The sequence below is a fragment of the Anaeromyxobacter sp. Fw109-5 genome (assembly GCF_000017505.1).
Lineage (GTDB): Bacteria > Myxococcota > Myxococcia > Myxococcales > Anaeromyxobacteraceae > Anaeromyxobacter.
On sequence record NC_009675.1, the window covers coordinates 1913769 to 2026974 of the forward strand.

Sequence of the window (113206 nt, forward strand, 5' to 3'; positions counted from 1 at the left end):
ACGCGGCGCTGGGCGCGCGCGTCCCCTGGTACGCGCTCGTCACGATGGGCGCGGTGATGCTCTTCGGCGTCGCTTACATCTCGCGGATCCCCAGCCGGCCGCGGACCGACCTGCCCGGCGAGCGCGGCCTGCATGCGCCGCCCGACCGTGTGGCGGTCAGCGGGCGGGAGCAGGGGCAGGGGCAGGGCGCACCGGCGGAACCGGCGCCGGAGCGGGCGGGGCGCCCGCGATCTGCGTGAGCCCCCTCGCCGTCCCCTCCGGCTGGTCGGCGACGTCCGCCTCGAGCCGGAGCTCGGCGACGGCACCGCCGGCGACCGCGAGCTCGCCGCGGGCCACCAGGTCCGCGACCCGGAAGGCGAGCAGGCCGACGTCGGTCATCCGCCCGCCGCCTGCGTCGTGCACCACGCGGACCGAGATCGTGCGCTCGTCGTAAGCGTTGGCGGAGACGACGAGGCTCCCCTCGAGGAGCGCGTAGACGCCGCGGCGCGGCTCGCTCTGGTAGGCGCGGCCATCGGGGAGGGCGAGGGAGACCACGAGGTTGGGCTGGTTCTCCTGTGGGATGCGGCGCGCGAGGTCGAGCGCGACGCCGATCGGGGCGGGCGCGCTGCCCTGCGTGTACGAGGCGAGCCGCGCCACCGCGCGGTCGAGCCGGTGCGAGCGGCTGCCCACCCACGGCCAGCCGTCCGGCCGCGTCGGGCTCACGAGCACGGAGCGGAGCCGCACCGCGTAGGGGCGGACCTTCACGCGATCGAGCTCGGCGAGCGCGATCCCGCCGTCCACCTCGAGCCGCGCCGCCTCGGAGAACGCCCGCTCGGCGGCGGGGAAGTCCCGGCGGCGGAGCGCGTCGTCGCCCTGGGCGAGCAACGCGGCGCAGCGCGAGAGCGGCTGGGCGCGGCCGTTCGGGCGGAGCCGGAGCGCCGCGTCGTAGCTCGCCTTCGCGTCGGCGAACCGCCGCTGCGCGAGGTGCGCGTCCCCTTCTGCCACGTACCGCTCGGCCTCGGCGTCCTTCCAGCGCTCGTGCTCCGCGCGGACCGCCTCGAGCCGGGGGGACAGCGCCGCGTCGAGCCGCGCCGCACGGGCGAGGAGGTCGATCGCCTCCGGGAACTGTCGCGCCGCCCGGTGGCGCTCCGCCTCGTCGACCGCGCCGCGGACGACGCCGGGCTCCACGCGTCGGCCCTCGGCGGCGACGCCGGGATCGTCGGTGGCCGCGCGCGCGCCCTCCAGGAGCTGGAGCGCGGCGGCCCACTCGCGCCGGCCAGCCGACTCCTGAGCGCGCCGGAGGCGAAGGTGGCCGACCTCGCGGCCGGCCTCGCGGCGCAGCGTCGCGAGCTGGGCGCTGGTCGGGTCGAGCGCCAGCGCGTAGTCCGCCTCTCCGAAGGCGCACTCCCAGTCGCGCGCCGCGGTGCAGGCCTGCGCCCGCTTCGTCGCGTCGTCCAGCGCGGCGGCCTTCGCCTGGCGGTACTTCTCCTGCAGCTCCTTCTTGTCGGGGTCCTTCGCGACCGCCGCCGCGTACTCGCGCTCGGCGGTGCGCCAGTCGCCCAGCGCGGCGGCCCGGTCGCCCGACTTCTCGTGCGCGGCGCAGGCCAGGGCGAAGGCGAGGGCGAGGAGGAGGGGGAGCGGGCGGCGCGTCATGCGTTTCTCCGGGAGCGGGCGACCGGACGATCGGTCGGGCTCACGCTACGAAGAAGGCGTGTGGGTGAGCAAGCTCGCGACCGCCATCGGCGCCGCGTCCGGATATCGGGTACGCGCCGCGACCACCCTGCGCCGCCCGCCTCGCTCGGCGGCGCCTCACGCCCAGTCGCGCGGCGCGCGCAGCACCTCGACGAGCGCCTCCTCGCGGCTGCCCGGCTCCGGGGCGTGCCCGTACACCCATCGCACGCTCGGTGGCAGCGACATGAGGATCGACTCGGTCCGTCCGCCCGTCTCCAGCCCGAAGACGGTGCCGCGATCGAGGACCAGGTTGAACTCCACGTAGCGGCCGCGGCGGATCTCCTGCCAGCGCCGCTCCGCCTCGCCGTAGGGGAGGTCGCGGCGCCTCGCCACGATCGGCAGGTAGGCGCGCGCGAACGCGGCCGTCAGGTCCTTCGCGAACCCGAGCTCGCGCTCGAGCGGACGGCCGGTGTCCTCGAAGAAGATCCCGCCCACGCCGCGGTGCTCGCCGCGGTGGCGAAGGTGGAAGTAGGCGTCCGCCGCGCGCTTGTGGCGCGGATAGCTCCCGGGCTCGTGCCGCTCGCAGGTCTCGCGCAGCACGCGGTGGAAGTGGAGGCAGTCCTCCTCGAACAGGTAGTACGGGGTCAGGTCCGCGCCGCCGCCGAACCAGGCCGCGTCGCCGCGCCGGATCATCCGGACGTTCATGTGCGCGGTCGGCACCAGGGGGCTGCGCGGGTGGACGACGACGGAGATCCCCGTCGCCGCGAAGGTCACGCCCTCGCCCCCCACCTTGCGCGCGAAGTCGGGGGAGAGCGCGCCGTGCACGTCCGAGAAGCTGACGCCCGCCTTCTGGAGGACGGCTCCCTCCTGCAGCACGCGCGAGATGCCGCCCCCGCCGCCCGGCCGCTCCCACGCGTCCTCCCGGAAGCGCGCGGCGCCGTCGGCGCGCTCCAGCTCGGCGCAGAGCGCGTCCTGCGCGGCACGGGCGAACGCGACCATGTCGGCGTAGAGGCGATCGAGCGTCTCGGGCTGGGCGGGGGTGGGCACGGTGGACGAGATGCCGGCCGCGCGGCGCGGCTGCCACTTCCAGGCGGGGTCGGCGGGCGGCGTGCCCCGGCGCGAGCCCGTCCGCGGGGAGCGGGCAGCCCGGGGCGCGGGGGTTCCCTTGACGGGGCGAAGCGCGGGCTGTTACGACCCGCCGGCGCGCGGGCCGCCCGGTCGCGCGCCCCCGACCATGACCGTCCCGCACGAGACCGCCCGCAGGCGCACCTTCGCCATCATCTCCCACCCCGACGCGGGCAAGACGACGCTCACCGAGAAGCTCCTCCTCTACGGAGGGGTCATCCAGCTCGCGGGCGCCGTGAAGGCGAAGCGCGGCCGGGCCAACGCGGTGAGCGACTGGATGGAGATGGAGCGGGAGCGCGGCATCTCCATCACCACGAGCGTCCTGCAGTTCCCCTACCGCGGGATGCAGATGAACCTGCTCGACACGCCCGGCCACGCCGACTTCAGCGAGGACACCTACCGCACGCTCCACGCGGTGGACGGCGCGGTGATGCTCCTCGACTCGGCGAAGGGCGTCGAGGCGCAGACGCGCAAGCTCTTCCGCGTCTGCCGCCAGCGCGCCATCCCCATCTTCACCTTCGTGAACAAGATGGACCGGCCGGGCCGCGAGCCCTTCGAGCTCATCGGGGAGGTCGAGAGCGTGCTCGGCATCGGCGTCTACCCCATCACCTGGCCGGTGTTCCGGGGCGGGACCTTCGCCGGCGTGTACCACCGCCTGGCGCGGCGCGTGTACCTGTTCGAAGCGGCGCACTCGGGGTCGAGCTCCGGCGTCGGCGCGGAGCGGCCGCCGGTCGAGGTCACCGGCCTCGACGATCCGGCGGTCCGCGAGGCGCTCGACGAGGAGGGCTACGCGCGGCTGCGCGAGGACGCGGAGCTGCTCGAGGCCGCCGGCGACGACTTCGACCGGGAGCGCTTCGAGGCGGGAGAGCTCTCGCCCATGTTCTTCGGGAGCGCCGTCAACAACTTCGGCCTCGAGGCGTTCCTCGACACGTTCATCGAGCTCATGCCTCCGCCGCGCCCGCGCGCCTCGGATCAGGGGCCGGTGCCGCCGGCGCAGGACGAGTTCAGCGGGTTCGTCTTCAAGATCCAGGCGAACATGGACAAGGCGCACCGCGATCGCGTCGCGTTCGTGCGCATCTGCTCCGGCAGGCTCATCCGCGGGATGAAGGTGTTCAACGTCCGCTCGGGCAAGGAGGTCCGGCTCGCGACGCCGACGCAGTTCATGGCGCGCGACCGGACCATCGTGGAGGAATCCTATCCGGGCGACGTCGTGGGTATCCACGACACCGGCGCCCTCGAGATCGGCGACACGCTGACGGGCGGCTCGCGCTTCCTGTTCGAGGGCATCCCCAGCTTCGCCCCCGAGCACTTCCGCCGCCTCGGGCTGGTGGACCCGCTCCGCCGCAAGCAGTTCGCCCGCGGCATCGAGCAGCTCGCCCAGGAAGGTACCGTCCAGCTCTACCGCCCGCCGGCGGGCCGCGCCGGGGATCTCGTGCTCGGCGCGCTCGGGCAGCTCCAGTTCGAGGTGGTGAAGTACCGGCTCGAGGCGGAGTACGGCGTGGAGGTCCGGGTGGAGACGGTGCCCTACCAGCTCGCCCGCTGGGTCAGCCGCGCGGACGGGGAACCCCTCGAGGTCGAGGACTTCCCGTCCGGCGTCGAGGGGCTGCTGGTGCTCGACGTGCGCGACCGCCCCGTCGTGCTCTTCGACCGGGAGTGGGCGCTCCGCACGGCGGAGCGGTTCCACCCCGAGCTGAGCTTCGCGGAGACCGCGAGCGGCGTGGTCGTGCGGGCGGCCTGAGGCCGAAAAAGAGAGCCGCCCGCCCGTCTCCGGGCGAGCGGCTCTGTATTCCGCTCGTGGTGAGCCTGTCGAACCACGAGGCCGCTCGCGCTCCCGCGAGCGGGCCCCCGTGATTCACATGGAGCGTGCGTCCGCGCCGGCCACCGCCCTCGCCTGCGGCGGGAACATGGCGGGGGCCTCCTCGCGCTTCGCCTCGCGGCGGCCGATCCGGATGCGGACCTCCTTCTCCGGGATGCTCACCGAGATGCTCACGTAGCTGAACATGGCGAGCACCACCGCGACGAGGAGCAGGACCGCGGCCATGCCGTAGGCGCCCGCGTAGGAGCCGGTCTGGTCGGCGATCCGTCCGGCCAGCGTCGGCCCGAGCACGCCGCCGACGCCCCAGGCGGTGAAGAGGATGCCGTAGTTGAGGCCGAGGTTCTTGGTGCCCCAGTTGTCGGCCGCCGTCGCCGGGAAGAGCGAGAGGCAGGCGCCGTAGCTGAAGCCGACCACCGCCGAGCCGAGGATGAACGTGGCGATCGTCGAGAAGTTCGCGAAGAACATCATCGCCACCGCCTGCATGACGCAGACGAGCCCGATGGTCACCACGCGGCCGATGTAGTCCGAGATGATGCCGGCGATGATGCGCCCGCTCGCGTTGAACACGGCGAGCAGCGCGACGAACACGAAGCCGGCCTGGATGGAGTTCCCGGACTGGACCGCCACGATCTTCGCCATGTGGCCGATGATCATGAGGCCAGCGGTCGCGGCGCAGGCGTACTGGACGTAGAGCGACCAGAACGCCGGGGTGCGGATCATCTCCCGCCAGGTGCGGTCGGGGCCCACGCCCGCCTTGGCGGCGGCCTTCGCCGGGGAGAGGGGCGCGGCCGGGTTCGCGACGAGCTGGGCGCAGATCGTCGCGGTCACGAGGAACGCGACGCCGAGGATGCGGAACGCGCCGGAGACGCCGTAGGCGGCGATGAGGTTCTTGGAGAGCGGCGCGATGTAGACCGGCGCGATGCCGAACCCGCCGACCACGATCCCGGTGATGAGCCCCTTCTTCGCGGGCGGGAACCACTTCACCGCGGCCGGCGTCGTCGCGGAGTAGCCGAGGCCGAAGCCCGTGCCGCCCATGAGCCCGAAGCCGACCAGCGCCGGCCAGGTCTGCTCGGCGGTGGCGAAGCTCGCCACGACGAGGCCGAGCCCGGTGAGGACGGCGCCGGCGGAGGCGATGATGCGCGGGCCGAGCTTGTCCTGCAGCCTGCCGGCGGGGACCATCATCAGCGCGAAGCAGGCGATCGCGACCGTGTAGGGCAGCGTGGCGGCGGTCTTCGACCAGCCGTAGCCTCCGCGCTCCACGGTCTCGACGAGCTGCTTCGAGAAGACGCTCCAGGCGTAAAGGATGCCGAGGGCGAGGTTGAGGCCCGTTCCGGCGAGAACGACGATCCATCCGCGGCGTGACATTGGGGTCTCCTTCAGTCGTCGGCCCGAGCGACCGCGGGATCGCTGCTCTCCGCGCCGCAGGCGCGTGCAAAAGAACACGGCCCGTGCGCGCGTGTCACCTTGCGCGACGGGTTCATGTCGACCGGTGCGGTGCACCATATGCGCGCAGAGTGAGAGGCCGTGGACTGCGTGTGCGACACCATGGCGCGCTCGCGTCGGGCGAGGCGCCCTCGGCGCGCACCTCTTTCGCGGACCGCGCAATGCGCGCGCAATGGCTCCGTTCAGCGGCGCAGATCGTTCGAGGCGCGCGCAGAATCTTCTGGCGGCGCAGATCGTTCGCCGGGCGCCGCGCGACGGTCCGCCGCGGCTCGGTTGGAGCGCGCGACTCTGCGGCGCACCCCGTCGCGGGCGCTCAGCGGGCGGTCAGCGGAGCGCGTCCGCCCCCACGACGCGCCGCTCCGCCGCGGGATCGAGCGCGAGCCGCACGAGCGCGGCCGCGAGCTCCGCGGCGGTGATGGACCGCCAGCGCGCGGCGAGGCGGCGCGCGCCGAGCCGCGCCGCGATCCCGAGCACGGCGTCGGCCGCGACGGCGGCGGTGCGCTCGAGCGGCCGGCGCTCCTCGCGATCGGGCCCGGTGACGAAGGACGGCCGGGCGATGGTGTACGGGAGCCCGCTCCCGCTCAGCTCGCGCTCGAGCCGCGCGCGCGCCGCGAGGTAGGCGCTGGGCGTGCCCTCGCGGACTCCGGCGGCGGACAGGTACACGAAGCGTGGACGCCCGCCGCTCGTCAGCGCGGCGTCGAGCAGCAGGCGCGTGAGGCCGTGATCGACGGAGGCGTAGCTCTCGGAGCGTCCGCGGCGGGCGGCCTCGCGCCCGCGCCGGCGCGTCGTGCCGAGCAGCGCGAACACCATGGTCGGGCGCACGCGCGCGAGGGTGGTCGCCATCGCCGCCGCGTCCCACGGCGTCGCGTCCACCTGCGCGCCGAGCGCCCCGAAGCGCGCGCGCCACTCCTCGAGCCGCGGCGAGTCGGGCCGGACGTGCGCCACGGTCGCGATCCCCGCAGCGCGAAGCGCACGGACGACCTCACGGCCGGTGTAGCCGGTCGCGCCGGCGACGAAGGCGGTGTGCATGGCGGCGACCTCCGCGGTGTGGAGACGACATCATGCCTCCCCGCGGCGTGGGACGGCGCGGCCCGTGCGCGGTCACCCCGTTCGTGCCATCCTGGCAGCTCCCGCGCGCACGTCGCGCGGAGGAGGGAACATGATCGCGCTCTTCCTCGTCGCGCTCGTCGCCGCGGTCGCCGTCGCCTGGGTGGTGCTGCACAACGGCCTCGTCACGCGCCGTAACGGCTTCCGCAACGCGTTCGGCCAGATCGACGTCCAGCTCCAGCGCCGCTACGACCTCATCCCGAACCTCGTCGAGGCGACCCGCGCCTACCTCACGCACGAGCGGTCCACGCTCGAGGCGGTGATCGCGGCGCGCAACCAGGCGGCGGCCGCCGCGCGCGTGGCGGCCGCGCACCCGGGCGACGCAGCCTCCATGGAGCGGCTCGCGCAGGCGGAGGGCGTCCTCGCGGGCCCGCTGTCGCGCCTCCTCGCCGTGGCCGAGGCGTACCCGGACCTCAAGGCGAGCGACACCGTCGGGCGACTCGTCGAGGAGCTGACCTCGACGGAGAACCGCGTCGCGTTCGCGCGGCAGGCCTATAACGACGCGGTGATGAGCTACAACAACGCCCGCGAGACGTTCCCGGGCACGCTCGTGGCGGGCGGCTTCCCGGAGGCCCGCCCCCTCGAGATCGCCTCGCCGCAGGTTCGCGAGCCGGTGCGCATCGCCCTGTAGTGCGCTCCACCCTCGACTTCTTCGGCGCGCAGGCGGCCGCCAGGCGGCGGACCGCCCTCCTCGCCTTCCTGTTCGCCCTCGCCTGGCTCGGCACGATCGGCGTCGTGCACCTCCTCGTCTCGGGCGTCCTCGGGCTGCACCCCGAGCTCGCCCTCGGGGCGCTCGGTGACCAGCGCGCGCGCGACCTGCTCGGCGTCGCCGGGATCGTCTCGCTCGTCACGGCGGGCGGCGCCCTCGTCCACGGCGTCCGGCTCGCCGCCGGAGGCGGCGGGGCCGTCGCGGAGCTCCTGGGGGGGGTGCGGATCGCGCAGGGGACGGGCGACGCCGCGGAGCGCCAGCTCCTGAACGTGGTCGAGGAGATGGCGATCGCGGCGGGCGTGCCGGTGCCGGCCGTCTACGTGCTCCAGGGGGAGGGGGGCATCAACGCGTTCGCGGCCGGCTTCGCGCCCGACCGGGCGGTCATCGCCGTCACCCGCGGCGCGCTCGAGGCGCTCACGCGCGACGAGCTGCAGGGCGTGATCGCGCACGAGCTCTCACACGTCGTCAACCTCGACACGCGGCTGAACCTGCAGCTCATGGCGCTCGTCGGAGGCCTGTCCTCGCTCGCGCTCGTCGGCCGCTACGTCCTGCGGATGGGGCTCGGCGGCGAGGGGCGGCGGCGGAGGCCCGCGCTCGCCCCCGGCCTCCTCGGCGCCCTCGTGTGGGCGGCGGGCTCGGTGGGCGCCTTCTTCGGGCAGCTCATCCGGCTCGCCGTGTCGCGCACGCGCGAGCACCTCGCCGACGCCTCCGCGGTGCAGTTCACCCGCAACCCCGACGGCCTCGCCGGCGCGCTCGCCAAGATCGCGCGCGAGGGGTCCGCGCTGCACAGCCCGGCGGCGCCGGAGGCGGCGCACCTCTTCTTCGCCGACGGGCTCGGCTCACGGCTCCTCGCGACACACCCCCCCATCGAGGAGCGGATCCGGCGGATCGCGCCGCAGCTCGCGCCGCGGCTGCTCGGAGCGACGCGGACCCTCGCCGCGGCGGAGCGCGCGGGCGACGTCGCGCGGCTCGTCCCGGCGGTGGCCTCCGGCCGGACCGCCGACGTGGAGCGCGCCCGCCTGCTCCTCGCGACCCTCCCGGCGGCCGCGGTCACCGCGGCGCGGGCACCCCCGACCGTGCCCGCCCTCGCGCGCGCCCTCCTCGCCGATCGCGACGCGGCGGCGCGCGCGCTCCAGCTCTCCGCGATCGGCGACGGCGCGCTGCGGGCGGAGGTCGATCGGCTCGGCGGGCTGCTCGCCGGCGTGGATCGCGAGGGGCGCATGGCGCTCCTCGATCTCGCCGCGCCGGCGCTCGCGCTCCTCGGCCCCGAGGGCGGCTCGCGCCTCGTCGGCGACCTCCGGTCGCTCGCGGCCGCCGACGGGCGCACGACCGTGTTCGAGTGGGCGGTGGAGCGCATCGTCGCGCGGCGCGTGGCCGCCCGCGCGCCGCGACCCGGGGGCCGCGCGCGGCGCCTCGAGGACGTCGAGGTGGAGTGCCTGGAGCTGCTGTCGCTGCTCGCGTGGCTGGAGGCCCCCGACGCCGCGTCCGCCCAGGCGGCCCTCGACGCCGGCGTGGCCGCGCTGGGAGTCGGCGGCTCGTGGCGGGTCCTGCCGCGCGGCCGCGTGGGAGCGGCCAGGCTCGAGGCGGCGCTGGACGCGCTCGACGCGACGCCCCCCATCGTGAAGGCGCGGGTGCTCGCCGCGTGCGAGGCGTGCGCCGGAGCGGACGGGAGGGTGCTGCCGGCGGAGGCCGAGGTGCTCCGCGCGGTGGCGGCGTCACTCGGAGTGCCCGCGCCGCCGGTCGTCCGGGAGGACGAAGGTGGGCAGGGGAGGGCACCCGAGGAAACGCCGGCGACGGGCCGCTCGTCCCGAGCGTAGCGAACGGTCGAGGGTGACCCCCACCGCGACCGCGACCGCGACCGCGCCCTCGACCTCGACCTCGACCGCGACCTCGACCGCGACCTCGATCCCAGCCCCGACCTCCGACCCTCGACCCCTGACCCGGACCCCACCGCTCCGCTGGCGCCCCGCGCCCGCAGTGCCTACGGGTGATCGGTGAGCGCGATCGACCGGCTCCGCCGCGGCGGCATTCGAAGGTTGGGAACCCCCGCCTCGGGGTTCCGCTACGTGCGGGCGGACGGGCGAGCCGTCGGCGCGGCCGACCTCGCGCGGATCCGGGCGCTGCGCCTGCCTCCCGCGTGGAGGGACGTCCACGTGAGCCCCGCGGCCGGCGCGAAGCTTCAGGCGATCGGGCGCGACAAGGCGGGCCGCTGGCAGTACCGCTATCACCCGGAGTTCGTGCGGCGGCGGTCCGCGGCGAAGTACCGCCGGCTCGTGCGCTTCGCGGAGGCGCTGCCGCGGGTCCGCGCCCGCGTCGAGCGCGACTTCCGGCGGCGCGGGCTGGGCCGCGAGCGGGTGCTCGCGGGGATGACGCGGATCCTCGAGGCCACGGCGATGCGTCCGGGGAGCGAGGCGTACGCCCGCGAGAACGGCAGCTTCGGGCTCGCGACGGTGCGGCCCTCCCACGTGCGCGTCCGGGGAGGCCGCGTGGTGTTCGACTACCGCGGCAAGTCGGGCCAGCAGCACGTGCGCGAGGTCCGCGACCGCCGGATCGCGAGCCTCGTCCGCGCCCTCCTCGCCGTCCCGGGTCGAGACGTCTTCAAGTTCGTCGAGGCCGGGCAGGTGATCGACGTGCGGCGGCGCCACCTCAACGCGTACCTCCGGGAGGCGGCCGGCGCGCCGTTCACCGCCAAGGACTTCCGCACCTGGGCGGGGACGCTGCTCTGCGCGAGCGAGCTCGCCCTGCGCGAGCGCGAGCTCGTCCCCGGACGCACCAGCCGCAAGCGCATGGCGCAGGCGGCGGTGAAGGCCGTGGCCGAGCGGCTCGGGAACACGCCGGCCGTCGCCCGGGGCTCGTACATCTCACCGGCAGTGCTGGAGGCGTTCGCGCGCGGCCAGGTGGTGCGCTCGTGCCTCGAGCCCGGTGACGTCCTCGGGCTCGCGCGCGGCGGCGGGCTCCATCCGGCGGAGCGCGCCCTGACCCTGCTGCTGCGCGGCCTCGCGGCCGGCGCTGACCGGGCGCCGCGGAAGGGAGCGCGGGTCGCGGCCCGCCCCGAGGACGCCCGCCCCGCCGGCGCGGTCGGCAAGCCGGTGCGGCGGGCGGCGCGCCGCCCCGAGACCGCGTGAGCGCTCCCGGGTCACGGCGCCGCGCGGCGCGGCAGCACGTCCCGCAGCACGTCGTCGGCCCAGCGCAGCACCTCGACGGTGGTGTCCCAGCCGATGCAGGCGTCGGTGACGGAGCAGCCGTAGCGGAGCTGCGACCGGTCCGCCGGGATGGGCTGGCTCCCCGCCTCGAGGAAGCTCTCCAGCATGAGGCCCACCACCGAGCGGTTGCCCTCGCGGATCTGGTGGACCACGTCGCGCAGCACGAGCGGCTGCAGCTCCGGCTTCTTGCGCGAGTTCGCGTGCGAGCAGTCCACCACCACGTTCTTCGGGAGCTTCGCCTTCGCGAGCGCCTCCTCCGCGAGCGCGATGGACACCGTGTCGTAGTTGGGGCGCCCGCCGCCGCCGCGCAGGACGATGTGCCCGTAGCGGTTGCCGTTCGTGCGGACGATGGCGGAGCGGCCCTGGCCGTTGATGCCGAGGAAGGCGTGCGGGCTCCCGGCCGAGAGGATGCCGTTCACGGCGGCCTCGAGGTCGCCGTCCGTGCCGTTCTTGAAGCCCACCGGCGTGGAGAGGCCCGACGACATCTCGCGGTGCGTCTGCGACTCGGAGGTGCGCGCGCCGATGGCGGTCCAGGCGATGAGGTCGCCGTAGTACTGCGGCGCGATCGGGTCGAGGGCCTCGGTGGCCGCGGGGAGCCCGAGCTCGTTCACGTCGAGCAGGAAGCGGCGCGCGCGCTCCATGCCCTCGTCGATCCGGAAGGAGTCGTCCATGCGCGGGTCGTTGATGAACCCCTTCCACCCGATGGACGTGCGCGGCTTCTCGAAGTAGACGCGCATCACGACGTACAGCGTCCGCGAGACCTCGTCGGCGAGCACGCGCAGCCGGCGCGCGTAGTCCAGCCCGGCGGCCGGGTCATGGATCGAGCACGGCCCGACCACCACGAAGAGCCGCGGGTCTCGCCGGTCGAGGATCGCCTCGAGCGTGCGGCGCCCCTCGACGACGGTGCGGGCGGCGGGCTCGTCGAGCGGGACGCGCGCCTTCACCTCGTCGGGCGAGGGCATCACGTCCAGTGCCGCGACGTTCAGGTTCTCGGTCTGCTGCATGGGACGTCTCGCTCCTCGGCCTTGGAGAGTCGATCCGTACCGCATCCCGGACGGGAATGCATGGGAGGGAGCCGCTCCGCGCGGCGCCTGGCCTGGCTCGGCGCCGGCTCCGGCCTGATGAACAGACCGGCGCTTCCACGCGTCAGCACCCCCGAGTGCGATTTGATCCGGATCAGAACCGACGCTAACCTGACGCCGGGGCTCTCGAAGGCCTCCGCCCGGAAGGGTGCGCGTTCCCGCCAGTGAGGACTTTCTGAACCCTTCGATTTCACGCCAAGAAACGCCGGCCAGGCTCCGCGTCGGGCGGTTCATCCCGCTCGCCGGCCTCGTCGCGGTCGTCGCGCTCTCCGCCTGCCGGGGCGAGGAGATCGCCCACTACCGTGTCCCCAAGTCCTCGACGTCGGACGGCTCCGCCGCCCCGAGTCCGGGCTCGCCGGTGATGCCAGCGAGCGGGCAGGTGCCCGCACCGCCTCCGCCGGTGGAGGGGAGCAGGCTGGCCTGGACGCTCCCCCCGCGCTGGACGGAGTCCGCCGGCGGTGGCGGCATGCGCTACGCCACGCTCGTCGCCCCCGTCGCGGGGCGCCTCGACGTCTCGGTGACGGCGCTCCCCGGCGAGGCCGGCGGCGAGCTCGCCAACGTGAACCGCTGGCGCAACCAGATCGGGCTGCCGCCGCTGGACGCGGGGGCGCTCACCGCCGCGCGCGCGGCGGTGAAGACGAAGGCCGGGACCGTGTCGGTCTACGACTTCACGAGCGAGGGCGGGACGAAGAGCCGCGTGATCGCCGGCCTCACCGTGCTCGACGGCAACACCTGGTTCGTCAAGATGACGGGCGACGCCGGCGCGGTCGGCGTCGCCCGGAAGGACTTCCTCCGCATCGTGGAGAGCCTCCGCCGTGAAGCGAACGAATAACCCGGTGCTTCGCGCGGTCACGTCGCTGAAGCTCACCATCGCCTGCCTGGCGGCGCTCATGGTGCTCGTGCTCGCCTGCACCCTCGCGCAGGTGAAGCTCGGGACGTGGCCGGCGGTCGAGATCTACATGCGGCCGTGGTTCGTCTGGTGGGACGTGCCCCGGACCGGTTGGCGCGTCCCGGTCTTCCCCGGCGGCGCGCTGGTGGGCCTCGTCCTCATCGTGAACCTGCTCGCCGCCCAGCTCTCGCGCCTCGAGCTCTCCTGGAAGAAGGCGGGCCTGTGGATCTCCCACGCCGGCCTCGTGCTGCTCGTGGCGGGCGAGTTCGTGAGCGGCGCGATGCAGGTCGAGTCGCAGCTCGCCGTCGAGGAGGGGCAGACCGTCAACTACGTCGAGAGCCCGCGCGAGCTGGAGCTCGCCGTCATCGACGTGACCGATCGGGCGGTGGACGACGTCTACTCCGTCCCCGCCCGCCGCCTCGAGCGCGGTGGCGCGATCGCGATCCCCAACACGCCGCTGACGATCCAGGTGCGGCGCTGGTTCGCGAACTCGGAGCTCGCCCCCCGCGGCCCCGCCGACCCCGCGTCCCCGGTCACCGCCGGCTTCGGCACCGGCGTGACCGTCCGCGAGCGGCCTCCCGTCTCGCGCGACGACATGGTGAACCAGGCGGCCGCCTTCGTGGAGCCGGTGGCGGGCGGCCGGAGCTACGGCACCTGGCTCGTCGCGAACGGCCTCCGGGCGGTCCAGACGTTCGTCCACGAGGGGCGCACCTACCAGCTCCAGCTGCGCAGCCGCCGCGAGTACCTCCCGTTCGCGGTGACGCTGAAGGACTTCCGTCACGACGTCTATCCGGGCACGCAGATCCCCAAGAACTTCTCCTCGCTCGTCCACATCGCGAACCCCGCGCGCGGCGAGTCGCGCGACGTCCTCATCTACATGAACCAGCCGCTGCGCTACGAGGGGAAGGCCTTCTACCAGGCGAGCTTCGGAAAGGGCGACACGCTCTCGATCCTGCAGGTGGTCGAGAACCCGGGCTGGCTGCTGCCGTACGTGTCGTGCGTGCTCGTCGCCATCGGGCTCGTCGTCCACTTCGCCATCACCCTGCGCCGGTCGAGCAAGCGGCGCCAGGCGGCCCTGGAGGCCTAGCATGAAGCTCGAGCGCGCCGTCACCTGGTTCGCCGCCGCCCTCGCCCTCGCCGGCGCCGCGATGACCCTCCTCCCCGACGCGAAGCCGCGCGGCTTCGACGTGGAGGCCTTCGGCCACCTCCCCGTCCTCGAGGGCGGGCGCGTGAAGCCGATCGACTCCATCGCCCGCAACGCGCTGCTCATGATCCGGGGGAAGCAGACCGTCCCGTTCGAGGGGCGCAGCCTCGGCCCGGACGAGTGGCTGCTGGACGTGATGTTCCGCCCGGAGGTGGCCGACCAGCAGGAGGTCTTCGTCATCGACGACCCCGAGGTCCTGGGCCTCCTCGGCATCCAGCAGAGCAAGAACCGCTACTACGGCTTCGCGACGCTCGCCCCGCACATCGCGGAGATCCAGCGGCAGTACAACGCCGCGGAGGCCATCGAGCCGCAGCTCCGCAGCCGCTTCCAGTCGGCCGTCGTGAACCTCTTCGAGCGGATGTTCCTCTACCACCGGCTCAAGAACACCGTGCAGCTCGAGGGGACGCCGGGGCTGGCCGCGGAGATCGCCGCGCGCGGCGCCCCGGGAGCGGCGCAGCGGCAGCAGGCCCTGGCCCAGCTCGCCCACTTCCGCCCTCTGCTCCCGGCCACGGCCGGCGGCGACGACTGGCGCTCGGTGGGGGAGGCGCTGCCGGCGGCGAACGTGGAGCCCGGGCTCGAGCAGTGGGCGCGCCTCGGCGTCGCCTACCGGGCCCAGGACCCGGCGAGCTTCAACCGCTCCGTCCGCGATCTCGAGGCGACGGCCGCCCTCGGGCGGCCGGACGCGATCTCCCACGCGCGTCACGAGTGGCTCTTCAACGCGGCGCAGCCCTTCTACTCCGGCATGGTGATCTACGTGCTCGCGCTGCTGGCGGTGTTCGTGTCCTGGGCCTGGCGTCCCGTGCTCATGCAGCGGCTCGCCTTCGGGCTGCTCGTGGCCGGCGCGCTCGTGCACACGCTCGGCCTCGCGTCGCGCGTGATCCTGCAGGGCCGGCCCCCGGTCACGAACCTCTACTCGTCCGCGGTGTTCGTCGGCTGGGCCGCCGTGCTGCTCGGCGTCCTCCTCGAGCGCATGTACCGCCGCGGCTTCGCCACCGCCGTCGCGGCCGCCGCCGGCTTCGCGTCGCTCATCGTGGCGCACCACCTCTCCTCCGACGGCGACACGATGGAGATGATGCGCGCCGTGCTGGACTCGAACTTCTGGCTGGCCACGCACGTCATCACCATCACCATCGGTTACAGCGGGACGTTCCTCGCGGGCGCGATGGCGATCGCCTGGGTGATCCGACGGCACGTGGCGCGCCGCGAGGATCCGGCGGCGACCAAGGCCATCGGCGCGATGACCTACGGGGTCATCTGCTTCGCGCTCTTCTTCAGCTTCGTGGGGACGGTGCTCGGCGGCATCTGGGCCGATCAGTCGTGGGGCCGGTTCTGGGGCTGGGATCCGAAGGAGAACGGCGCGCTGCTCATCGTCCTGTGGAACGCCATCATCCTGCACGCCCGCTGGGCGGGCTACGCGCGCGAGCGCGGGATCATGACGATGGCGATCTTCGGCAACGTCATCACGAGCTTCTCGTGGTTCGGCGTGAACATGCTCGGCGTCGGGCTCCACTCGTACGGCTTCATGGACGAGGCGTTCTGGGCGCTCTCCGCGTTCGTCGGCTCTCAGCTCGTGTTCATGGCGTTCGCGCTGCTGCCGGCGCGCTTCTGGAGCGCGCGCCGCGCCGAGCGGCCCGCGCCGGCCTCCGGCACGAAGGGTGGGTCTGAGGGCGCGTCGCAGCCCGTCTAGCCGCGCCCTCGTGGGCGCACGCGGCGCCCTCCCCGGAGCGCCGCGTAGCGCCCGCTTCCGCGAGCCTCGCCCGCCGCCCGCCGCGTCGCGCCCTGGGCGTCCACACGCCGCGCTTCCCCCTCGCCGCGCGCGAGGCCGGTCCGCGGCCGCCCCTCGCCGCCTCCGCGGGTGGCTAGATTTCCTCTCGCAGCGAAGCCGACGGTGGGTTCGGCCGCGCGAACCGCGCGGCGGAGAGGGGGACACATGGGACGCTGGGGCGAGGAGCGGGGGAGCTGGGAGGGTGGTCGGGAGCACGAGGGCGAGCGCGGCTGGCGGGGCCGCGAGGATCGGGGCGGCTGGCGGGGCCGCGAGGATCGGGGCGGCTGGCGCAGCGAGGACAGCTGGCGCGGCGGCGGCTGGCGTGAGGGCGAGGGGCGCGAGGGCCGGGAGGCCAGCGAGGACTGGCGCCGAGGCGGCGAGGGCCGCTCCGAGGGGCTCGGCCGGGAGTTCGGCGGCCGCGCGGAGTGGGACCGGATGCGCGGGCGCGACACGCGCTGGGGCCAGGGCGGCGCGAGGTACGGCGCCGGCTCCGAGCACGCCGAGCGGGGATGGGAGGGCTCCGAGGGCGGCGGCTGGCGGCGCTCCACGCAGCACGAGATGTCGGGCGAGGATCGCGGCTCCTGGGGGCCGGGCGGCCGGTACGGCGAGCGGGAGGAGTACGGCGGCTTCATGGGCGGCATGGCGGGCCGGTACGGCGAGGGGGAGGGGCGCTGGGAGGCGCGCAGCGACTTCGGCCGGGGCGAGTACGGCCGCGGGGAGTACGGCCGCGGGGAGTACGGCGGAGAGTACGGGCGCGGCCGCGAGTATTACGGACGGAGCGACTGGGGCCGCGGCGGCGAGGAGCGCGGCCCGATGGAGCGCCTCGGCGAGCGCATGCGGGAAGGCTGGCGGAAGATGACCGGCCGCGGCCCGAAGGGCTACAAGCGCTCCGACGAGCGCATCCGCGAGGACGTCTCCGAGCGGATCGCGCGCAGCAACGTCGACGCGGACGAGGTCGAGGTGAAGGTCGAGCGCGCCGAGGTGACGCTCACCGGGTTCGTCGGGAGCCGCTGGGACAAGCGGATGCTCGAGGACATCGCGGAGGACGTGTTCGGGGTGGACGAGGTGCACAACCACCTGCGCCTGCGCCGCGAGACGGGCGCGCTGACGGGGCAGGGGACCGCGGAGACCACCGCGCAGACCGGCACGTCGGGTCAGACGATGTCCGGCCAGACCAAGACGCAGCAGACGGGCACGGTCCAGTCGGACCTCGGCGCGCGCGGCCGGCACTAGCGGGAGGGCGGGCCGTGGCGCGAGGCCCGAAGGGCTGGCGCCGCTCCGACGAGCGGATCCTCGACGAGCTGTGCGAGCGCATCGTCCGGAGCGGCGTCGACGCCTCGGACGTGGAGGTGGCGGTCGAGCGCGGCGTGCTGCGGCTCCGCGGGATCGTGCCGCACCCCGACGACCGCCGCCTCCTCGTCGAGCTCGCGAGCGCCGTGCTCGGCGTCGAGGAGATCGAGGACGAGGTGACGACGGCGCGGGACGCGGCCCTCGAGCCGGATCCGGAGACGGTGCACTGAAGGCGACTACGCCTCGCCGGCGTGAGCTGCACGTCGGGTGGAGGCGCCGGCGGCGGCTCGCGCGTCACGGCGAAGCCGTGACGCGCGGCTCCGGCTCGCTGGTTCGACGGGCTCACCGCGAGCGGCATCCCCGGATCCGCTCGCCCTGAGCCCGTCGAAGGGCGAGCGGGAACGCCTCGACCCGAGTGATCGCGGCCATCAGCGCAGCGGCAGCACGCTCGCGGCGCTCGAGCCGGCGACGACGCCGCTGCCGATGAACAGGTTCGACGACAGGTTCGAGCCGCCCACCTTGTTCACCGCCGTCAGCAGGAGGCCGTACCCGTACTGCGGCGCGGGCGTGGGGAAGCAGTCCGCCTTCGCGAGCGAGAAGGTCGGCGCGCGCCACGCGCCGTCGTCGAGAAACAGCCGGAGCACCGCCATCGGATCCGCCACGTCCGGCGCGTTGGTGCAGGTCGCCGCGGACGCGTCCACCGCGCCGCTCCGGGACGAGAGCTGCGTCACGGCGTAGAAGGCGACGCTGTCCCCTTCGCGGCGGAGGACGTACGGGCCGGGGATCTGGGCGTGCGCGACCGGAGGCTGGACGATCGGCAGCTCCGCGCCGTCGGCGTCCAGCAGCGTCGGCCTCGCCGGCGCGACGACCGTGCCCGAGTACGTCTCTCCGTCGTGGTCCACCCGGAACGTGTAGGCGGTGCCCGGCTCGTAGGTGAGATCGCCCGCCAGCGCGTACTGGCCTGCCACGCCGGGGACGGGTTCGAGGGTCGCGCTCCCGCCCGCCCACGTGAGCCTCACCGTCGCGCCGTCGAGCCCGGTCGTGCTCCAGGAGCCGGCGTCCACCGGGTTCGCCCCCCTCTCCATCTCCCCGAAGAACACCGTCGCGACGACCGCGCCGGAGAGCTCCACGCCCTGCGCCGGCTGGCTCACGCCCGGCGACTCGATGAGCACGCCCGCGAGGACGCGGTCGTTCTGGATGCGCTCGAGCCAGTCGCAGCCGGACAGGGCGATCAGGGCCGCGAGGAGGGCAGGGGAGGAGGCGAGGGATCGCATGGGCTCTTGCCTAGCGCGTTCCGCGGCAGGTCGCCAGCCCGTGCCGTCCCACACCTGCGCCACCGCCCGCACCCGACGCACCACCGACGGCGGGGCGGCGCGCCGCCCGCTCGCGAGCGTCACGCTGGCCGCGCCGCACCCCTCGTTCACGTTGCCGCGGAGTGAACCCGGTGCCCCGCGAACACGGGACACGACGCGCTCCGCGCCGCGCGTGAAGGCGCGCTGGCGCTTGATCCCCTACAGGGGCGCGAGCTAGCACTCCGCCCGCTGGCCGATCCCTCGTGAAGCGAGAGAGCGGTCGAGGGTTCGAATCCTCACAGGGAGAAACGACAATGAACGTGGTTCGCAAGCTCGCAGTCGTCGTCGCCGCCGCCGCGCTCCTCGCGCCCATCGGTCGCGCCGTCGCGCAGGACGCCGTGCCGCTTCCGCCGCCTCCTCAGGCCGCGCAGCCGATGGCGCAGCAGCCGATGGACCAGCAGCCGATGGCCCAGCAGTCGATCTCGGGCGCGAGCGACGCCGGCTGGAACACGCAGTACGGCATGCTCTTCAGCCTGCAGAACATCTTCACGCGCCAGAACATCCTCGAGGGCTACGGCGGCGGCGTCGGCCTCCAGTACAACCTCGGGCCGACGACGGCGCTCCGCTTCGCCCTCGACGCGTCGCGCACCTCGAACCCTGCCTTCGAGCGCGAGAGCAGCTACACGACGCCCACCGGCAGCTTCACGAGCAAGACGCTGCAGGTCCCGAACGGCCCGACCTCGACGCTCGACGTCGGCGTGAGCGGCTCGTACCTCGTCCGCCTGGGCACGTCCGCGCTGGCGCCGTACCTCGGCGGCGGGCTGTCCCTCGGCTACGCCACCTCGAACGTCGACTACGAGGACAACACCGTCCCGACGAGCCGTGAGGTGGTGGACGACGTGAACCGCACGTTCGACGTCGGCCTCCTCGGTCAGCTCGGCCTCGAGTGGCGCGTGCACCGCAGCCTCTCCCTGTTCGCGGAGTACGGCGCGGGCGTGACGGCGTTCAGCTACACCTCGAGCAGCTCTGACCACCGCGAGTACAACGGCGGCACGCTCGTGCAGTCGTCGAAGTCCGAGGGCACCCAGACGAAGCTCTTCAACTTCGACACCGGGCTCACGCAGGGCGGGGCGCTCGGCGTGGTCGCGTTCTTCTGACGGTCGTCCGAGTGACGTGGTCCGGGCCCCGGCGCCGCGAGGCGACCGGGGCCCTTCTTCTCGTTCGCTGTCGCGGCCGGTGGCCCCTTGCGGGGGTTTCCCTCGCCGAAGTTGTCCCCGCGCCCTCGGAGCGACAAGATGAAGATGGAATGTCGCACGCCACCGTTCGACGCCGCCGGCGGGATGGCCTCACCGAGGTCGTCCCGAACACCGTCTCCCTCACGCGCGGCGAGCGGTATCTCGTGAACTTCGGCGTGTTGTTCGCTGCGAAGGCCCTGTACCTGTCGACGCTCATCCCCGCCCAGGCGTTCGCGATCGTGCTCGGGTGCTGCATGGCCGCGGAGCTCGCGAGCGTGCTGCGCGAGGTGGGGGTGATGCAGCCACCGAAGGCGCCCGTGCACGTCCTCACGCGATGGAGGACGTCGGGGCCGGGCCGCATCGGCTGAGACCGACTGGTACCGCCGAGCGGGGCCGCCCGCGGCGCGCGGCGGCCCCGGCCCCGGACCCGCTCAGCCGCGCCGCGCGAACTCGGTCATGAAGTCGACGAGCGCGTCCACCCAGGCCGGCTCGACGGCGTTGTAGGTCGAGACCCGGATCCCGCCCACGGAGCGGTGGCCCTTCAGCCCGACCATCCCCTGCTTCTTCGCCTCCGAGACGAAGCGCTCCTCGTCCTTCTCCGTCGGGAGGCGGAACACCACGTTCATGACGGAGCGGCTCTCCTTCTCGACCGGGCACCGGTAGAAGCCGGCGTTCGCGTCGATGGCGCCGTAGAGCAGCCCCGCCTTGGTCCGGTTGCGGCCCTCGATCGAGGTCAGCCCGCCGAGCTCCTTCAACCACGCGAGCACGTTGCGGATCATGTAGATGCCGAACGTCGGCGGCGTGTTGTAGAGCGACTTGTTCTCGGCCGGTGTGCGGAGCTGGAAGATCTTCGGGATGTCCTTGCGGCCCCGCTCGACGAGCTCCTTCGAGACGATCACCACCACGACGCCCGACGGGCCGATGTTCTTCTGGGCGCCCGCGTAGGCGAGGCCGAAGCGGGAGACGTCGAACCTCCGCCAGAGGAAGTCGCTCGACATGTCGGCGACGAGCGGCGCGCCGCCCGCGCTCGGGAACGGGCGCGACGGCGAGACCTCGTACTGCACGCCGTGGATGGTCTCGTTCGAGGTCACGTGCAGGTAAGCGGCCGCGGGGTCGACCTTCACCTCGTCGGGCCCCGGCACGCGGACGTAGCTCTTGTCCTTCCCGTCGCCGGCGCCGGTCGAGGCGGCGACGCGCACCGCGCCGCCCAGCATGGCGGTCGCGACCTTCGCCTCGGCGAGCGCCTTCTCGCCCCAGGCGCCGTTCACGACGTAGTCCGCCGTCTGCCCCTTCTGCACGAGGTTCATCGGGATCTGCGCGAAGAGCTGCGAGGCCCCGCCCTGCACGAAGAGGATCTCGTGGGTCGCGGGCACCTCGAGCAGCTCGCGCAGCAGCGCGATCGCCTCGTCGTGCACCGCCTCGTACTCCTTGCCGCGGTGCGAGTGCTCCATCACCGACATGCCGCTGTTCGCGAAGTCGAGGAGCTCGTCCCGGGCGCGCTCCAGCGCTGGGAGCGGGAGGGCGGCGGGACCGGCGTTGAAGTTCATCTTTCGGCTCATGGGCTCCTCGCGGACCGGTGCGGTCGGTGATCGGGACCGGATTCTGCGCGAAATGGGCCGTCGCGGAAACTCCCGTCGCGAGCCTCCCGCGCGAGCGCGAGCGAGGCGGCGAGGGGTCTCGACGGGGGTGGCTTTCAGGCCTCCGAAGGAACGCCCCGGTTGGGGCCGGGTAGCCGCGCCTTCGCGTGCGCGGCGAGCGGGGCCTGGACCGCTCCTCGCCGCCTATCCCGGCTGCTCCGGCGCGTCCGCGGCCGCGCGTGCCTCGGCGGCACGCGCCACGCGGCGCCCCTGCTCGACGTCCACCCGCAGGAGCAGCGCCGCGCCCGCCACGAAGAAGCCGATGACCGACAGCACCGCCCCGCGGCTCGAGCCGGTGAGCGCGATGGCCGCGGCGAACACCGCCGGCCCGAAGATCCCGGCGAACTTCTCCGAGATGGCGAAGAAACCGAAGAACTCTCCCGAGAGGTGGCGCGGCACCATGCTCGCGAAGAGCGACCGCGAGAGGGCCTGCGTCCCGCCCTGCACGAGCCCCACGAGGATCGCGAGCGCGAAGAAGTGTGCCGCGGTGCGGGTGAAGTAGCCGAGCACGGCGATGCCCGTGTAGACGGCGAGGCCGACGAGGATGGCGCGCTTGGGGCCCAGGCGACCGGCCACGGCCGCGAAGAGGTAGGCGCACGGGACGCCGACGAGCTGCACGAGCAGGATCGCGCCGATGAGCGCGCCGCGCGGGAGACCGAGCTCGCTCCCGTAGATCGCGGCCATCCGGATGATGGTGCCGATCCCGTCGTTGTAGACGAGGAAGGCCGCGAGGAGCAGGGCGGCGTCGGGGTGGCGCCGCAGCTGGCGGAACGTCCGCGCGAGGCGCGCGCGCGTGCCCTCGCGCGTGCCCTCGCGCCCCGCGCCGGCAGGGGCGCGCACCGCGGGCTCGCGCACGCCGAGCAGGAGGGGGAGGGTGAAGGCGAGCCACCAGATCGCCACGGAGACGAACGCGAGCCGCGCCGGCAGCGTCCCTCCGCGCGGGAGCCCGAGCAGCTCGGGCCGGGCGATCCAGGCGAGCTGCGCCGCGAGGAGGAGGCCGCCGCCGAGATAGCCCGCGGCGTAGCCCGCGGAGGAGACGCGGTTCAGCTCGTCCTCGCGGGCGACGTGGGGGAGGAGCGCGTCGTAGAAGACGAGGCTCCCGTTCAGGCCGACGTTGAGGAGGACGAGGAGCGCCGTGGCGAGCACCCAGTCGCCCGGGCCGACGGCGGCGAGCGCCGCGGTGGCGGCCGCTCCGGCGAGCGCGAACGCCGCGAGCATGCGCTTCTTCACCGGCCGGACGTCGGCGAGCGTCCCGAGGACCGGCGCCAGCACCGCGACCACCGCGAGGCCGGCGGTGGTCGCGAGGGCGAAGCGCTGCGTCGCGACGGCGGGCGGCAGCTCCGCCCCGGCCACCCGCGCGAAGTAGATGGGCAGGATCGCCGTGAGGACGGAGGTGACCGCGGCCGAGTTCGCGACGTCGTAGAGGACCCACGCGCGGAGCTCGGGACGATCGAGGCCGAGCCGCTCGAGGAGCGTCCGGCGCGGGCGCGGTGGCCTGGACCCGCTCACCTCCGGGCCTGGACCTCGCGCTCGAGGGCCGCGATGTCCGCCTCGATGCGCGCGGCGTCGCGGCAGCCGCGCAGGTTCCCGGCGTCTTCCAGGAAGGACTCGAGGCGGTCCGAGAGCAGGAATGGCCGCTCCCCGCGTCCGACCGCGAGGCAGCTCTCCTCGAAGTGCGATCGCTCCAGCCCCTTCACGAACCGGCCGACGACGCCGCCGGACGGGCGCACCTCGTCGCCCCCTCGCGCGCGCTCGTCCGGTCCGTCGCCTGCGTCCGCCTCGCGCGCCCGGCCGCCCTCGCGCGCGGGGTCGCCGGTCCCGTAGTCCTCGTACAGGCGGTCGAGCGCGTCGCGCAGATCGCGGCGGCGATCCGCGAGCTTCTCCTCGGGCGTGCGGCACGCGAGCGCGAGGGAGACGGCGAGGAGGGCGAGGAAGAGACGGCGCATCGGTGGATTCCTCCGGGCGGGTCATCATGACACGTCCGGGCCGCCGCGCGTCCCGCGGGTCCATCAGGCAGGCGCGGCGGGGGTCAGGCCGGGCTCCTGCGGCGCGGCCGCGTGCACGCGGCGCGGCAGCTCCACGGTGAACGTGGCGCCCTCGCCGGGCGCGCTCTCCACCCGCACGGTCCCCCCGAGCGACTCCACGATCTCGCGCACGATCCAGAGGCCGAGGCCGAACCCGCCGTAGCTCCGCTTGGACACCGCGCGCTCGAAGCGCCCGAAGATGCGCGCCTGATCCTCGGGCGAGATCCCGATCCCGCGGTCCCGCACCGACGCGATCGCGCGCTCGCCGTGGCCCTCCACCCGCACCTCGACCGGCTGGTTCGGCCCGTACTTGATGGCGTTCGACACGAGGTTCGTGAGCACCTGGTCGAGCCGGAGCCGGTCCCACGACCCCGGCACCGGCTCGGGCGCGGAGAGCACGAGCTCGCACCCCGCGCGGCGCGCCTCGTCCTCGAACCGGCCGACGACGTCGCGGGCGAGCTCGGCGAGATCGAACGACTCGATCTCCAGCTCGAGCCGGCCGGCGGTGATCCGCGAGAGATCGAGCAGGCTCGCCACGAGGCGCGCGAGCCGGTCGACGTTGCGGCGGATGACCTCGGCCTTGCGCGCCACGTCCTCGACCCCGAGCCGCGTGGCCCGCGCGCGCAGGCTCTCCGACTGGAGCGCCAGCGAGGTGAGCGGGGTGCGCAGCTCGTGAGAGGCGATGGAGAGGAACTCGTCGCGCTCGCGGATGGCGTTCTGCGCCGCTGCGTACAGGCGCGACGTGTCCACCGCCGCGCCGACGAGCCGGGCGAGATCCGTGGCGAGCCGAACGTCGCCCCGCCCGAAGCGGCGGCTGGACGCGCCGAGCAGCGTGATCGCGCCCAGCCGCTCGCCGCGCGAGGACAGCGCGACGGTGAGGGAGGACCCGACGCCCGCCTCCCGCAGCGCCGCCGCGAGCGCGGGGGCTCGCGCCGCGAGGGCGATCCGCTCCGGGTCGAAGCCGTTCCGCGCCCGCGGGTGACCCCCCGCGAGCGTGGCGCCGGGGCCGATCTCGGCGTCGCGCTCGAACCCGGCGCCGTCGAGCGCGGACCCCAGGCGGGCGGCGAGCCGGGGATCGCGGTGCCCCACGCTCCAGCGCGGGCCCTCCGGCTCTTCCAGGTAGACGATGCAGGTCTCCGCGGCGCGCTCGGCAGCGAGGTCCGCGACCGCCGCGACCGTGGTGGAGTAGTCGAGGGACGAGGAGAGCACCTTCCCCGCCTCGGCGAGGAACGCCGCGCGGCGCGCCGACAGCTCCGCTCGGCTGCGGGCCTTCACCTCGTCGCGCGTCACCCAGAACAGCAGGAGCGTCAGCGCCAGGCCGGCGACCGCCACGCCGAGGGGCAGGAATCGCTCCGTCGCGGTCGCGAAGCGCGGACCCGCCTGGTAGTGAAGCGTCCACGGGCGGCCGGCGATCTCGACGCGCCGCACGAGGGTGAGCGCGGTCCGCTCGCCGGGAGCCCTCGCGTCGAAGAGGATCGCCGCGGGGCCGAGCTCTCCGCCGTCGTAGACCGAGAGCCCGACCTCCTTCGCCGTCGTCTCTCCCACCGCCCCGCGCAGCAGGTCGCCGGCGCGAAAGGGCGCGTAGATCCAGCCCCGCAGCTGCTCCCGGCGCTCCTCCAGCGTCCGGGGAGCGCCCGAGTACACCGGAACGTAGACGAGGAAGCCGGCCTGGCGCTCGGCCCCGGCCTCCTGCACGAGCTCCACGCGCCGCGTGGCGGAGGGCTCGCCGGTGTCGCGGGCCCGGGCCATCGCCGCCCGCCGGATCGGCTCGGAGAACATGTCGTAGCCGATCGCCCGCTGGTTCCTCCAGTCGAGCGGCTCGAGCAGGACGATGCTCGAGTAGAGCTCGCGCGCTCCGGGGGGCCAGATCCGGTAATCCGGCCGCCCTGCGGCGCGCTGTTCCCCCTCGTGCGCCTCGAGCTCGTCGGGGAGCACCAGCTTGCTCCAGCCGATACCCTGGATCCCGGGGTATCGCCGGCCGAGCTCGAGGCTCGCGACGAAGTCGCGGAACGCGAGCGCCGACGGGTCTCCCCCGACCGCGATGACGAAGCCGCGTCCGGCGCGGAGCATGGCCTCGTAGGCGCTCATCCGCTCGGTCAAGGCGGTGGTCGTCCGCTCCGCCTCGTCCATGAAGCGGTTGGTCGACTGGGCGCCGATCGCCGTGCGGGTGAGCTGCCAGGCGGCCACCGTGGCGAGCAGCCCAAGGACGAGCACGACCACCGGCGTCAGGTGATGGCGGAGCGCCGCGCGCGCCGATGAGAGGATCCGCCTCGGCATTTCGCAAATGGAGAGCGCCGCCGTACGAGCGGACGTACCTCAGGGTAAGTCCGGCGTCAGGCTGCGGGCATCTCGGAAGGGACGGGTGCTCGTGCGGTCCCTGCGTGGTCGGTCTTCGCGCGCTGACCCCCGTGCATCGGGCTGAGCCTCGGTCGCAGCCATACGCTTGCCTGGCCGCCTGCCATCCGGCGCGGACGTCGGGCGAGTTTCCGGGTGAATCGGGACATTCCGCGAGGACGGGCCGACCTGATCTGGATCAACATGCGCTCTTCGGCGGCGTGTTACTGAGATTGCGTCTCATGCACTCGCAGCCCTCGAGCCCCGCGTGAACCATCGGACCGACCCAGCCTCTGCTCCAGCCCCTGACGCCCTCCGCTGCGCCGACCAGCTCGTCTGCACGCGATGTGGCGGAGTGACGCGGCTCGACCTGTCCGAGGCGCTCACGGGCGCGCGGGCTCGCGCCGCCGCGCAGGGGCTCGCGGTGGAGTCCCATTCGCTGACCGTGTACGGCCGCTGCTGGCTCTGCCGGGCGCCGGAGGTGCGGGCGTGAAGATCTGCGTCTGCCGGGACGTGTCGGACGGGCTGCTGCGCGACGCGGTGCGGTGCGGGCGGTCGGTCGAGGACGTCATCGAGGCGACCGGCGCCGGCTCGGACTGCGGCGCCTGCGCCGGAGCGCTCGCGCGCATCGCGGAGGCGGCGCGGGCGGAGCGCGTCGTCCTCCGGACGCCGGCGCCCGCGAAGGCCGCGTGAGGTGAGCGCGTCCCCCGTCCCCGGTTAGACTCCAGGGATGGACGCGAAGGCCCGCGCGGCGGCGCTCGAGCTCTTCCAGCCAGCCGTCCGGGAGTGGTTCTCGCGCTCCTTCGAGGCGCCGACGCCAGCGCAGGCGCTCGCCTGGCCGGCCATCCACCGCGGCGAGAGCACGCTGCTCCTCGCGCCGACCGGCAGCGGCAAGACCCTCGCGGCGTTCCTCTCCTGCATCGACCGCCTCATGTTCGCGCCCGAGCCGGCGCGCAAGGAGCGGCTGCGCGTCGTCTACGTGTCCCCGCTCAAGGCGCTGGCGGTGGACGTCGAGCGGAACCTGCGCGCGCCGCTCGCCGGCATCGCCCAGGTCGCCTCCGGCCGCGGCGACGTGCACCGGATCCCCGCCGTCTCGGTGCGCAGCGGCGACACGCCGGCGCCGGAGCGAGCCCGCTTCGCGCGCGACCCCGCCGACGTCCTCATCACCACCCCCGAGTCGCTGTACCTCGTCCTCACCTCGAACGCCCGCGAGGTGCTGCGCTCGGTGGAGACGGTGATCGTGGACGAGATCCACGCCCTCGTCCCGACGAAGCGCGGCGCCCACCTCGCGCTGTCGCTCGAGCGGCTCGAGGCGCTCGCCGGCCGCCGCCTCCAGCGGATCGGCCTCTCCGCCACGCAGCGCCCGCTCGAGGAGGTGGCGCGGTTCCTCGGGGGGGCCGAGCCCGGGCTGCCCGGGGGAGCCCCGCCCGCGCGCGGGAGGGGGCGCCGCCGGGCCCAGGGGGGCGCCGCCCTCGACGCCGGCCCCGGGGCGTCCCCGGGCGCCTCGGCGATCGCCGAGTTCCGCACCGGCGCCGACCTCCGCCACCGTCCGGTCACCATCGTGGACGCGGGCGCCCGCAAGGCGCTCGAGCTGCGCGTCGAGGTGCCGGTGGAGGACATGTCGCGCATCGGCGAGGCGCTCGAGCTCGCGAGCGGCGACGCGAGCCAGGCGCCCGTGCGGGCCTCGATCTGGACCGCCATCCACCCGCGCCTGCTCGAGCTCGTGCGCGCGCACCGGACGACGCTCGTCTTCGTGAACAGCCGGCGCATCGCCGAGCGGCTCGCGGCGGCGCTGAACGAGCTCGCGGGCGAGCTGCTCGTGCAGGCCCACCATGGCTCGATCGCGCGCCCGCAGCGGGTGGCGATCGAGGACGCGCTCAAGGGCGGCCGGCTGCGCGGGCTCGTGGCCACGAGCTCGCTCGAGCTGGGCATCGACATGGGCGCGGTGGACCTCGTCGTCCAGATCGAGGCGCCCCCCTCGGTCGCGAGCGGGATGCAGCGCATCGGGCGCGCCGGCCACCGCATCGGCGAGGCGAGCCGCGGGGTCGTGTTCCCCAAGTACCGCGCCGATCTCCTCGCCTGCGCCGGGCTCACCGAGGCGATGCACGCCGGCGAGGTCGAGGCGACGCGCTACCCGCGCAATCCGCTCGACGTCCTCGCGCAGCAGATCGTCGCCATGGTGTCGCTCGACGACTGGGACGTCGAGGCGCTCTACGAGGCCGTGCGCGGCGCCGCGCCGTTCGCCGAGCTCTCGCGCTCGGTGTACGACGGCGTGCTCGACATGCTGTCCGGGCGCTACCCGTCGGACGAGTTCGCCGAGCTGCGCCCGCGCGTCACCTGGGACCGCGTGCGCGGCAAGCTGCGGGCGCGGGAGGGGGCGCGGCGGGTGGCGGTGGTGAACGGCGGCACCATCCCCGACCGCGGCCTCTACGGCGTCTACCTGGCGGGCGGCAAGCAGGGGCACACCCGCGTCGGCGAGCTCGACGAGGAGATGGTGTTCGAGTCGCGCGTGGGGGAGACCTTCCTCCTCGGCGCCTCCACCTGGCGGATCGAGGAGATCACCCACGACCGCGTGCTCGTCTCGCCCGCGCCCGGCGAGCCGGGGAAGATGCCGTTCTGGCACGGCGACGCCGCGGGGCGCCCCCTCGAGCTGGGCCGCCGCATCGGGCGGCTCGTGCGCGCGCTGCGCGAGGCGCCGCGGGAGGCGGCGCGCGAGCGGCTCGTCCGCGCCCATGACCTCGACGCCCGCGCCGCCGAGAACCTCCTCCGCTTCCTCGAGGATCAGGCGCAGGCGACCGGCGCGGTCCCGGACGACCGGACCATCCTCGTCGAGCGCTGTCGTGACGAGCTGGGCGACTGGCGGGTTTGCCTGCTCGCGCCGCTGGGCACCCCCGTGCTCGTGCCGTGGGCGATGGCGGCGACCGTCCGCGCGCGGGAGCGGCTCGGCGCCGACGTGGAGACGCTCTGGACGAACGACGGCTTCGCGATGCGGCTCCCCGGATCCGAGGCGCCGCCCGACGTCTCCTTCCTCCTCCCCGACCCCGAGGAGGTGGAGGAGCTCGTCATCGGGCAGCTGGGCGCGACCGCGCTCTTCGCCGCCAAGTTCCGCGAGGCCGCCGGGCGCGCGCTGCTGCTCCCCAGGCGGCGCCCCGGCCAGCGGACGCCCCTGTGGCAGCAGCGCAAGCGCAGCGCGGACCTGCTCGCGGTCGCCTCGCGCTTCGGCTCCTTCCCCATCCTGCTCGAGGCCTACCGGGAGTGCCTGCGGGACGTGTTCGACCTCCCCGCGCTGGAGGAGGTCCTCCAAGATCTGCGCGCGCGCCGGGTCCGCCTGGTCACGGCCGACACGCGGGTGCCCTCGCCGTTCGCGGCGTCGCTCCTGTTCGGCTTCGTCGCGAGCTTCATCTACGACGGCGACGCTCCGCTCGCGGAGCGCCGCGCGCAGGCGCTCTCCATCGACCAGGCCCAGCTGCGCGAGCTCCTGGGGGAGGCCGAGCTGCGCGAGCTCCTCGACGCCGACGCGCTCGTCGCCCTCGAGGCGCAGCTCCAGCACCTCGCGCCCGCCACGCGCGTGCGCAGCGTCGACGGAATCGCGGACCTGCTGCTGCGGCTCGGGGATCTGTCCCGCGAGGAGCTCGCCCGCCGCACGGCGACGCCGGAGCTCGCCGCGGGCGCCGAGCGGCTCGTGGCGGAGCGCCGCGCGGTGGCGCTGCGGATCGGGGGCGAGGAGCGGCTCGTCGCCGTGGAGGACGCGGCGCGCTACCGCGACGGCCTCGGCGTGCCGCTGCCCCCCGGGCTGCCGGAGGCGCTCCTCGGGCCGGTGCCGGACGCCCTCGAGGGGCTCGCCGCCCGCTACGCGCGCCGCCACGCGCCGTTCACCACCGGCGAGCTGGCGGCGCGCCTGGGGATCTCGCGCGGCGCCGCGGAGCGCGCGCTGCGGGCGCTCCTCGAGCGCGGCCGGCTCCTCGAGGGCGCGTTCCGGCCCCACGGCGCGGAGCGGGAGTGGTGCGATCCGGAGGTGCTGCGCGGGCTCCGGCGCCGCTCGCTCGCGCGCCTGCGCGAGGAGATCGAGCCGGTCGAGCCGCGCGCGTTCGCGCGGATGCTGCTCGGCTGGCACGGCATCCCGCGCCGGGGACGCGGCCTCGACGCGGTGCTCGACGCGGTCGAGAAGCTGCAGGGCGCGCCGCTCCCGGCGTCGCTGCTCGAGACGGAGCTCCTGCCGGCCCGGGTGGACGGGTACCTGCGCGGCGACATCGACGCGCTGGCCGCGGCGGGCGAGGTCCTCTGGATCGGCCTCGAGCCGCTGGGCGAGCGCGACGGCCGGATCGCGCTCTACCTCGCCGACGCGCTCCCGAAGCTCCTCCCCCCCGTGCGCGCAGCGCCGGAGCAGCCTTTCGGAGAGCGCGCCGGGCGCGTCCTCGACCACCTCGCGCGGCGGGGCGCCTCCTTCTTCGCCGAGCTGCACCAGGCGGCCGGGGGCGGCTTCGAGCAGCAGACGGTCGACGCGCTGTGGGACCTCGTCTGGCGCGGGCTCGTCACGAACGACACCTTCCAGGCGCTCCGTGCCTACGCCGAGCCGGCGACGGCCCGCCGCGAGCGCGGCCGGGCCCTCGCGCGGGCGCCGTCGGCCTTTCGCTCGCGCCGCGCCGCTCCGCCCGCGGCCGGCGGGCGCTGGACGCTGGTGGCGGCCCGGCGGGAGCTCGCCGGTGCGGTGCCCACCGCGACGGAGTGGAGCGCCGCCACCGCCCAGCAGCTGCTCGTCCGCTACGGGCTCGTGACCCGCGGCGCGGCCGCGGCGGAGGCCATCCCGGGCGGCTTCAGCGCGGTGTACGACGTGCTCCGTCACCTGGAGGAGAGCGGCCGCATCCGGCGCGGCTACTTCGTCGCCGGCGTCGGCGCGATGCAGTTCGCGCAGCCCGGCGTCCTCGACCTGCTGCGCGCGCTGCGCGAGCCGCCCGAGGCGCCCGAGATCGTGACGCTCGCGGCGACCGATCCGGCGAACCCGTATGGCGCGCTCCTCGAGTGGCCCGCGGTGCAGGGCGGGCCGGAGGGGAAGCGGCCGGCCCGCGCGGTGGGCGCGTCGGTGGTGCTCGTGGACGGCGAGCTCGCGGCGCACGTGTCGCGCGGCGCGCGGCAGCTCTTCGCCTGGCTCCCGGAGTTCGAGCCGGAGCGGTCGCACGTGGGCGCGGCCATCGCGGCGGCGGTGGTCGAGCTGGTGCGCGTGCTGCACGGCAGGGATCAGGCGGCGCTGGTGGTGGAGATCGACGGGAGGCCGGCGGCGGCGCACCCGCTCGCGGGGTACCTGCAAGCGGCCGGGTTCGTCCCCACCGCGGCGGGGTTGCAGCTCACGCGCCGTGCGGCCGCCGCGGCGCTCTCCGCCGGGAGCGAGCTCTAGCGAGGGGGCGGGACGTGCCCGAGGGCGACACCATCCACCGCGCCGCGCGCAACCTGCACGGCGCGCTCGCGGGCGAGGTGGTGATCCGGTTCGAGACCGTGCTGCCGCGGCTCGCGCGGGTGGACGAGGATCGACCGGTCGCCGGGCGCACCGTCGAGTCCGTCACCGCGCGCGGCAAGCACCTCCTCCTGCGGTTCTCCGGCGACCTCGTGCTGCGCACCCACCTGCGCATGAACGGGAGCTGGCACCTGTACCGCCCCGGCGAGCGCTGGTTCCGGCCGCGAGACGCGATGCGCGTCCTCGTGGAGACGCGCCCCTGGATCGCGGTCGGGTTCGATCTGCCAGTGGCGGAGCTCCTCGACGCGCGCGGCCTCGCGCGGCAGCGAGACCTGGCGCGCCTCGGGCCGGACCTCCTCTCCCCGGCCTTCGACCCGCCCGAGGCGGAGCGGCGCCTCCGCGCCCGGGCCGACCGGGAGCTCGGCGAGGCGCTCCTCGATCAGCGCGCGCTGGCGGGCGTCGGGAACGAGCTCAAGTCGGAGATCCTGTTCCTCGCCGGGCTCGATCCCTGGCGCACCGTGGCGTCGCTCTCCGGCCCGGAGCTGTCCGCGCTCGTCGCGACCGCCCGCCGCGTCCTCCTCGCCGCGGTCGCTCCCTTCGAGGGGGGCAGCACGACGTGGCTCGGCGGCCGGCGCACGACCGGCCGCAGCAACCCCGGCGAGCGGCTCTTCGTGTACGGCCGCGCGGGCCAGCCGTGCCGCCGCTGCGGCGGGCCGGTGCGGGTCGGGCGCCAGGGCGCCGGCGCACGCCTCACCTACCACTGCCCGCGGTGCCAGCCCGGGACGGGCCCGTGGGCGGGTGGCTGAGGTATGGTCGCGCGCTAGCGGCACTCACAGGAAGGAAGGACATGGCGGGCCAGGACCTCTTCGAGGCGGCGCGACACCTCGCGGCGAGCGTCGCGATGGCGAAGCTGCCGCGCGCGGGCGGCAAGCGGTACGAGACCGTGTTCCGGCACGGCTCGCTGCAGATCGAGATCTTCGCCCCTCGCGGCCGCGACACCCAGCGCCCGCACGATCGCGACGAGGTCTACGTGGTCGTCCGAGGGAGCGGCTTCTACGTGAACGGGACGCAGCGCTTCGCCTTCCGCGCGGGAGACGTGATGTTCGCCGCCGCCGGCGAGGTCCACCGGTTCGAGGAGTTCAGCGAGGACTTCTTCACGTGGGTGCTGTTCTACGGGCCGCAGGGCGGCGAGCGCGCGCCGGAGCCCCCGGCGGAGCCGCGCTGATCCGGGCGCCGCTCCGTCACGCCGGCGGCCCCTCGTCCGCCGCGCGCGCGCCCGGCGCTTCCTCCTCCTCGAGCGGCCGCGTCGTGGGCCCGTTCAGCACCGCGCCCGCCGCGTCGTAGCGGCTGCCGTGGCAGGGACAGTCCCAGCTCCCCTCGGCGTCGTTCCACTGCACGTGGCAACCCAGGTGGCGGCACACCGCCGAGCGGATCCGGAGCGCTCCGCTCAGGTCGCGCGACACCGCCAGCATCCTGCCGCCGCTCCGCACGAGCCGGCCTTCGCCGGCGGGAACGTCGTCGATCGACGCGACGTCGCCGCGCGAGAGCCGGTCGCGCGCGAGCGCTGCCGCCACGTCCGCGTTCTCCGCGAGGAAGCGCCGCGCCTGCGCGAGCGGGCGGACCCGCCCCGCCTCGTACAGCGACGCGAAGGGGCTGGGGGCGCCCAGCACCTCCTGCGCGAGCAGCTCGCCCGCGAGCGAACCGAACGTGATGCCGTTGCCGGAGAAGCCGGTCGCGGTGAAGACGCGATCCGCGCCCGGGCTCCTCCCGATGAACGGCAGCCCGTCCGCGGACTCGACGATCTGCCCGGACCAGCGGTGGGCCACCGGCGCGTCCGGCGCCAGGTGGCGGGCCCACGCCTCGAGGGCGGAGAAGCGCGCCCTCGCGTGTCGCTCGTGTCCGGTCTTGTGGTCCTCGCCGCCCACGACGAGGAACGTGCCGTCCGCGGTCTCCTGGGTACGGACGTAGTGGTAGGGTCGGCCATGTCGTAGACGAGGGCACGCGGGAAGCGCTCGCGCGCGATGGGCCCGAGGGCGATCGCGTAGGTGCGGTACGCGGCGACCTTCGCGTGGATCGCGAACCGGCTCGAGACGGGCTGGTTCGTGAGGACGAGCGCGTGCCTCGCGCGGAGGGTGGCGCGCTCGGCCTCGATCCGGCACCCGCCCGCGTCGTCGTGGATCTCCGTGGCGCGCGTCTGCTCGTGGATGCGCCCGCCGGCGGCGACGAGGAGCCGCGCCAGGCCGGCCGTGTACGAGACCGGGTGGAGCTGCGCCTGGCGCTCGACGCGGAGAGCGCGAACGAACTCGAGGGGGTAGGGCAGCGAGTCGGACCAGGCCGCCTCCACGCCCGCCCGCCGCATCGCGTCCAGCTCCTGCTCGAGCTCGCGCCGCTGATCCGGGGTCGCCGCCGCCAGGTAGCCAGGCACGCGCGCGAACCCGCACGCGGCGGCGCCGATCTCGTCCGCGAGCGCCTCGATGCGGGCGAGCGCCGCGCGCGACGAGGCGGCGGCGCGGGCGGCGCCGTCGCGTCCGAAGCTGGACTCGAGCGCGTGGTAGCGCGCGTCGAGGAGCTCCGTCAGGTGGGCGGTCGAGTGGCCGGTCTCGCGGCTCGCGAGCCGCCACGCCTCCACTAGCACCGTCCGCTTGCCCGCGCGCTGGAGGAGCAGGGCGGCGGTGAGGCCGGCGACCCCGCCGCCGACGATCACGACGTCGGCGTCGGTGTCGCCCTCGAGCGGCGGGAAGCTGGGGAGGGACGCGGTGGCCTGCCAGAGCGAAGGGAGATCCATGCAGAGAAGCTGCGCCCCCGCGCGCCGGGCGGCACGCGCACCATCGGTGGAGCCCCGGCGAGCTGCCGGTTCGTCGAGCTCGCGGCGAGGTGCTCCTCGATCCCCGCGAGGCGGAGCGCGTCCGGGTCCGGGTGTCCGGGTCCGGAGCGACGCGCGCGCCTGCGGCGCGGCGCCGAACGCGGTAAAACAGGGCCATGTCCATCCTGCAGTGGCTCGGCCTCGTCCCCCGCTCGGAGCCCTCCGCCGACGCCGGCGTGGTCCGGCGCGTCGCGCGCGCCCTCGAGGCGCTCCCGCCCGAGCGGGCGGAGTACCTGGGGCTGTTCGCGTTCCTCCTCGCGCGCGTCGCCAACGTCGACCTGCACATCGCCGATACGGAGACGGAGGCGATGGCCCGCATCGTCGAGACCGCCGGGCACCTCCCGCCGGACCAGGCGGCGCTGGTGGTGGAGATCGCCAAGGCGGAGCACCGCGCGAGCGGCGAGACGCAGAACTACCTCGCGGCGCGGGCGCTCCGCGACCAGTCGAGCGACGCGGAGCGGATGGACCTCGTCCACTGCCTGTTCGCGGTGGCGGCCTCCGACGGCGTCATCTCCGTCGCCGAGGAGGAGGCGATCCGCGGGATCTGCGGCGAGCTCCGGCTCACCGACCGCGACTACCTCGACATCCGCAGCGCGTACTCCGAGCACCGCTCGGTGAACAAGGCGTGATCCCCTGGCAGACGGTGGACCGCGCTCGCGCCCCCGACGGCGCCGAGCTCGTGCTCGCGCGCCGGGGTGAGGAGTGGGCCGTCCGCGCCGCGGGCCGGGTGCTCATGACGAGCCGGGCCCACGGCTCCGAGGAGGCGCTCGCGGCGGAGGCGCTCGGGCGCGTCGCCGCGCCCCGCGACGTGCTCGTCGGCGGGCTCGGCCTGGGGTTCACGCTGCGCGCCGCGCTCGATCGGCTGCCGCGCGGTGCGCGCGTGGTCGTCGCCGAGCTGGTCCCTGCGCTCGTCGCCTGGAACCGCGGCCTCATCGGGCACCTCGCCGGCCGCCCCCTCGACGACCCGCGCGTGCAGGTCGCTGAGGGTGACGTCCTCGGACGCCTCGCCGCCGACGCGGCCTGGGACGCGATCCTGCTCGACGTCGACAACGGCCCCGCCGCGCTGGCCCACCCCGCGAACGACCGGCTCTACGGCGAGGCGGGGGTCCGCGCCTGTCACCGGGCGCTGCGGCCAGGCGGCGCGCTCGCGGTCTGGTCGGCGGGGCAGGACCCGCGCTACCTCGCCCGGCTGGAGCGGGCCGGCTTCGCCGCGGAGGCGGTCGTGGCGCCCGCGCGCGGGCCTTCGGGCGGCATGCGCCACGCCGTCTTCGTGGGCGTGCGCGGCGCGGCGAGCGGGTCCGGCGCCGGCCGCCGGTGACCTCGCGCCGAAGCGGCCGCTTCAGCGGCGCCGGCCGGTGGGATCCCCCGCGGTCGGCGCGGCGCGATCGAGCCCCTGATCCTCGAACGAGACCGGCTCCTCTATGGGCTCGAGGTGCGTCGTCACCGTCGCGTTCGGGATCACCGCGCGGACGTCGCGCTCGATCTCCTCGAGCAGCGCGTGCCCGCGGCGCACGCTCCAGGCGCCCGGCACGAGCACGTGCATGGAGACGAACCGGCGCGCCCCGGCCTGGCGGGTGCGCACGGCGTGGAACCGTACGTGATCGGCGGTGTGGCGGGCGAGGACCTCGTCGACCGCGCGCCGCTCGGCGTCCGGGAGCGCGGTGTCGAGCAGCCCCAGCGCGGAGCGCCGAACGAGCTGGATCCCCGTCCAGACGATGTTCAGCGCCACGCCGAGGGCGAGGAGCGGGTCGAGCCGCAGCCAGCCCGTGAGGCCCACCGCTGCGATGCCGACCAGCACGCCCGCGCTCGTCCAGACGTCCGTCATGAGGTGGTGCCCGTCCGCCTCCAGCGCGATGGAGTGGTGGCGCCGTCCGGCGCGGAGGAGGACACGGGCCACCGCGAGGTTCACGAGCGAGGCCACGACGGAGACGCCGAGCCCGAGCCCGAGCTGCTCCAGCGGGCGCGGTTGCACGAGCCGGCCGGCGGCCGCCCAGACGATCCCTCCCGCGGCCACCAGGATGAGGATGCCCTCGGTCGCGCTCGCGAAGTACTCGGCCTTGCCGTGGCCGTAGGCGTGCTCGTGGTCCGGCGGGCGGGCCGCCACGGTGACCATGACGAGGGTCATCACCGCCGCGGCGAGGTTCACGAGCGACTCCATCGCGTCGGAGAGCAGGCCGACGGAGCCGGTCATGCGCCAGGCGAGCGTCTTCAGGGCGATCGTGGCGATCGCGGCGCCGATGGAGAGCCAGGCGAAGCGCGCCAGGGCGGGTGGGGTGGGGTGGGTCATCGGCTGCGGCCCCCGTCGGGACGAGGGCCGGGGGCGGTTGTGCACCGACGGCGCGGGCTCCGCAAGCGCCGCGGAGCCGCAGGGCGGCGGGGGCGAGAGCGCGAGGGCTCGCCGGGCGCGGGCCTCACGCGCGATTCAGGAACACGGGGAGGCCGCGCTTGTTCGCGTAGATCGGGCGCAGCCGGTCGGTGTTGTACATCGACGCGACGTCGATCTTGCGGGGCCCGAGCTTCGGATCGGGGATCGGCACGAGGTCGTACTTGCCGTCGACGATGGCGGACATGAGGCCGCTCTTGCCCTCGAGCAGGGCGTCGAACGCCATCGTGCCGAAGGTGTTCGCGACGAGCTTGTCCACGAAGTCGGGATCGCCGGAGCGCAGGTCGTAGGTCAGGTCGGAGACGATCGTCTCCTCGCCGGCGACCCGCTTGATGGCGTCCGAGAGCGACTCGGCGACGCTCGCCTTCTTGCGGTGCCCGAACGCGTCCGGCTCACCGTACTCCTGGACCTTGTAGCCCTCCCACTCCGCGCCCTCGGAGAGCACCACCAGGGCGTAGCTCGAGGGGTTCTGCTGCTTGTCGGTCACCAGCAGATCGATGAGGTGCTCGAGCTTGGGCTTGTGCTCGGGGATGACGCACCGGATGGAGGTCACGTACGCGGTGTAGAAGGCGGTGAACCCCGCGTCGCGCCCGAAGATGCGGAAGACGCCGATGCGCTCGTGCGAGCCGACGGTGGTGCGCTGCCGCTCGATGGCGCCGATGGCGCGGGTGATCGCCGTCGAGAAGCCGATGCAGTACTCGGTGTTGCGGACGTCGTTGTCCATCGTCTTCGGGATCGCGATCACCTTCGCCCCGAGGTCGTGCAGCCGCGCGGCGTAGGAGAGCGTGTCGTCGCCGCCGATGGGGAGGAGGTAGTCGATCTTCAGGGCCTCCAGGTTCGCGAGCACCGCGCTGGAGACGTCGAAGGTGGTGGAGGTGATGCCCTTCTTCGTGGTCTCCGCCGCCGGGAAGCTCTTCCCCTCGAGGTGCGGCGGCAGCTTCTTCATGCGCGCCGGGTTGGTGCGGCTCGAGTGCAGGAAGGTGCCGCCCGTGCGGTCGATCGTGCGGGTGTTGTCGCGCGTGAGCGCCCGCACGTACCGGCCGCGGCTCGCGGGATCGTCCAGGTCGAGGTGGGTGAGCCCTTCCCACCCGCGCCGGATGCCGAGGACCTCCACGTCGTGGTCCGCGGCCCGGTAGACGACGCTCTTGATGACGGAGTTGAGGCCGGGGACGTCGCCCCCGCCCGTGAGGATCCCGACGCGCATTCGTGCCATGCGCGTAATCCTATGCGCACTCCGCTCGAGGCGCCGCTAAGAACCCGCGGTCGGCCCCCCCGCGGAGGTGCCCTTGTCGTTCCTGCGCTCGGCGTTCGTGTACCTGGCGGCGGCGGTGGTGGTCGTGCCGCTCGCGTCGCACCTCGGCCTGGGCTCCGTCCTGGGCTACCTCGTCGCGGGCGCGCTCGTGGGCCCCCACGGGCTGGCACTCTCCGGCAACCCTGAGGCCGTCCTCCACGTGGCCGAGCTCGGCGTGGTGCTGCTCCTGTTCCTCGTCGGGCTCGAGCTCGATCCCCGCCGGCTGGTCGAGCTGCGCCGCGACGTCTTCGGGTTCGGCGGGCTCCAGGTCGCGCTCACCACCGTCGCGCTCGCCGGGGTGGCGCTCCTCGCCGGGCTCCCGTGGCGCGCCGCCGCCGTGGCGGGGATGGGCCTGTCCTTGTCCTCCACCGCGCTCGTGGTGCCGCTGCTGCAGGAGCGGCGCGAGCTCGGGACGCGCCACGGGCAGGGGGCGTTCGCGATCCTGCTCTTCCAGGACCTCGCGGTCGTCCTCATGCTCGCGCTGCTCCACGCGCTCGGGGCGCCCGCGCGGTCGCCCGAGCCCGCCTGGCTCGCGCTGGCGCGCGCGGCCGCCGTGATCGCGGGGGTGGTGCTCGCGAGCCGCTTCGTGGCGCGCCCGGTGTTCCGCTTCGTCGCGAAGCAGGGGAACCCGGAGCTGTTCACCGCGACGGCGCTCCTCCTCGTGGCCGGGACCGCGCTGGCGGTGTCGGCGGCGGGGCTCTCCATGGCGCTCGGCGCCTTCCTCGCCGGGGTCCTGCTCGCCACGTCCGAGTTCCGGCACGAGCTGGAGGCGGACGTGGCGCCGTTCAAGGGGCTGCTCCTCGGCTTGTTCTTCCTGGCGATCGGCATGACCGCCGACCTGGGGGTGCTCGCCGAGCGGCCGCTCGTGGTGCTCGGCCTGGTGGCGGGTCTCGTCGCGCTCAAGGTGCTGGTGGGCGTCGCCGTCGGCCGCGCGGCCCTCGGCCAGGCGGAGCCCGCGCTCGCGCTCGCCGTGCTCCTCTCCCAGGGCGGCGAGTTCGCGTTCGTGCTGTTCAGGCTGGCCGCGGCGGACGCGGTGATGGACGGGGAGCTCGCGTCGCTGCTCGTCGTGGCGGTGACCCTCTCGATGGCGACCACGCCCGCGCTGTTCGCGCTGCACCGGCGGGTGGTCCGGCCGCTCCTGCGCACCCGCCAGGCGCGGGCGTTCGACGTGCGTCCGGACGGCGAGCCGCCGGTGGTGATCGCGGGCTTCGGCCGGGTGGGCCAGGTCGTGGCGCGGGTGCTGGCGGCGAAGCGCATCCCCTTCACCGCCATCGACGCGAGCCCCGAGCACATCGACTTCGTGCGGCGCTTCGGGAACGAGGTCTTCTACGGCGACGTCTCGCGCCTGGACCTCCTCCGAGCGGCGCGGGTGGGGCGAGCGCGGCTGTTCGTGCTCGCGATCGACGACGTCGAGGCGTCGGTGCGCACGGCCGAGGTGGTGAAGGAGCACTTCCCGCACGTGACCATCCTCGCGCGGGCCAGGAACCGGCAGCACGCGTACCGCCTGCGCCGGCTCGGGGTGCGGCGCATCGTGCGAGAGACGCTCCACTCGTCGCTCGAGATGACCGTCGACGTGCTGCAGGCGATGGGGATCGACTACGTCGCGGCGCGCACCGCGGTGGACCGCTTCCGCGACCACGACGCCGCGCAGTTCGAGGCTTCCTGGCAGCACCAGGACGACCTCGACAAGCTCACCGACATCGCGCGGCGCGGCCGGGAAGAGCTGGAGCGGCTGTTCGAGGAGGACGCGCGGTCCAGGTCTGCATGATCGGAGAGCATCGAGCGGGGGCCGCCCATCGGCCACCGGCTCGAGGCGCACGAAACCGGAGCCGAGGCTGGCACCCGCAGCGACGAACGCCGAGGCGTACTGCTTCCGTACGCCGCAGGCCCGAAGGAGCGAGGACGCCAGCCGCAGGCCCGGGATCTTGCGCCGCGACGGTACTCAGGTCAGGCAGCTGGAACGACGTACCACTGGCCCTTCGCCCCCTGCTCCAGCTTGAGCAGCCCCTCCTTCTCCATGGCCTCGAGGAGGCGGCTGAACGAGGAGAAGCCGTGGTCCCGCTCGTCGAAGTCCGGCTCGCGCCGGACGATGGCGGCCTTGATGGCGGAGGGGTTCACGGGCGAGGTGGCGCGCCCCAGCATGGCGGCCGCCGCCTCGCGCGCGACTTCGGGGACCACCTTCTCCTTCGCGGGCCGCTCCTTCTCCTTCGCGTCGGCGCGCTTCTTCCCGCCGGGCCGCAGGTAGATGAACTGGTCGCAGGCCTTCACGAAGAGCGGGCTCGTGGCCTCGCGGACCGCCATCCCGATGACGTTGCGGTCGTTCTCGCGCAGCTTGTAGGCGAGCGGGCAGAAGTCGGAGTCGCCGGAGGCGATCACGAACGTGTCGATGTGCTCGCGCAGGTAGGCGAGCTCGAGGGCGTCGATGACGAGCCGGACGTCGGCGCCGTTCTTGCCGGCCCGGGTGGAGGGGGGCACGTCCACGAGCTCGACGCCCTTGTCGTGGAGACGCTGGGTCGCCTCGGCGAAGCGGGTCCAGTCGGCGTACGCGCGGCGGAACACCACCTTGCCCTTCTCGAGCAGCGCGTCGAGCGCGGGCTGCAGGTCGAAGGTCTCGGCCGAGAGTCCGGTGCGGGTGACGAGGTTCTCGAAGTCGATGAACAGGGCGATGCGCTGGTCGTGGCTGGGGTCGCGCTTCATGGAGTCTCCCGGGCCCGGCGCGGACCCGCGCGCGCACCCTCGCAGGGAAGGCCTGCCGGCGCAAGCGTCAAGGGCACGCGAGCCCCGCGCGCGCGAGCCCCGCGACGACCCACTCCCGGTCCTCGGGACGCCGCAGCGGGTTGACGTGCAGCACCCAGCGGACCGGCTCGTCGGCGGCGAACGGCCGCCCCCGCACGATCCCCGCCCGGAACCGCTCGACGAACCGGCGCGCGTCGTCGCGGGCGCCTGCGTCGTCCCCGAGGTGCGCGCGGGCGACCGCGAGGAAGGCGCGCGTGTCCACGTGGCCGTCCGGCGCGCGCGCGAGGAGGTCGAGCGCCTCGCCCGGGCGGCGGGCGACGAGGTGGTTCGCGGCGACGCACGGCAGGTACCAGTCCGCGTGGAACGGGTTGAGCCGCCGCGCCGCCTCGCCCAGCGCGAGCCCGCGCTCGGGCTCGCCGAGGTAGGCGTACCCGACGGCGAGGTGCGCGAGCACGTCCGGCTCGTTCGGGTTGAGGGCGTGCGCGCGCGAGAGGTGCTCGGCGGCGCGTTCGAACTCCCTGCGGTACAGGAGGATCCGTCCGAGGATGCACTGGGTGACGGGGTCGTGGGGATCGCGGCGGATGGCCTCCGCCGCGTACTCGAACGCCCTCCGCTCGGTCTCGTCCCAGCGATCCCACGCGGCGCAGCTCCAGTCGTTGAAGTGCGAGAGCGACAGCCCTGCCCACGCGCGCGCGTAGTCGCGATCGCGCGCGAGCGCCTGCTCGAACAGCCGGCGCGCCTCGAGATCGCTCTCCGGGGACCCGCGCTTCAGGCACTGCATGCCGCGCAGCCAGAGGGCGTGCGCCTCCAGCGACTCGGGCGGGAGGCGCGCCGCGGCCCGCAGCTCGGCCTCGTCGATGCGGAGCGCCAGGGCGCCGGCCACGGCCTCGGCGACGCGGTCCTGCAGCGCGAACGCGTCCGCGAGGTCTCCCTCGAAGCGCTCCGACCAGAGCTGCGCGTCGCCCTGCGCCACGGCGAGCCGCGCCGCGACGCGCAGCCTGCCGCAGGCGGCGCGCACCGTCGCGACGAGGAGGTAGTCCACGCCCGCCGGGGCTTCCCGGCGGCCGGCGGCAGGCGCCACCACCCGCAGGGTTCGAAACCGGGAGAGGGCGCCGATCACGTCCTCCTGGAGGCCACGCGCGAACGCCTCGTGGGCGGGGTCGGCGGACAGGAGCTCGAACGGGAGCACCGCCAGCCCCGGCGTGCGGGTCGGCGACGGCTCGGCGCGCGGGGTCTCCCCCGCCAGCTCGCGGCGCAGCGTCTCGGTCTCCGGCGCGGGCGCGACCGACAGCTCGCGGCGCAGCGTCTCGCGGCAGCGCTCGTACTCGCGGAGCGCGCCGGCGCGATCGCCCCGGGCCGCGAGGGCGCGCATGCGCGCGCGCCAGCCTTCCTCGAAGGCGGGATCGATCGCCAGCGCGACCTCGGCGAGGGCGAGGACCTCGTCCCCCGCGACGCCGCGGGCGAGCGCCGCGCGGATCGCGGTGAGCATCCTCCGCTCGAGCACCGCGCGCTCCGACTCCACCCACGCGTCAAAGGTGTCCTCGACCGGGGGGAAGCCGGCGAGGAGCGGGCCGCGGTGAAGCGCGATCGCCTCCGCGAGGTCGCCCGTCCCCGCGATCGCCGCGCCGAGGCGCGCGACGTCCACCGAGACGCCGCGGGCGTCGAGCGACACGGCGTCGCCGCCCGCCGACGGGCCCGGCGCGCCGGCCTCCTCGAACGCCCGCCGGATGGCGGCCAGCGCCTGGCGGAGGCTCCCGCGTCCCTGCGCGTCGGGGCGATCCGGCCACAGCAGTCCGGCGAGCTGCGCGCGCGAGACCGGCTCGCCCGGCCGGAGGGCGAGGCGGGCGAGGAGCGCCTCGGTCTTGCGCGTGGGGAGCGATACACGACGGCCGTCCGCCGCGATCTCGAGCCCTCCGAGCAGCCGGATCTCGATCGCCATCTCCGTCTCCAGAGGGCAAGCCCATAACGCGGCGCGGTCGCGCGCCGATTTCCCGGCCGGGTCGCGCGCCGTTCACGCCGGCTTCACGGAGGCGCGCCATCCTCCGCTCGTACCCGCCGCCCGAAGGAGCCGAGCCATGCCGATGCTGCGCGACACCCGAGGCCTCGAGGTCTCCACCCGCAACCCCAGGTCCCTGGAGGCGTACGAGCGCGCCTCCGACGAGCTCCACCGCTACTCCGGCAACCCGCTCGCCACGATCGACGCCGCCCTGGCCGAGGACCCGGGGTTCGCGCTCGGGCACTGCCTGAAGGCCGCGCTCGCCGTCGGGGCGACCGAGCGGCCGCTCGAGCCGATGCTCCGCGCGGCGGTGGAGGCCGCGGAGGCGCTCGCGGCGGGGGCGACGGAGCGTGAGCGCGCCCACGCCGCCGCGGCGCGGGCGTGGCTGGAGCGCGACTTCGACGGCGCGCTCGACCGGTACGCGCGCCTCGCCATCGACCACCCGCGCGACGCCCTCGCCGTCCAGATCGCGCACGTCCTCGCGTTCTACCTCGGCCGTCAGCTCGCCCTGCGGGACGTGGTCGCGCGCGCCCTGCACGCGTGGGACGAGCGGGTGCCCGGCTACGGCTACCTGCTGGGCATGTACGCGTTCGGCCTCGAGGAGAACGGCGACTACGCCCGCGCGGAGGAGGTCGGGCGCCGCGCCGTCGAGCTCGACCCGCGCGACGGCTGGGCCAGCCACGCCGTCGCGCACGTCATGGAGATGCAGACGCGCCTGCCCGAGGGCATCGCCTGGCTGGAGCAGGGGAGCCGGGGCTGGGACCCGGACAACGCGTTCGCCTACCACAACATCTGGCACCTCGCGCTCTACCACCTCGACCTGGGCGACGTGGGGCGCGTGCTCGACCTCTACGACACGCGCGTGCGCCCGCACCGCAGCGACGTGGTGCTGGAGCTCGTCGACGCGTCGGCGCTGCTCTGGCGGCTGCACCTCGGCGGCCACGGCGTGGGCGCGCGGTTCGAGGCGCTCGCCGACGACTGGCGGTCGCGGCTCGCCGACGACTACTACGTGTTCAACGACGTCCACGCGCTCATGGCGTTCCTCGGCGCGCACCGCGAGGCCGACGCCGGAGCGCTCCTGGCCGCGGTCGAGCGGCGCGCCGGAGAGGCCGGGTCCAACGGCCGGATGGCGCGCGAGGTCGGGCTCCCCGCCTGCCGGGCCCTGGTCGCGTTCGACCGCGGTGATTTCCGGACGTGCGTGGACTTGCTCCTCCCGCTGCGCGACACGGCCGTCCGCTTCGGCGGCTCGAACGCGCAGCGCGACGTGCTCGCGCAGACGCTCATCGAGGCGGCCATGCGCGGCGGCGACGCGGCGCTGGCGCGGGCGCTCGCCTCCGAGCGGGCGCGCCTGCGCCCGGGGAGCCCCGCGACCTGGGTGGTGCAGGCGCGGGCGCTCGATCTCGCGGGTGCGCCGGAGGAGGCGGCGAGCGCGCGCGACCGCGCGCTGCGGCTCCGGGCGCGGCTGCTCGCGGCGTAGGGCTTGCCCGGGGGAGGGTGCGGACGGAGGATGCGCCGCATGGCCACGGACCTCACCCTCCGCCCGGACACCCTCGCCCTCCACGCCGACGCCGGTGTCGAGCGCACCTCCGACGTCGCGCCGCCCATCCACGTCTCGACGACCTTCGCCGCCGGCGACGACGAGGGGCTCGTCTACGCCAGGCAGGACCAGCCGACGAGGCGCCGCCTCGAGGCGGTGCTCGGCGCGCTCGACGGCGGCCACGCGGTGACGTTCGCGTCGGGGCAGGCCGCCGCCACGGCGGCGCTGCTGCACCTGCGGCCGCGCCGCGTCGCCATCGCGCCGGGCGGCTACCACCTGACGCACGCCGCGATCGACGCGCTCGCGCCGTGCGGGATCGAGGAGGTCCCGCTCGACGCCGAGGTCGGCGCGGGCGACGTGGTCTGGCTGGAGACGCCGAAGAACCCCACCTGCGAGCTGCAGGACATCGCGAGCCACGCCGCCCGGGCGCGCGCGGCCGGGGCCCGGCTCGTGGTGGACGGCACGTTCGCGACGCCGGTGCTGCAGCAGCCCCTCGCGCTCGGCGCGGACCTCGTCTACCACTCGATGACGAAGTTCCTCGCCGGCCACTCCGACGCCCTCGGCGGCGTGCTGGTGGCGCGGGACCAGGCGCTCGCGGAGGGGCTCCGCGCGACGCGCACCGTGACCGGCGGCGTGCCCGGCGCGCTCGAGACCTGGCTCGTGCTGCGCGGCGTGCGCACCCTCGGCCTGCGCGTCCGCCAGCAGACCGCGAACGCCACCCGGCTCGCCGCGTTCCTCGAGCGTCGCGTCGCGCGCGTGTGGCACCCCTCGCTCCCGTCGCACCCCGGCCACGAGCTCGCGAAGCGGCAGATGCGCGGGCCGGGCCCGATCCTCTCGATCGAGCTCGGGAGCGAGGCGGCGGCCCGCGCCCTCCCGAGGGCGCTGCGGATCTTCCGGGACGCGACGTCGCTCGGCGGGGTGGAGTCCCTCGTCGAGTGGAGGCGGAAGCAGGACCCGCACGCCCCGCCTGCGCTCCTGCGGCTCGCCGTCGGGATAGAGGATCCGGACGACCTCGAGGGGGACCTCGCGCGGGCGCTCGAGGAGGTGGGCGGGGGCAGGTGAGGGGTTCCTCGGAAACCGCCCGGCGCATGACAGGCCCCGGGGAGCGGCCATTCCCGGACGAGGGGCTGCTCCCCGCTCGTGGTGAGCCTGTCGAACCACGAGCGAGGTGGCCGTCGAGGTCCCGTCGCGATCCGGCGCTCTTCCACCGCCGGACGTCACGCAGCGTGTCCGTCGTTCCCGCGACTCGCGCGCTGGCTGGTGCGCACCTACCTCTGCGAGCGAGCAGCCGTCCGTTCGCTCGCCCAGGGAGCAGCGCATGTACCTCCAGCCCCGCCTCATCCGGGATGTCGCCTTCCTCACCCTCGCCGTCGCGACGCTGTCTGCGTGCAGTGGCGAGAACAGCCCCTCCTCGCAGGCGCGCCTCGCCGGGATCCAGGTCCTCCCGGCCAGCGCCGAGCCGATCCCGGTCCCGACGGGGCTCACGGTCCGCTTCACCGCGCTCGGCACGTTCTCGGACGGTACGAAGCGCGACGTGACCGGCGACGTGATCTGGAGCTCCTCGTCACCCGCCGTCGCGACCGTCTCGAACGCGCCGGGCGACTCCGGGACGGCCACCGCGGTCGCGCCGGGCACGGCGGAGATCGCGGCCGCCGATCCGAAGAGCGGCGTCACCTCCTACGCGACGGTGCAGGTGCTGGAGGCGCAGGTGCAGGAGCTCGCGGTGGCGCCCGTCGCCCCGACGCTCCTCGTCGGGAGCACCCTGCAGATGCAAGCGAACGCGATCCTGACCGACGACACGGGAGCCGACCTCGCGGCGAGCGTGACCTGGACGTCGTCGGACCCGGCGGTCGCGACCGTGACCCCGAATGGGCTCGTCACGGCCGTGGCGGTCGGCACCGCCACCATCACCGCGGCCGACGCCATGACGGGGCTGTCGGACGGCACGCCCGTCTCGGTGACGGCGCTGCCCGCCGCCCTGTCGTTCCTCTCGCTCAGCCGGGGATCCGTGGTCGGCGGCGGGCCCGTGCAGATCACCGGGACGGTGATGCTGACCTCTCCCGCCACGGAGCTCGTGGTCGTGTCCCTGGCGAGCAGCGACGCGGCGGTCGTCTCGGTGCCCGACTCCGTCGTCCTGCCCGCCGGCGCGCAGAGCGCGAGCTTCGCGGTGACCACCTCGGCCGTCGCTCGAAAGACCGCGGTGTTCCTCAGCGCTACGCGCGAGGACGTGAGCAAGACCGCGAAGCTGAACGTCCGCGTCGCCCGGTAGCCGCGGGGTTCCGGCGGCTTCGGCTACTCGCTCGCGGCGAAGCGGCTCCCCGGCCGGTGGCGGGGGTTCCGCCGCTCCCCGCGCGCGCAGGCGAGCTGCTTCGCGACGCTCGCGCGGAACGCGTCGCCGAGCGGCGCGAACCGCTCCGGATCCCGCTCGAGCGCGCCGAGCGCGAGCGCGACCGCCTCGGCGGTGGAGAGGTGCTCCGGCCCCGGCTCGCGCCGCAGCGCGCCGTAGCCGCTCGCTGCTCCGGCGATCCCGACGCGCGGCAGCGCCGCGAGGGTCGGCGACGCGCGGAGCATCTTCTCGGCCTGCGCCCAGGTGCCATCCACGACGAGCAGGATCGGGGGCGGCGTCTCCCACGCCGTCGCGGGGACGGAGCCCTCGCCCGGGAACAGGAGGGCGGCGCCCGGGACGGCCGCCGCGGCGCGCACCGCGGGGTGCGCCTCGAAGGCGACGCCCCGGTGCAGCTCGCAGTTCTCGAGCGCGAGGCGGGTGAGCCACGCGCTGCAGATGGCGAGCCGCGCCTCCCGCGGGTGCTGGAGCAGCACGACGCGGGTCCGCGAGGGGATGACCGGGAGCTCCGCGCAGACGCAGAAGTCGGTCGGGCGGAGGCAGCGGCGGCAGGAGGGACGCATCCGGGCGCGGGAGGAGACCACGAACGACCGCGCCGCGTCGAGCGCGGCGGGGAGGCGAGAGCGGCTACGGGCTCGAGGCTCCAGGGTTCGGAAACGGCGGACTGGTGAGCCTCTCCCGTGGCCCGTGGCCCGCACCCCGTCGTACCATGCGCGCCGATGTCCGCTCGACGTCTGCTGCTCGCCGCCTTCCCGCCGGAGCTCGCCGGCCTCGACGCCGCCCCTCCCGACGGGTGGACGGTCGCCTGCACCGGCGTGGGGGCGATCGCCGCCGCGGTCGAGACGGCGCGGCTCCTCGCCCTGCACGGCCCGGAGCGCGTCCTCTTCGTCGGAACCTGCGGGGCGTACGACGCGCGGCTCGCGCCGGGCGACCTCCTCGCCGCCTCGGAGGCGATCGCGACCTCGCTCGAGGAGCGCGCCGGGCGCGCCTACCGGCCCGCGCTCGAGCGCACCCGTTGGCCGGCCACCTGGACGCTGCCGCTCCCCGCGCACGCCGTCGCCGCGCCGCCGGCGATCACCGTCACCGACGAGGGTGCGCGCGCCCTCGCGGAGCTCGCCGCGGCGGAGCACCTCGAGCTCACCGGTGTCTTCGCCGCGTGCGCGGCCGCGTCCGTTCCGGTCGCCGCGGCGCTCGCGGTCGCGAACCGCGTCGGTCCCGCCGCGCACGCCGAATGGAAGGCGCGTCACGGCGAGGTGAGCCGCGCGCTGGTCGAGGCGCTGCGCGCGCGCGGCGTCCTCGGCGCCGAGGAGCTCCTCGAATGAGCAAGACCCCGTCCACCCCCGCCACGCGCCTGCTGCGCCAGCACAAGGTGCCCTACACCGAGCACCCGTACCGCTACGAGGAGCACGGCGGGACGGCGGTGTCGGCGCGCGAGCTGGGCGTCGACGAGCACGCCGTGGTGAAGACGCTCGTCATGGAGGACGACGCCGGCGCCCCGCTCGTCGTGCTCATGCACGGCGATCGGGAGGTCTCCACGAAGGCCCTCGCGCGCCAGCTCGGCAGGAAGACCGTCCAGATCTGCAAGCCGGACGCCGCGCAGCGCCACAGCGGCTACCTCGTCGGCGGCACGAGCCCGTTCGGCACGCGCAAGGCGATGCCGGTGCACGTCGAGCGGACCATCCTCGACCTGCCGAAGATTTACGTGAACGGCGGATCGCGCGGCTTCCTCGTGGGGATCGCGCCCGCCGATCTCGTGCGCGTCCTCTCGCCGGTGGCGGTGGACGTGGCGATCGAGGGGTGAGGCCGATTCTGCTCGTGGTTCGACAGGCTCACCACGAGCGGGCAGGAGGTGCCGCTCGCCCTGAGTCGGCCACCACGTCGTCGAAGGCCCGCTTCAGCGGTCCGGGCCGACTCCCGCCTGTCGGGGGCCGGCCCAGACCTGATTGGTGACCAGTCGGGCGGCCGCCGGCGTCCCTGAGCAGCGCCGCAGGGTTGAGGTCCAAGCCGATCCACGACCCGGCGTGCGCAAGTTCGCACGCTGATCTCACCGAGGGTACGAAGAAAGAGCGGCGGGTGATCCTAGCCGATCACCCGCCGCGAACGGCCTGTCGCTGGGTAGGAGCCCGGCGTGAGCCAACGACCCCGAGATCTTACGGGAGGAGATCGGTGAGGGAAAGACGAGTTCGCCGGGTGGCCGGGCTGCTGCGTGCCCGCCTCCCGGAGCTGGACCTTGAGGCGGTGCCCGACGTCCGCGCCAGGGAGGGACGCTGGTCGCTGGCGGAGATCCTCACGGGGGTCCTTCTCGGCATCGTGGCCGGGGCGCGGAGCTTGGCCGAGGCCGAGGAGCTGACCGACGGGATGAGCCCCGCGGCACGCCGGCTCGCCAGCGTGCCACGACGGCTTCCGGACACCACGGCGCGCGACGCGCTCTGCGCCGTGCCGCTCGACGGGCTTCGCGCGGCGCTGCACCGGCTCGTGCGGGCCGCGTGGCGCCGCAAAGCGCTCACGCCGGTGGACCTGCCGGTCGGGGTGGTCGCGCTCGACGGCAAGGTCACGGCGTTGCCGACGCTGAACCATCCGCTCATCCAGAACCAGCACCCCGACGTCGGGCTGCCCTACGGCCTCGCCCGCACGGTCACCTGCGCGCTCGTCTCGGCGCCGGGGCGGCCGTGCATCGACGCGGTCCCGATCCCGGCGGAGACAAACGAGGCGGGTCACTTCCAGCACGTCCTCGCGGGCCTCGTTGAGACCTACGGCGCGTTGTTCCAGGTGGTGACCTACGACGCGGGCGCGCTGTCCGAAGCCAACGGCGCTGCGGTAGTCGCGGCGGGCAAGGACTACGTGTTCGCCCTAAAGAACGATCACTTCACGATGGTGAAGCTCGCGACCGAGCTGCTCGACCCGCACGAGATCGCGGCGCGGCGCGAGGACGTCCTCGACAACGCGACGACGGCAACGCGCGAGATCCAGATCCTCGCCGTGGACCCGAGCCACGGATACGGCGCGGGCAAAGGGCCCGAGGAGTCGGTCTGGTCGCATGCGAGGACCTTCCTGCGCGTGACCTCGACGGTGCGCCGCTCCGGCGTCGTGATCGAGCGTGACAGTCGGCTCTTCGTGTCGAGCCGAGCGGCCGACCAGCTCACGCCGGACCAGTGGCTCCAGGTCGTCCGCGCGCACTGGGGTGTCGAGAACAACAACCACCACACGCTCGACACCGCCTTCGCCGAGGACGAGCGGCCGTGGATCGCCGCCGACGCGAACGGCATGCTGGCGGTGCTCCTGCTCCGCCGCATCGCGTACACGCTGCTCGCGCTCTTCCGGGCGGTGACGCTCCGCTCGGACGACCACCGCGCGATGCGCTGGCTCGCCCTGCTGCGCTGGGTGCGCGACGCGCTCATCGTCCTCTCCGCGGAGCACGTCGAGAACCTGCGTCTTCGCTCGCTCGCCGTCGCCACACGCTGACATCGCCGGGCTCCTACCCGCGGCGAGCGAACATCGAAGGGACCTGAGGGCGGGCGGCGGGCGCGTCGGCGCCGGCCGGCTGCGGCCGCTGCTTGCCTCGACGTCCAGGCCGACCGCCGGCCCGGCACCCCGGAACGAGAGCCTAACCCTGGGATCGGCGTGACCGATCAGGTCTGGGGGGCCGGCCGCGCTGGGCGCGGGGGCGTCAGAGCGGGCGGTTAGCTTGCCCGCGCCCATGCCTGCAGACACCCCCGCCCGCTACCTCGCCTTCGCCGACGGTTCCTCGCTCTCGAACCCCGGCGGTCCCGGCGGGACCGGCTTCGTGGTGGTGGACCGGGCGCGGCCCGCGCTGCGCTTCGGCGCGACCCGCTGGGTGACCGACGGGACCTACGCCGTCACGAACAACCGCATGGAGCTGCGCGCCGTCCTGGAGGCGCTCGACGGCCTGCCGGAGGGCGAGGCCGTGGACGTCGTGTCGGACTCGCGCTACGTGGTGGACGCGCTGTCGAAGTGGATCCACGGCTGGCGGAAGAAGGGCTGGAGGACCGCGGCCGGCGAGCCGGTGCTGAACCGCGATCTCATCGAGGCGCTCGACGCGCGCGGCCGCGAGCTGCGCGTCCGCTACTCCTGGGTGCGCGGCCACGACGGCCATCCCGTGAACGAGGTCGTGGACGCCCTCGCTCAGTCCGCGGCCCGGGGCGCGACGGGGCCCTCGGAGGCGAACGTGATCGAGGCGCTGCGCGCCGCGGCGGTGATCGGCTAGACGGTCTCTGCCCGGGCCGTCACCACGCGGCGAGCCGGCAGTCCTCGCAGGCGTGCATGTAGTGGCCGTAGGGCTTCAGGCAGCGCAGGCACGCGCGCCGGCCGCAGACGGCGCAGGTGCGCGAGTCCTGCGGTCGCACCGGCTCCTCGCACGAGGCGCAGCGGAGGTCTTCTTCCCGCGGTCGGTCGGGCGCTCCGGGCTCCACGCCGCTAAGTTCGCACGCCCCGCCGGCCCGAGCAGCCCCCGGACGGAGGGCGGTCCAGCCCCGCCGGGCGACCCCCACCGCCGAGCGCCGGAACCGCTCGTGTTACCCTGCGCGCCCATTTCCAACCGGCACCGGAGGCCCATCGTGAGCGATCTCCTGAACGACCTCGAGCCCAGGCTCCTCTGGCGGTACTTCCTCGAGCTCTCCCGGATCCCGCGCGGCTCGAAGCGCGAGGCGGAGGCGGCCCGCTGGGTCGCGGACCAGGGCCGCGCGCTCGGCTGCGAGGTCCTGACCGACGCGCTCGGGAACGTGCTCATCCGCAAGCCCGGCACGAAGGGGCGCGAGGATCGCCCCGGCGTGTGCCTGCAGGGCCACGTCGACATGGTCTGCGAGAAGAACGAGGGGACGGCGCACGACTTCGCGCGCGATCCCATCGCCGTCCACCGGGAAGGAGACGTGGTCCGGGCGCGCGGGACGACGCTCGGCGCGGACAACGGCATCGGCGTCGCCGCCGGCCTCGCCGTGCTCGCGAGCCAGGACGTGCGCCACGGGCCGGTGGAGGTGCTCGTCACGATCGACGAGGAGACCGGGCTGACGGGCGCGAAGGGGCTCGCGCCCGGCTGGTTCCGCTCGCCCTTCCTCCTCAACCTCGACAGCGAGGAGGAGGGCGAGCTCACCATCGGGTGCGCCGGCGGCGTGGACACGGTCGCGACGCGCCGGGTCTCGTTCGCCGCGCCGGCGCCGGGCACCGTCGCGCTGCGCCTCAAGGTCTCGGGCCTCAAGGGAGGCCACTCCGGCATCGACATCTCGGCCGGGCGCGGAAACTCGCTCCGCATCCTGGCCCAGGTGCTCGATGCGCTCGTCGCGCGGCACGGCGTCGCCATCGCGGCGGTGAACGGCGGCAACAAGCGCAACGCCATCCCCCGCGAGGCCTCCGCGATGCTGCGCGTCGAGGCCGGGCGCGAGGGGGCGCTGCGCGAGGACGTGGCGCGGCTCGCGCGCGAGTGGCGCGCGGCGCTCGGCGCCTTCGACCCGAACCTCGCCATCGACGTCGAGCCGGGCGCGGCCGACCGTGTGCTGGCCCCCGCCGACGCGCAGGCGGTCGTGGGCCTGCTCCTCGCGGGGCCGCACGGGGTGGAGGCGATGAGCCCGGACATCGCCGGCCTCGTCCAGACCTCGACGAACCTCGGGCTCGCGCAGACGCAGGACGACGCGGTGCTCGTCACCTTCCTCACCCGGAGCGCGATCGACGCCTCCCGGCAGGCGCTCGCGGCGCGCATCGCGGCGACCTGCGCGCTCGCGGGCTTCGACGCGCGCCAGGAGGGCGGCTACCCCGGCTGGAAGCCCGAGCCCGGCTCCTCGCTCGTGAGGCTCGTGGACCGGGTGCACGCGGAGGTCTTCGGCAAGCCGATGGTGGTGAAGGCGATCCACGCCGGCCTCGAGTGCGGCCTCATCGGCGAGAAGTACCCCGGGGTCGAGATGGCCTCCATCGGCCCGGACATCAAGGACGCCCACACGCCCGACGAGCACGCCAGCATCTCCTCCGTCGCGGCGTTCTGGCGGCTCCTCGTGGCGGTGCTCGAGCGCGTCTGATCGAGGCGGCCTCGCCCCGCGCGCGCCCCGCGCGGCGAGCGGGCGTGCCCCCGGGCACCGGCCGGCGGCCGCGGCCCTCGCGCATGCGCGCGCCGTGGGGCAGGCCCTAGGTTCTCGACATGCGCCGCGGTCCGAAGCGCCTCCTCGTCGCGCTCGGCGTCCTCGCGCTGCTGCTCGTCGCGGCGCGCGCGGCGCTGGATCCGCTCGTCACCTGGCGGACGCGGAAGGTCCTCGCCGGGATGGAGGGCATGCGCGGGCGCTTCCAGGACGTGGAGGTGAGCGTCCACGACCTCTCCTACGCGATCACCGGGCTTCGCATCGAGAAGCTGGGCCCCGAGGGCGAGGCGCTGCCGTACTTCCAGGTGGAGCGCGCCCGGTTCGGCCTGTACTTCAAGGAGCTCCTGGGCGGGCACGTGGTCGCGGCGGTCGATCTCGAGGCACCCAAGCTCACGCTCGTCAGCGCGAAGGCGCCGTCGAGGGAGCAGGGAGTCGAGGAGGCGCCGGAGGTCGGGCGCGGGCTCGAGGAGCTGACGCCGTTCCTGCTCGACCGGCTGCAGGTGAAGGACGGCGAGCTGCTCTGGGTGGACGAGTCGGAGCCGGAGAAGCCGGAGCTCTGGCTGCACCGGCTCGAGGGGACGCTGGAGAACTTCGCGACGCGCAAGGCGCTCGCGAAGAACGAGCCGACGGTGCTGGCCGCGCGCGGGGTGCTGCAGCGCTCCGGGGCGGTCTCGGTGTTCGCCACGGCCGATCCCCTCGCGAAGAAGCTCACCTTCGCGGGCCAGGGTCGGCTCGAGGGGCTGAAGCTCGCCGAGCTCGCGACGCTGGTGGGCTCGAAGGCCGGGATCGCGCCGGATCGGGGCGAGCTGGACATGTCGGTGCGGTTCCGCGCCGAGGACGGCCGCATCTCGGGAGGCGTCCGCCCGATCGTGAAGGACGGGGGGATGCGGCCCGCGAAGGACGGGCTGGGCGCGAAGCTCAAGGCGCTCCTCGCGGACGCCTCGCTGGAGCTCTTCAGCGACGACGTCGCCGGGCGCGACGCCGTGGCGACCACCATTCCGCTCGAGGGCACCGTCCACGACCCGAAGGCGCAGGCGGTGCCCACCGTGCTCGGGATCCTGCGGAACGCCTTCGTGCGGGGGCTGCAGGACGGGCTCTCGGGGCTCCCGCCGCCGAAGGCGAGGGAGAAGGAGGGCGTCCTGAAGCAGGCCCGCCGCGCGCTGTCGCCCAAACGCGAGGCGCAGCCGCGGGCGCAGCCGGAAGGGAAGGGCGAGTGACTGCCGGCGTGACGCGGCGCCGGGCCGGGCTGGCGCTGCTCGGAGCGATGGCGCTCGCGGCGTGCCGTCACCCGCAGCAGACGACGTCCCCGGAGGCCGAGCCGGAGGAGGCGCAGGAGCAGAAGCCCGAGGCGCCCGACCAGCCGGAGGAGAAGGGGGTGCCGCCGGAGGCGGGCCGGCCGCGCATCCCCGCGAGCCCGGAGGCGCTCCTCGCGCCGGGGGCGGTGAAGGACCTCCAGCGCGCCCTCACCGACCGCGGCCTCCTCGGCACCCATCGGGCGGGGGAGCTCGACGACGCGACCTCCCGCGCCATCCGCCGCTTCCAGGAGTCGGAGCAGCTCGCCGCGACGGGCTTCCCCGACCGCGAGACGCTGCAGCGGCTCGGCCTCGATCCCGATCGCGCCTACGGGCGCGAGGGCGGGGGCGAGGGTGACTGAACCGAGCGGCCGCCCGCGCTAGACTGGAATCCCACGAGCGCGCAGGGGAGGCGGCCATCGAGTTCTTCCTGGATCGCGGGAACCCGCTTCACTGGATCGCCGCCGCGGTGCTGCTCGCGTCGGGGGTCGCCTGTGCCTGGCTGGGCGTGCGCGATGGGTTCATCCGCCGGACCATGAGGACGACCTCCGGCGTATTGACCGGCGGCAAGGCCGTGACCGCCGGGGTCCTCTACGTCGCGACCGGCGTCGCCGGCATCTGGGGCGCGGTCCAGTTCCTGCTGCGCGCGCGCTGACGCGCGTCCCCGGTTCGGTCGAACACAAGCAGGACGTCTCCTCGGAGCCACGACCGCTGCTAGGTTGGGCGAGCACGCGGAGGTGAACATGGCCCTGTTGCCGACCGCCCCGGAGCCGGACTGCTGGCAGCTCGTGGGGGAGGACGACGCGTCGACGCCGCCGACCGTCGCCCGGGTGCTGAACACCGTGGGGACCCGCCGGGAGTGGCGCCGCGCCGGGTTCCCGATCCTCTTCGACGAAGGGGGGGAGGTGAAGCACGTGCTGCGCTGCGGCCGGCTCTACCGCTTCCAGCTCGTCGACGAGGCGCGCGCGTCTGCGCTCCCGCACTGCGCGCCGCTCTAGCCTCTGCTCGCCGGCGTCCGGGTCGCGGAGCGGCGGCGGAGCCCGCCGTGGCAGGTCCGGCCGCGCGTCAATAGACGGCGAGCAGCTCGACCTCGAACACGAGGGTGGCGTTCGGCGGGATCGCCGGGGGCGCGCCGCGGGCCCCGTAGCCGAGCTCGGGAGGCAGCGTGAGCTTGCGCTTGCCGCCGACGCGCATCCCGGCGACGCCGCGATCCCAGCCTTCGATCACCTCGCCGGCGCCCAGCCGGAACGAGAACGGCTCCCCGCCCACCGACGAGTCGAACTGGGTCCCGTCGGTCAGCCAGCCCGTGTAGTGCACCTGCACGGTCTTGCCGCGCTCCGCCTCCAGGCCCTTCCCCTTCACCAGCTCCTCGATCTTGGGCTTCGCCATCCGGTCGTCCTCCCGAGGGGCTGCGAGATAGCAGGAAGCGCCGGCGAGCGCGACACCGTTCGACGACGTCACCGTTTCCGAGCCGCGGTCCCTCGGCCCATTCTCCTCCGACACGGCACCTCCGCCGCCGCGGCCGCGGGACCTCCCGCCGCCCCCGGCGGACGTCCTGCGCAGTGCTCGTCCCGGTTCCCTCAGTTCCCCGGATCCGACCCCGGCTCGTCCGCCTCGTCCTCCTCGACGTCCGGCCCCGGCGGCAGCTTCTCGAGCCGGGCGCGCACGAGCTCCTGGTGCTTCCGCTCCTCGCCTCGCAGCTCCTCGAAGAGCGCCCGCACCTCCGCGTCCTTCACGTGGGGCAGCGCCGACGAGAAGAACTCGAACGCCTTCTCCTCCGACGAGAGCGCCACCTCGAGCGCCTGGCGAGCCGACATGAACACCCGCGGCTTGCCCGGATCGGGCGCCTCCACGTCGTACAGCTGCTCGCGCGACACGCGGCTGGGCGCGTCGCCGAACCGGGCGCGGCGCCGCTCGGCGAGCTCGGCGCCGTGGCGCGTCTCGTACGAGGCCATGAGCCGGAACATGTCCGAGGCGTCGCCTGCGTAGCGACCTCCCACGACGCGGGTGAACTCCTGGTACCGGTCGCGAGCCTCCTCCTCGATCAGGATCGCGAGGTCGAGCGCGTCCTGCAGCGTGAGCGAGGCGTAGTCCAGCGCAGCGGTCATCGTTCCTCCGGGTGCGGCGCGGCGCGCCGGGACAGCGGGGTCCTGGGACGTCTCACTTACGCCGCACCTGCGGCTCGCGCACGCCCGGACGCGGGCTCCGTGAGGGGGACTGTCCGTCCTGGCTTCAGGAGCGCAGCCTTGCCGTGGCTCGCGCGGGGGAGGCGGACGTGCAGGCGACGCACGTCCGGCCGCGGCCGCCGGGCCGGGGGCAAGCCGATGTGGTTCTGGCGTCGCACGCCGGTCACGCAACAGGCCGCACCGGCCATCGATCGCGCGCTCGTGGACGGGACGCTCGTGCCGCTCGTCGAGCGTCTCGTCCGGCTCGGCTGGTTCTCGTTCGAGGTGGAGGGCGTGGAGCACGTGCCGCGCGCCGGGCGGGTCGTGTTCGCGCCCAACCACGCGGGCTGGTTCCCGCTGGATGCGTTCTTCCTCGCGCTCGCCGTGCGCCGCGCCCTCGGCGCCGAGGCGACGCCGTACTTCGCCGCCGCGGACGCCGCGCTCGCGGCGCCGGTGCTGGGGAGGTTCCTGAGCCGCGTGGGCGCCCTCCCGGCCTCGTCCTTCCGGCGCCCGGAGCGGCTTCCCCCCGAGATCCGTACCGTGGGGGTGTTCCCGGAGGGCGTCGACGGCAACACCAAGCCGTTCTGGGAGGCGTACCGGATGCGCCCGTGGAAACGCGGGTTCGTGCGGGTCGCCGCCGCGCTCGACGCGCCCATCGTCCCGGTCGCGATCCTCGGCGGCGAGGAGAGCCTGCCGGTCGCCTGGACCGTGCGCTTCCTCGAGCCGCTCCTCGGCTCGAGCGTCGGCCTGCCGGTGTTCGCGCTGCCGCTGCCGGCTCGCTGGAAGGTGGTGTTTCACCCTCCGGTGACGGTGGGGGCGCGCGGGCGCGCGGCCCTCGTCGACTCCGAGTACAGCAGCGCAGTCGCCCGCGCCGTGCAGGGCACCGTGCAGGACACGCTCGATCGCGCCGCGGCGAACCGGACGCTCGCGCAGGTGGCCTCGCTGGTCGCGATCGCGCGCGGCGCTCACCTGCCGGCGCGCGAGAGCGAGGCGCCGGTCGAGAGCGTCCCGCAGCGCCGGCCGGCGGCGCGCGACCGGCGCGCGCGCGCGGCCACCGGGCGGGCGCGCGCGCCGTCGCGACACGCCGGTCACCCGGCGCGCAGCTCTCCGTAGGCCCACGCCGCGAGGCGCCACGCGACGAACGCGACCGACGCGACGACGACGAGCGCTCCGAGCAGCACCGCCGCGACGAGCAGGCCACTCGCCCGCCGCGCCTCGCCCGGCGCGGCGACCCACTCCTCGAGCAGCCGCGCGTTGCGCAGGTTCGCCTTGAACCCTGCGTCGAACAGATCGCCGAGCAGCGGGACCGCGCCCACGAGCGCGTCCAGCGCGAGGTTCAGCCCCATCCGCGCGACGAGCACGGCGGGCGCGCCGAGCCGCCAGGCCGCGACGAGCACGTAGGCGCTCGCGAGCGACGTGACGACGTCGCCGACGCCCGGGAGCAGGCCCACGAGCGGATCGAGGCCGATGCGCAGCTCCGTGCCGGGGACGCGGAACGCCTCGTCGAGCCAGCGCGCGATGAGCCGGACCTCGCGCAGCCGCGGGCCGGTCGCCCGGCCGGCGCCGCCGCCGATTCTAGAATCGACGTGAGCGGTGGCCAGGGACGCGCGCCCCTGCCGTGTATACTCGCCCTTCTCTCTCGACGGACGGGCCATGATCCAGATCTACGACACGACGCTGCGCGACGGCACCCAGCGCGAGGGCATCTCGCTCTCGTGCGAGGACAAGCTCCGGATCGCGCGCCGCCTCGACGAGCTCGGCGTCGCGTTCATCGAGGGCGGATGGCCGGGCTCGAACCCGAAGGACGCCGAGTTCTTCGAGCGCGCCCGCGAGCTGCCGTGGCGCCGCGCCGCCATCGCCGCCTTCGGCTCCACGTGCCGGGTGGGCGGCGTCCCCGAGGACGACGCCAACCTGCGCGCGCTCGTCGACTCCGGCGCGCCGGTCTGCACCGTCGTGGGGAAGACCTGGACGCTGCACGTGACCGACGTGCTGCGCGCGAGCCTCGACGAGAACCTGCGCATCATCGAGCAGAGCCTCGCCTGGCTGCGCGAGCGGGGTCGCCGCGTGGTGTACGACGCGGAGCACTTCTTCGACGGCTGGCGGGCCGACCCGGCGTACGCGCTCGCCACGCTCGAGGCGGCCGCCCGCGGCGGCGCCGAGACGCTCGTGCTGTGCGACACCAACGGCGGCTCGCTCCCCTGGCAGATCGCGGAGACCGTCCGCGCGGTGCGGGCCAAGGTGAAGACCCCGCTCGGAATCCACGCGCACAACGACTCCGAGACCGCGGTCGCGAACTCGCTCGCCGCCGTCCACGAGGGCGCGGCCCACGTGCAGGGCACCATCAACGGGTACGGCGAGCGCTGCGGCAACGCGAACCTGTGCTCGGTGATGCCCGCGATCGAGCTGAAGCTCGGGCTGCGCTGCCTGCCGGAGGGCCACCTCCAGTCGCTCGCGGAGCTCTCGCACTTCGTGGCGGAGGTCGCGAACCTCGCGCCGGACGAGCACCTGCCCTACGTCGGCCGATCCGCCTTCGCCCACAAGGGCGGCATCCACGTCGCGGCCATGCGGCGCAACGCCGCCTCGTACCAGCACGTCGTGCCGGAGCTCGTCGGGAACCAGATGCGCGTCGTCGTCTCCGAGCTCTCCGGCCGCGGCAACCTGCTCTCGAAGGCCGAGGAGCTGGGGCTCGCCGCGGGCGCCGGCGTCGCCGACGTGCTCGAGGAGATCAAGGCCCTCGAGGCGCGGGGCTTCTCGTTCGAGGCGGCCGAGGCGTCCGTGGCGTTGATGATGAAGCGGCAGGATCCGAAGTACCGCCCGCCCTTCCACCTCGTGGACTTCCTCGTGAACGTGGAGCACCGCGAGGGCCGGGGGCTCTTCTCCGAGGCGATGGTGAAGGTCCGCGTGGACGGGGAGGTCCTGCACACCGCCGCCGAGGGCGACGGCCCGGTCGACGCGCTCGACGCCGCCTTGCGCAAGGCGCTCCTGCCGCGCTACCCGCGCGTCGCCGAGCTGCACCTCATCGACTACAAGGTCCGCATCCTGGACGGGAAGAACGGCACCGCGGCGGTCACGCGCGTGCTCGTGGACACGCAGGACGGCACGCGCCGCTGGAGCACGGTGGGCGCGTCGCCGAACATCATCGAGGCGAGCTGGCGCGCCATCGTGGACGCCCTGGAGTACGGGCTCACGGTCGCCGCCGAGAACGGAGGGAGCGAAGCGTGAGAGCGAAGATCGTGGTGCTGCCCGGTGACGGCATCGGGCCGGAGGTGACCGCGGAGGCCATCCGCGTGCTGCAGGCGGTGGCGAAGAAGGGCGGCCACACCTTCGAGCTCTCGGAGCACCTCATGGGAGGGTGCTCCATCGACCGGCACGGGACGGCGCTCACGCCGGAGGTGCTCGCCGCCTGCCAGGCGTCGAGCGCGGTGCTGCTGGGCGCGGTGGGCGGGCCGAAGTGGGACGACCCCGCGGCGAAGGTCCGCCCGGAGCAGGGCCTCCTCGCGCTGCGCAAGGGGCTCGGCGTCTTCGCGAACCTCCGCCCGGTGCGCGTGCACCCGGCGCTCGTGGACGCCTCCCCGCTGAAGCCCGACCGGCTCGCCGGCGTGGATCTGCTGGTCATCCGCGAGCTCACGGGCGGCCTCTACTTCGGCCAGCCGAAGGGGCGCGAGGAGAAGGACGGCCACGTGCGCGCGGTGGACACGCTCGAGTACCACGACTACGAGGTCCGCCGCGTCGTCGAGCTCGCGTTCAAGCTCGCGCGCGGGCGGCGTCGCAAGGTCACCTCGGTCGACAAGGCCAACGTGCTCGAGTCCTCGCGGCTGTGGCGGCAGGTGACGACCGCGATCGGCGCGGCGAACCCCGACGTCGCGCTCGACCACATGCTGGTGGACACCGCGGCGATGCGCCTCGTGACCAGCCCGGCGTCGCTCGACGTCGTCGTCACCGAGAACATGTTCGGCGACATCCTCACGGACGAGGCGTCCGTGCTCGCGGGCTCGATGGGCATGCTCCCGTCGGCCTCGGTGGGCGCCGGCGGCCCGGGGCTCTACGAGCCGATCCACGGCTCCGCCCCGGACATCGCCGGGCAGGGGATCGCGAACCCGCTCGGCACCATCCTCTCCGCCGCGATGATGCTCCGTCACTCGCTCGGCCTCGAGGCCGAGGCGGCGGCGATCGAGAAGGCGGCCGACGCCGCGGTCACCGAGGGTGCGCGCACCCGCGACCTCGGCGGGTCCCTGTCCACCGGCGCCATGGCGGACGAGGTGCTGCGGCGGCTGGGGACGTAGCCCCGCGGGGCGGCGGGCGGGGGCCTCCCCGCGCTCACCCCCCACGGCGCCCTTTCGCCCGCCTCCCTCGGGGACGGCCGGGCGATGGGGCGGCGCGGTGGCGTGACCCACCGTAAACTGAATGCGGGGCGGCTCCCGCGCGTGATCATGCCCAGGCGGGCGCCCCGCACGTAACGTCCGCCAGGAGAGCCCATGATCCCTCGCTCGCCCGCTCGCCCGCTGCTCGCCCTCCCACTCGTCGCCCTCGCGCTCGCCGCCTGCGCGCGCAACCCGGTCACCGGGAAGCGCGAGCTCTCCTTCGTCTCCGAGGACCAGGAGATCGCCCTCGGCAAGCAGTCCGCCGAGCAGATCAAGGCGCAGATGGGCGTCTATCCGGACGAGAAGGTCCAGGCGTACGTGCGGGACATCGGCACGCGCATGGCGAAGGGGTCGGAGCGGCCGGACCTGCCGTGGCAGTTCACCGTGCTGGACGATCCGACGGTGAACGCCTTCGCCCTGCCGGGCGGCCCGGTGTTCATCACCCGCGGCATCCTCACGCACTTCAACTCGGAGGCGGAGCTCGCGAGCGTGCTCGGCCACGAGATCGGCCACATCACGGCGCGTCACTCGGTCGAGCAGATCTCGAAGCAGCAGCTCGCCCAGCTCGGCCTGGGCGTCGGCATGATCCTGTCGCCGGAGGTCGCACAGCTCGGCCAGGCCGCCGCGGCCGGGCTGCAGCTCCTCTTCCTCAAGTACGGGCGCGACGCCGAGCGGCAGTCGGATCAGCTCGGCTTCAAGTACATGGGGCAGCAAGGGTACGACGTGCGCGAGATGGCGAACGTGTTCGTCACCCTCGAGCGGGCGAGCGCGGCGCAGGGCGCGGGGCGCGTGCCGGAGTGGGCCTCCACGCACCCCGACCCCGGGAACCGCGCCGAGACCGCGCGCGAGCGGGCCGCGAAGGCGAGCATCCCCGCGAACGCCAAGGTCGAGCACGAGCGCTACCTCCAGATGCTCGGCGGCATGGTGTTCGGGGACGACCCGCGGCAGGGGTTCTTCAAGGGCGACCTGTTCCTCCACCCCGCCATGAAGTTCCAGATGCGGTTCCCCCAGGGCTGGAAGGCGCAGAACACCCCGAGCGCGGTGATCGCCGTGAGCCCGAAGGAGGACGGGGCGCTCCAGCTCGCGAGCGCCGGCAAGCTCTCGCCGGAGGAGGCGACGAAGAAGTTCTTCCAGCAGGAAGGGGTGAAGCCCCTCCAGGCGCCGCAGACCGGGACCGTGGGCGGCCAGCCCGCGTCGGCCGCCTACTTCCAGGCGCAGACCGAGCAGGGGGTGCTGAACGGCATCGTGTCGTTCGTCTCCCACGGCGGCCTCACGTTCCAGCTGGTCGGCTTCGCGCCCGCCCAGGCCTTCTCCTCCCACGACGCCGCCTTCAAGCAGGCCATCTCGAGCTTCGGCCCGCTCACCGACAAGGCCGCCGAGGGCGTCCAGCCTGCGAAGATCGAGCTCGTGCGCGTCCCGCGCGACATGACCGTCACCGAGTTCAACGCGCAGTTCCCGTCCACGGTCCCGGTCGAGCAGGTCGCCATCGTGAACGGCGTCGACAAGGACGGGCGGCTCCGCGGTGGCCAGACCGCGAAGCGGATCACGGGCGGCGTGCCGACGAAGCTGCTGCAGCAGCAGCAGCCGCGCTCGTGACGCCGCCGCGCACGCCGGCATGAGCCCCGAGCGCGTCGCCCCGGCTCCCGTCCTCCGCCTCGCCGTCGGCACCGCGGCGATCGGCCGCCCCGCGTACATCACCCCCGGGCGCGCGGAGGATCTCGCCGGCGCTCGCAGCCCCGAGGGGCTCCGCGCGCGCGCGCACGCGATCCTCGACGCGGCCTGGGAGGCGGGGATCCGCTGGATCGACGCCGCGCGCTCGTACGGCGACGCCGAGGCGTTCGTGCGGTCGTGGCTCGACGCGCGCGGCCGGGCGCCGGGCGAGGTGATCGTGTCCTCGAAGTGGGGCTACCGCTACGTGGGCGGCTGGCGCCTCGACGCCGAGCGGCACGAGGTGAAGGACCACTCGCTCGCCGCTCTCGAGGCCCAGCTCGCCGAGTCCCGCGCCCTCCTCGGGCCCCACCTCGCCCTGTACCAGCTCCACTCCGCCACGCTCGAGACCGGCGTGCTCGAGGACGCCGCCGTGCTCGACGCGCTGGCGCGCCTGCGCGACGGGGGCGTGCGGGTGGGCGTCACCGTCAGCGGCGCCGAGCAGCCGGAGGTCGTCCGGCGGGCGCTCGCCGTGACGCGCGGCGGCGCGCCGCTCTTCGCCAGCGTCCAGGCCACCTGGAACCTGCTGGAGCGCGGCTGCGAGGACGCGCTCCGCGAGGCGCACGCCGCCGGCAGGACGGTGATGGTGAAGGAGGCGCTCGCGAACGGGCGGCTCGCCGCCCGCGGAGACGCCGCGCGCTCCGGCCCGCTCGGCGAGGTCGCGCGCGCCCGCGGTGCCACGCCCGACGCCGTGGCGCTGTCCGCGGCGCTGGCCCAGCCCTTCGCAGACGTCGTGCTGCTCGGCCCTGCGACGGTGGCGCAGCTCCGCTCGAACCTGGCGGCGGCGAGCCTCGCCCTCGCGCCCGACGAGCTCGCCACCCTCGCTCCGCTCGTGGAGCCCAGCGAGGCTTACTGGCGGCGGCGCGCGCGACTCGCCTGGACCTGATCCCGAGACCGCGAATCGAGCAGGAGCCCCGCCGCGCCCGTTCCTCATGGGTTGCCTCACCCCTGCCGCCCTCCGCTGAACGCGGCACATGGACCGATGTAGTCGATATTGACCGAACAAGTCCACGTTCGCGATACGCGCCGGGAACTCGCGATCGCGGCCAGGGGTGCAACGTGATCCGTATCAAATCGGCTGCCGCAAGTACGCGAATTAACAGGACCTCGCGACAAGTTGCCGCATCGCGCGGGTGCGCGTGAACCCGTATTCGAAGACGCAACGGTTCATCGGGAGGCGCCATGAACGACTCCGAGTCCGAAGCGCTGAGCATCGCGGCAGAGATCGCTGCAGTCCCACCCGCACCTGCCACCGTCGCGAGGCGCATCCGCGCGGTCGGAGACTTCCTCTCGCAGGCCATCGCGGTCGCGTTCATCACCGCGCTCGGCGCAGTGACGGCGCTCGCCGCGGTGGTCGTCGTGACGGCCCTCGCGCCGCTGTTCTTCGTGCTGTTCGTCCGCGCGATGCGGCAGCACGATCGCCGCCTGCCCGTCGCGCGCGCCGCGGCCTGACGCGCCCGACGGCCGCCGCGTCGACGGCGGGGCGTCGGTCACGCCACCGCGTCGAAGCGGTCGAAGCGCATGGTGAACACGGCTCGCCCCTGAGTGAGCGAGCGCAGCTCCGTCGCGTAACCGAACATCCGCCGCAGCGGCGCCTCGGCCTGGATGGCCTTCGTCGCCGCGCCGCGCTCCGCCACGTCGAGGATGGTGCCCTTGCGCTGGTCGAGGCTCCCGATGAGCGCGCCGAGGTGCTCGCCGGGCGCCACGATCTCGACGCGCATCACCGGCTCGAGCATCACCGGCCGGGCGCGCGCCGCGGCCTCGCGGACCGCGTCGGCCGCGGCCACCTTGTACGCCATGGGCTTCGAGCTGCCCTCCCGCCAGCTCGCGCCGGCGAGCACCACCTCGACGTCCTGCAGCGGATAGCCCTCGAGCACGCCGGCCTCGCCCGCCTCGCGCGCCCCCTGCTCCACGGCGGCGCGGAGCTCGGGCCTGAGGAACGGGAGGGCCTCGGCGGCAGGATCGACGCGGAAGCGGAACCCGCCGCCGCGCGGCAGCGGCCCGACGCGCACCGTCACCTCTCCGAACAGCTCCAGCTCCTCGGTCTTGCGCTCGAACGCGGCCGTCGCCTCGGCGGCGGCGGTGAGCGTCTCGCGCATGAGCACCTGCGGCTGCCCGGTGCGCACCTGGAGGCCGAACTCCCGCCGCAGGCGCTCGGCCACCACCTCGAGGTGCAGCTCGCCCATCCCCGAGACGATGAGCTGGCCCGTGTCGGGGTCCTCGCCCGAGCGGAAGCTCGGGTCCTCGTCCGCGATGCGCGCGAGCGCCTCGAGCAGCGCGTCGCGATCCGAGAGCGAGGCGGCCTCGATCGCCTGGGAGATGACCGGCTCGTAGGCGGAGAGCCGCTCCAGCACGACCGGGTGGCCCGGGTCCGAGAGCGTGTCGCCGGTGCGCGTCTCCTTCAGCCCGGTGACGGCGAAGATCTGGCCGGCGCCCAGGGCCGGCACGCGCTTCTTCTGCACGGCGTGCATGAGCAGCACGCGCGCGACCTTCTCGTGCTTGCGCAGGTTGGCGTTCCAGACCGTGTCGCCCTCGGCGATCCTGCCTGAGTACACGCGCAGGAAGACGTGGCGCCGCCGCTCGTCGAGGAGCGACACCTTGAAGGCGAGCGCCACGAGCGGCGCCCCCTCGTCCGCGGCGCGGACCACCTCCTCGCCGCTGCGCGGGTCCTCGCCGCGCACCGGCGGCACGTCCAGCGGGGAGGGCAGGTAGTCGCAGACGGCGTCGAGCACCTGGGGGATGCCCTTGTTGCGCAGCGCGGAGCCGCACAGCACGGGCACGAAGCGGCCGGTGAGCGTCGCGCGCCGGATCGCGGCCCGGAGCGCCTCCTCGTCCACCGGGGCGTCGGCCAGCACCGCCTCGGCCATGGCGTCGTCGACGTCGGCGAGGCGCTCGACGAGCGCCTGCCGCTCGGCCTCGCCCTCGGGCGAGAGCCCCTGCGTCTCCGCGATCGCGCGGGGATCGTCCGGATCCGTGAAGCGCAGCGTGCGGCGGCCCACGAGGTCCTCGAACCCCACGAACTCCGCCTCGGCGCCCAGCGGGCGCTGCACCGCCGCGATCACCTGGTCCGGGAAGCGCCGGTGCATCGACGCGAGCGTGAGGCCGAGGTCGGCGCCGACGCGGTCCATCTTGTTCGCGAAGGCGATGCGCGGGACGCGGTAGCGATCCGCCTGCCGCCAGACCGTCTCGCTCTGCGGCTCGACGCCGTGCGCGGCGTCGAACACCGCCACCGCGCCGTCGAGGACGCGCAGGCTGCGCTCCACCTCGATGGTGAAGTCCACGTGGCCGGGCGTGTCGATGAGGTGCAGCTCGTGACCGCGCCACTCGAAGCTGGTCACCGCGGAGGTGATGGTGATCCCGCGCTCGCGCTCGAGCTCCATCCAGTCCATCACGGCCAGGCCGTCGTGCACCTCGCCCATCTTGTGCGTGCGGCCCGCGACGAACAGGAGCCGCTCGGTGAGGGTCGTCTTGCCCGCGTCGATGTGGGCCATGATGCCGATGTTGCGGATGGCGCGGATGCGCCGCTCCCCCGCCGCCGGTCTCGGCCCCGCGCTCGTCATTGCGCCCCCACCGCCGCATCCAGCGGCGTGCGCGAGAGTATACGGCGCGCCGCCTCGGGCGCCGCGATCGCGGCCTCCGCGCGAGCGGGTGCCGCGCATCCCACCCGGCCGGGCCGGCGCGCGCTACGTGCGTCGGCGGGCGTGGCTCGCCGTGAAGGGCCTCGACGGGGGTTTCCCCGCGCGCGCCGCGGTCGGAGCGTAGAGGCTGCAGCCGTGGCCGGTGCGGGAGGGGGCCGGCCGGAGGACACATGAGAGGACGCGGTTCGCGCGTCGCCGGCCTGACGGTGGTGCTCCTCGCCTGCGCGCAGTCCGCGCGGGCGCAGGAGGTGCCGCGCACGGTAGCGACGGACGAGGTCTCAGCCCAGGGGCTGCGGGTCGGAGGACTCGCCGGCTTCGATCTCACGGACGGCGAGACGGGCCTCGGCCTCCGCGTCGACGGCGAGCTGCCGATCCAGGCGCTCGGTCCGAGGATCGATCTGAGCGCCGTCGGCTCGGTCGGCTACACGCGCTTCTCCGAGTCGGCCTCGACCGGCGTCGGGGACTACTCCCAGTCCACGAACATCCTGAGGCTCGTCCCGGCGGCCCGCTTCTCGATGCCGCTCGCGCCCCGCCTCGGCGTCTACGGCGACGCGGGGCTCGGACTGTACTGGGCGCGCACCTCCGTCGAGACGCCGTTCGGCGACGCCTCGGCCGACGGGGTGGGGGTGACGATGCGCTTCGCCGCCGGCAGCGGCTACGACGTGACCGAGGCGCTGCGCCTCGGAGGCGAGCTCGCCTGGAACCCGTACCTCGGCGACTTCTCCAGCGACACCTTCTCCGTGCTCGCGTCGCTCACGTACCGGCTGTAGCAGGCACGGGTCACCCCGCCACCCGCCGTCCGCCCTCCGCGTCGCGATCGCTGGCCGCGGCCGCCGCGGGGTCGGCGTCGCCGAACGCACGGGCGACGCGCGACGCCTCGGGCGCGCCGGTGAGGAGGCTCACCGCGGGGAGGACGGCGAGCGGCAGCAGCGTCGCGATCGCGCCGGCGAGCGGGACGCCGTCTCCGCCCCACGCCGGGAAGAGCACGAGGGCCGTGGCGAGCCCCGCGACGATGGCCGCCCACGCGCCGGCGCGGTTCGCGCGCCGCCAGAAGAGCCCGTACACGAACGGCGCGAGGAACACCGCCGAGAGCGTGCCCCAGCTCATCACCATGAGGTTCACGATCACCGCGGGCTTCGCGAGCGCGATCACCAGCGAGAGGCCGACGAACACCGCGCAGAGCGCGCGGAGGACCGCCATCTGGTGCCGCGGCGTCCGGCCCTGGCCCGCGAGCGCGCCGTACAGGTCGATGCCGAGGGCGGAGGACGAGACGAGCACGAGGGACGAGAGGCTCGACATCGACGCGGAGAAGACCATCAGCACGATCACGAGCACGAGCGCCTCGGGCAGCCCGGACGTCGTGATGAAGTGCGGCATGATCTTGTCCCAGATCGGGCCGGACGGACCGACGAGCTCGGGCGGGAGGCGCGCGCCGTAGCGGAGGTGGGTGAGGGCGCCGCTGTAGTACGCGCCGAACGCCATGAAGAGCGCGAAGACTCCGGCGATGACGAGCGCGCGCGTCACGTCGGCGCGGGAGCGGATCGAGTAGAACTTCTGGACCATCTGCGGGAGGGCCCACGGCCCGAGGCTGGTGATGAGGACCAGCGCCGCGAGCGTGAGCCACCCCGGCACCGCGACGCCGAGGGGCGTGCCCGCCCCCACCTGCTTCACCGCCACGAGCCCCGGCGCCATGGTGGCGGGGTCGCCCAGCAGCCGCCGCGTCGCCTCCAAGAAGCCGCCCGCCTCCGGCCGGTGCGCGAGCAGCCACACCATCGCCATCACGCCCGCGAACTCCACGATGCCGCGCACGAAGTCGCTCACCGCGACCGCGAAGTAGCCGCCCATCACCAGGTACACGGCGGTGATGGCGGTGAGGAGGTAGAGCGCGGTCTCGTAGCGGATGTGGAGGGTCATCTCGAACAGGTACGAGAGCCCCATGAGCACGGACGCGGAGTACGGGACGAGGAACACGAACACCACCAGCGCGGCCGCGATCTGGAGTCCGCGACAGCCGTACCGGGCGGCGAGGAACTGCGGCATGGTGATGGCGTCGAGGCGCGCCGTCATCTCGCGGGTGCGCCCGGCGAGCACCTTCCAGGCGAGGATGGTCCCGACCACCGTGTTGCCGAGGACGATCCAGAGCGTGTGGATCCCGAACGCCCAGCCCAGCTTCCCCGCGTAGCCGATGAAGAGGACGGCCGAGAAGTACGTCGTGCCGTAGGCGAACGCGCTCATCCACGGCCCGAGGCTGCGTCCCCCGATGAAGAAGTCGTGGACGTCCCGGGTCCGGCGCATGGCGAGCCAGCCCACGCCGATCATGACGGCCACGTACGCGACGACGATCCCCACGTAGACCCACGAAGTCATGGCGGACATGCTAGCTCGCCTGCACACCCCGGCGGGAGACCACTTCATGCCATCCACCATCTTCGAGCCGTTTCGGATCAAGTCGGTCGAGCCGATCCGCATGACCACGCGGGAGGAGCGGGCGCGCCTCCTGGAGCAGGCGAAGCTCAACCCGTTCCACCTGCGCGCCGAGGACGTCCTCCTCGACTTCCTCACCGACTCGGGAACCGGCGCGATGTCCGCTCGCCAGTGGGCCGCCCTCATCGAAGGGGACGAGAGCTACGCCGGGGCGCGGAGCTTCTTCCGCTTCGAGGAGGCCGTGCGGGACCTCACCGGCTACCCGCACGTCATCCCGACGCATCAGGGGCGGGCGGCGGAGCGGATCCTGTTCTCCGTCGCGACGAAGCCCGGCGACGTCGTCCCGTCGAACACGCACTTCGACACCACCCGGGCGAACCTCGAGTACGACGGCGTCGAGCCGCTCGACCTCGTCATCCCGGAGGGCCTCGAGCCGCGCACCCGCCATCCGTTCAAGGGAAACATCGACCTCGGCCGCGTGGAGCGCCTCCTGGCGGAGAAGGGCGAGCGGGTGCCGTTCGGCATGATCACGCTCACGAACAACTCCGGGGGCGGGCAGCCGGTGTCGCTGGAGAACGTGCGCGCCTACGCCGCGCTGCTCCGAGCGCACGGCAAGCCCCTCGTCCTCGACGCCTGCCGCTTCGCGGAGAACGCGATGTTCGTGAAGCTGCGCGAGCCCGGCCAGTCGGAGCGCACGCCCCGCGAGATCGCCCGGGAGCTCTTCTCGCTCGCGGACGGCTGCCTCGTCTCGGCGAAGAAGGATGGCCTCGCCAACATCGGCGGGTTCATCGCGCTGCGCGACGAGCGCTGGGTGGAGGCGGCGCGGAACCTGCTCATCCTCACCGAGGGCTTCCCGACGTACGGCGGCCTGGCCGGGCGGGATCTCGAGGCGATCGCGGTCGGGCTGGAGGAGGTCCTGCACGAGGACTACCTGCGCTACCGGCTGCGCACCGCCGAGTACCTCGGCGAGAAGCTCCTCCGGGGCGGCGTGGCCATCGTGGAGCCCACCGGCGGCCACGCGGTGTACCTCGACGCGCGGAGCTTCCTCCCCCACCTCGCCGCCGCGGACTATCCGGCCTGGGCGCTCTCGCTGGCGCTCTACCTGGAGGGCGGCATCCGCGGCGTGGAGATCGGGTCGGTGATGTTCGGCAAGCGGCTCGACGACGGCACCGAGACCTACCACCCGCTCGAGCTGGTGCGCCTCGCCTTCCCGCGCCGCGTATACACGCAGAGCCACTTCGACTACGCCGCCGAGGTGATCCTGGAGCTCAAGGCCAGGGCGCGGGACGTGCGAGGGGTGCGCTTCGCCCGCCAGGCGAGGTATCTCCGTCACTTCACGGCGGAGTTTCGCTGGGCGTGAGCGGCGAAGCCGTCGAAGGCGCACGAGACCGTCCCTCGACTCCGCTCCGCCGCTTGCGCGGCGGGGCGAGGTCGAGGGACGCAGCCGGAAGGAGCGAGCTCCCCCGTCGCAGGAGCCGAGACTACTTCGGCACTGCCCGCTCGAACTCCTTCACCTCCTCCGCGGACGGCGCGGGGTCGGTCTCGGGCGCCGGCGCGGCGGCGACGAGCGGCTTCGCCGGCTCCTGCGCCGCGGCGAGCGGGAGCGCGGGCGGGATGAGGCGCGTGTCGGGCTCGCGCGGGCTCGAGCAGGCGGATGCCGCCGCGATCGCGGCGGCGAGGGTGACGGGGACGAGCGGCAGGTACAGGCGGGGCATCGGGGCTCCTCGGGCTGCGGGTTCGAGGAGGGCGGTTGCAGCCGGCGTGCCCGTCGCGCGAGCGCGCGCGGACGGGCGATTCGTGGGAGTGGTGGACGGCGGGACACGGCAGGCGTGGCCGTACGCCCACGGCGCCGCTCCCCGGCGAGGGCCGCGCGACGACACCGCCGATCGGGTATCCATCGAGGCCGGTGGCCTCGGCGGTCCGCCAGGAGGGGTCGTCATGAGGGTCGGCTGGATCGTCGCCGCGCTCGCGGTCGCGGCTCCGGGCGTGGCGCGCGCCGTCGAGCCGTTCGTCGACGTCGAGATCGGCGTGGCCTGGGCGGGATATGACGACGTGCGCATCCCCGGCGACGGGGGGACGCTCATCTCGCTCACCGACGATCTCGACGCCTCGGCGGCGCCGTACTTCCGCGTGCGGCTCGGCGCGACGTTCGCCCGCCGGCACACGCTCTTCGCGTTCTTCACCCCCCTCCGGCTCGAGTCGCGCGGCACGCTGCCGTCCGAGGTCGCGTTCGCGGGCGAGACGTTCGCGGCGGGTGACGAGGTCCTCGCGCGCTTCCGCTTCGACTCGCCGCGGCTCACCTATCGCTACGGCCTGCTCCGCCGCGAGCGGCTCGACCTCGACGTCGGCGTCACCGCCAAGATCCGCGAGGCGGCCATCTCCCTCCAGGGCGATCGTTACGCGGAGCGGACCGACACCGGCTTCGTGCCGCTCCTGTCGTTCCGCGTGGCCTGGCGCCTCACGCCGGCGCTCGCGCTCGTCCTCGACGGCGACGCGCTCGCCGCGCCGCAGGGACGCGCCGAGGACGTCGTGGGCGCGCTCGAGGTGACGCTGCGGGAGGGGGTGCGGGCGCGCGTCGGGTACCGCCTTCTCGAGGGCGGCGCCGACAACGACGAGGTCTACACCTTCTCCCTCGTGCACCACCTCGGCGCCGGGATCACCGTCGCGCTGTAGGCCACCTGGCGTGTTCCTCGCCCTCTCGAAGACCCTCGACCTCGCGGTGGCGCCGCTCACCTGGGCGCTCGCGCTGCTCCTCTGCGCCGCGCTCCTCCACCGGCGCGCGCGGGCGGCGTGGACGCTCGGGCTCGCCGCGGCGGGCGTGCTCGTCGTGTTCTCCCTCGCGCCGGTCGCCAACGGCCTGCAGCGTTTCGTCGAGAGGGGCGCGGAGCGCACCTTCCGGCCGGGCGCGGTCTACGACGCGGCGATCGTCCTGTCGGGCCAGGTGGACGAGGCAGCCTCGCGGGCCAGCGGAGAGCTGGAGCTCGACGCCGCGGCCGATCGCGTCGTGCGCGGGCTCGAGCTGTGGCGGGCCGGGCGAGTCCGCCGCCTGCTGCTCTCCGGAGGGCCGCCCGCGGCGGTGCCGGGTGAGCCGTCCGAGGCGGAGCGGCTGCGCGACGCGCTCGTCCGCTGGGGCGTCCCCGCCGCGGCGATCCTGGTGGACCCGCAGAGCCGCAACACGCGCGAGAACGCGATCGCCTCCGCGCACCTCGCCGCCGAGCACGGGCTCCGCTCGCTGCTGCTCGTGACGAGCGCCGCGCATGCGCCGCGCGCGCTGGGCTGCTTCCGCGCGGTGGGCCTCTCGCCCGACGTGCTGCCGGTCGACCGGCGCACGGGGCCGAGTGGGAGCTGGCTGCCGCGGGCGGGCGCGCTCGAGCAGAGCACGGCGGTGCTGCGCGAGCTGGCGGGGCGGGTGGTGTACCGGCTCGCCGGCTACACGCGATGACTCGCGCGGGCCGGCGGGACCAGGGGCGGAGGTCTAGAGCGCGCGATCGGCCGCGACGCGCGCCGTGAGCGCGGGCGCGGCGCGCGAGCTGCCCAGCGACGCGAGGTCGCTGTGCGTCCGCGCGACGTGGATGTCGATCCAGCGCGGGAGCCAGGAGGTGAACCGGACCTCCTGCAGCGCGACGATGCCACGCCGCGTCACGCCGTCCACCAGCTCGTCGAGGTCGGAGAGGAAGCGCTCGTGCTCGTGCGCGTGGCGGGCCAGGCTGCGCGACCCGGCGTCGCGGAGCCGGGCCTCCTCGTCGCGGAACTGCGCCTCGGCGGCGACGCGCAGCAGCTCGAGCCGTGTCACCGCCTCGTCCGTGCGGCCGGCGCGGACGGTCTCTACGAGGCGGTTGGTGCGGTGCAGGAGGTCACGCTGCTTCGCGTCGACCGATTCGATCCCGACCGCGTGACCCGAGTGCCACTGAATCCACATGAGGCGCGCCTCCTGCTGGTGGTGGGCTCCGGTCGCTTCGGAGCCTTCCGAGTGCGAAAGGGATCGTCGGCTTACCACGCGGTGTTCGCGATGCGCGAGGGCGCCCCGTGCGATTTTGACGTCCTGGCCCCGAAGCCCCGTCATCCCGCGGACCTCGCGATCTCGACCGGACGACTCTGCGAATTGATCGATTGTCGAGTCGGAGATGAAGACCGCTCCGCTCGATCTCGTCGATTGTGGCGGGCGGGCGAGCGGGCCATCGGGGTGTAGGACGTACCGTCAAGCACCTTCACTCCCTGCGAGCGACCGTCGGTGAAGCAGGCTTCGGGCTGGGGGCCACGGGCTACTTGCTACGGGCTACGGGCAACAGGAGAGGCGGCCGCTTCCTGGCCTGGAGCCCGTAGCCATTCTCCGGCCGCATCAGCGGAGCGGGTGCAGGTGGTCCAGGACACCGCGCCCGCGTCCCACGGCGTACGAGCGGCGGAGCCCTTCGGTCAGGTACGCCTTCGCCGCGCGGACCGCGTCGAGCGCGCCGTCGCCGAGCGCGAGACGCGCGCAGATGGCCGCGGAGAGGGTGCAGCCGGTGCCGTGAGTGTTCCGCGTCTCGACTCGCGGCGCCGCGAGCTCGACGAGCTCCGTGCCGTCGAAGAAGACGTCCACGGGATCGCCGGAGAGCGCGCCGCCCTTCACGAGCACTGCGCGGGCGCCGAGCGCGCGCAGCTCGCGGGCCGCCGCGCACATGGCGGCGACGTCGCGCACCGGGCGCCCGAGCAGCGCCTCCGCCTCGTGCAGGTTCGGCGTGACGAGCGCGGCGCGGGGAAACAGCCGCTCGACGTAGGCCCGCTCCGCGGCGGCGTCGAGCAGGCGGTCGCCGCTCTTCGCCACCATCACCGGATCCACCACGAGCGGTCCGAGGGGCAGCCGCGCCGCGGCGTCGGCGACCGCCGCGATGATCGCCGCGCTGGCGAGCATCCCGGTCTTCGTGGCCGCGACCGTCATGTCGGTCGCGACCGCCTCGATCTGCGCGACGACCATCGCCGGCTCGAGCGCCACCCAGGCCGTCACGCCCACCGAGTTCTGCGCGGTGACGGCGGTGAGGGCGGAGGTGCCGTGGACGCGGTGCGCGGCGAACGTGCGCAGGTCCGCCTGGATGCCGGCGCCGCCGCCGGAGTCGGAGCCAGCGATGGTGAGGGCGACCTTCATGGCGCGGCAACATAACCGAAACGCCCCGCGCGGGCCCCGCCGGCTGCGCGGCCCACCGGGGGGGCAGGGTGCGGGACGGGGTGCGCCTAACATGCAGCGGTGACGCGCCGCCTCCTCTGCCTGCACGGACACTTCTACCAGCCGCCGCGCGAGAACCCCTGGATCGAGGAGATCGAGGTCCAGGACTCGGCGGAGCCCTTCCACGACTGGAACGAGCGGATCGCCGCCGAGTGCTACGCGCCGAACGGCGCGGCGCGCCTGAAGAGCGCCGAGGACCGCATCGTCGACATCGTCAACAACTACGTTCACCTGTCGTTCAACTTCGGGCCCACGCTGCTCGCGTGGCTCGAGCGGGAGCGGCCCGACGTCCACGCGCGGGTGCTCGAGGCCGACCAGCGGAGCGCCGACCGGCGCGGCCACGGGAACGCGCTCGCGCAGGGCTTCAACCACGCCATCCTCCCGCTCGCCTCGGCGCGCGATCGTCTCACGCAGATCCGCTGGGGCCTCGCCGACTTCCGCCGCCGCTTCGGGCGTGCCCCGGAGGGCTTCTGGCTGCCGGAGACGGCGGCGGACACGCCGACCCTCGAGGTGCTCGCGCAGGAGGGGATCCGCTACACGGTCCTGTCGCCGTACCAGGCGCGCCGGGTGCGGCCGCCGGGCGGCGAGTGGCTCGACGCGACCGGCGCGCGCTTCGACCCGACGCGTCCCTATCGCGTGCGCGCAGGCGATCGCGAGCTGGTGGTGTTCTTCTACGACGGGCACATCGCGCGCGATCTCGCCTTCGGCGAGGCGCTCTCGTCGCCGCAGGCGCTCCTCCGGCGGCTGGAGGGCGGCTTCGATGCCGGCCGCGCGCACGACGAGATCCTCACCATCGCGCTCGACGGCGAGACGCTCGGCCACCACAAGAAGGGCGGCGACGAGGTGCTCGCCGCGGCGCTCCGGCTCCTGGCGCGCCGCGACGACGTCGAGCTCGTCAACCTGGGCCAGGCGCTCGATCGGATCGCGCCGGAGTGGGAGGCGGAGATCGCGGAGGGCTCGTCGTGGAGCTGCGCCCACGGCGTCGAGCGGTGGCGCTCCGACTGCGGCTGCAGCGTCGGAGCCCAGCCCGGCTGGACGCAGGCGTGGCGCGCCCCGCTGCTCGCCGCGCTGCAGGGGCTGCGCGACGCCCTCGCGGACCTGTATCAGCGCGAGGCGGCGAGCCTCCTCGCCGATCCCTGGGGCGCGCGCGATCGCTTCGTCGAGGTGGTGCTCGATCCCGACCGGCGGGAGTCGGAGGAGTTCCTGCGGCGCGAGGCGGGGCGCCCGCTGGCGGGCGACGAGGTGGTGAAGGCGCTGCGGCTCCTCGAGCTGCAGCGCCAGTCCCTGCTCATGTTCACGAGCTGCGGCTGGTTCTTCGCGGAGCTCTCCGGCATCGAGACGGTGCAGGTGATGAAGTACGCGGCCCGCGCCATCCAGCTCGCCCGGGACGCCGCGGGCGTGGACCTCGAGCCCGGCTTCGTCGCGGCGCTCGAGCGCGCCCCCTCCAACGTGGCCGAGCTGGGGGACGGCCGGCGCGTGTACGAGGCGCTGGTGCGGCCGAGCGTCGTGTCCCTGGAGGGCGTCGGCGCGCACCTCGCCATCGCGAGCTCGGTGCGCGAGACGCCGCCCGAGGGGAGGCTGTTCTGCTTCCGCTACCGGCTCGAGGCCGGCCGCAGCGCGCAGTCCGGTCCGGCGACCCTCGCGACCGGACGGCTGCACCTCGAGAGCATGATCACGCGGGAGTCGCTCGACGCGCTCTACTGCGTGGTCCACTTCGGCGCCGCGGACTTCCGGGCGGGCCTCCTGCCGTACCCGGGACCGGAGGCGCACGCGGAGATCGAGCGCGTCCTCTTCGCGAAGCTCGAGCGCATCTCCTTCGCGCGCCTGCTGCGGGAGGTGGATCGCGCATTCCCGGGGCGCGACTACGCCCTGCGCGATCTGTTCCTCGACGAGCGCCGCCGGGTGGCCGACGTGCTGCTCGAGGGCACGATGCGCCGGTACGAGGACGACTACCTGCGGATCTACGACGACAACCGCCGGCTCATCGAGTTCCTGCGCGAGATCGACTCGCCGGTCCCCACGCCGCTGCGGGTGGCGGCCGACGTCACGCTCACGCGCCGCATCCTAGAGATCACCGGACGCGCGCGCGCCGGCGCGCTGCGGATCGAGGAGGGCGAGCGCGAGCTGCTCGCGACCGTGGAGCTCGCGCGCCGCCTGGGGGCCCACTTCGACGTGGTGGCCGTGCGCCGCGAGGTCGAGGCGCTCGTGCGGATGCGCCTCGACGCGCTCGTCGCCGGCCACTCCGCCTCGCAGCGGGCCGTCGAGCTCGTCGGGATCCTGGACCTCGCCCGGCGGGTCGGGCTGTGGCTCGACCTGTGGGAGCCCCAGAACCAGTTCTGGGCCTGGGCCGGCAACCCCGGGATCACCCTGGATCGCGAGAAGACGGCCGCGCTCGCGTCGCGGCTCTGGTTCGACGAGCGCACCGTCCTGCAGCGCGCAGGCTACGCCCCGCCCCAGCCCGAGCCGTCCCCCGCGCCGCCGCGCCTCGCCTAGCCCGATCACCGGCGCGCTCCACCCCGCCCTGGGCATCCCGGGCCGCCGCGCCGCGTCACCGCCCGGGGCGGCGCCGACGCCGACGGCGCGCGCGATTCCGGGGAGGGGGCCTTGCGGACGGGCCCCACGACTCGGCTAGCATGATCGCTTCGCCTTCGCCGGCTGTGGCGCCCACCTCTCGGGGGCGACCGATCCCGTCAGACCGATGATCCCGCCGCGATCCATCGCGCGCGCACGAGAGGTGTACCCATGGCCCCCGAACTGGAAGGGAAGCTCCCCGATCTCACCGAGGCGCAGCGCGCGGCGATCAGCGCGCTCTCCAAGGACGACGCGGTCATCGCGGCGCCGGTCTGGCTCGCCCAGCGCGCCCACGTCCCGAACGACGCCATCGAGCGGCAGTTCGCGTCGCAGGACCCCGACGGCTTCTGGCGCGAGAAGGCCAAGCTCGTCGACTGGATGAAGCCGTTCGAGCAGGTGACGCGCTTCGAGCCGCCCCGCCACGAGTGGTTCGTCGGCGGCAAGCTCAACGCGACGGTGAACTGCATCGACCGCCACGTCTTCGGCGATCGGCGCCTCAAGGCGGCGCTGATCTGGGTCGGCGAGGACGGCGAGGAGCACACGTACACGTACAACCGGCTGTACCGGGAGGTGAACCGCTTCGCGAACGCGCTCAAGAAGCTGGGCGTGAGGAAGGGCGACCGCGTCCTCCTGTACATGCCGCTCACGCCGGAGGGGATCATCTCGATGCTCGCGTGCGCGCGCATCGGCGCGATCCACTCGGTGGTGTTCGCCGGGATGGGGACGCAGGCGCTGCGCAGCCGCATCGAGGACTGCGCCGCCAAGGTGGTCGTCTGCTCCGACTACACCTACCGCCGCGGCAAGAAGGTGCCGCTCAAGCCGACGGTCGACGAGGCGGTGCGCGACCTCTACGGCGTCGAGCACGTCATCGTGCACCGGCGCGGCTCGCGGCCGGGCGACGCGCCGTTCACCTTCGAGTCCGAGCGCGAGCACGACTTCTACGACATCCAGGACGGGCACGCGATCCACTGCCCGCCCGAGCCGATGGACTCGGAGGATCCGCTCTTCATCCTCTACACCTCCGGCACCACCGGGAAGCCGAAGGGCGTGGTCCACACCACGGGCGGCTACCTCGTCGGCACGACCTACCTGGCGCGCGCGTACTACCAGATCACGGACAGTGACATCTACTGGTCCACCTCCGACATCGGCTGGATCGTGGGCCACTCGTTCATCGTCTACGGGCCGCTGTCGGCGGGGGCGACCATCTTCACGCGCGAGGGCGTCCCGGACTACCCGTCGCCGGACGTCACCTGGGAGCTCTGCGAGCGGTACGGCGTGAACGTCATGTTCACCGCGCCGACCGCCGTCCGCATGTGGATGAGCCACGGGGGTGACGCGCCGTCCCGCTACGACCTCCAGAAGCTGCGGCTCATCGCCTGCGCGGGCGAGCCGCTCAACCCCGAGGCGCACCGCTGGGCCCAGGCGAACCTGGTCGGCCAGTCGAAGGGCATGGTGGTCGACAACTGGTGGCAGACCGAGATCGCCGCGCCGGTGCTGGGGACGCTGCCCACGTTCGACGCGCGGCCGGGCAAGGTCGGCAAGCCGGTGCCGGGCGCCGACGTGGCAGTCGTGGACGCGGCGGGCAAGCCCGTGTCGGACGGGGAGGGCGGGCTGCTCGTGATCCGCAAGCCGCTCCCCTACATGCTCCGCACCATCTGGAACGACCACGCGCGCTACGAAAAGTACTGGTCGCAGATCCCCGGCGTGTACACGGCAGGTGACATCGCGGTGCGCGACCGCGACGGCTACTTCGCCGTGCTCGGCCGCGCCGACGACGTGATGAACGTCGCCGGCCACCGCATCGGCACCGCCGACGTGGAGTCCGCGCTGCTGCGCCACCCTGCCGTCGCCGAGAGCGCCGTCATCGGCCTCCCGGACCCGGTGAAGGGCGAGAAGATCAAGGCGTTCGTCGTGCTCCGCAAGGGCGTCCCCCAGGGGCCGGGCCTCGTCGCCTCGCTGAAGGACCACGTGCGCCAGGACCTCGGCCCGATCGCGACCCCGGCCGACGTCGAGCTCCGCGCCTCGCTCCCGAAGACGCGCTCCGGCAAGATCATGCGCCGCCTCCTGAAGGCCGTGGAGATGGGGCAGGATCCGGGCGACGTCTCGACCATGGCGGACTGACGGCCGCCCAAGGTCCGGGACGGCGAGGGAGAGGAGCCGCACGGAAGGGAGGCTTCAGGCCACGGCCTAAGGGCTACAGGAGCGGCTCGCAAGGCGGCCGTTCCCGAAGCCTGGAGCCCGTAGCCTGTCTCATCTCCGGCCGTTCGTCTCGAGCGCAGGGTGCCCACCGCGCACCGGCAGTCGAGGAACCACATCGGCCCCGCCCGCCTCACCCTCGGCGGGCGGGAGCCGCGTCGCTCCCGGCCGGGCCCCCGTGTAGAATCCGCGCGCCCGGCGGCTCCTCGCCGGCGCGGCACGGAGGCGCGAGGCGCATGACGAAGACGGAGAGGACGGTCGCCCTGTACGTGGCGGCGAGCATCGCGGGCGCGATCGCGCTCGCGCTCCTCCAGGCGGTCGCGGGCGGCGTGCTCGCGCGCGCCCTGGATCTCTCCGAGGAGTCCGTGTGGCGCGGCCTCGGCGTCGCGCGGTTCGCCCTGTTCAAGCTCGGGCTCTTCTTCGCCGTGTTCGGGGTGCTCTGGTTCGTGCTCCGGGGCGAGAGCGTCTCCCGGCGCGTGGGCGTGGGGCTCCTCGCCACCGCCGTGCTCGGCTGGATCGCGAAGGAGCTCGTGTTCGAGGATCGCGCCCTCGCGGCGCTCTACGTGCTGCTCGGGCTCGCGGCGACGCTCGCGTCCGCCTTCGAGGAGTGGCGCCGCTGGGCGGCCGCCGGCGTCCTCGGGCTCGTCGTCGCCGCCACGGCGCTGGCCTCGCAGGGCGACTCGCTCGTCGAGGGCCGGAACTTCTTCGCCGCCATCGTGGTGGGCGTGCTGTTCTGCGCGCCCGCCATCGCGTGGGTGACGGCGACCGGCGAGGCGGTGGAGCGGGCGGGGACGGCGCTCGACCGCTGAGGCGACGCCTGCGCGGGCAGCGGGCTCGGGTGACGTCGAGGTGGAGGTCGGGGTCGGGTGACGTCGAGGTGGAGGTCGGGGTCGGGTGACGTCGAGGTGGAGGTCGGGGTCGATGTCGGGGTCGCGGTCTCGGTCGGGGTCGGGGTCGGGGGTCGCGGTCTCGGTCGGGGTCGGGGTCGCGGTCGGGGTCGGGGTCGGGGTCGCGGTCGCGGTCGGGGTCGGGGTCGCGGTCGCGGTCGCGGCACTTTGACTTCGCCCGGCGACCGTAGCGGTCAGGCTGCGCCAGCGCGCCCCGTGAGACTTCGGACCGCGTAGAGTGTAGCCATGCCCGTCCACGTTCCAGCGCCCACCCAGCCGACCAACAAGTGCCCGAAGTGCGGCGCCGAAGGCACCGTCGAGCAGGCCATCGGCAACATGGTGACGTACGTCTGTCCGAAGTGCGGATCGCGGTGGGTGGCGGCGCGCTGAGCGCTGAGCGCCGGCCGAGGCCGTCACACGTTCGTCACGCGCGCCGGTCGCGGTGGGGCTACCCTGCGCGCCGTGCCGGGGGGCCGAACGAGGGGAGAGGTCATCGCGGCGGCGCTCGCGAGGTGGATCGGGCCGGACACGGCGCGCGCCGTGGTCCGCGCCTTCTGCGACCGCGTCCTCGGCTGCCGGCCGGACCAGATCGAGCCGGGGGACGTTCCCCGGCTCCTCGACGCGCTCCGCCCCATGCTGCGGACGCTGCTCGGGCACGCTCCCGCCGAGCACGTCCTCGCCGAGCTGAGGGAGACGTTGCGATGATCGGGCCCTACGCGCGGCTCGCCGCCATCCCCTTCGCCGGCGCCGCCGCGGTCGCCGCGCTGTCCCTCGCGACCGGGGGTGGGCCGCTGCTCTGGTTCGGGACCCAGCTCGCGGCGCAGTCCCTCGCCGCGGCCGGGTGCCTCGCCGCGGCGGCGGCGTTCGAGCGGCGCGACTTCATGTTCCGCGCCTGGCTGCTCTCCGCCATCTCGTTCCTGCTGCCCGTCCTGAACAAGCTCACGAGCGGGCCGCGCGGCGACTGGCTCGTCTGGCGCAGCGCCGGGGCCGCGCACGACGTCTTCTACATCCTCGCCGTGAACGCCACCGCGGTCGTCAGCGCGGCGCTGTTCGTGGCCGCCTTCTTCCGGGCGGGGCTCGTGCTCGGCGGCTCGCGCGCGCGAAGCGTGTTCGACGCCGCGGTCGTGCTCCTCGCGCTCGGGCTCGGGGTGCCGACGCTGCTGCGGGACGTCTCGGACGCGCTCGCCGCCGAGGGCGCCTCGCAGGCGTTCTTCGAGGCGGTCTCGGTGGCGGGCGACACCCTCTGCTTCGTGCTGGTCGCGCCGCTCTTCCGCATCGCGCGCAGGTTCCGGGGGGGCGCGCTGCAGTGGCCCTGGGGGCTGCTCGCCGCCTCCAACCTGTGCTGGCTCTTCTACGACGCGGCCGCCACGGGAGCGCGGGTCGCGGGGTCGGACGCCCTGCGCGTTGCGAGCGAGGTGGTGCTCGCGGTCGCGAGCCTCTCCGCCCTGGCCGCTGCGCTCGCCCATCGCCGCGTGGTGGCCGAATCGGGCGCGGCCGCCGGACGTCCCGTGTCGCGGGGAGCCCTTTCCTGATAGCGTAGTCGCGGTCCGATGATGCGCCCCGTGCTCCCCGGCGCCGGAGAGGACGCGCCGGCCACCCCGCCCGGCGTCCTCCTCGCCCGCGCCGCCGCCCTGTTCCTCGGCTACGTGCTCCTCGGCGCCGCCGGAGACGCGCTCTCCGCCTACCAGGGGGCCTTCGCCACCTACTGGCCGCCGGTCGGGCTGTATGCCGGCGCGCTGCTGCTCGCGCGCGGGCGCGAGCGGTGGGCATTCGTCGCCGCGGCGGTCGCCGCGGAGCTCGTCGCGAGCCAGGCCACCGACCGCAGCCTGATGCTCACCGGGGTGAACGCGGCGGTGGACCTCCTCGACGCGGTCCTGGCGGCGGCGCTCGTGTCGCGCCTCTCCGGCGGGCGGCGCGCCACCGGGAGCGTCCGCGGGGTCGCCGCGCTGGTGCTGCTCGGCGCCCTCGTCGCGCCCCTCGTGCCGTCCGCGCTGGGCGCGGCCGCCGCGATGGTGCACTACGGCTGGAGCGGGGCGGAGCGGTTCCTCCAGGTCTGGAGAGCGTGGTGGACCGGAGACGCGCTGGGGATCCTCGTCTTCGCGCCGCTGGTCGTGGCGTGGGTTCCGGGGCGAGGTCCGGGCCGCCCGCTGCGCCTCGCGCGCGCCGGCGAGGCGGCCCTCGTGGCCGGGGCGCTGGCCGGCTCGGTCGTGCTCGTGTTCGCAGGCGGGGTCCGCCTCGAGCGGAGCTACCTGCTGCTGCCGCCGCTCGTCTGGGCGGGCTCGAGGTTCGGGGTTCGCGGCGCCTCGGCGGGAGCGGCGCTCGTCTCGCTGCTCGCCGCCGGGCTCACCTCCGGGGCCCGCTACTTCGACCCGAGCGCCACGATCGCGGCGGCGGACGTGCAGGTGCAGCTGCTCGTCTTCATCGGCGCCGCGACCGCGCTCGTGCTCGGCGCGGCGCTCGCCGAGCGGGAGCGCACGCTGTCGGCGCTCGCGGAGAGCGAGGCGCGGTTCGAGGCCTTCATGCGCCACGCGCCCGCGGTCATCTTCATCAAGGACGCCGAGGGGCGGATCGTCGCCGGCAACCCGAGCTTCGCGAGCGCGCACGGCGCCCAGGTCGGTGACCTGATCGGCAGGACCGCCGGGACGATGTTCGACCCCGGGCTCGCGGGGCGGATCGCGGCGACGGAGCGAGGCGTCCTCTCGACGGGGGAGACCGCGCGGGAGGAGCTGTACCTCTCCGGCCGCGCGTTCGTCACCCTCAAGTTCCGCATCCCTCGCGACGAGCAGCCGCCGCTCCTCGGCGGCGTGGCGCTGGACGTCACGGACCTCCGCCGGGCCGAGCGCGCGCTGCGGCTCGCGCAGACGGCGCTCGAGCGCGGCTACGCGCCGGTCCTCATCCTGGATCCGGGCGGCCGCATCACCTACGCGAACGACGCGGCGCAGCGGCTCTTCGGGAGGAGCGGGCCCGAGCTCGCCGGGCGCGCCGTGTGGGACGTGGACGGTGGCTTCGCGGAGTCGGGCTGGCCCGCGCAGTGGGAGGAGATCCGCGCGCGGGGGGCGGCCGTGCTGGACGGGAGCGTGCGCCGTCCGGACGGGCGCGCCAGCGCCGAGGTGGCGGTGTCGCACCTCGCGTTCGACGGCGCCGAGTACGCCATCTACACGGCCCGAGATCTCACGGATCGGCGCCGCGCGGAGGCGGCCGAGCGGCTCGCCGCCGTGGGTACCCTGGCGGCGGGGATGGCGCACGAGATCAACAACCCGCTCACCTTCGTCTCCGTGAACCTCGGCTGCGCCCGCGAGGCGCTCGCCGCGCGCGCGGGGGGGCCGGAGATGGCCGAGGCCCTCCAGGCGCTCGACGAGGCCGCGGAGGGCACCCGCCGCATCGCCCGCATCATCCGGGACCTCGGCATCGTGTCCCGCTCGCGGCGGGACGGGCGCCTGGCCGTGAACGTCCACGAGGAGATCGGGGGCGCGGCGAAGCTCGCCGAGCACGAGATCCGGCACCGCGCGCGGCTCGTGCTGAGGCTCGATCCGGTCCCGCCCGTCCTGGCGTCCGAGTTCCAGCTCGGGCAGGTGGTGCTGAACCTGCTCGTCAACGCCGCGCACGCGATCCCCGAGGGCGCCGCCGCCACGAACGAGATCCGGGTGGTCTCGCGCACCGGACCGGACGGGCAAGCGATCGTGGAGGTGTCGGACACCGGCGCGGGCATCCCACCCGAGCTGGGGCGGCGCGTGTTCGAGCCGTTCTTCACGACCAAGCCGCCGGGGCAGGGCACCGGGCTCGGGCTCTCGGTCTGCCACGGGATCGTGAGCGGGCTGGGAGGGCGGATCGAGCTGGAGAGCGAGCCCGGGAGAGGGGCGCTGTTCCGGGTGGTCCTCCCCCCGGCGCCGGACGAGGAGCACCCGGCGCCGGCCCCGCCCCGCGCCGCGCGCGCCGCGCGCGCCCGCATCCTGCTCGTGGACGACGAGCCGCTCATCGGCAGCACCGTGCGCCGCGTCCTCGCCGAGCACGAGGTGGAGGTCCTCACCGACGCGAGGGCGGCGCTGGCCCGGCTCGAGGCGGGCGAGCGCTTCGACGTGATCCTGTGCGATCTCATGATGCCCGACCTCACGGGGATGGACCTGCACGAGGCGCTCACCCGCGCCGCACCGGCGGTGGCCCGGCGGATGGTGTTCATCACGGGCGGCGCCTTCACCGAGCGGGCGCGCCGCTTCCTCGAGCGCAGCGACCTGCCGCGGATCGAGAAGCCGTTCGCGCCCGCCACGCTGCGCGAGGCCGTGGACGCGCTGCTCGCCCTGGGGTCCGAGCGCCGCGCGGGTTGACCCTCCGCGGCGCGGCGCAGAACCGCTTGAATCGCGCGCGCCGCGCCGGCATGGGAGGGTCGATGGACGCCGTCGTCACCTTTCGTCAAGTCGGTCGGGACTACCGGACCGCCGGCGGCGCCGTGCTGCGCGCGCTCCGCGAGGTGTCGGGCGAGGTGCCCCCGGGGCGGATCGTCGCGATCACGGGCCGGAGCGGCTCCGGCAAGTCCACGCTCCTGCACCTCGCCGCCGGCATCGACGCGCCCACCTCGGGCGAGGTGTTCCTCCTCGGCCGCTCGCTCGCGGCGCTGCCCGACCGGGAGCGCACGCGGCTCCGGCGCGATCACGTCGGGCTGGTGTTCCAGTTCTTCCACCTCCTGCCGCACCTCTCGGTCGAGGAGAACGTGCTCGTGCCTGCGCTGGTGGCGGGGGATCCCCTCCCGGTCGCCGCCGCGCGCGCGCGCGAGCTCCTCGCGCGCGTGGGGCTGGCCGGCCGCGCGCGGGACGCCGTCCAGAAGCTCTCCGGCGGCGAGATGCAGCGCGTCGCGCTGTGCCGGGCGCTGCTGCGCCGCCCGCGGCTCCTGCTCGCCGACGAGCCGACCGGGAACCTCGACGAGGAGAGCGGCGAGGCGGTCATGGATCTCCTGCTCGGGCTCGCGCGCGGCGAGGGCAGCGCGGTGCTCTTCGTGACGCACAGCCGCGAGCTGGCCGCCCGCGCCGACGAGGCGTGGACGCTCCACTCCGGCGTGCGGGAGCCCTGATCATGAGGCGCTACCTCGCGCGGGCCGTGGCCCGGGAGCTGCGCGCCGCCCGCGCGCTGTTCCTGCTGGCGGTGGCCGGGGTCGCGCTCGGCGTCGGCTCCGTCCTCTCCATCCAGATCCTGAACCGCAGCGCGCTCGGCGCCTTCTCGGGCACGGTGCGCGCCGTGTCCGGCGAGGCTGAGCTCTCCGTCCTCGGGTGGGCGGGCTACCTCGACGAGGCGCTCCTCGACGAGGTGCTCGCCGTGCCCGGGGTGGCCGCCGCCGTCCCGCTCTGGCGCGCGGAGGCGGCGGTGGAGGGACGCCCCGAGGCGAGCCTGGAGCTCGTCGGCGCCGACCTGCTCCAGGCCGCCGTGCGCGCGCCGTGGCGGCTGCCCGAGGGCAGCCTCGCGGACGCGCTCGGGCGAGAGGGCTGGGTCGCGGTGACGCCCGCGCTCGCCGAGGAGATGGGCTGGCGCGTGGGCGATCCGGTCCCCGTGTCCCTCGGCTCGCGCCGCGCCACGCTCATCGTGGGGGCGCTCGTGGATCTGAAGCGCGTCGCGCCCCTCGCCAGCCGCCGGCTCGCCGTGATGGACATCGCCCAGGCGCAGTCGCTGCTCGGCGTGCGGGGGCGGATCCACCAGCTCGACGTGCGCGCGGCGGAGGGCGTCGCGCCGGCGGCGCTGCGGGATCGCCTCGAGGCGCGGCTCGGCGCGCGCGCGCGGGTCCTCACCCCCGAGCAGCGCACCGCCGAGGCCGAGGGGCTCCTCGCCGCCTTCCGGCTGAACCTCACCGCGCTGTCGCTCGTGTCGCTGCTCGTGGGCGGCTTCCTCGTCTACGCCTCGGTCCGCGCGTCCCTCGCGCGGCGTCGCGAGGAGCTCGGCATCCTGCGCGCGGTCGGGGCCACGCGCGCTCAGGTCCTGCGCCTGGTGCTCGCCGAGGCGGCGCTGCTCGGCGCCGCGGGGACCGCGGCGGGCATCCCGCTCGGCTGGCTCGCGGCGCGCGCGAACGTGGCCGCGGTGAGCGGCACGATCCGCAACCTGTACCTGCTCGAGGGGATCGACGCGGTGACGCTCGGCCCGGCGCTCGTCCTGCTCGGCGTGGCCACGGGCGTCGCGGGGGCGGTGGCGGGCGCGCTCGGGCCGGCGATCGACGCGAGCCGGGAGGACCCGCGCGCGCTCCTCGCGTCGATCACGCTCGAGGAGCGGGTCCGCGCCAGCGCCGGCCGCGTGCTGCTCGCGGGCGCCGCGGCGCTCGCGGCCGGGATCGGTGCGTACCTGGCGCTGCGCGACGTCTGGGCGCCATCGGCCTTCGCGCTCGCGCTCGGCGTGGTCGTCGCGGTTCCGCTCGCCGCGCCGGCGACGATCCGGCTGCTCGCTCGGACCGGGCGGCCGCGGCGGCTCGGCGTGGGCTACGGCGTCCGCACCCTGGGGGCCCGGCTCGGATCCTCGGCGGTCGCGGCGGGCGCGCTCGCGGTGGCGGTGGCGATGCTCGCGGGCGTGACCGTCATGGTCGGCAGCTTCCGCGCGTCGGTGGAGCGATGGCTCGCCGCGACCATCCGCGCCGACGTCTACGTGACGACGCCCTCCTGGCGCCGCGCGCGCAGCGACGCGACGCTGTCGCCGGAGGCGGTCCGCCGCCTGCGCGAGGCGCCGGGGCTGGTGGCGCTCGACACCCTGCGCCAGGTCCAGGTCCAGGCGGAGGGGAGACGGATCTCGCTCACCGGCATCGACGGCGCGCTCCCGGGCGGCGAGCGGCGGGTCGAGCTCCTCGAAGGGGACCCGGTCGCGGCGATGGCGGCGCTCCGGGGCGGCGCCGCGCTCGTCTCCGAGCCGCTGGCGCGCAAGAGCGGGCTCGGGCCCGGGGGACGGCTCGCGGTGCGCGCGCCCGGCGGGGAGATCCCGGTGCCGGTCGCTGGCGTCTACCGCGACTACGGCACGGAGGGCGGCGCCGCGCTCGTGGATCTCTCCACCTTCGCGCGCCTGTTCGGTCCGGGGCCGCCGTCGAACGCCGCCCTCTATCTCGCCCCTGGGGTCGACGCGGAGGCGGCCGTGGAGCGGCTCCGCGCCGCGCTGCGCGAGCACGCCCTCCAGATCCGCTCGAACCGGGCGCTCCGCGCCGAGGTGCTCGCCATCTTCGAGCAGACGTTCGCCGTGACGCGGCTCCTCCAGGTGATGGGGCTCGTCATCGCGGCGGCGGGCGTGACGCTCTCGCTGCTCGTCCTCGCCCGCGAGCGGCGCGCCGAGCTCGCCCTCTACCGCGCGCTCGGCGCGACCCGCCCGCAGCTCTTCGCGGTGTTCCTCGGGCGCGGGCTCGGCATCGGCCTCGTCGGGCTCGGGCTGGGCGCCGCCGGCGGCGCCGCGCTCGCGCGCGTGCTCGTGGAGGTCGTGAACCCCGCCTTCTTCGGCTGGAGCCTCGCGCTCCATCCTCCGTGGGCCGCGCTCGCCGGGCAGGCCCTCGCGATCCTCGCCGCCGCGGCCGCCGCGAGCCTCTACCCCGCCCTGACCGCCAGCCGGACGCCGGCCGCGGAGCTCTCCCGTGACGCCCTGTAGCCCCCTCGCCGCGCTCGCGGCGGTGATGCTCGCCGCCGCCCCCGCGTGGCGCCCGGCCGACCCCGCGCACCGCTGGGAGTTCCCGCGCGATCACTGGGCGCACCCGGACCACCGGAACGAATGGTGGTACTTCACCGGGACGCTCGCCGCGGTCGACGACCCCGGCCGCCGACTCGGGTACCAGCTCACGTTCTTCCGCGTCGGCCTCACGCCCGAGCCGGGGGCGCTCGACTCCGCCTGGGCGGCGAGCCAGGCGGTGATGGGCCACGCGGCGGTGAGCGACGTCCGCGCCCGCGCGCACCACTTCAGCGAGGTGCTCTGGCGCGCGTCGCCGCTGCTCGGCGGGTTCGGCGCACCGCCCGAGCCGGTGCTCGCCTGGGCGCGAGCGCCCCCTGGCACCGCGGGGCGCTGGACGCTCCGGCTCGAGGAGGGCGCCTTCCACCTCGTCATGCGCGACGACGCGCGCGGGATCGCGCTCGACCTCGTCGCGCGCCCGGTGAAGCCCCTGATCCTCCAGGGGCCGAACGGCTACAGCCGCAAGGCGGCGCAGCCCGGCTACGCCAGCCTGTACTACTCGCTCACCCGGCTCGCGACGGAGGGGACCGTCACGATCGACGGAGAGACGCTGCGGGTCCGGGGGGAGAGCTGGATGGACAAGGAGCTCGGCTCGTCCCAGCTGGCGCCCTCTCAGGTGGGCTGGGACTGGTGGAGCCTCCGGCTCGCCGACGGTCGCGACCTCATGCTGTACGTGCTCCGCCGCGCCGACGGGAGCGCCGACTGGCGGAACGGCACGCTCGTCGGGCGCGACGGCCGCGCGCGCGTGCTCTCGCCGGAGGAGTGGGCCGTCTCGGCGCGCGGGACGTGGCGCAGCCCGCGCGGCGCGGCCTACCCGGCGGGCTGGGAGGTCGCGGTGCCGGGAGAGGGGATCCGCCTCGTCGTCACGCCCGAGGTCGCGGCGGCCGAGAACCGCTCCGCGCTGGCGGGCGGGCTCGCGTACTGGGAGGGGCCGGTCCGGCTGGAGGACGGGGACGGCCGCGCGGCGGGGGAAGGGTACGTGGAGCTCACCGGGTACGGCGAGGGCACGCGGCCGCCGCTCTGAGGACCCGCGAGGTCGCTGGACCCCGAGAGGCAGCGCGCCGGGGCGCCCCGCCTCCGTTACCGTCCGGACATGGCCGAGCCGAACGACGTCGCCGCCGCGGGCGCCGCCGCCATCGCGGCCAGCTTCGAGGCGTACCAGGAGGAGCGGGCGCGGATCACGCGCCGGGCGCGCGAGCGCTTCGAGAAGCGGGACTGGGCCGCCGGTCAGGCGGACGCGCGCGAGCGGCTCGACCTGCGCGACCGCCTCGTGAACGCCTGCGTCGGGACGGTCCGCGCCGAGCTGGGCGGCGCGGCGCACGACCACGGCCTCTGGCGCGCCATGAAGGAGCTGTACGAGGCCCGGGTGGAGTCGCGGCCGGATCGGGAGATCGGCCAGTCGTTCTTCAACTCCGTCACGCGCCGGGTGTTCGTGACGGTCGGCGTCGATCCCGCCATCGAGTTCCTCGCGGCGGACGGTCCGGCGGTCCGCGAGGGCCCGGTGCCGGTGTACGCCCGCTACCGCCGCGAGGTCTCCACCGAGGCGCTCCTCCGCACCGTGCTGCGCGCCTGCGCGTTCGCCGCGCCCTACGAGGACCTCGAGCGCGACGCGCGCATCGCCGCCATCGAGCTCGACTCGCACCTCCGCGAGCTCGACGACGGTCAGCCCATCGAGGCGCTCGAGCTGGTGAAGGCGGTGTTCTACCGGGGGAAGGGCGCCTACCTCGTCGGGCGGCTCCGCCGCGGGCGCTACACGACGCCGCTCGTCCTCGCGCTCGTCCACGGCGAGCGCGGCGTGGTGCTGGACGCCATCCTGTTCACCCAGGAGGACGTCTCCATCGTCTTCAGCTTCACCCGCTCCTACTTCCACGTGGAGGTCGAGCGCCCGCGGGAGCTGGTCGCGTTCCTCTCCACGCTGCTGCCCCTGAAGCGGGTCTCGGAGCTCTACATCGCGCTCGGCTTCAACAAGCACGGCAAGACCGAGCTGTACCGCGAGATCGCCCGGCACATCGCGGAGACGGGAGAAGCGTTCGTGCCGGCGCGGGGCGACAAGGGGCTCGTGATGAGCGTGTTCACGCTCCCGGGGCTCGACGTCGTCTTCAAGGTGATCAAGGACGAGTTCAAGCCGCCCAAGCAGACCACCCGCCGCGAGGTGATGGACAAGTACCGGCACGTGTTCCGCCACGACCGCGCCGGCCGGCTCGTGGACGCGCAGGAGTTCGAGCACCTCGCCTTCCCGGCCGACCGGTTCTCGCCGGAGGTGCTGCGCGAGCTGAGCGAGGAGTGCCGCGGGAGCATCGAGATCGGCCGCGCCGAGATCTCCGTGAAGCACCTCTACGCCGAGCGGCGGGTGACGCCGCTGAACCTGTTCATCCGCGAGGCCGACGAGTGGACCGCCCGCCAGGCGGTGCTCGACTTCGGGCGCGCGCTGAAGGATCTCGCCGCGACCAACACGTTCCCGGGCGATCTGCTGCTCAAGAACTTCGGCGTGACGCGGCACGGGCGCGTGATCTTCTACGACTACGACGAGCTGACCCGCGTGACGGACTGCGTCTTCCGCGACCTCCCCACGCCCTCGGGAGACGACGAGGAGACGAGCGGCGAGCCCTGGTTCTACGTGGGCCAGGACGACGTCTTCCCGGAGGAGCTGCTCCCGTTCCTGGGGCTCGCCGGGCGCCTGCGGGAGGTGTTCCTGCAGGCGCACGGCGACCTGCTCACGGCCCGGTACTGGCGCGCCATCCAGGAGCGCATCCGCGAGGGGGAGATCGTGGACATCTACCCGTACCGCGAGGAGCAGCGGCTCGTGCACGGGTACGAGTGAGGCATCACCCGCTGGCCCCGAGCGGGCAGCGCCGTGAGCCCGTCACTCGGTCGTCGCGCGTCCGTACCGGCGCGTCGCGGCGATGGCGCGGTCGAGGGAGTCGCGCGTGCAGAACCAGGAGAAGACGCCGCCCGAGCGGCGCGCCGCTTCCAGCGCCGGCAGCGCGGCGGGATCCCGCAGCTCCCCGAGGAGCTCGGCTGCCGCCCGGCGCCCGCCGCAGCTCTGCGCCCCCGCGAGCAGCCTCCGGGCGTTCTCTCTCAGCGCGGCGTCCTCGCGCAGGGCTGGCCGCGCGGCGAGCGCGACCCGGTAACGCCGCAGGCACTCGCCGCTCGCGCCGCGCGCGCAGGCGACGTCGCCCCGCAGCTTCTCCACGAGCGGGTCGCCCGCCCTGGTCCGCGCGGCGGCGTCGAGCTTCGTCCGCGCGTCCGCGAGCCGGCCGTCTGCGATGAGCGAGGCGACCTCGTCCGCCAGCGCGGCGTCGCTCGGGGGGAGGCAGAGAGCGGCGAGCGCGAGGGCGGGCACCGCGACGAGCGCGGCGCGGCGGAGGGGGGGCGACAGGGAGGAAAGCGGCAGCGCGCGGGAGAGGGAGGACAGGAGCGCGCGGAGGGTCAACGACGCCGACGGGGACGCAGAATCGCTTGCCCGCGCGTGGTGAGCCTGTCGAACCAGGAGCGGAATGGGGTCCGCTGTCGCGGGCGGGGTCGGGGTCGGGGTCGGGGTCGCGGTCGTGGTCGCGGTCGAGGTCGAGGTCGAGGTCGGGGTCGGGGTCGGGGTCGGGGTCGAGGTCGCGGTCGCGGTCGAGGTCGGGGTCGGGGTCGGGGTCGGGGTCGAGGTCGAGGTCGCGGTCGGGGTCGGGGTCGGGGTCGAGGTCGAGGTCGAGGTCGGGGTCGGGATCGCGATCGACGCCGCAGCCCGGCGAATCGACTCTGCGATCTCCGCGGCCGAGGCCCTCCTCCAGCGACGGCGCGAGAGGCCGCGCCCGACGGCCTGCGCGAGCCCGGGGGGCAGGTCGGGCCGGAGCACGGCGAGCGGCACCGGGTCCTCGTGGATCACGCGCCGGATGACCTCGAGCGGCGGGTCCGCCTGGAACGGCGCACGTCCGGCCAGGAGCGCATAGGTCATCGCCGCGAGGGCGAACGCATCGGCGCGGCGCGACGGCGGACCGCCGCGGAGGACCTCGGGGGCGGTGTAGCCGAGCGCAGCGGCAGTGCCTGGATCCGCCGGATCCCAGTGAGGCGGCAGCTCGCCGTCGACCAGCACGACGGTGCCGTCCTCCGAGACGATGGCGTTCCCGGGGTGGAGGCGCCCGTGGGCGCGCCCGCGCGCCTCCAGCGCCACGACCGCGGCCCCGAGCGCGTCGGCCAGGGCGAGCGCGGACCGGTCGTCGGGCGGGGCGGCCAGGAGCTCCGCGAGCGAGCGCCCCGGCGCGAAGGGGCGGAGGACGTGCGCCGTCCCGTCGTGCTCGACGAGCGTCGGGACCACGCCCGCGCGCGTCCGCCGCTCCAGCGCGCGGCGCGGGACGCCCGCCCGCCGCAGCACCGAGAGCGTGCCGGCGGCCACCGAGCGGACGAGGTAGGTGTGGCCGGGGCGCAGCACCGAGACGATCTCGTGGCCGGAGATGGGCATCGCGGAACCTACGGGAACAGCAGCGCCGCGGTGAGCGACGCCTCGAGCCGCGTGTGCACGTCGGCGACGCGTTCCGCCCGCGCCTCGCCGCCGAGCCGCAGGCGGGCGCCGGCGCGGTGGGTGAAGCCGAGCCGGGCGTCGCCCCCGAGGCGAACACCCCCGCCCGCGCCGCCGACCAGCTGGAGCGCCGGCCCCGCGTCGACGGTGAGCCAGCCTCGCGCGCCGGCGTCCCGCGTCGCGGCGAGCCGGGGGGAGACCGAGGCGAAGATCGGCGGGGAGAACAGGTGCGGGGAGCGGTCGAGCGGATCGCCGGTCGCGGAGAGATCGCGCGCGTGGTGGACGAGCTCCGCGGCGGCGCCCGCCGCGACCGTCCAGCCGCCGGCCCGCCGCAGCGCCCGGTCGAGCCGTCCGCCTGCGCCCGCCACCAGCACCGGATCCAGCCCCCGCGCGCTCACCGCCCCGGCGCGCGCTGCGAGCTCGAGGCGGGTGTCCCGGCCCCGCGCGAGGCGCAGCTCCGCGACGGTGTCGCTCGCCGCGCCCGCGAGCTCCTCCCCCACGCGCTCCCCGGCATAGGCGCGGAACGAGTCGAGTCGCGCCGCGCGGCGCACGTTCACCGACAGGACGCCGTCCTCCGACGAGCGCTCGACGCCGAGCGCGCCGGAGAGCGCGGCGCCCTCGGGGCGGACGCCGTCGAGCCCGCCCTCCATCCGGAGCCGCGTACCCGGCGAGGGCCGCCACTCGCCGCGGATGGCGAGCGTCGCCCCGGACGCCCGGGCGTCGCCAGGTCCGCGGGCGGTGGCCACCCCGGCCTCCACCGCGCTCGAGGTGAACGGCGTCGGCTCGGCCTCGCCGGAGACGAACGCGGCGGTGCGCGACAGCTCGGCTCCGCCCGGCTGCGCGAGCGCGCGCGCGCCGCCGCCCACGGCCGGTTCGCGGCCGGCGCGGAGGGAGCGCTCCAGCGCGGCGACGTCCGGTCGCGCCGGGCCGTACCGCCCGGCGAGCTCGCCGTGCGCCAGCGCCCGATCGGCGTCGCCCTTCCAGGCGTAGGCGTGCGCGAGCCCCCGGTGCGCCTCGGCGTCGTTCGGCGCCTCGGCGAGCACCGTCTCGTAGACGGCGATGGCCTGCGCGTTCGTCTCCTCGCGCGCCCCCAGGACGCGGGCCAGCCCGACGCGGGCGCGGCGGGAGCGGGGCTCCGCTCGCAGCACCGCCTCGTACTCGCGCCGGGCGGCGTCGTGGGTCGCGCGATCGGCGGCGAGCAGCTCGGCGAACTCGAGGCGCGCCTCGGTGGAGGGACGGAGCGCGAGGGCCCGCGCGTACCCGGCGCGCGCCTCGTCACGGCGGCCGGCGCGGGCGAGCGCGCGGGCGTGGCCGAGCCGCAGCTCGGGGTCGTCCGGATGGCGCTCGAGGAGCGCCGCGTGGCGCGCCGCCGCCTCGCTCGCGCGGCGGGGATCCTCGGCGACGATGCGGGCGAGAGCGCGCGCGGCCCGCTCGTCTCCCGGGTTCGCCGCGAGGCGCCGCTCGAGCTCGCGGATCGCCTCCGCCCTGTGACGCCGGTCCCACAGCAGGAGCTTCAGCCACTCGTCGCGGAGCTTCGCGTCCTCTGGGGCCGCGGCGAGCAGCGCGCGGTACTCGTCGAGCGCCTCGTCGAGCGTCCTGCGATCGCGGCCCAGCAGCCGCGCCAGCTCACGGCGGCGCGCGGGATCGTCGCGGCGCGCGAGCCCCATCCGAAGGTACTTCACGGCGTCCCCCGACCGGTACGCGTACCGCGACCACTGGAGGAGGCGCGCCTGCTCGAAGGCGAGCTGCCAGTCGTCGGGGAACCGCCCGAGGTGCCGGTCGAGCTCCGCCACGGCGCGATCGGTCTCGCCGTTCCGGAGCAGCGCCCGGCAGAGCTCCCGCGAGGCCTCGCGGCCGTTCGGATTCAGCTCCAGGGCCTTGCGCCAGGCCTCGATCGCCGCCCCGTAGTTCTCGATGCGCATGTTCGCGCGGCCCCGCGACAGGTACCAGGTCTCGGCGAGGCCGGCGTGAGCGGTCAGCGGGAGCGCGAGCAGCGCCGCGACGAGCGCGACGCGGAGAGGGCGAGGCATCGGGTCTCTCTCGGGACGACGGATCGAGGGCTTGCTAGGCAGCAAGGTATTCATGCGCCGGTCTCTCCGGGAGCGGCACCGGCAGGTAAGCGAGCCCTGCCCGCCACACTCCCGGGACGACCCGGCGCGCGTGCGCGACGCGCGCCCAGCGGATGCCGTCGGCGAGCAGTACCGGGAGGTCCTCCCGGGGGGCGCGACCCAGGAACAGCGCGCCGAACCCGCCCGAGGAGGAGTCGACCACGAGCCCGCGGACGCGTCCCCGGGCACCGACCCAGGCGAGCGGGCGCAGCGAGGGGCGTCTCGGCGCGAGCCGGCGCCGGGCGTGGAGCGGGAGGAACGCGCGCGCGATCCCGGCCAGCAGCTGGAGCGCCATCGCGAGCTGGCTCCGCGTGCGCGCATCGTGCGCCCCGGAGAAGGCCTCCTCGGAGGAGAAGGCGATCCGCACGAGCGCGCGGCGAGCCTCGGCGGGGAGCCCCTCGAACGCCAGCCCGGCGCGGGTCGCGCCCCGCACCTCCTCGCGCCAGACGACGCGCGCGCGGACGCGGAGCGGTTCGGGGGCCGAGAAGGCGACCTCCACGGCGGGGGGCAGCGCGGCGCTCGCGGGGAGGCGCAGGCCGGCGCCCGTCGTGGAGAGGTCCACGGTCTCCGCGCAGAGCGACAGCGCCGGCGCCTCGACGCGGACCGGCACGCGCCGGCGCACGCGCTCGTCCTCGCGGCGCTGCGGGCGCTCCCACGCCACGAGCAACGCGGCGAGCACCGCCGCCAGGTTCGAGCCCGCCCAGAACAGGTTGAACGCGTAGGCCTCGACCTCGATCCCGAACGCGACGAGCTCGAAGGCGCCCTTCGCGAGCGCCACCCCCGCGAGCGCCGCCGCGGCGAGCGTGAGCCGCGACGACGAGGCGTCGAAGCGCCGGCGATCCGAGACGATCCCCTTGGGCGTCACCTTGAAGCCCAGGCTCTTCGGCAGGAGCAGGTCGAGCGTCGCGCGCGCCAGCGGGAAGGCCACGGCGGCCTCGTAGACGGTGCCCCACAGCAGGCGCGGCCACCCGGGCAGCAGCGCGTTCGCGGCGAGCGTCGAGAGCAGGAGGTGCGGCGCCAGGTAGGCGAGCAGGACCGGCAGGTCCGCGAACAGCGGGTGGAGGTGGAACAGCAGGTACCAGAGCGGCGTGAGGAAGAACGCCACGCGCGCGAGCGGGAAGAAGAAGTACCAGAGCGAGGCGAAGTAGCCGACGCGGTGCCGGAGCGGGAGCCCGCGCTCGAGGAGCGGGTTGTCCTTGAAGAAGATCTGCAGGCACCCGAGCATCCAGCGCCGCCGCTGGACGAGGTAGCTCTGCACGTTCTCGGCGGAGAGGCCGACCGCCAGATCCTCGTCCACGAACGCCGAGCGCCAGCCCTTCGCGTGGAGCTTCTGGCTCGTGTGGATGTCCTCGGTGATGGAGAGCAGGTTGAACCCGCCCACGGAGGCGATGGCGGCGCGCCGGAACACCGCGCCCGAGCCCACGAAGAAGGCGCCGCCCCAGCGATCGCGGCCTGCCTGGATGGCGTGGTTGAAGAGGTCGGCCTCGTTCGGCACGGCCGGACCGGTTCCCAGGGCCCGCTGGAAGACGTCGGGGTTGTAGAAGTGGTGGGGCGTCTGGACGACGCCCATGCGCGGCTCGCGGAAGTGCGGGACCGTCCGCTCCAGGAACGCCGCGCACGGCACGTGATCGGTGTCGAACACGACGACGAGGTCGCCGCTCGTCAGCGACAGCGCGTTGTTGAGGTTCCCCGCCTTGGCGTGGCGCTTCGGGCCGGGGACGTACCGCGCGCCGTGCTCCGCGGCGAGCCGCGCGACCGCCTCGCGGTGCGAGTCGTCGCACACGTGGACGGTCTTGCGGGGATGGCGCATCGCCATGCAGGCGGCGAGCGTCTTGTCCAGGATCTCCAGCGACTCGGAGTAGATGGGGACGAAGACGTCGACGGAGGGGACCTCCTCGTCCGGCGCGAGCGGCGCGGGCGGCTCCCGGCGCCGGCGCGAGACGCCGACCTGGACGGCGAGGAGCAGGACGGTCGAGAACGCGTACGCCTCCGCCGCCAGGAGCGAGAGGCTGATCACCGGCCCGAGCGGCTCGACGAAGTTGAGGGTCTCGCGGGCGCGCCACCCGAGGTAGCGCGCGGAGAGCGCGATCGCGAGCCCGAGCAGCCCGGCGCGGGCCCACGTGAAGCGGCGGGCGAGCGGGGCGAGCGCGAGGGCGGCGAGCACGGGGACGAGGGGGAAGCGCTCCCGGAACGGCCCCCAGTCGATCCCGAGCAGGAACGCGAGCGGCTCGTCGTATCGCCGCGCCACGCCGAGCTCGAGCGCGCGGCCCAGCCAGAGCCAGTTGTGCAGGTAGTACGGGGTCGCCTCGCCGGCGAGGGCGCGCTCGAAGAGCGCGTCGAGCCTCCCCGATCGCAGGTCCGAGGCGAGCCCGCGGTCCTCCACCGCCGCGAGCGCCGCGATCGACGCCATGTGGGGCTGGCCGTCGAGCTCCGACAGCGCGCGGCCGCCGGTGGTGTAGCGGTCGCGGATCCTCCCCTCGGCGCGGAAGGTCTCGCGTGGGAACGCGAGCATGCGCGCGCGCAGGTCCGCCTCTCCCCGCCGCCCGAACCAGGCCGCGTCCAGCGCGACTCGCCAGAAGAGCGGGACGGAGTCGTAGCCGAACGTCTGCGCGGGGCCGCCGCCGGGCTTGTCGAGCAGGAGCGCCCCCGAGCGCGAGTCCACCCAGATCCGCTCCGGCGGCAGCACCACGCCCCGGTCGAAGTACAGGAAGCGGAGGATCTCGTAGCTCCCGCGCACCAGCTCCTTCCACGGGTGCGCCGGGTCCACCCCGGCGAAGACCTCGTACGCGTACGGCGCGAGGTAGGCGACGTGGATCGTCGGGTAGCGCTCGCGAGGCGCCCAGTTCCCGCCCGTCGGCAGGAAGCGGCCGCCGGCCTGGATCACCTCGCGCTCCCAGACGTCCGCGAGGATGCGCCGCGCCTCCTCGAGGTAGCGCGCCTCGCCGAAGCGCCGTGAGGCGAGCACGAGCGCGAGGGCGGTGTCCTGGTCCGCGTCCGTCGCCGCGTTGCGGTCGAGGACGCGGTCCTTCCACTTCCACGCGAGCAGCTCGTCGTCGCGGACCTGCAGGTTCTCGCGCGTCCAGCGCCAGACCTCGTCGAACGTCGCGCGGTCGCCGGCCCACACCGCGCGGAGCAGCGCGTACGACTGGCCCTCGGAGGTGGTGATGCCCGCCTCGTCGTGCGCGACGACGCGCCCGCGGTCCACGTGGGAGTAGCGGTAGAAGCTCCAGAGCGCCGACAGCTCGTCGTGCGCGCGCGCCCGCGCGTCGCGCGCGGCGCTTCGCTCGCCGTGGCCGCAGGCGAGGAGCACCGAGATGGGGAGGAGGAGCCAGGTGGAGACCCGCATGCGCGGGACGCACGGTGATGGCGTGCGGGCGTCCGAGGAAGCACCCGCTCGGATCCCGGGAGAGGGAGCACCGAACGGGGGGGAAGGCCAGGATCGCCCCGGGCCGACCGCCGACGGCGCCTCGGCAGCTACTTCCGCCGCACGGCCGCGACGACGTTCGGCACCGGCCAGGCGTCGCGGTTCTCTGCCTGCGGGACGTGCTCGAAGCCGCCGACCCACTCGTGCTGGCGCCCGCCGCCGCGCACGAAGAGCTGCGCCTCCGGGCCACCCTCCACGTACATCGCCTGGCGCAGCTCGATCGGCAGCGCGAGCAGCGCGTTGACGAGCTCGTGGACCGGCCAGGGCGTGCGCGCGTGGATGAACAGCACGCGCCCCTTCGCGTCCACGCCGATGGCGGCCGCCGAGAAGCGCCGCGCCGACGGGGCCCACACGTTCTTCCGGTCGCAGGAGACGAGGCGGATCGACTGCACGAGGGTGCCGTAGGTCTGGGCGGCGCGCTCGAGGTCGTCGCAGTCGCGGTCGATGATCCGGACCGGCGAGGCGCCGCGGGCGAGGGGATCGAACGCGAGCACGGAGCGATCCTTGGAGACGCGGCGCTGGTTCACGTGGTGCCGCGTGCGCATCAGGGACACGCTCGTCCGGTAGTCCTCCTGGTACATGCTCGCGTTGATCGCGGCCGAGGCGCCCGCGCGCTCGGCCCACGCGCGCGCGGTGCGGAGCGTCCCCTCGCCGGGCGCGGAGGCGTTGAGCAGCTTCAGCTCGAAGCGGGCGGGATCGATCCGCACGACCGCGATCGGGCGCGCCTCCTCGCCGGCGGGCGGCCCGTCGAACAGCCCCATCTCCAGGCCGGGCTCGAGCGTTCGCCAGCCACTCGCTTCCGCGCCGTGCGCGGGGCGCGATGACGCCGGGCCGCTCCGGGCCGCGGCCGGTGCCGGGGTGCGCGCGGGCGCGGCGGAGAGCGTGAGGAGCAGGGCGGCGGCCGCCGCCTTCATGGCGACACCCCCTCGCATTGAGCTGCTGCGGCGCACGCTGCCTGCCTGCGCGGGGCAGACTTCTCCCTGCGCTGCTCGACGTGCCTTCCAGGCACGCCTGCGCTGCTCGGTCGTCGTGTGCCCCGCTCGGCGACGGCATCGTGTGCCTCGCGACGCTCAACGCAAGCGGGTGGCGCCATCAGACGCATCGCGCCATTGTCGGGCCCGTTCGAGACGGTGACAAGACCGGGGGGCGTGCGAGATTTCGTGCCATGCCACATCCCCTCGCCGGGAAGCCCGCCCCGAAGGATCTCCTCGTCGACGTCCCGGACCTCCTCCGTCGCTATGCCGCGGAGCGTCCGGATCCCGCGAACGCCGCCGAGCGCGTCTCCTTCGGCACCTCCGGCCACCGCGGCTCGTCGCTGCGAAGGAGCTTCAACGAGGCCCACATCCTCGCGGTCGCCCAGGCGGTCTGCGAGCACCGGGCGCGCGCCGGGGTGACGGGTCCGCTCTTCCTCGGCCGGGACACCCACGCGCTCTCCGAGCCGGCGGAGCGCACGGCCCTCGAGGTGCTCGCCGCGAACGGCGTGGAGGTGGTGCTGTCCGAGGGGGGCGCGCCCGTGCCGACGCCCGTGATCTCGCACGCCATCCTCGCGCACAACCGGAGCCGGAGCGGCGGGCTCGCCGACGGCATCGTCATCACGCCGTCTCACAACCCGCCCGAGGACGGCGGCATCAAGTACAACCCGCCCGACGGCGGACCGGCGGACACGGACGTGACCGCCGCCATCGAGGCCCGCTCGAACGAGCTGCTCGCGGCGGGCGGGACCGGCGTGCGGCGCATGCCGTACGAAGCGGCGCGGCGCGCCCCCAACGTCCACACGCGCGACTACGTCCGACCGTACGTCGAGGATCTCCGGAGCGCGCTCGACCTCGACGCCGCGCGCGGCGCCTCGCTGCGCATCGGGGTCGATCCCCTCGGCGGCTCGAACGCGCACTACTGGGGCGCGATCGCGGCGGCGTACGGCCTCGACCTCACCGTCGTGAACCCCCTCGTCGATCCGACCTTCGGATTCATGCCGCTCGACCACGACGGCAAGATCCGCATGGACTGCTCGTCCCCCTACGCCATGGCGAACCTCGTCGCCATGAAGGACCGGTTCGACCTGGCCTTCGGGAACGACGCGGACTCGGACCGGCACGGCATCGTCACCCCCGCCGCCGGGCTCATGAACCCGAACCACTACCTCGCGGTCTCCATCGACTACCTGTTCCGGAACCGGCCGGGCTGGCCGGCGGCGGCGGGGGTCGGGAAGACGCTGGTGTCCTCGGCCCTCATCGACCGGGTCGCGAGGCGGCTCGGGAGGCGCCTGGTCGAGGTGCCGGTGGGATTCAAGTGGTTCGTGCCGGGGCTGCTCGACGGCTCGATCGGCTTCGGCGGGGAGGAGAGCGCGGGCGCCTCGTTCCTGCGCCGCGACGGGACCACGTGGACGACCGACAAGGACGGGATCGTGATGGATCTGCTCGCCGTCGAGATGCGCGCCCGCACCGGGAAGGATCCCGGCGAGCTGTACCGGGACCTCGTCGCCGAGCTCGGCGCCCCGGTCTACGCGCGCGTCGACGCGGCGGCGACGCCCGCGGAGAAGGCGATCCTGAAGAAGCTCGCGCCGGAGGCCGTCACGGCGACGGCGCTCGCGGGCGAGCCGATCCTGGCGCGCCTCACGCGCGCGCCCGGCAACGGCGCCGGGATCGGCGGGCTGAAGGTGGTCGCCGAGAACGGCTGGTTCGCGGCGCGGCCGTCGGGCACCGAGGACGTCTACAAGATCTACGCGGAGAGCTTCAGGGACGAGGCGCACCTCGGGCGCATCCTCGACGAGGCCAAGGCGATCGTGGCGGCGGCGCTGAAGAGCGCGTAGCCGTCCACGGTCTCGCCCCCACGACCTCGCGCCGCGGCTGCGCTCGGGCCGAACGCCGCGTGAGCGGCTCCTACGGTGCCCCGAGCTCCGGCCGGGCAGTGACGAGGAACGCGCCCTCCGGCGCCGCCTGCACCTCGTAGACGGAGGCGAACCCCTCGGCCGGCTCCGGCGGCTCGAGCCGCTGCGCGGTCGCGAAGATCGCGACCTTCGGCACCTGCGCCCGCCCGGTGCGCTCCGCGTTGCGCGCCAGCGACGCGCGGACGTCGGGCGGGAACCAGTACAGCAGGGGCCGCATCCCGAGCTCGCGCGCGAGCGCGACCAGGACGGCGCGATCGGCGCGCCGCGGGTTGGTGTCGTCGATGACCGCCGGCCCGCCCGCGCGGGCGGCCGCGGTGACGAGCTCCCGCTGCCGCCGCCCCTTGTCGCGCGCGCTGCGAAACAGGTCCTTCGACACGTGCGCGTGCGTCGCCGCGAAGCGGGCCCGGTAGAAGCTGGACTTGCCGGCGCCCTGCAGCCCGGCGAGGACGACGAGGTCGGGGGCGCTCACGCCGCCGCCGGTCGGGTCTTGGCTCGCAGGGTTCCCTCCACGCCGAGCTCCGGCGCCCTCCGCAGCGCGGCCGGATCGCCGCGTGCCCGGGCGTGCCGCGTCCGTCATAATACCGGCCGACGTTCTCCGCGAGGTGACCCCATGCACGTCCTCGTCGCAGGCTGCGGCTGGCTCGGGACGGCGCTCGCGCGCCGGCTCGTCGAGCGGGGCGATCGCGTCACGGGCATCCGCCGTGACCCGGGCCGGGCCGCCGCGCTCTCGGCGCTCGGGATCGAGCCGCTCGCGGTCGATCTCGCCGACCCCTCCGCGGCGGGGCGGCTCCCCGCGGTGGACGCGATCGTCGCGTGCCAGTCCGCCGGCGCGGACGGCGCGGACGCGTACCGCGCCGCGTACGTCGAGGCGAACCGGACCCTCCTCGCCGCGGCGGCTCGAGGCGGAACGCGCGCGCTGGTCTACACGGGGTCCACGGGCGTGTTCGGGCAGCGGGACGGGTCGGAGGTGGACGAGGCGACCGCGCCCGCTCCCGCGAGCGGTACCGCGGCGGTGCTGGTGGAGGCAGAGTCGCTCGTGCGCGGCGCCTCCGCGGGCCCGCTCCGCACGTCGGTGGTCCGGCTCTCCGGCCTCTACGGCCCGGGGCGGACCGGGATCGTGGACCGCGTGCGGGCCGGCCGCCTCGCGCTCGGCCCCGGCGACGACGCGTGGATGAACTTCTGCCACCTCGACGACGCGATCGCCTTCGTGCTGGCCGCGCTCGAGCGCGCCGAGGGCGGGGCGGTGTACCACGGCAGCGACGCGGAGCCCGCGCGGCGGCGCGAGGTCGTGGAGTGGATCGCCGCCCGGCTCGGCATGACTCCGCCCCGGAGCGACGCGCCCGCCGAGGGCCCGAGCCGGCGGATCCGCTCCGAGCGCACGCGGGCGGTACTCGGGGTCACGCTCACGTATCCGTCGTTCCGAGACGGTCTCGCAGCGGCCGCCGGTGCCTGACCCCCGGCCGGGCGGCCGGCGCCTCGGAGCCCGTGAAGCCGCCCTCAGCGGATCGGCGTCCGGTCGTTCCCCATCGCCGCCGCGACGGCCGAGGCCGCCGCCGCGAGGTCCGCCTCCGCCAGCATGTCCTCGGGCCGCCCCTCGAAGCAGCCGCGCCCGCGGAGCCGCTCGGGGGTGGCTGCGAAGCGCGGGACGAGGTGCAGGTGGAAGTGCCGGAGCACGTCGCCGATGGCGAAGGCGTAGACGTGCTCCGCCCCCAGCGCCGCGCGCTGCGCGGCCATCACGCGCGCCGCGAGGGGTCCCAGCGCGGCGAGCTCCTCCGGCGCGAGGTCGTACCAGGCGCGAGCGTGCCGCTCGCTCGTCAGGACGAGCCACCCGCGGAGCGGCGAGGCGTCCGCCAGCGCGTGGAGGACGAAGCCGCTCTCCCGCCGGACGATGCCACCGGGCACGGCGTGCACCCCGCGGACGACGGCGCAGCCGGTGCACTCAGGGTCAATCACGGTTCCTCGATGAGGCGTTTCGCCGCATACCGGAGACGCCCCGGAGTGTGCACTTACAGCGAATACCGGTTGGAGAGAGATCGGCCACGGCACAGCGTCAAAGGCGGCGTTATACCGGGAGAACGGTTGACTCGCGCATCGGCTGTACCCTAACGGGGCTTCCGTCCTTGCGGGGGGACGCCCAACTTGCGCATTTCCGAGCTTTTTTCCGCACGGGCATACGGCGCGGGAATCGACCGGCCGCACGCCTGTTCCGAAACGAAACCAGGAGCACCAAGGTGGATGCCAATCCCAATCCGACCCCGCTCACCCAGCTCATCCGCTCCGAGACCACCGTGGCCGGCCACAGGAATCTCTACTGCCTCCACTACGACGCCTGCCTCGACGTCGCGGTGAGGCTGGATTGGGACAGCTGGTCCTGCGAGAAGTGTCCGCTGTTCAAGCTGCACGAGGAGCCGCGCTCCTTCGCCGGAATGTTCGCGAACGACCGTCGCGGCGGCGGCCAGCCGCACTAGGCGGCGCCCTCGATCCCGCTCATCCCGGGCCTTCCAGGGCGGGCCGGAGCCCGGCTCCGCTCGTCCCGAGCCGTCGAAGGGGGAGCGGAGCTGCCACCGTGCGGCCGGCGAAGGACGCGCTGGCGCGCGGGCGGGGTCGCTCGTAGGATCCGCGCCCCATGAGACACATTCTCCTCGTCACAGCACTGCTGCTCTCCACGGCCGCGGGGGGCGCCGCCGCCGAGCCCTCCGACCCCGACGCCCGCGCGACCGTCGTCGCTCCGGCGCCCTCCTCGAAGCCGCCCACCGCCGCGGAGGCGAAGGCGTTCGTCGACGGCGTCAACGCCGAGCTGAAGCGGCTCTGGATCCGCTCGTCCACCGCCGACTGGATCAAGGCCACCTACATCACCGACGACACCGAGCGGAACGCCGCCGCCCTCAACGAGGACGTCATGGCGTACCTCTCGCGCGCCATCGCCGAGTCGGTCCGCTTCGACGGCGTGAAGGCGGACGCCGACACCGCGCGCATGCTGCACCTGCTCAAGGTCGCCTCGTCGCTGCCCGCGCCGAGCGATGCGGCCCGCCGGCGGGAGCTCGCCGAGATCTCCGCGAAGCTCGAGGGGATCTACGGCAAGGGCAAGTGGTGCGGGACGCCCGCGCCGGGCAGGGCGGCGCCGCGCTGCCGCGACCTGCAGCAGCTCGAGGAGGTCCTCGCGAAGAGCCGCAGCTACCCCGAGCTGCTCGACGCCTGGACCGGCTGGCACACCATCTCGCGCGAGATGCGCCCGCTGTACGAGCGGCTCGTCACCCTCGGCAACGAGGGGGCCAGGGAGATCGGCTTCAGCGATCTCGGCGACCTCTGGCGCGCCGACTACGACATGGCGCCCGAGGCGTTCGAGGCCGACGTCGGCCGGCTGTGGGCGGAGGTGAAGCCGCTCTACGACGAGCTCCACTGCTACGTGCGCGGCCGGCTCCAGCAGGCCTACGGGAAGGCCAAGGTCCCCGACGGAAAGCCGATCCCGGCGCACCTGCTCGGCAACATGTGGGCGCAGGACTGGTCGAACCTCTACCCGCTCGTCGAGCCGTTCAAGGGCGTGGGGAGCCTCGACGTGGACGCGGCCCTGAAGCGTCAGAAGTACGACGCGGCGCGGATGGTGAAGCTCGGCGAGGCGTTCTTCACCTCGCTCGGCCTCGAGCCGCTCCCGCCCAGCTTCTGGGAGCGCTCCCAGCTCGTGAAGCCGCGCGACCGGGAGGTGGTGTGCCACGCGAGCGCGTGGGACGTCACCTTCGCCGCCGACCTGCGCATCAAGATGTGCATCCGGCCCATCGAGGAGGACCTCGTCACCATCCACCACGAGCTGGGCCACAACTATTACCAGCGCGCCTACGTCCACCTGCCGCTGCTCTTCCAGGACAGCGCCAACGACGGCTTCCATGAGGCGCTCGGCGACGCGATCGCGCTCTCCGTGACGCCGGGATATCTGAAGCAGGTCGGGCTCGTCCCGGGCGTCCCGAAGGACGACCGCGGCACCATCAACTTCCAGATGAAGAAGGCGCTCGAGAAGATCGCCTTCCTCCCGTTCGGGCTCCTCATCGACCAGTGGCGCTGGGATGTGTTCAGCGGGAAGGTGCCGCCGGACCGCTACAACGCCGCGTGGTGGGAGCTCCGGCGGAAGTACCAGGGCGTCGACGCCCCGGTCGCGCGGAGCGAGGCCGACTTCGACCCGGGCGCCAAGTACCACATCCCCTCGAACGTCCCGTACACCCGCTACTTCCTGGCGCACGTGTACCAGTTCCAGTTCCACCAGGCGCTGTGCGAGGCGGCCGGCTGGAAGGGGCCGCTCCACCAGTGCTCGATCTACGGCTCCAAGGACGCCGGCAAGCGGCTCGTGGCGATGATGGAGCTCGGCGCGTCGCGGCCGTGGCCGGAGGCGTACGCGGCCCTCGCCGGCGCGAAGCAGGCCGACGCGTCGGCGCTGCTCGCGTACTTCGCCCCTCTCCGCAAGTGGCTCGCGGAGCAGAACGCGGGCCGCACGTGCGGGTGGTGAGCTCGCGCGCCTGAACCCGGCGCTGGCCGACGATGAAAGGGCGCCCCGGCGGGACCTCCGCCGGGGCGCCGCTGCCTCTCGGGGTGACGGTCGCTACGTCTTTCGGCCGAGATCGCGGTCGAGGTCGCGCTCGTCCTCGCGCTTCACCTCTTCCTTCAGGTCGCCGATGCCCTGGCGGACCTGGCCCTTCTTCTCCTCGAGCCAGCCCTCGCCCTGCGTCGAGCGATCCTTGGTCGCGCCGCCGATGCGCTGCTTCACGTCGCCCTTGATCTCCTCGACCTTGCCCTTGATCTGGTCCTTGTTCATTCGTCCCTCCCTTGTCGAAAAGGTACGGACGAGGTGACCCCCCGGCCCGCGCGAGGGCCCGCGGCACGGGGGGACGAGCGGGCGCCGCGGGACCTGGTCGCCGGGGAGCCGGCGAATCGAGAGCCGGCGGCTAGGGATGAGGCGCTGCGGCGGAGCGGTCCGGGCCGACGCCGCCGGTCGCGGCGCCCCGGCGGCCGCTGGCTGCGCGGAGCCGCTCCATCCACACGTAGAACACCGGCGTCACGTAGAGCGTGAGGAACTGGGAGAAGAGGAGGCCGCCCACCACGGCGAGGCCGAGCGGCTGCCGCGACTCGGCGCCCGCGCCGATCCCCAGGGCGATGGGCAGCGTGCCCATGAGCGCCGCCATGGTGGTCATCATGATCGGGCGGAACCGCACGAGCGACGCCTCGTGGATCGCGTCGCGCGGCGACTTGCCCGCGCGCTGCGCCTCGATGGCGAAGTCGACCATCATGATGCCGTTCTTCTTCACGAGCCCGACGAGCATGATGATGCCGACGAACGCGTAGATGGACAGGTCGGTGCCGAACAGGAGGAGCGTCACGAGCGCCCCGAACCCGGCGAAGGGCAGGGCGGTGAGGATCGTGATCGGGTGGATGAAGCTCTCGTACAGGATCCCGAGCACCACGTAGATGACCAGGATCGCCATGACGAGGAGCACCCCGAGGCCGCGCATGGACTCCTGGAAGGCCTGGGCCGTGCCCTGGAAGCGCGTACCCACCGTGGCGGGCAGCTCCTCCGCGGCGGCTGCCTCGATCTCCTGCACCGCGTCGCCGAGCGATCGTCCGGGGGCGAGGTTGAAGCTGAGGTTCACGGCGGGGAGCTGCCCGGCGTGGTTCACCGACAGCGGGCCGACCGTGCGGCCCAGCTTGGCGAGGGTGTCGAGCGGGACGAGGTTCCCCGTCGCGCCGGAGCCGAGGTTCACGCCCGCGCCGGACCGGACGTACACGAGGGAGAGCGCGCCGGGGTCGAGCCGGAACCCCGGCTCGAGCTCCATCAGCACCTCGTACTGGTCCTCGGGGGCGCTGATGACGGACACGCGCCGGGAGCCGAAGGCGGTGTAGAGGGCGTCCTCGATGGCGAGCGGCGAGACGCCGAGCGCGGCGGCGCGGTCGCGGTCGATCTGGACCGTCACGCGCGGGGAGGCGAGCCTGAGGTCGGAGTTCACGTCGGTGAGCGAAGGGAGGCCGCGCATGCGCGCCTCCAGCTGCGGCGCCGATCGGTAGAGCGCCTCGGTGTCGGCGTCCTGGAGCGTGACCGAGTACTGGGCTCGCCCGCCGCCGCCCGCGAGCGAGATGGGCGGCGGGTTGATCGGGATCGCGCGCACCGACGGGACGGCCCCCAGCTCGCGGCGGAGATCCTGGATGACCTGATCCACGTGCGGCCGGTCGCCGTCGTTCAGCCGGAGGAACACGAAGCCGTTCGAGGAGCTGCGGACGGTCGAGTTCGCGTGGTCCACGGCCGGGTGACGGGTGGCGATCTCGGCGACGTTCCGGTGGGCCCGGACCATCGCGTCCCAGCTCGTGCCCTCCGCCGGCTCCGTGTTGATGAGGAGCCGGCCGGTGTCCTCGCTCGGGAGGAAGCCCTTCGGCACGGCCCTCCAGAGCGGGACCATGAGCACCAGCACGAGCGCGGAGAACGCGAGCACCGCGCGCGGGTGCGCGAGCGACCAGGTGAGGCCGCGATCGTAGAAGCGCAGAGACGCGTCGAAGGCGCGCTCCGTGGCCAGGTAGAAGCGGCCGTGCCGCTCCCGGGCGTGGGGCTTCAGGAAGCGCGCGCAGAGGAGGGGGGTGAGGGTGAGGGAGACGAAGCCGGAGACCAGGATGGCGGCGCCGATGGTGACCGCGAACTCCTCGAAGAGCCGCCCCACGAGCCCGCCCATGAAGAGGATGGGGAGGAAGACCGCGGCGAGCGAGATCGTCATCGAGACGATGGTGAAGGCGATCTCCTTCGACCCGCGGAACGCCGCCTCGAGCGGCGGCTCGCCGCGCTCCATGTGCCGGACGATGTTCTCGAGCATGACGATGGCGTCGTCGACCACGAACCCGACGGCGAGCGTCAGCGCCATGAGGGAGAGGTTGTCGAGGGAGTAGTCCAGCGCGGCCATGAGCCCGAAGGTGCCGACGAGGGACACGGGCAGGGCGAGGCTCGGGATGACCGTCGCGGGCAGGTTCCGCAGGAACAGGAAGATGACGAGGACCACCAGGGCGAGCGTGAGGAGCAGCGTGAACTGCACGTCCACGACCGAGTGGCGGATCGACTCGGAGCGGTCGTAGATCACCTTCAGCTCGACGGCCGCGGGGAGCTGCTGGTTGATCGTGGGGAGCAGCTGCTGCACCTCCTCCGCGATCTGGACGGTGTTCGTGCCCGGCTGCCGCCGCACCGCCACCGTGACGCTCCGCTGGTCCTTGCCGGCCTGGACGAACCAGGCGGCGACGCGGTCGTTCTCCACGCCGTCCTTCACCTCGCCGAGGTCGGCGAGCCGCACGGGCGCGCCGTCGCGGAACGCCACCACCACCTCGCGGAAGTCGGCCGCGGTGAGCAGGCCGCCGGACGCCTCGATGGTGTAGGCGCGATCGCGCCCCTCGATGATGCCGGTGGGCAGGTTCGCGTTGGAGCTGCGGACCGCGGCCGCCACCTCCTCGAGCCCGATGCCGCGGGCCGCGAGCGCGCGCGGGTCGAGCTGGATCCGCACCGCGTACTTCTGGGATCCGAAGATGGCGACCTCCGCCACGCCCGGCACCGTCGCGATGCGCTGCGCGACGAGATCCTGCGCGTAGCGGTTCACGCTCGAGAGCGGCAGCGTGGGAGAGGTGAGCGAGAGGTAGAGGATGGGCTGGTCCGCCGGGTTCACCTTCCGGAACGTCGGCGGGTTGGGCATCGTCGACGGGAGCTTGCCGAGGCTGGCCGAGATCGCCGCCTGCACGTCGAGCGCCGCCGAGTCGATGTCGCGGTCGAGATCGAACTCGAGCGTGACCGAGGTCGAGCCCTGGCTCGACGACGAGTTCATGCTCTTGATGCCGGCGATGTTCGAGAACTCGCGCTCGAGCGGCGTCGCGACCGAGGCGGCCATCGTCTCCGGGCTCGCGCCGGGGACCGAGGCGTTCACCGAGATGGTGGGGAAGTCCACCACCGGCAGGTCCGAGACCGGCAGCGAGCGGTAGGCGAAGACGCCGAACGCCGTGAAGCTCGCCATGACGAGCGTCGTCATGACGGGCCGGCGGATGAAAGGGGCGGAGAGGTTCATCGGGCCGCGCCCTTCGCCTCCGGCGCGCCTCCGGCGGCGGGCGCCGTCCCGCGCTCCCCGAGCAGCTCCACGGGCGCGTCGGGGCGCAGCTTGAGCTGCCCCTCGGTCACCACGAGCTCGCCCGCGGCGATCCCCTTCGAGATCACCGCCTCCTCCGCGCCCGCCTGCTCGACGACCACGGGGCGGAGCTGGGCCTTGCGCTCGTCGCTCACCACGTACGCGTAGTCCCCCTGCTGGCCCGACGCCACCGCGGACGCGGGCACCACCACGGCGCGGGCGCGCTCCGCGATCCGCAGGAAGACGTCCACCACCTGCCCGGGCCAGAGCGCCTCGTCCTCGTTCCCGAGGCGGGCCTTGAGCAGGATCGTGCCGGTCGCCGGATCGACCGCGTTGTCGATGAACGCGAGGGAGCCGGCCTGGTCCTGCGCGCTCCCCGCGGGGCGCACGCGCACGGGGAGGCCGAGCGCCCGCCCGCGGAGCGCGGCGAGGTGCCGCTCGGGGATGGAGAACGACGCGAACACCGGCTGCACCTGCTCGATCGTGACCAGCGGCTCCGGCGCGTTGGCGGTCACGAGGTTGCCCGGGTGGACGAGCAGGCGCCCGGTCCGCCCGGCGGCCGGCGCGCGGATGGTGCAGTAGGAGAGCTCGAGGGCCGCGCGCTGGACCGCCGCCTCGTCGGCGGCGACCGTCGCCTCGAGCGCGGCCGCGTTCGCACCCGCGGCCTCGTGCTGCTGGCGGGTCACGTACTCCTTCTCGACGAGGCCGGCGTAGCGCTTCGCGTCGGCGCGCGCGTTCTCGGCCCGGGCGCGATCCTGCGCGAGCTTCGCCCGCGCCTCGGCGAGCGCGGCCTCGTAGGGGCGGCGGTCGATCTCGAGGAGGAGCTCGCCCTTCTTCACGTGCTGACCTTCCGTGAAGCGGACGGCGACGATGGGCCCCGACACCTGCGCGCGCACCGCGACGGACTGATTCGCGACGATCCGGCCCACCGCGCGGACCTCGACGGGGACGTCCTTCTCGACGGCGCGCGACGCGCGCACGGGGACGGCGCGGGGGCCGGCGGCCTTGCCGGCGTCGCCGCGCGAGCAGGCGGCGGTGGCGGCGAGGGCGAGGGCGAGGGCGAGGGCGAGCGCGGCGGCGCGGCGGGTCATGGCGTTCCTTCGGCCGGCGCCTCGGACGCGCCCCGGGGCGCCGTCACGGCGAGATCCAGCCGGCCGCTCGCCCGCGTGAGCAGGGCGAGGGAGATGAGGTAATCGGAGCGGGCGCGCACGTCCTCTGCCTGGGCGGTCTCGAGCGCGGCCTGCGCGCTCAGGAGATCGAGGATCGAGCCGACTCCCTCCCGGTAACGTCCGCGGGCCACGTCCGCGGAAGCGCGCGCCGACGCCAGCAGATCGCGGGCGGTCTCGAGCCGCCGGCCGGCGGTGAGGAGCCCCTGGTAGCTGGTCCAGACGTCGAGGGCGACGCGCTGGCCGGCGGCGTCGGCGCGCGCGCGGGCCGCGTCCGCGTCGGCGCGCGCGGCCAGCGCGGCGTAGGCCGGCGCGAGCCCCTCGAAGATCGGCACGCGCAGCACGAGCCCGGCGGACCAGGTGGTCGACGGATCCGTGTCCTCGGGCGCGAAGTACCGGGTGCGCCCGCCGAGCGCCTGGAACGAGAGCGTCGGCCACGAGGCGCGCGACGCGGCGCGTGCCCGCGCGTCGGCGGCGCTGGCCAGCGCCCGGGCGCGGCCGAGGTCCGGGTTGCGGACCGCCGCCTCGGCGAGGAGCGCGTCCACCTCGGGGCCGGCCTTCGCCGCGTCCACCTCGGCGGGGAGCGCGCCGACCTCCAGCTCGGCGGTCGGTGGAAGACCGGCGAGCGTCGCGAGCGCTCCGCGCAGGGCGAGGGCCTGCCCCTCCGCCTGCTGCAGCGTGAGCCGGACCTGGGAGAGCGCCGTGCGCGCCTGCAGCACGTCTGCGATGGTCGCGACCCCCGCGTCGCGCCGCCCCTCCGCGGTGGCGAGGCTGGTCTCGGCCTGACGCACGGCCGCGAGCTCGGCCTCCGCGAGCGCCCTGGCGGCGAGGTACTGGAAGTACGTCTGCTGCACCTGCAGGACGAGGTCGGCGACCGCTGCGTGCTCGGCGAGCCGCGCCGCGACGAGCAACAAGTCGGCGGAGTCCACCAGCGCGCCGCGCGGGCCGAGGTCGAGGAGGAGCCAGGTCAGCGTCGCGGCGGCGCCGCCGGTCGTGCTGGTGAACGCGTCTCGGCTGCGACCGCCGGTGGAGCCCTGACGCTGCAGCGTCGCGGACGCGTCCAGGGCGGGCCAGTAGAGGCCGCGCTGGGCGCCCGCCTGGGCGGCGGCGGCGCGCGCGTCGTGCCACGCGGCCCGGGTCGCCGGGTCGCGTGAGAGCGCCAGGTCCACGAGATCCGCGAGCGAGCGGGGCTCCGCCGCCGCGGGCGCCGGGGCCGAAGGAGGAGGCGCGACGGGCGCCGCGCCCTCAGCCCTCGCGACGCGCGCGACGTCCGGCGGCGGTGCGGTGCGATCTGCGACGTAGCGCGACGGGGAGAGCGTGCCGCACGCCGCCAGGAGCGGGAGAGCGGCCGCTGCGCCGAGGAGACGGCGGGCGGGGCCACCGGAGGGCAGGGGAGAGAGCATCGCTCGCCCCCTTTCTGGAGGAGATACCGCCGCCAGTCAAACGAACTCCGCGGTGGTATTCCGCTACGCCGCCTCGCCGCGGAGGATGGGATCGAGCCGCCCTTCGCGGTCGAGGGCGTCGACGTCCATGAAGCCGCCGAGGGACCGGTCGCCGACGAACACCTGCGGCACCGTGCGCTGTCCGCTGCGCTCCACCAGCCACGAGCGGAGCGCGTCGTCGCCCTCCACGTCGATCTCCTGGAAGGCGACGCCCTTGCGCGCGAGGAGCGCCTTGGCGCGCACGCAGTACGGGCAGCTTCGCTTGGTGTAGACGGTCACCTTGGGTGCGTTCATCGAGCTCCTCTTAACGATTTCGCGCGCGCGCCGCGAGTGGAACGCCCGCGGCGCGCGGACGGTGGCACGCCGCTCAGCGCACGAGGCGCGAGCGCGGCGCGCTGCCCGCCGGGTCGAACGCGGGCCCGCGGACCGTGTGCGCGAGCGCGCGGAGCCGGCGGATGCGCTCCTCGGCGGGCGGGTGGGTCGAGAACAGCCGGGCGAGCCCGCCGGCGACCGCGCCGAAGGGGTTCACGATGAACAGGCTCGCCGTGGCCGGCGTGGCCGCGCTCGGGACGTGGGAGGCGGCCTGGTGGAGCTTGTCGAGGGCGCCCGCCAGCGCGAGCGGATCGCCCGACAGGCGCGCGCCGGTCTCGTCGGCGAGGTACTCGCGCGAGCGCGAGATGCCGAGCTGGACCAGGGTCGCGCCGATGGGCGCGAGGAGCGCCAGGGCGAGCCCGCCGGCGGGCGAGCCGCCCTCCTCGTCGTCCTGGCTCCCGCCGCCGAACATCCCGGCGAACATGAGGGCGTTGCCGAGGTGCGAGATGGCGGTCGCGAGCCCCGCCGCCACGCTCGCCACGAGGATGTCGCGGTTCGCCACGTGCGCGATCTCGTGGGCGAGCACGCCGCGCAGCTCGCGCTCGTCGAGGATCTCCACGATGCCGCGGGTCACGGCGACCACGGCGTGCTTCGGGTTGCGCCCCGTCGCGAACGCGTTGGCGTGGGGGTCGTCGATGAAGAACACGCGCGGCTTCGGGATGCCCGCGCGCCCGGCCAGCTCCGCGACCACGGCGTGCAGCCGCGGCGCCTCGCCCTCCGGCAGCTCGCGGGCGCCGTGCATGCGGAGGACGATGCGGTCCGAGAAGAAGTAGGAGACGAGGTTCATCGCGACGGCGATGGCGGTGAAGAGCCAGAATGCGTTGGGGCCGAGGCTCGCGCCGATGCCGACGAGGATCGCGGAGAGGGCGCCGAGCAGCAGGATGGTCTTGAGCTGGTTCATCATGAGGGTGCCTCCGGGCACGCGATAGACATGCCCCCCGGGCGACACCCAGTCCAATACAAAATGTCGGCGCGAGGCTGAGGGAAAATCAAGGTCAGGCGGCCGCGCCGAAGAGCGCGTCCCGCGCCGCCTCGGCGATCGAGACCACCGCCGGGTGGCGCAGCCGCCGCTCGACGGTGATGGCGTAGAACGACTGGCGCACCTCGTCGGCGCGCCCGATCACCTGGACCCCCATCTCCGAGCGGATCTGATCCTCGAGGACCCGCGGCGCCGCGAAGACGCCGAGGCCGCGCGCGCCGAACGCCATCATGAGGGCGCTGTCGTCGAACTCCCCCGCGAGCTCCGGCCGGAGCTCGGCCGCGTCGAGCCACGCGTCCAGGGAGCGCCGGAGGGCGGTTCCGGTGGAGGGCAGGAGCGCCGGCGCGCCCTGGAGGGAGCGCGGGAACCCCTTCTTGAGGTGCGCGTGGCGGGCCGCCGCGAAGAAGGTCGTGCCGCAGTCGCCGAGGCGGTGGTTGAAGGCCTTCACCTTCACCTCCTCCGACGCGGGCACGTCCGCGATGACGACGTCCAGCTCGTGCAGCGCCAGCGCGGCCAGGAGCTGGGGGAGGGGCCCCTCGCGGCACACGAGCGTGAGATCGGGGTGCGCGTCCACCGCCGGCTCCAGGAGGAGGGCCGCCATCCGCTTGGGGATGACGTCCACGACCCCCGCCACGAGGCGCAGCCGCTGCCCGGTCGGGAGTCCCTTGACGGCTCGCTGCAGCTCGCTGCCGGTGCGGAAGATGTCGTCGGCGTACCGAAGGACCGTGCGCCCGACGTCCGTGAGGACGAGCCGCCGCCCCTGCCGCTCGAGGAGCTTCACGCCCAGGCTCGCCTCCAGCGTCTTCAGCTGGTTGGAGATGGTCGGCTGCGCCAGGCGGAGCTCCTGGCTGGCCTTGGCGATGCTGCCCGCGCGTGCCACCGTCCAGAAGTAGAAGAGGTGGTGGTAGTTGAGCCACTCCATGCCGAGAGAAATCCTAACGGATCCCCCGAAACTTTCTCATCCTGGCCGGGGCCCGGCGGTCTATGAAGAGGCCGCGCCGCCGCAGGCGCTCGGGAGACGAGCCGGATGATGCACACCGTGGGCACCCCCTGGCTGTGGGGCGGGTTCGTCGCATTCGTGCTGGCGATGCTCGTGCTCGACCTGGGCGTCTTCAACCGCAAGGATCACGTCATCACGACGAAGGAGGCGCTTCGCTGGACCGCCTTCTGGATCGCGCTCGCGCTCCTCTTCAACGGGCTCATCTGGTGGAAGTTCGGCACGCGGCCCGCGATCGAGTTCCTGACCGGCTACCTCATCGAGAAGTCGCTCTCGGTCGACAACCTCTTCGTCTTCGTCATCATCTTCGGGACCTTCGCGATCCCCGCGGCCTACCAGCACCGCGTGCTGTTCTGGGGCATCGTGACCGCCCTCGTGCTGCGCGCCGTGATGATCGTCGGCGGCACCGCGCTGCTCTCGCGGTTCCACTGGCTCATCTACGTCTTCGGCGCCTTCCTCCTCGTCACGGGGGTGAGGCTGTTCTTCCACAAGGAGGAGGAGCACCACCCGGAGCGGAGCTGGGCCTTTCGCACGCTGCGCAGGGTGATCCCCTCGACGCACCGCATCGAGGGCCACGCGTTCTTCCTCCGCGACGCGGGGCGCATCGTGGC

At 74.6% G+C, this 113206-nt stretch carries 94 protein-coding genes and 1 pseudogene (2 of these 95 only partly in view); 58 read left to right on the forward strand and 37 right to left on the reverse strand.

All coding sequences use genetic code 11. The features are described from left to right. On the forward strand, nt 1–239 hold the final stretch of the coding sequence (locus ANAE109_RS08675; protein WP_011986011.1) for a YbaN family protein. The gene continues 307 nt to the left of window position 1, outside the view; only the last 239 of its 546 coding nucleotides appear in the window; its start codon lies beyond the left edge, outside the window; it ends in the stop codon at nt 237–239. Here the strand turns inward: ANAE109_RS08675 and ANAE109_RS08680 are convergent. Both ANAE109_RS08680 and hemF read right to left on the reverse strand, forming a co-directional pair. After that, nucleotides 157–1632 carry a hypothetical protein gene (locus tag ANAE109_RS08680; RefSeq protein WP_011986012.1) on the reverse strand — a complete coding sequence of 492 codons (1476 nt, stop codon included), beginning with the start codon at nt 1630–1632 and terminating at the stop codon, nt 157–159. The two genes, ANAE109_RS08675 and ANAE109_RS08680, sit on opposite strands and share 83 nt — an antisense overlap. Nucleotides 1633–1788: 156 nt before the next feature. Continuing rightward, entirely contained in the window at nt 1789–2649 is an 861-nt protein-coding gene (gene hemF / locus ANAE109_RS08685; protein WP_011986013.1) for an oxygen-dependent coproporphyrinogen oxidase, read from the reverse strand. Between the two features lie 235 nt (nt 2650–2884). On the opposite strand from hemF, the gene ANAE109_RS08690 reads away from it, so the two are divergent. After that, nucleotides 2885–4513: a peptide chain release factor 3 gene (locus ANAE109_RS08690; protein WP_011986014.1), complete on the forward strand. Its 1629-nt coding sequence runs from the start codon at nt 2885–2887 to the stop codon at nt 4511–4513. 114 nt (nt 4514–4627) lie between these two features. Here the strand turns inward: ANAE109_RS08690 and ANAE109_RS08695 are convergent, their stop codons facing one another. Beyond that, nucleotides 4628–5956 (reverse strand): OFA family MFS transporter, encoded by a 1329-nt coding sequence (locus tag ANAE109_RS08695; protein ID WP_011986015.1) that lies wholly within the window; start codon nt 5954–5956, stop codon nt 4628–4630. Between the two features lie 402 nt (nt 5957–6358). After that, the gene (locus tag ANAE109_RS08700) at nt 6359–7063 is read right to left on the reverse strand and encodes an SDR family oxidoreductase (RefSeq protein ID WP_011986016.1); all 705 of its coding nucleotides are present in this window, start codon (nt 7061–7063) and stop codon (nt 6359–6361) included. Between the two features lie 130 nt (nt 7064–7193). On the opposite strand from ANAE109_RS08700, the gene ANAE109_RS08705 reads away from it, so the two are divergent. From ANAE109_RS08705 to ANAE109_RS08715, 3 genes are all read left to right on the forward strand, one after another. Beyond that, complete coding sequence (locus tag ANAE109_RS08705; RefSeq protein ID WP_011986017.1) at nt 7194–7772, forward strand: LemA family protein; 579 nt, start codon at nt 7194–7196, stop codon at nt 7770–7772. Continuing rightward, on the forward strand, nt 7772–9667 hold the full coding sequence (locus tag ANAE109_RS08710) for a M48 family metallopeptidase (protein ID WP_011986018.1): 1896 nt from the start codon (nt 7772–7774) through the stop codon (nt 9665–9667). The genes ANAE109_RS08705 and ANAE109_RS08710 overlap by 1 nt, the downstream gene beginning before the upstream one ends. Nucleotides 9668–9844: 177 nt before the next feature. Further along, nucleotides 9845–10975, forward strand: a complete 1131-nt coding sequence (locus ANAE109_RS08715; RefSeq protein ID WP_011986019.1) for a DNA topoisomerase IB — start codon at nt 9845–9847, stop codon at nt 10973–10975. 11 nt (nt 10976–10986) lie between these two features. Here the strand turns inward: ANAE109_RS08715 and ANAE109_RS08720 are convergent, their stop codons facing one another. After that, a complete protein-coding gene (locus ANAE109_RS08720; RefSeq protein ID WP_011986020.1) occupies nt 10987–12057 on the reverse strand; it encodes a 3-deoxy-7-phosphoheptulonate synthase in 1071 nt (356 codons plus the stop codon). A 457-nt stretch (nt 12058–12514) separates the two neighbouring features. On the opposite strand from ANAE109_RS08720, the gene ANAE109_RS08725 reads away from it, so the two are divergent. From ANAE109_RS08725 to ANAE109_RS25270, 5 genes are all read left to right on the forward strand, one after another. Next, entirely contained in the window at nt 12515–12967 is a 453-nt protein-coding gene (locus ANAE109_RS08725) for a hypothetical protein (protein ID WP_143827933.1), read from the forward strand. Further along, entirely contained in the window at nt 12951–14111 is a 1161-nt protein-coding gene (locus ANAE109_RS08730; protein WP_011986022.1) for a cytochrome c biogenesis protein ResB, read from the forward strand. Before ANAE109_RS08725 ends, ANAE109_RS08730 begins: the two co-directional genes overlap by 17 nt. Before the next feature lies 1 nt (nt 14112). Beyond that, nucleotides 14113–15915, forward strand: a complete 1803-nt coding sequence (locus ANAE109_RS08735; protein WP_012096491.1) for a cytochrome c biogenesis protein — start codon at nt 14113–14115, stop codon at nt 15913–15915. Between the two features lie 243 nt (nt 15916–16158). Further along, nucleotides 16159–17226: a BON domain-containing protein gene (locus ANAE109_RS23350; RefSeq protein WP_012096492.1), complete on the forward strand. Its 1068-nt coding sequence runs from the start codon at nt 16159–16161 to the stop codon at nt 17224–17226. Between the two features lie 14 nt (nt 17227–17240). Then, nucleotides 17241–17513, forward strand: coding sequence for a BON domain-containing protein (locus tag ANAE109_RS25270; protein ID WP_012096493.1), 273 nt, complete (start codon nt 17241–17243; stop codon nt 17511–17513). A 198-nt stretch (nt 17514–17711) separates the two neighbouring features. Here ANAE109_RS25270 and ANAE109_RS08750 read toward each other — a convergent pair whose 3' ends face one another. Then, the gene (locus ANAE109_RS08750; protein ID WP_041448218.1) at nt 17712–18557 is read right to left on the reverse strand and encodes a hypothetical protein; all 846 of its coding nucleotides are present in this window, start codon (nt 18555–18557) and stop codon (nt 17712–17714) included. Nucleotides 18558–18889: 332 nt separating this feature from the next. Between ANAE109_RS08750 and ANAE109_RS08755 the strand changes: the two genes are divergently transcribed. Together ANAE109_RS08755 and ANAE109_RS08760 are read left to right on the forward strand one after the other, a co-directional pair. Further along, a complete protein-coding gene (locus ANAE109_RS08755; RefSeq protein ID WP_012096495.1) occupies nt 18890–19732 on the forward strand; it encodes an outer membrane beta-barrel protein in 843 nt (280 codons plus the stop codon). A 149-nt stretch (nt 19733–19881) separates the two neighbouring features. Beyond that, nucleotides 19882–20178, forward strand: coding sequence for a hypothetical protein (locus tag ANAE109_RS08760; protein ID WP_012096496.1), 297 nt, complete (start codon nt 19882–19884; stop codon nt 20176–20178). A 63-nt stretch (nt 20179–20241) separates the two neighbouring features. Here the strand turns inward: ANAE109_RS08760 and serC are convergent, their stop codons facing one another. The 4 genes from serC to ANAE109_RS08780 form a co-directional block, all read right to left on the reverse strand. After that, nucleotides 20242–21369 carry a 3-phosphoserine/phosphohydroxythreonine transaminase gene (gene serC / locus ANAE109_RS08765; protein ID WP_012096497.1) on the reverse strand — a complete coding sequence of 376 codons (1128 nt, stop codon included), beginning with the start codon at nt 21367–21369 and terminating at the stop codon, nt 20242–20244. A 222-nt stretch (nt 21370–21591) separates the two neighbouring features. After that, on the reverse strand, nt 21592–22956 hold the full coding sequence (locus tag ANAE109_RS08770) for an MFS transporter (RefSeq protein WP_012096498.1): 1365 nt from the start codon (nt 22954–22956) through the stop codon (nt 21592–21594). Next, nucleotides 22953–23393 carry a hypothetical protein gene (locus tag ANAE109_RS08775; RefSeq protein ID WP_012096499.1) on the reverse strand — a complete coding sequence of 147 codons (441 nt, stop codon included), beginning with the start codon at nt 23391–23393 and terminating at the stop codon, nt 22953–22955. Before ANAE109_RS08775 ends, ANAE109_RS08770 begins: the two co-directional genes overlap by 4 nt. 63 nt (nt 23394–23456) lie before the next feature. Beyond that, entirely contained in the window at nt 23457–25748 is a 2292-nt protein-coding gene (locus ANAE109_RS08780; RefSeq protein WP_012096500.1) for a CHASE domain-containing protein, read from the reverse strand. Between the two features lie 412 nt (nt 25749–26160). Here ANAE109_RS08780 and ANAE109_RS25500 point away from each other — a divergent pair, with 412 nt between their 5' ends. From ANAE109_RS25500 to ANAE109_RS08800, 5 genes are read left to right on the forward strand one after another with little or no spacing between them, the layout of a single operon-like run. Further along, on the forward strand, nt 26161–26298 hold the full coding sequence (locus ANAE109_RS25500) for a hypothetical protein (RefSeq protein ID WP_200860890.1): 138 nt from the start codon (nt 26161–26163) through the stop codon (nt 26296–26298). Continuing rightward, the gene (locus ANAE109_RS25505; protein WP_041448219.1) at nt 26295–26498 is read left to right on the forward strand and encodes a (2Fe-2S)-binding protein; all 204 of its coding nucleotides are present in this window, start codon (nt 26295–26297) and stop codon (nt 26496–26498) included. The genes ANAE109_RS25500 and ANAE109_RS25505 overlap by 4 nt, the downstream gene beginning before the upstream one ends. A gap of 37 nt (nt 26499–26535) precedes the next feature. Beyond that, a complete protein-coding gene (locus ANAE109_RS08790; RefSeq protein WP_012096502.1) occupies nt 26536–31197 on the forward strand; it encodes a DEAD/DEAH box helicase in 4662 nt (1553 codons plus the stop codon). Between the two features lie 14 nt (nt 31198–31211). After that, a complete protein-coding gene (locus tag ANAE109_RS08795) occupies nt 31212–32060 on the forward strand; it encodes an Fpg/Nei family DNA glycosylase (RefSeq protein WP_012096504.1) in 849 nt (282 codons plus the stop codon). A gap of 41 nt (nt 32061–32101) precedes the next feature. Beyond that, complete coding sequence (locus tag ANAE109_RS08800; RefSeq protein ID WP_200860891.1) at nt 32102–32479, forward strand: cupin domain-containing protein; 378 nt, start codon at nt 32102–32104, stop codon at nt 32477–32479. Nucleotides 32480–32495: 16 nt separating this feature from the next. Here the strand turns inward: ANAE109_RS08800 and ANAE109_RS26065 are convergent. Further along, nucleotides 32496–34241 (reverse strand): annotated as a pseudogene (locus ANAE109_RS26065) (FAD-dependent oxidoreductase); the annotation flags it as partial. On the opposite strand from ANAE109_RS26065, the gene ANAE109_RS08810 reads away from it, so the two are divergent. After that, complete coding sequence (locus ANAE109_RS08810) at nt 34234–34746, forward strand: TerB family tellurite resistance protein (RefSeq protein ID WP_012096508.1); 513 nt, start codon at nt 34234–34236, stop codon at nt 34744–34746. The pseudogene ANAE109_RS26065 and the gene ANAE109_RS08810 overlap by 8 nt on opposite strands. Further along, a complete protein-coding gene (locus ANAE109_RS08815) occupies nt 34743–35435 on the forward strand; it encodes a spermidine synthase (protein ID WP_012096509.1) in 693 nt (230 codons plus the stop codon). Before ANAE109_RS08810 ends, ANAE109_RS08815 begins: the two co-directional genes overlap by 4 nt. 21 nt (nt 35436–35456) lie before the next feature. On the opposite strand, the gene ANAE109_RS08820 is transcribed toward ANAE109_RS08815, so the two are convergent. Then, nucleotides 35457–36404: a cation diffusion facilitator family transporter gene (locus ANAE109_RS08820; protein WP_012096510.1), complete on the reverse strand. Its 948-nt coding sequence runs from the start codon at nt 36402–36404 to the stop codon at nt 35457–35459. 124 nt (nt 36405–36528) lie between these two features. Continuing rightward, entirely contained in the window at nt 36529–37713 is a 1185-nt protein-coding gene (locus ANAE109_RS08825) for a 6-phosphofructokinase (RefSeq protein ID WP_012096511.1), read from the reverse strand. Between the two features lie 73 nt (nt 37714–37786). On the opposite strand from ANAE109_RS08825, the gene ANAE109_RS08830 reads away from it, so the two are divergent. Next, a complete protein-coding gene (locus tag ANAE109_RS08830) occupies nt 37787–39559 on the forward strand; it encodes a monovalent cation:proton antiporter-2 (CPA2) family protein (protein ID WP_012096512.1) in 1773 nt (590 codons plus the stop codon). A 179-nt stretch (nt 39560–39738) separates the two neighbouring features. On the opposite strand, the gene ANAE109_RS08835 is transcribed toward ANAE109_RS08830, so the two are convergent. Continuing rightward, the gene (locus ANAE109_RS08835; RefSeq protein WP_012096513.1) at nt 39739–40488 is read right to left on the reverse strand and encodes an NYN domain-containing protein; all 750 of its coding nucleotides are present in this window, start codon (nt 40486–40488) and stop codon (nt 39739–39741) included. Nucleotides 40489–40555: 67 nt separating this feature from the next. Then, nucleotides 40556–42466 (reverse strand): BTAD domain-containing putative transcriptional regulator, encoded by a 1911-nt coding sequence (locus ANAE109_RS08840; RefSeq protein WP_012096514.1) that lies wholly within the window; start codon nt 42464–42466, stop codon nt 40556–40558. 136 nt (nt 42467–42602) lie between these two features. On the opposite strand from ANAE109_RS08840, the gene ANAE109_RS08845 reads away from it, so the two are divergent. The 3 genes from ANAE109_RS08845 (at nt 42603) to ANAE109_RS23365 (ending at nt 46329) form a co-directional block, all read left to right on the forward strand. After that, a complete protein-coding gene (locus ANAE109_RS08845) occupies nt 42603–44000 on the forward strand; it encodes a tetratricopeptide repeat protein (protein ID WP_012096515.1) in 1398 nt (465 codons plus the stop codon). 39 nt (nt 44001–44039) lie between these two features. Continuing rightward, on the forward strand, nt 44040–45122 hold the full coding sequence (locus ANAE109_RS08850) for a PLP-dependent aspartate aminotransferase family protein (RefSeq protein WP_041448221.1): 1083 nt from the start codon (nt 44040–44042) through the stop codon (nt 45120–45122). A 256-nt stretch (nt 45123–45378) separates the two neighbouring features. Further along, nucleotides 45379–46329, forward strand: coding sequence for an Ig-like domain-containing protein (locus tag ANAE109_RS23365; protein ID WP_012096517.1), 951 nt, complete (start codon nt 45379–45381; stop codon nt 46327–46329). Between the two features lie 23 nt (nt 46330–46352). Here ANAE109_RS23365 and ANAE109_RS08860 read toward each other — a convergent pair whose 3' ends face one another. After that, nucleotides 46353–46988: a tRNA-uridine aminocarboxypropyltransferase gene (locus ANAE109_RS08860; protein ID WP_234945276.1), complete on the reverse strand. Its 636-nt coding sequence runs from the start codon at nt 46986–46988 to the stop codon at nt 46353–46355. Between the two features lie 135 nt (nt 46989–47123). Here ANAE109_RS08860 and ANAE109_RS08865 point away from each other — a divergent pair, with 135 nt between their 5' ends. From ANAE109_RS08865 to ANAE109_RS08905, 9 genes are all read left to right on the forward strand, one after another. Then, nucleotides 47124–47726 carry a phosphorylase gene (locus ANAE109_RS08865; protein ID WP_012096519.1) on the forward strand — a complete coding sequence of 201 codons (603 nt, stop codon included), beginning with the start codon at nt 47124–47126 and terminating at the stop codon, nt 47724–47726. Continuing rightward, on the forward strand, nt 47723–48205 hold the full coding sequence (gene ybaK, locus ANAE109_RS08870; protein WP_012096520.1) for a Cys-tRNA(Pro) deacylase: 483 nt from the start codon (nt 47723–47725) through the stop codon (nt 48203–48205). Before ANAE109_RS08865 ends, ybaK begins: the two co-directional genes overlap by 4 nt. Before the next feature lie 365 nt (nt 48206–48570). Beyond that, nucleotides 48571–49866 carry an ISAs1-like element ISAnsp9 family transposase gene (locus ANAE109_RS08875; RefSeq protein ID WP_011985640.1) on the forward strand — a complete coding sequence of 432 codons (1296 nt, stop codon included), beginning with the start codon at nt 48571–48573 and terminating at the stop codon, nt 49864–49866. A gap of 235 nt (nt 49867–50101) precedes the next feature. Then, nucleotides 50102–50629: a ribonuclease H gene (locus ANAE109_RS08880; protein WP_012096521.1), complete on the forward strand. Its 528-nt coding sequence runs from the start codon at nt 50102–50104 to the stop codon at nt 50627–50629. Between the two features lie 349 nt (nt 50630–50978). Next, a complete protein-coding gene (locus ANAE109_RS08885; RefSeq protein WP_012096522.1) occupies nt 50979–52427 on the forward strand; it encodes an aminoacyl-histidine dipeptidase in 1449 nt (482 codons plus the stop codon). Nucleotides 52428–52546: 119 nt separating this feature from the next. Then, nucleotides 52547–53701, forward strand: a complete 1155-nt coding sequence (locus tag ANAE109_RS08890; protein WP_012096523.1) for a DUF748 domain-containing protein — start codon at nt 52547–52549, stop codon at nt 53699–53701. Further along, complete coding sequence (locus ANAE109_RS08895) at nt 53698–54138, forward strand: peptidoglycan-binding domain-containing protein (protein WP_012096524.1); 441 nt, start codon at nt 53698–53700, stop codon at nt 54136–54138. The genes ANAE109_RS08890 and ANAE109_RS08895 overlap by 4 nt, the downstream gene beginning before the upstream one ends. A gap of 107 nt (nt 54139–54245) precedes the next feature. Next, a complete protein-coding gene (locus ANAE109_RS08900; RefSeq protein ID WP_012096525.1) occupies nt 54246–54431 on the forward strand; it encodes a hypothetical protein in 186 nt (61 codons plus the stop codon). 88 nt (nt 54432–54519) lie between these two features. Continuing rightward, a complete protein-coding gene (locus ANAE109_RS08905) occupies nt 54520–54774 on the forward strand; it encodes a hypothetical protein (RefSeq protein ID WP_143827936.1) in 255 nt (84 codons plus the stop codon). A 67-nt stretch (nt 54775–54841) separates the two neighbouring features. On the opposite strand, the gene ANAE109_RS08910 is transcribed toward ANAE109_RS08905, so the two are convergent. Together ANAE109_RS08910 and ANAE109_RS08915 are read right to left on the reverse strand one after the other, a co-directional pair. Next, nucleotides 54842–55165, reverse strand: a complete 324-nt coding sequence (locus ANAE109_RS08910; RefSeq protein ID WP_012096527.1) for an FKBP-type peptidyl-prolyl cis-trans isomerase — start codon at nt 55163–55165, stop codon at nt 54842–54844. Between the two features lie 191 nt (nt 55166–55356). Next, nucleotides 55357–55884: a ferritin family protein gene (locus tag ANAE109_RS08915; RefSeq protein ID WP_012096528.1), complete on the reverse strand. Its 528-nt coding sequence runs from the start codon at nt 55882–55884 to the stop codon at nt 55357–55359. A 216-nt stretch (nt 55885–56100) separates the two neighbouring features. Between ANAE109_RS08915 and ANAE109_RS23370 the strand changes: the two genes are divergently transcribed. Beyond that, complete coding sequence (locus tag ANAE109_RS23370; protein ID WP_049768553.1) at nt 56101–57054, forward strand: lysophospholipid acyltransferase family protein; 954 nt, start codon at nt 56101–56103, stop codon at nt 57052–57054. Here ANAE109_RS23370 and ANAE109_RS08925 read toward each other — a convergent pair. Continuing rightward, nucleotides 57030–57596 (reverse strand): DUF4112 domain-containing protein, encoded by a 567-nt coding sequence (locus ANAE109_RS08925; protein ID WP_049768554.1) that lies wholly within the window; start codon nt 57594–57596, stop codon nt 57030–57032. The two genes, ANAE109_RS23370 and ANAE109_RS08925, sit on opposite strands and share 25 nt — an antisense overlap. Here ANAE109_RS08925 and cimA point away from each other — a divergent pair. The 5 genes from cimA (at nt 57595) to ANAE109_RS08950 (ending at nt 63461) form a co-directional block, all read left to right on the forward strand. Beyond that, entirely contained in the window at nt 57595–59163 is a 1569-nt protein-coding gene (cimA, locus tag ANAE109_RS08930) for a citramalate synthase (RefSeq protein WP_012096531.1), read from the forward strand. The genes ANAE109_RS08925 and cimA overlap by 2 nt on opposite strands. After that, a complete protein-coding gene (gene leuB / locus ANAE109_RS08935) occupies nt 59160–60224 on the forward strand; it encodes a 3-isopropylmalate dehydrogenase (RefSeq protein ID WP_012096532.1) in 1065 nt (354 codons plus the stop codon). Before cimA ends, leuB begins: the two co-directional genes overlap by 4 nt. Before the next feature lie 192 nt (nt 60225–60416). Then, nucleotides 60417–61898 carry a M48 family metalloprotease gene (locus ANAE109_RS08940; RefSeq protein WP_012096533.1) on the forward strand — a complete coding sequence of 494 codons (1482 nt, stop codon included), beginning with the start codon at nt 60417–60419 and terminating at the stop codon, nt 61896–61898. A gap of 19 nt (nt 61899–61917) precedes the next feature. Then, nucleotides 61918–62895 carry an aldo/keto reductase gene (locus ANAE109_RS08945; protein ID WP_012096534.1) on the forward strand — a complete coding sequence of 326 codons (978 nt, stop codon included), beginning with the start codon at nt 61918–61920 and terminating at the stop codon, nt 62893–62895. 296 nt (nt 62896–63191) lie between these two features. Further along, nucleotides 63192–63461, forward strand: a complete 270-nt coding sequence (locus ANAE109_RS08950; protein ID WP_041448224.1) for a hypothetical protein — start codon at nt 63192–63194, stop codon at nt 63459–63461. A gap of 38 nt (nt 63462–63499) precedes the next feature. Here the strand turns inward: ANAE109_RS08950 and fusA are convergent, their stop codons facing one another. Beyond that, nucleotides 63500–65569, reverse strand: coding sequence for an elongation factor G (gene fusA, locus ANAE109_RS08955; RefSeq protein WP_012096535.1), 2070 nt, complete (start codon nt 65567–65569; stop codon nt 63500–63502). A gap of 248 nt (nt 65570–65817) precedes the next feature. On the opposite strand from fusA, the gene ANAE109_RS08960 reads away from it, so the two are divergent. Further along, nucleotides 65818–66417 (forward strand): outer membrane beta-barrel protein, encoded by a 600-nt coding sequence (locus ANAE109_RS08960; protein WP_012096536.1) that lies wholly within the window; start codon nt 65818–65820, stop codon nt 66415–66417. Nucleotides 66418–66427: 10 nt separating this feature from the next. Here the strand turns inward: ANAE109_RS08960 and ANAE109_RS08965 are convergent, their stop codons facing one another. After that, on the reverse strand, nt 66428–68014 hold the full coding sequence (locus tag ANAE109_RS08965) for a sodium:solute symporter (RefSeq protein WP_041449026.1): 1587 nt from the start codon (nt 68012–68014) through the stop codon (nt 66428–66430). Between ANAE109_RS08965 and ANAE109_RS08970 the strand changes: the two genes are divergently transcribed. Next, nucleotides 68013–69431, forward strand: coding sequence for a tryptophanase (locus ANAE109_RS08970; protein WP_200860892.1), 1419 nt, complete (start codon nt 68013–68015; stop codon nt 69429–69431). The two genes, ANAE109_RS08965 and ANAE109_RS08970, sit on opposite strands and share 2 nt — an antisense overlap. A gap of 121 nt (nt 69432–69552) precedes the next feature. On the opposite strand, the gene ANAE109_RS08975 is transcribed toward ANAE109_RS08970, so the two are convergent. Further along, a complete protein-coding gene (locus ANAE109_RS08975; protein WP_041448225.1) occupies nt 69553–69786 on the reverse strand; it encodes a hypothetical protein in 234 nt (77 codons plus the stop codon). Between the two features lie 223 nt (nt 69787–70009). Here ANAE109_RS08975 and ANAE109_RS08980 point away from each other — a divergent pair, with 223 nt between their 5' ends. Together ANAE109_RS08980 and ANAE109_RS08985 are read left to right on the forward strand one after the other, a co-directional pair. Continuing rightward, complete coding sequence (locus tag ANAE109_RS08980) at nt 70010–70744, forward strand: hypothetical protein (RefSeq protein ID WP_012096540.1); 735 nt, start codon at nt 70010–70012, stop codon at nt 70742–70744. Nucleotides 70745–70754: 10 nt separating this feature from the next. After that, nucleotides 70755–71513, forward strand: coding sequence for a YdcF family protein (locus ANAE109_RS08985; protein WP_012096541.1), 759 nt, complete (start codon nt 70755–70757; stop codon nt 71511–71513). A 33-nt stretch (nt 71514–71546) separates the two neighbouring features. Here the strand turns inward: ANAE109_RS08985 and ANAE109_RS08990 are convergent, their stop codons facing one another. Beyond that, complete coding sequence (locus ANAE109_RS08990; protein WP_041448226.1) at nt 71547–71990, reverse strand: bacteriohemerythrin; 444 nt, start codon at nt 71988–71990, stop codon at nt 71547–71549. A gap of 420 nt (nt 71991–72410) precedes the next feature. Then, entirely contained in the window at nt 72411–73193 is a 783-nt protein-coding gene (gene thiD, locus ANAE109_RS08995; RefSeq protein WP_012096543.1) for a bifunctional hydroxymethylpyrimidine kinase/phosphomethylpyrimidine kinase, read from the reverse strand. A 99-nt stretch (nt 73194–73292) separates the two neighbouring features. Between thiD and ANAE109_RS09000 the strand changes: the two genes are divergently transcribed. The 11 genes from ANAE109_RS09000 to aceK all read left to right on the forward strand — a co-directional run bounded on the left by ANAE109_RS09000 (nt 73293) and on the right by aceK (nt 89414). Then, nucleotides 73293–75764 (forward strand): DUF3536 domain-containing protein, encoded by a 2472-nt coding sequence (locus ANAE109_RS09000; protein ID WP_012096544.1) that lies wholly within the window; start codon nt 73293–73295, stop codon nt 75762–75764. A gap of 249 nt (nt 75765–76013) precedes the next feature. Beyond that, complete coding sequence (gene acs / locus ANAE109_RS09005; RefSeq protein ID WP_012096545.1) at nt 76014–77966, forward strand: acetate--CoA ligase; 1953 nt, start codon at nt 76014–76016, stop codon at nt 77964–77966. 311 nt (nt 77967–78277) lie between these two features. Beyond that, a complete protein-coding gene (locus tag ANAE109_RS09010) occupies nt 78278–78850 on the forward strand; it encodes a hypothetical protein (RefSeq protein WP_012096546.1) in 573 nt (190 codons plus the stop codon). A 324-nt stretch (nt 78851–79174) separates the two neighbouring features. Then, entirely contained in the window at nt 79175–79318 is a 144-nt protein-coding gene (locus tag ANAE109_RS24825) for a zf-TFIIB domain-containing protein (protein ID WP_143827937.1), read from the forward strand. A gap of 72 nt (nt 79319–79390) precedes the next feature. Continuing rightward, nucleotides 79391–79633, forward strand: a complete 243-nt coding sequence (locus ANAE109_RS09020) for a hypothetical protein (protein WP_041448227.1) — start codon at nt 79391–79393, stop codon at nt 79631–79633. Then, nucleotides 79630–80460 carry a hypothetical protein gene (locus tag ANAE109_RS09025; RefSeq protein ID WP_012096548.1) on the forward strand — a complete coding sequence of 277 codons (831 nt, stop codon included), beginning with the start codon at nt 79630–79632 and terminating at the stop codon, nt 80458–80460. Before ANAE109_RS09020 ends, ANAE109_RS09025 begins: the two co-directional genes overlap by 4 nt. An 18-nt stretch (nt 80461–80478) precedes the next feature. After that, nucleotides 80479–83250 carry an MASE1 domain-containing protein gene (locus ANAE109_RS23375; RefSeq protein ID WP_012096549.1) on the forward strand — a complete coding sequence of 924 codons (2772 nt, stop codon included), beginning with the start codon at nt 80479–80481 and terminating at the stop codon, nt 83248–83250. A gap of 62 nt (nt 83251–83312) precedes the next feature. Next, nucleotides 83313–83990 (forward strand): ABC transporter ATP-binding protein, encoded by a 678-nt coding sequence (locus tag ANAE109_RS09035; protein ID WP_041449030.1) that lies wholly within the window; start codon nt 83313–83315, stop codon nt 83988–83990. A gap of 2 nt (nt 83991–83992) precedes the next feature. Further along, nucleotides 83993–86518: an FtsX-like permease family protein gene (locus ANAE109_RS09040; protein ID WP_012096551.1), complete on the forward strand. Its 2526-nt coding sequence runs from the start codon at nt 83993–83995 to the stop codon at nt 86516–86518. Further along, nucleotides 86505–87617, forward strand: a complete 1113-nt coding sequence (locus ANAE109_RS09045; RefSeq protein WP_012096552.1) for a lipocalin-like domain-containing protein — start codon at nt 86505–86507, stop codon at nt 87615–87617. The genes ANAE109_RS09040 and ANAE109_RS09045 overlap by 14 nt, the downstream gene beginning before the upstream one ends. A gap of 69 nt (nt 87618–87686) precedes the next feature. Beyond that, the gene (aceK, locus tag ANAE109_RS09050) at nt 87687–89414 is read left to right on the forward strand and encodes a bifunctional isocitrate dehydrogenase kinase/phosphatase (protein ID WP_012096553.1); all 1728 of its coding nucleotides are present in this window, start codon (nt 87687–87689) and stop codon (nt 89412–89414) included. 42 nt (nt 89415–89456) lie between these two features. On the opposite strand, the gene ANAE109_RS25515 is transcribed toward aceK, so the two are convergent. The 4 genes from ANAE109_RS25515 to ANAE109_RS09070 form a co-directional block, all read right to left on the reverse strand. Then, nucleotides 89457–91040, reverse strand: a complete 1584-nt coding sequence (locus ANAE109_RS25515; RefSeq protein WP_012096554.1) for a serine/threonine protein kinase — start codon at nt 91038–91040, stop codon at nt 89457–89459. 8 nt (nt 91041–91048) lie between these two features. After that, a complete protein-coding gene (locus tag ANAE109_RS09060; RefSeq protein WP_041448228.1) occupies nt 91049–93127 on the reverse strand; it encodes a tetratricopeptide repeat protein in 2079 nt (692 codons plus the stop codon). 34 nt (nt 93128–93161) lie between these two features. Next, nucleotides 93162–96551, reverse strand: a complete 3390-nt coding sequence (locus ANAE109_RS09065) for a glycosyl hydrolase family 8 (RefSeq protein WP_012096556.1) — start codon at nt 96549–96551, stop codon at nt 93162–93164. Between the two features lie 128 nt (nt 96552–96679). Beyond that, on the reverse strand, nt 96680–97543 hold the full coding sequence (locus tag ANAE109_RS09070; RefSeq protein WP_012096557.1) for a phosphodiester glycosidase family protein: 864 nt from the start codon (nt 97541–97543) through the stop codon (nt 96680–96682). 251 nt (nt 97544–97794) lie between these two features. Between ANAE109_RS09070 and pgm the strand changes: the two genes are divergently transcribed. After that, the gene (gene pgm / locus ANAE109_RS09075; protein WP_012096559.1) at nt 97795–99438 is read left to right on the forward strand and encodes a phosphoglucomutase (alpha-D-glucose-1,6-bisphosphate-dependent); all 1644 of its coding nucleotides are present in this window, start codon (nt 97795–97797) and stop codon (nt 99436–99438) included. 70 nt (nt 99439–99508) lie between these two features. On the opposite strand, the gene ANAE109_RS09080 is transcribed toward pgm, so the two are convergent. Continuing rightward, nucleotides 99509–99985, reverse strand: coding sequence for an AAA family ATPase (locus ANAE109_RS09080; RefSeq protein ID WP_041448230.1), 477 nt, complete (start codon nt 99983–99985; stop codon nt 99509–99511). Nucleotides 99986–100126: 141 nt separating this feature from the next. Between ANAE109_RS09080 and ANAE109_RS09085 the strand changes: the two genes are divergently transcribed. Further along, the gene (locus ANAE109_RS09085) at nt 100127–100969 is read left to right on the forward strand and encodes an NAD-dependent epimerase/dehydratase family protein (protein WP_012096561.1); all 843 of its coding nucleotides are present in this window, start codon (nt 100127–100129) and stop codon (nt 100967–100969) included. 44 nt (nt 100970–101013) lie between these two features. On the opposite strand, the gene ANAE109_RS09090 is transcribed toward ANAE109_RS09085, so the two are convergent. Next, the gene (locus ANAE109_RS09090) at nt 101014–101469 is read right to left on the reverse strand and encodes an HIT family protein (protein ID WP_012096562.1); all 456 of its coding nucleotides are present in this window, start codon (nt 101467–101469) and stop codon (nt 101014–101016) included. A 278-nt stretch (nt 101470–101747) separates the two neighbouring features. Between ANAE109_RS09090 and ANAE109_RS09095 the strand changes: the two genes are divergently transcribed. Next, the gene (locus ANAE109_RS09095; protein WP_012096563.1) at nt 101748–101984 is read left to right on the forward strand and encodes a hypothetical protein; all 237 of its coding nucleotides are present in this window, start codon (nt 101748–101750) and stop codon (nt 101982–101984) included. 158 nt (nt 101985–102142) lie between these two features. Continuing rightward, a complete protein-coding gene (locus ANAE109_RS09100; protein WP_012096564.1) occupies nt 102143–104011 on the forward strand; it encodes a M2 family metallopeptidase in 1869 nt (622 codons plus the stop codon). 93 nt (nt 104012–104104) lie between these two features. Here the strand turns inward: ANAE109_RS09100 and ANAE109_RS09105 are convergent, their stop codons facing one another. The 7 genes from ANAE109_RS09105 to nhaR form a co-directional block, all read right to left on the reverse strand. Beyond that, on the reverse strand, nt 104105–104317 hold the full coding sequence (locus ANAE109_RS09105; RefSeq protein WP_012096565.1) for a CsbD family protein: 213 nt from the start codon (nt 104315–104317) through the stop codon (nt 104105–104107). Between the two features lie 130 nt (nt 104318–104447). Then, complete coding sequence (locus ANAE109_RS09110) at nt 104448–107582, reverse strand: efflux RND transporter permease subunit (protein WP_012096566.1); 3135 nt, start codon at nt 107580–107582, stop codon at nt 104448–104450. Next, nucleotides 107579–108730 carry an efflux RND transporter periplasmic adaptor subunit gene (locus ANAE109_RS09115; RefSeq protein ID WP_012096567.1) on the reverse strand — a complete coding sequence of 384 codons (1152 nt, stop codon included), beginning with the start codon at nt 108728–108730 and terminating at the stop codon, nt 107579–107581. The genes ANAE109_RS09110 and ANAE109_RS09115 overlap by 4 nt, the downstream gene beginning before the upstream one ends. Further along, entirely contained in the window at nt 108727–110208 is a 1482-nt protein-coding gene (locus tag ANAE109_RS09120; RefSeq protein WP_012096568.1) for a TolC family protein, read from the reverse strand. The genes ANAE109_RS09115 and ANAE109_RS09120 overlap by 4 nt, the downstream gene beginning before the upstream one ends. Nucleotides 110209–110271: 63 nt before the next feature. Continuing rightward, nucleotides 110272–110541 carry a glutaredoxin 3 gene (gene grxC / locus ANAE109_RS09125; RefSeq protein ID WP_012096569.1) on the reverse strand — a complete coding sequence of 90 codons (270 nt, stop codon included), beginning with the start codon at nt 110539–110541 and terminating at the stop codon, nt 110272–110274. A 73-nt stretch (nt 110542–110614) separates the two neighbouring features. Continuing rightward, nucleotides 110615–111523: a zinc metalloprotease HtpX gene (locus ANAE109_RS09130; RefSeq protein WP_041448231.1), complete on the reverse strand. Its 909-nt coding sequence runs from the start codon at nt 111521–111523 to the stop codon at nt 110615–110617. A 91-nt stretch (nt 111524–111614) separates the two neighbouring features. Beyond that, the gene (gene nhaR, locus ANAE109_RS09135; RefSeq protein WP_012096571.1) at nt 111615–112520 is read right to left on the reverse strand and encodes a transcriptional activator NhaR; all 906 of its coding nucleotides are present in this window, start codon (nt 112518–112520) and stop codon (nt 111615–111617) included. 105 nt (nt 112521–112625) lie between these two features. Here nhaR and ANAE109_RS09140 point away from each other — a divergent pair, with 105 nt between their 5' ends. Next, nucleotides 112626–113206: the 5' portion of a TerC family protein gene (locus ANAE109_RS09140; RefSeq protein ID WP_012096572.1), read on the forward strand. It continues 376 nt past the right edge of the window; the window shows 581 of its 957 coding nt (coding positions 1–581); its start codon is at nt 112626–112628; the stop codon falls past the right edge of the window.

Coding starts and splice junctions, on each gene's coding strand:
- ANAE109_RS08720 (WP_011986020.1), bottom strand. CDS start 12,057: ATGCAGCAGACCGAGAACCTGAACGTCGCGGCACTGGACGTGATGCCC.
- ANAE109_RS09065 (WP_012096556.1), bottom strand. CDS start 96,551: ATGCGGGTCTCCACCTGGCTCCTCCTCCCCATCTCGGTGCTCCTCGCC.
- ANAE109_RS08735 (WP_012096491.1), top strand. CDS start 14,113: ATGAAGCTCGAGCGCGCCGTCACCTGGTTCGCCGCCGCCCTCGCCCTC.
- ANAE109_RS08945 (WP_012096534.1), top strand. CDS start 61,918: ATGAGCCCCGAGCGCGTCGCCCCGGCTCCCGTCCTCCGCCTCGCCGTC.
- ANAE109_RS08760 (WP_012096496.1), top strand. CDS start 19,882: ATGTCGCACGCCACCGTTCGACGCCGCCGGCGGGATGGCCTCACCGAG.
- acs (WP_012096545.1), top strand. CDS start 76,014: ATGGCCCCCGAACTGGAAGGGAAGCTCCCCGATCTCACCGAGGCGCAG.
- ANAE109_RS09105 (WP_012096565.1), bottom strand. CDS start 104,317: ATGAACAAGGACCAGATCAAGGGCAAGGTCGAGGAGATCAAGGGCGAC.
- ANAE109_RS09010 (WP_012096546.1), top strand. CDS start 78,278: ATGACGAAGACGGAGAGGACGGTCGCCCTGTACGTGGCGGCGAGCATC.
- ANAE109_RS08890 (WP_012096523.1), top strand. CDS start 52,547: ATGCGCCGCGGTCCGAAGCGCCTCCTCGTCGCGCTCGGCGTCCTCGCG.
- ANAE109_RS08705 (WP_011986017.1), top strand. CDS start 7,194: ATGATCGCGCTCTTCCTCGTCGCGCTCGTCGCCGCGGTCGCCGTCGCC.
- ANAE109_RS08700 (WP_011986016.1), bottom strand. CDS start 7,063: ATGCACACCGCCTTCGTCGCCGGCGCGACCGGCTACACCGGCCGTGAG.
- ANAE109_RS08950 (WP_041448224.1), top strand. CDS start 63,192: ATGAACGACTCCGAGTCCGAAGCGCTGAGCATCGCGGCAGAGATCGCT.
- ANAE109_RS09115 (WP_012096567.1), bottom strand. CDS start 108,730: ATGACCCGCCGCGCCGCCGCGCTCGCCCTCGCCCTCGCCCTCGCCCTC.
- ANAE109_RS08825 (WP_012096511.1), bottom strand. CDS start 37,713: ATGGCACGAATGCGCGTCGGGATCCTCACGGGCGGGGGCGACGTCCCC.
- ANAE109_RS08775 (WP_012096499.1), bottom strand. CDS start 23,393: ATGCGCCGTCTCTTCCTCGCCCTCCTCGCCGTCTCCCTCGCGCTCGCG.
- ANAE109_RS09130 (WP_041448231.1), bottom strand. CDS start 111,523: ATGATGAACCAGCTCAAGACCATCCTGCTGCTCGGCGCCCTCTCCGCG.
- ANAE109_RS08990 (WP_041448226.1), bottom strand. CDS start 71,990: ATGTGGATTCAGTGGCACTCGGGTCACGCGGTCGGGATCGAATCGGTC.
- ybaK (WP_012096520.1), top strand. CDS start 47,723: ATGAGCAAGACCCCGTCCACCCCCGCCACGCGCCTGCTGCGCCAGCAC.
- ANAE109_RS09070 (WP_012096557.1), bottom strand. CDS start 97,543: ATGAAGGCGGCGGCCGCCGCCCTGCTCCTCACGCTCTCCGCCGCGCCC.
- ANAE109_RS09120 (WP_012096568.1), bottom strand. CDS start 110,208: ATGCTCTCTCCCCTGCCCTCCGGTGGCCCCGCCCGCCGTCTCCTCGGC.
- ANAE109_RS23370 (WP_049768553.1), top strand. CDS start 56,101: ATGTGGTTCTGGCGTCGCACGCCGGTCACGCAACAGGCCGCACCGGCC.
- ANAE109_RS08835 (WP_012096513.1), bottom strand. CDS start 40,488: ATGAAGCGCGACCCCAGCCACGACCAGCGCATCGCCCTGTTCATCGAC.
- cimA (WP_012096531.1), top strand. CDS start 57,595: ATGATCCAGATCTACGACACGACGCTGCGCGACGGCACCCAGCGCGAG.
- ANAE109_RS08915 (WP_012096528.1), bottom strand. CDS start 55,884: ATGACCGCTGCGCTGGACTACGCCTCGCTCACGCTGCAGGACGCGCTC.
- fusA (WP_012096535.1), bottom strand. CDS start 65,569: ATGACGAGCGCGGGGCCGAGACCGGCGGCGGGGGAGCGGCGCATCCGC.
- ANAE109_RS23375 (WP_012096549.1), top strand. CDS start 80,479: ATGATGCGCCCCGTGCTCCCCGGCGCCGGAGAGGACGCGCCGGCCACC.
- ANAE109_RS08690 (WP_011986014.1), top strand. CDS start 2,885: ATGACCGTCCCGCACGAGACCGCCCGCAGGCGCACCTTCGCCATCATC.
- ANAE109_RS23350 (WP_012096492.1), top strand. CDS start 16,159: ATGGGACGCTGGGGCGAGGAGCGGGGGAGCTGGGAGGGTGGTCGGGAG.
- ANAE109_RS24825 (WP_143827937.1), top strand. CDS start 79,175: ATGCCCGTCCACGTTCCAGCGCCCACCCAGCCGACCAACAAGTGCCCG.
- ANAE109_RS08965 (WP_041449026.1), bottom strand. CDS start 68,014: ATGACTTCGTGGGTCTACGTGGGGATCGTCGTCGCGTACGTGGCCGTC.
- ANAE109_RS09100 (WP_012096564.1), top strand. CDS start 102,143: ATGAGACACATTCTCCTCGTCACAGCACTGCTGCTCTCCACGGCCGCG.
- serC (WP_012096497.1), bottom strand. CDS start 21,369: ATGAGCCGAAAGATGAACTTCAACGCCGGTCCCGCCGCCCTCCCGCTC.
- ANAE109_RS08755 (WP_012096495.1), top strand. CDS start 18,890: ATGAACGTGGTTCGCAAGCTCGCAGTCGTCGTCGCCGCCGCCGCGCTC.
- nhaR (WP_012096571.1), bottom strand. CDS start 112,520: ATGGAGTGGCTCAACTACCACCACCTCTTCTACTTCTGGACGGTGGCA.
- ANAE109_RS08880 (WP_012096521.1), top strand. CDS start 50,102: ATGCCTGCAGACACCCCCGCCCGCTACCTCGCCTTCGCCGACGGTTCC.
- ANAE109_RS08970 (WP_200860892.1), top strand. CDS start 68,013: ATGGCGGACATGCTAGCTCGCCTGCACACCCCGGCGGGAGACCACTTC.
- ANAE109_RS09040 (WP_012096551.1), top strand. CDS start 83,993: ATGAGGCGCTACCTCGCGCGGGCCGTGGCCCGGGAGCTGCGCGCCGCC.
- ANAE109_RS23365 (WP_012096517.1), top strand. CDS start 45,379: ATGTACCTCCAGCCCCGCCTCATCCGGGATGTCGCCTTCCTCACCCTC.
- ANAE109_RS25515 (WP_012096554.1), bottom strand. CDS start 91,040: ATGCCCATCTCCGGCCACGAGATCGTCTCGGTGCTGCGCCCCGGCCAC.
- ANAE109_RS08865 (WP_012096519.1), top strand. CDS start 47,124: ATGTCCGCTCGACGTCTGCTGCTCGCCGCCTTCCCGCCGGAGCTCGCC.
- ANAE109_RS08800 (WP_200860891.1), top strand. CDS start 32,102: ATGGCGGGCCAGGACCTCTTCGAGGCGGCGCGACACCTCGCGGCGAGC.
- ANAE109_RS08680 (WP_011986012.1), bottom strand. CDS start 1,632: ATGACGCGCCGCCCGCTCCCCCTCCTCCTCGCCCTCGCCTTCGCCCTG.
- ANAE109_RS08925 (WP_049768554.1), bottom strand. CDS start 57,596: ATGGCCCGTCCGTCGAGAGAGAAGGGCGAGTATACACGGCAGGGGCGC.
- ANAE109_RS08840 (WP_012096514.1), bottom strand. CDS start 42,466: ATGGCGATCGAGATCCGGCTGCTCGGAGGGCTCGAGATCGCGGCGGAC.
- aceK (WP_012096553.1), top strand. CDS start 87,687: ATGGCCGAGCCGAACGACGTCGCCGCCGCGGGCGCCGCCGCCATCGCG.
- ANAE109_RS08695 (WP_011986015.1), bottom strand. CDS start 5,956: ATGTCACGCCGCGGATGGATCGTCGTTCTCGCCGGAACGGGCCTCAAC.
- ANAE109_RS08780 (WP_012096500.1), bottom strand. CDS start 25,748: ATGCCGAGGCGGATCCTCTCATCGGCGCGCGCGGCGCTCCGCCATCAC.
- thiD (WP_012096543.1), bottom strand. CDS start 73,193: ATGAAGGTCGCCCTCACCATCGCTGGCTCCGACTCCGGCGGCGGCGCC.
- hemF (WP_011986013.1), bottom strand. CDS start 2,649: ATGGTCGCGTTCGCCCGTGCCGCGCAGGACGCGCTCTGCGCCGAGCTG.
- ANAE109_RS08790 (WP_012096502.1), top strand. CDS start 26,536: ATGGACGCGAAGGCCCGCGCGGCGGCGCTCGAGCTCTTCCAGCCAGCC.
- ANAE109_RS08810 (WP_012096508.1), top strand. CDS start 34,234: ATGTCCATCCTGCAGTGGCTCGGCCTCGTCCCCCGCTCGGAGCCCTCC.
- ANAE109_RS08905 (WP_143827936.1), top strand. CDS start 54,520: ATGGCCCTGTTGCCGACCGCCCCGGAGCCGGACTGCTGGCAGCTCGTG.
- ANAE109_RS08975 (WP_041448225.1), bottom strand. CDS start 69,786: ATGCCCCGCCTGTACCTGCCGCTCGTCCCCGTCACCCTCGCCGCCGCG.
- ANAE109_RS08820 (WP_012096510.1), bottom strand. CDS start 36,404: ATGACCCACCCCACCCCACCCGCCCTGGCGCGCTTCGCCTGGCTCTCC.
- ANAE109_RS09110 (WP_012096566.1), bottom strand. CDS start 107,582: ATGAACCTCTCCGCCCCTTTCATCCGCCGGCCCGTCATGACGACGCTC.
- pgm (WP_012096559.1), top strand. CDS start 97,795: ATGCCACATCCCCTCGCCGGGAAGCCCGCCCCGAAGGATCTCCTCGTC.
- ANAE109_RS08980 (WP_012096540.1), top strand. CDS start 70,010: ATGAGGGTCGGCTGGATCGTCGCCGCGCTCGCGGTCGCGGCTCCGGGC.
- ANAE109_RS08845 (WP_012096515.1), top strand. CDS start 42,603: ATGCCGATGCTGCGCGACACCCGAGGCCTCGAGGTCTCCACCCGCAAC.
- ANAE109_RS08910 (WP_012096527.1), bottom strand. CDS start 55,165: ATGGCGAAGCCCAAGATCGAGGAGCTGGTGAAGGGGAAGGGCCTGGAG.
- ANAE109_RS08850 (WP_041448221.1), top strand. CDS start 44,040: ATGGCCACGGACCTCACCCTCCGCCCGGACACCCTCGCCCTCCACGCC.
- ANAE109_RS09060 (WP_041448228.1), bottom strand. CDS start 93,127: ATGCCTCGCCCTCTCCGCGTCGCGCTCGTCGCGGCGCTGCTCGCGCTC.
- grxC (WP_012096569.1), bottom strand. CDS start 110,541: ATGAACGCACCCAAGGTGACCGTCTACACCAAGCGAAGCTGCCCGTAC.
- ANAE109_RS08750 (WP_041448218.1), bottom strand. CDS start 18,557: ATGCGATCCCTCGCCTCCTCCCCTGCCCTCCTCGCGGCCCTGATCGCC.
- ANAE109_RS08960 (WP_012096536.1), top strand. CDS start 65,818: ATGAGAGGACGCGGTTCGCGCGTCGCCGGCCTGACGGTGGTGCTCCTC.
- ANAE109_RS09035 (WP_041449030.1), top strand. CDS start 83,313: ATGGACGCCGTCGTCACCTTTCGTCAAGTCGGTCGGGACTACCGGACC.
- ANAE109_RS09085 (WP_012096561.1), top strand. CDS start 100,127: ATGCACGTCCTCGTCGCAGGCTGCGGCTGGCTCGGGACGGCGCTCGCG.
- ANAE109_RS08940 (WP_012096533.1), top strand. CDS start 60,417: ATGATCCCTCGCTCGCCCGCTCGCCCGCTGCTCGCCCTCCCACTCGTC.
- ANAE109_RS09025 (WP_012096548.1), top strand. CDS start 79,630: ATGATCGGGCCCTACGCGCGGCTCGCCGCCATCCCCTTCGCCGGCGCC.